This window comes from Pelagibius sp. Alg239-R121, assembly GCF_947331435.1.
Classification (GTDB): domain Bacteria; phylum Pseudomonadota; class Alphaproteobacteria; order Kiloniellales; family Kiloniellaceae; genus Denitrobaculum.
The window spans coordinates 630926-720565 of the sequence record NZ_CAMZOF010000002.1 but is presented as its reverse complement, the minus strand read 5'-3'; the positions used below and the strand labels follow the sequence as shown (position 1 = coordinate 720565).

Annotated in this window: 80 protein-coding genes and 1 pseudogene (1 of these 81 running past the window's edge); 55 read left to right on the top strand and 26 right to left on the bottom strand. The window is 57.6% G+C overall.

The window, feature by feature from the left end:
• Positions 1 to 257: 257 nt before the first annotated feature.
• From QMZ18_RS10485 to QMZ18_RS10410, 16 genes and pseudogenes are all read right to left on the bottom strand, one after another.
• Positions 258 to 950 (bottom strand): DUF1826 domain-containing protein, encoded by a 693-nt coding sequence (locus QMZ18_RS10485; protein ID WP_282606231.1) that lies wholly within the window; start codon positions 948 to 950, stop codon positions 258 to 260.
• On the bottom strand, positions 947 to 2176 hold the full coding sequence (zigA, locus tag QMZ18_RS10480) for a zinc metallochaperone GTPase ZigA (protein ID WP_282606230.1): 1230 nt from the start codon (positions 2174 to 2176) through the stop codon (positions 947 to 949). Before zigA ends, QMZ18_RS10485 begins: the two co-directional genes overlap by 4 nt.
• Before the next feature lie 50 nt (positions 2177 to 2226).
• Positions 2227 to 2496: a hypothetical protein gene (locus QMZ18_RS10475; RefSeq protein WP_282606229.1), complete on the bottom strand. Its 270-nt coding sequence runs from the start codon at positions 2494 to 2496 to the stop codon at positions 2227 to 2229.
• A gap of 11 nt (positions 2497 to 2507) precedes the next feature.
• A complete protein-coding gene (gene hisI / locus QMZ18_RS10470; protein WP_282606228.1) occupies positions 2508 to 3011 on the bottom strand; it encodes a phosphoribosyl-AMP cyclohydrolase in 504 nt (167 codons plus the stop codon).
• Positions 3001 to 3654 (bottom strand): GTP cyclohydrolase I FolE, encoded by a 654-nt coding sequence (gene folE / locus QMZ18_RS10465; protein ID WP_282606227.1) that lies wholly within the window; start codon positions 3652 to 3654, stop codon positions 3001 to 3003. Before folE ends, hisI begins: the two co-directional genes overlap by 11 nt.
• Before the next feature lie 152 nt (positions 3655 to 3806).
• Positions 3807 to 4556 (bottom strand): annotated as a pseudogene (locus QMZ18_RS10460) (IS6 family transposase).
• A 250-nt stretch (positions 4557 to 4806) separates the two neighbouring features.
• Positions 4807 to 7071, bottom strand: a complete 2265-nt coding sequence (locus QMZ18_RS10455) for a molybdopterin guanine dinucleotide-containing S/N-oxide reductase (protein WP_282606226.1) — start codon at positions 7069 to 7071, stop codon at positions 4807 to 4809.
• A gap of 93 nt (positions 7072 to 7164) precedes the next feature.
• A complete protein-coding gene (locus QMZ18_RS10450) occupies positions 7165 to 8235 on the bottom strand; it encodes a 3-hydroxyacyl-CoA dehydrogenase family protein (protein ID WP_282606225.1) in 1071 nt (356 codons plus the stop codon).
• Positions 8232 to 9425 (bottom strand): beta-ketothiolase BktB, encoded by a 1194-nt coding sequence (gene bktB / locus QMZ18_RS10445; protein ID WP_282606224.1) that lies wholly within the window; start codon positions 9423 to 9425, stop codon positions 8232 to 8234. Before bktB ends, QMZ18_RS10450 begins: the two co-directional genes overlap by 4 nt.
• Before the next feature lie 57 nt (positions 9426 to 9482).
• Positions 9483 to 9881, bottom strand: coding sequence for a rhodanese-like domain-containing protein (locus QMZ18_RS10440; protein ID WP_282606223.1), 399 nt, complete (start codon positions 9879 to 9881; stop codon positions 9483 to 9485).
• Positions 9882 to 10058: 177 nt separating this feature from the next.
• Positions 10059 to 10508: a CoA-binding protein gene (locus QMZ18_RS10435; protein WP_282606222.1), complete on the bottom strand. Its 450-nt coding sequence runs from the start codon at positions 10506 to 10508 to the stop codon at positions 10059 to 10061.
• A complete protein-coding gene (locus QMZ18_RS10430; protein ID WP_282606221.1) occupies positions 10505 to 10876 on the bottom strand; it encodes a 2Fe-2S iron-sulfur cluster-binding protein in 372 nt (123 codons plus the stop codon). Before QMZ18_RS10430 ends, QMZ18_RS10435 begins: the two co-directional genes overlap by 4 nt.
• Entirely contained in the window at positions 10873 to 12228 is a 1356-nt protein-coding gene (locus QMZ18_RS10425) for a selenium-binding family protein (RefSeq protein ID WP_282606220.1), read from the bottom strand. Before QMZ18_RS10425 ends, QMZ18_RS10430 begins: the two co-directional genes overlap by 4 nt.
• 86 nt (positions 12229 to 12314) lie before the next feature.
• Positions 12315 to 13112, bottom strand: coding sequence for an enoyl-CoA hydratase (locus tag QMZ18_RS10420; protein ID WP_282606219.1), 798 nt, complete (start codon positions 13110 to 13112; stop codon positions 12315 to 12317).
• Positions 13113 to 13114: 2 nt separating this feature from the next.
• Complete coding sequence (locus tag QMZ18_RS10415) at positions 13115 to 14281, bottom strand: acyl-CoA dehydrogenase family protein (RefSeq protein ID WP_282606218.1); 1167 nt, start codon at positions 14279 to 14281, stop codon at positions 13115 to 13117.
• Positions 14282 to 14434: 153 nt separating this feature from the next.
• Entirely contained in the window at positions 14435 to 15367 is a 933-nt protein-coding gene (locus QMZ18_RS10410; RefSeq protein WP_282606217.1) for a LysR family transcriptional regulator, read from the bottom strand.
• A gap of 262 nt (positions 15368 to 15629) precedes the next feature.
• On the opposite strand from QMZ18_RS10410, the gene QMZ18_RS10405 reads away from it, so the two are divergent.
• The 7 genes from QMZ18_RS10405 (at position 15630) to QMZ18_RS10375 (ending at position 23179) form a co-directional block, all read left to right on the top strand.
• On the top strand, positions 15630 to 16583 hold the full coding sequence (locus QMZ18_RS10405) for a tripartite tricarboxylate transporter substrate binding protein (RefSeq protein WP_282606216.1): 954 nt from the start codon (positions 15630 to 15632) through the stop codon (positions 16581 to 16583).
• A 51-nt stretch (positions 16584 to 16634) separates the two neighbouring features.
• Positions 16635 to 17135 carry a tripartite tricarboxylate transporter TctB family protein gene (locus QMZ18_RS10400; protein WP_282606215.1) on the top strand — a complete coding sequence of 167 codons (501 nt, stop codon included), beginning with the start codon at positions 16635 to 16637 and terminating at the stop codon, positions 17133 to 17135.
• 4 nt (positions 17136 to 17139) lie between these two features.
• Positions 17140 to 18657: a tripartite tricarboxylate transporter permease gene (locus QMZ18_RS10395; protein ID WP_282606214.1), complete on the top strand. Its 1518-nt coding sequence runs from the start codon at positions 17140 to 17142 to the stop codon at positions 18655 to 18657.
• Between the two features lie 41 nt (positions 18658 to 18698).
• Entirely contained in the window at positions 18699 to 20429 is a 1731-nt protein-coding gene (locus QMZ18_RS10390) for a thiamine pyrophosphate-binding protein (protein ID WP_282606213.1), read from the top strand.
• The gene (locus QMZ18_RS10385; protein ID WP_282606212.1) at positions 20429 to 20782 is read left to right on the top strand and encodes a hydroxyisourate hydrolase; all 354 of its coding nucleotides are present in this window, start codon (positions 20429 to 20431) and stop codon (positions 20780 to 20782) included. Before QMZ18_RS10390 ends, QMZ18_RS10385 begins: the two co-directional genes overlap by 1 nt.
• A gap of 33 nt (positions 20783 to 20815) precedes the next feature.
• Positions 20816 to 22288: an FAD-binding oxidoreductase gene (locus tag QMZ18_RS10380; protein WP_282606211.1), complete on the top strand. Its 1473-nt coding sequence runs from the start codon at positions 20816 to 20818 to the stop codon at positions 22286 to 22288.
• Between the two features lie 66 nt (positions 22289 to 22354).
• Positions 22355 to 23179, top strand: coding sequence for a TauD/TfdA family dioxygenase (locus tag QMZ18_RS10375; RefSeq protein WP_282606210.1), 825 nt, complete (start codon positions 22355 to 22357; stop codon positions 23177 to 23179).
• A 389-nt stretch (positions 23180 to 23568) separates the two neighbouring features.
• Here the strand turns inward: QMZ18_RS10375 and QMZ18_RS10370 are convergent, their stop codons facing one another.
• The gene (locus QMZ18_RS10370) at positions 23569 to 24111 is read right to left on the bottom strand and encodes a hypothetical protein (protein WP_282606209.1); all 543 of its coding nucleotides are present in this window, start codon (positions 24109 to 24111) and stop codon (positions 23569 to 23571) included.
• 271 nt (positions 24112 to 24382) lie between these two features.
• Complete coding sequence (locus tag QMZ18_RS10365) at positions 24383 to 25273, bottom strand: LysR substrate-binding domain-containing protein (RefSeq protein WP_282606208.1); 891 nt, start codon at positions 25271 to 25273, stop codon at positions 24383 to 24385.
• Positions 25274 to 25387: 114 nt separating this feature from the next.
• Here QMZ18_RS10365 and psrA point away from each other — a divergent pair, with 114 nt between their 5' ends.
• The 7 genes from psrA (at position 25388) to phnY (ending at position 32770) form a co-directional block, all read left to right on the top strand.
• Complete coding sequence (gene psrA, locus QMZ18_RS10360) at positions 25388 to 26527, top strand: iron-containing alcohol dehydrogenase PsrA (protein ID WP_282606207.1); 1140 nt, start codon at positions 25388 to 25390, stop codon at positions 26525 to 26527.
• 61 nt (positions 26528 to 26588) lie between these two features.
• Positions 26589 to 27494, top strand: coding sequence for a phosphate/phosphite/phosphonate ABC transporter substrate-binding protein (locus tag QMZ18_RS10355; protein ID WP_282606206.1), 906 nt, complete (start codon positions 26589 to 26591; stop codon positions 27492 to 27494).
• Between the two features lie 64 nt (positions 27495 to 27558).
• Entirely contained in the window at positions 27559 to 28311 is a 753-nt protein-coding gene (gene phnC / locus QMZ18_RS10350; protein WP_282606205.1) for a phosphonate ABC transporter ATP-binding protein, read from the top strand.
• 3 nt (positions 28312 to 28314) lie between these two features.
• A complete protein-coding gene (phnE, locus tag QMZ18_RS10345; RefSeq protein WP_282606204.1) occupies positions 28315 to 29136 on the top strand; it encodes a phosphonate ABC transporter, permease protein PhnE in 822 nt (273 codons plus the stop codon).
• Positions 29137 to 29146: 10 nt separating this feature from the next.
• On the top strand, positions 29147 to 29986 hold the full coding sequence (gene phnE / locus QMZ18_RS10340; RefSeq protein WP_282606203.1) for a phosphonate ABC transporter, permease protein PhnE: 840 nt from the start codon (positions 29147 to 29149) through the stop codon (positions 29984 to 29986).
• Positions 29987 to 30062: 76 nt separating this feature from the next.
• Complete coding sequence (gene phnA / locus QMZ18_RS10335; protein WP_282606202.1) at positions 30063 to 31307, top strand: phosphonoacetate hydrolase; 1245 nt, start codon at positions 30063 to 30065, stop codon at positions 31305 to 31307.
• 11 nt (positions 31308 to 31318) lie between these two features.
• The gene (gene phnY, locus QMZ18_RS10330; protein ID WP_282606201.1) at positions 31319 to 32770 is read left to right on the top strand and encodes a phosphonoacetaldehyde dehydrogenase; all 1452 of its coding nucleotides are present in this window, start codon (positions 31319 to 31321) and stop codon (positions 32768 to 32770) included.
• A 3-nt stretch (positions 32771 to 32773) separates the two neighbouring features.
• Here phnY and QMZ18_RS10325 read toward each other — a convergent pair whose 3' ends face one another.
• The 7 genes from QMZ18_RS10325 to QMZ18_RS10295 form a co-directional block, all read right to left on the bottom strand.
• Complete coding sequence (locus tag QMZ18_RS10325; RefSeq protein WP_282606200.1) at positions 32774 to 33544, bottom strand: SDR family NAD(P)-dependent oxidoreductase; 771 nt, start codon at positions 33542 to 33544, stop codon at positions 32774 to 32776.
• A gap of 242 nt (positions 33545 to 33786) precedes the next feature.
• The gene (locus tag QMZ18_RS10320) at positions 33787 to 34845 is read right to left on the bottom strand and encodes a LacI family DNA-binding transcriptional regulator (RefSeq protein WP_282606199.1); all 1059 of its coding nucleotides are present in this window, start codon (positions 34843 to 34845) and stop codon (positions 33787 to 33789) included.
• Positions 34846 to 34942: 97 nt separating this feature from the next.
• Positions 34943 to 35599 carry a nickel pincer cofactor biosynthesis protein LarB gene (gene larB / locus QMZ18_RS10315; RefSeq protein ID WP_282606198.1) on the bottom strand — a complete coding sequence of 219 codons (657 nt, stop codon included), beginning with the start codon at positions 35597 to 35599 and terminating at the stop codon, positions 34943 to 34945.
• The gene (locus QMZ18_RS10310) at positions 35592 to 36392 is read right to left on the bottom strand and encodes an adenine nucleotide alpha hydrolase (protein ID WP_282606197.1); all 801 of its coding nucleotides are present in this window, start codon (positions 36390 to 36392) and stop codon (positions 35592 to 35594) included. The genes larB and QMZ18_RS10310 overlap by 8 nt, the downstream gene beginning before the upstream one ends.
• A complete protein-coding gene (locus QMZ18_RS10305; protein WP_282606196.1) occupies positions 36379 to 37617 on the bottom strand; it encodes a LarC family nickel insertion protein in 1239 nt (412 codons plus the stop codon). The genes QMZ18_RS10310 and QMZ18_RS10305 overlap by 14 nt, the downstream gene beginning before the upstream one ends.
• Before the next feature lie 74 nt (positions 37618 to 37691).
• The gene (locus QMZ18_RS10300; protein WP_282606195.1) at positions 37692 to 39128 is read right to left on the bottom strand and encodes a lactate racemase domain-containing protein; all 1437 of its coding nucleotides are present in this window, start codon (positions 39126 to 39128) and stop codon (positions 37692 to 37694) included.
• Between the two features lies 1 nt (position 39129).
• A complete protein-coding gene (locus QMZ18_RS10295) occupies positions 39130 to 40047 on the bottom strand; it encodes an NAD(P)-dependent oxidoreductase (protein ID WP_282606194.1) in 918 nt (305 codons plus the stop codon).
• A gap of 517 nt (positions 40048 to 40564) precedes the next feature.
• On the opposite strand from QMZ18_RS10295, the gene QMZ18_RS10290 reads away from it, so the two are divergent.
• The 32 genes from QMZ18_RS10290 (at position 40565) to QMZ18_RS10135 (ending at position 80093) form a co-directional block, all read left to right on the top strand.
• Positions 40565 to 41131, top strand: coding sequence for a TRAP transporter small permease (locus QMZ18_RS10290; protein WP_282606193.1), 567 nt, complete (start codon positions 40565 to 40567; stop codon positions 41129 to 41131).
• Positions 41132 to 41137: 6 nt separating this feature from the next.
• Positions 41138 to 42430: a TRAP transporter large permease gene (locus QMZ18_RS10285; RefSeq protein ID WP_282606192.1), complete on the top strand. Its 1293-nt coding sequence runs from the start codon at positions 41138 to 41140 to the stop codon at positions 42428 to 42430.
• A 73-nt stretch (positions 42431 to 42503) separates the two neighbouring features.
• Positions 42504 to 43559: a TRAP transporter substrate-binding protein DctP gene (gene dctP, locus QMZ18_RS10280; protein ID WP_282606191.1), complete on the top strand. Its 1056-nt coding sequence runs from the start codon at positions 42504 to 42506 to the stop codon at positions 43557 to 43559.
• A 125-nt stretch (positions 43560 to 43684) separates the two neighbouring features.
• Entirely contained in the window at positions 43685 to 44509 is an 825-nt protein-coding gene (locus QMZ18_RS10275; protein ID WP_282606190.1) for a transketolase, read from the top strand.
• Position 44510: 1 nt separating this feature from the next.
• Positions 44511 to 45488 (top strand): transketolase family protein, encoded by a 978-nt coding sequence (locus tag QMZ18_RS10270; RefSeq protein ID WP_282606189.1) that lies wholly within the window; start codon positions 44511 to 44513, stop codon positions 45486 to 45488.
• A gap of 498 nt (positions 45489 to 45986) precedes the next feature.
• A complete protein-coding gene (locus tag QMZ18_RS10265; RefSeq protein ID WP_282606188.1) occupies positions 45987 to 48284 on the top strand; it encodes a phage tail sheath C-terminal domain-containing protein in 2298 nt (765 codons plus the stop codon).
• Between the two features lie 19 nt (positions 48285 to 48303).
• Complete coding sequence (locus QMZ18_RS10260) at positions 48304 to 48822, top strand: phage tail protein (RefSeq protein WP_282606187.1); 519 nt, start codon at positions 48304 to 48306, stop codon at positions 48820 to 48822.
• A 104-nt stretch (positions 48823 to 48926) separates the two neighbouring features.
• Positions 48927 to 49622 (top strand): hypothetical protein, encoded by a 696-nt coding sequence (locus QMZ18_RS10255; protein WP_282606186.1) that lies wholly within the window; start codon positions 48927 to 48929, stop codon positions 49620 to 49622.
• Positions 49619 to 50386, top strand: coding sequence for a hypothetical protein (locus QMZ18_RS10250; protein ID WP_282606185.1), 768 nt, complete (start codon positions 49619 to 49621; stop codon positions 50384 to 50386). Before QMZ18_RS10255 ends, QMZ18_RS10250 begins: the two co-directional genes overlap by 4 nt.
• Positions 50383 to 51717 (top strand): DUF4255 domain-containing protein, encoded by a 1335-nt coding sequence (locus tag QMZ18_RS10245; RefSeq protein WP_282606184.1) that lies wholly within the window; start codon positions 50383 to 50385, stop codon positions 51715 to 51717. Before QMZ18_RS10250 ends, QMZ18_RS10245 begins: the two co-directional genes overlap by 4 nt.
• Complete coding sequence (locus tag QMZ18_RS10240; protein WP_282606183.1) at positions 51714 to 53648, top strand: ATP-binding protein; 1935 nt, start codon at positions 51714 to 51716, stop codon at positions 53646 to 53648. The genes QMZ18_RS10245 and QMZ18_RS10240 overlap by 4 nt, the downstream gene beginning before the upstream one ends.
• Positions 53645 to 53896 carry a hypothetical protein gene (locus tag QMZ18_RS10235; protein WP_282606182.1) on the top strand — a complete coding sequence of 84 codons (252 nt, stop codon included), beginning with the start codon at positions 53645 to 53647 and terminating at the stop codon, positions 53894 to 53896. The genes QMZ18_RS10240 and QMZ18_RS10235 overlap by 4 nt, the downstream gene beginning before the upstream one ends.
• Positions 53893 to 55629 (top strand): DUF4157 domain-containing protein, encoded by a 1737-nt coding sequence (locus QMZ18_RS10230; protein ID WP_282606181.1) that lies wholly within the window; start codon positions 53893 to 53895, stop codon positions 55627 to 55629. The genes QMZ18_RS10235 and QMZ18_RS10230 overlap by 4 nt, the downstream gene beginning before the upstream one ends.
• Complete coding sequence (locus QMZ18_RS10225) at positions 55626 to 57488, top strand: DUF4157 domain-containing protein (protein WP_282606180.1); 1863 nt, start codon at positions 55626 to 55628, stop codon at positions 57486 to 57488. Before QMZ18_RS10230 ends, QMZ18_RS10225 begins: the two co-directional genes overlap by 4 nt.
• Complete coding sequence (locus QMZ18_RS10220) at positions 57479 to 59302, top strand: DUF4157 domain-containing protein (RefSeq protein WP_282606179.1); 1824 nt, start codon at positions 57479 to 57481, stop codon at positions 59300 to 59302. Before QMZ18_RS10225 ends, QMZ18_RS10220 begins: the two co-directional genes overlap by 10 nt.
• 58 nt (positions 59303 to 59360) lie before the next feature.
• Positions 59361 to 60017, top strand: a complete 657-nt coding sequence (locus QMZ18_RS10215; protein ID WP_282606178.1) for a hypothetical protein — start codon at positions 59361 to 59363, stop codon at positions 60015 to 60017.
• A complete protein-coding gene (locus QMZ18_RS10210; protein ID WP_282606177.1) occupies positions 60014 to 60373 on the top strand; it encodes a hypothetical protein in 360 nt (119 codons plus the stop codon). The genes QMZ18_RS10215 and QMZ18_RS10210 overlap by 4 nt, the downstream gene beginning before the upstream one ends.
• A gap of 7 nt (positions 60374 to 60380) precedes the next feature.
• Positions 60381 to 61508 (top strand): hypothetical protein, encoded by a 1128-nt coding sequence (locus QMZ18_RS10205; RefSeq protein ID WP_282606176.1) that lies wholly within the window; start codon positions 60381 to 60383, stop codon positions 61506 to 61508.
• Positions 61505 to 62014: a phage baseplate assembly protein V gene (locus QMZ18_RS10200; protein WP_282606175.1), complete on the top strand. Its 510-nt coding sequence runs from the start codon at positions 61505 to 61507 to the stop codon at positions 62012 to 62014. The genes QMZ18_RS10205 and QMZ18_RS10200 overlap by 4 nt, the downstream gene beginning before the upstream one ends.
• 13 nt (positions 62015 to 62027) lie before the next feature.
• Positions 62028 to 62348, top strand: a complete 321-nt coding sequence (locus QMZ18_RS10195) for a hypothetical protein (protein WP_282606174.1) — start codon at positions 62028 to 62030, stop codon at positions 62346 to 62348.
• Between the two features lie 5 nt (positions 62349 to 62353).
• On the top strand, positions 62354 to 62716 hold the full coding sequence (locus QMZ18_RS10190) for a GPW/gp25 family protein (protein ID WP_282606173.1): 363 nt from the start codon (positions 62354 to 62356) through the stop codon (positions 62714 to 62716).
• On the top strand, positions 62713 to 65235 hold the full coding sequence (locus tag QMZ18_RS10185) for a putative baseplate assembly protein (RefSeq protein ID WP_282606172.1): 2523 nt from the start codon (positions 62713 to 62715) through the stop codon (positions 65233 to 65235). The genes QMZ18_RS10190 and QMZ18_RS10185 overlap by 4 nt, the downstream gene beginning before the upstream one ends.
• Positions 65232 to 68063 (top strand): baseplate J/gp47 family protein, encoded by a 2832-nt coding sequence (locus QMZ18_RS10180; RefSeq protein WP_282606171.1) that lies wholly within the window; start codon positions 65232 to 65234, stop codon positions 68061 to 68063. The genes QMZ18_RS10185 and QMZ18_RS10180 overlap by 4 nt, the downstream gene beginning before the upstream one ends.
• On the top strand, positions 68060 to 70282 hold the full coding sequence (locus QMZ18_RS10175) for a hypothetical protein (protein ID WP_282606170.1): 2223 nt from the start codon (positions 68060 to 68062) through the stop codon (positions 70280 to 70282). The genes QMZ18_RS10180 and QMZ18_RS10175 overlap by 4 nt, the downstream gene beginning before the upstream one ends.
• Positions 70283 to 70305: 23 nt before the next feature.
• The gene (locus QMZ18_RS10170; RefSeq protein WP_282606169.1) at positions 70306 to 73647 is read left to right on the top strand and encodes a DUF6519 domain-containing protein; all 3342 of its coding nucleotides are present in this window, start codon (positions 70306 to 70308) and stop codon (positions 73645 to 73647) included.
• A gap of 23 nt (positions 73648 to 73670) precedes the next feature.
• On the top strand, positions 73671 to 74207 hold the full coding sequence (locus QMZ18_RS10165) for a hypothetical protein (RefSeq protein ID WP_282606168.1): 537 nt from the start codon (positions 73671 to 73673) through the stop codon (positions 74205 to 74207).
• Between the two features lie 221 nt (positions 74208 to 74428).
• Positions 74429 to 75457, top strand: coding sequence for a TRAP transporter substrate-binding protein (locus QMZ18_RS10160; RefSeq protein WP_282606167.1), 1029 nt, complete (start codon positions 74429 to 74431; stop codon positions 75455 to 75457).
• A 130-nt stretch (positions 75458 to 75587) separates the two neighbouring features.
• Positions 75588 to 76091, top strand: a complete 504-nt coding sequence (locus QMZ18_RS10155) for a TRAP transporter small permease (protein WP_282606166.1) — start codon at positions 75588 to 75590, stop codon at positions 76089 to 76091.
• 10 nt (positions 76092 to 76101) lie between these two features.
• Complete coding sequence (locus QMZ18_RS10150) at positions 76102 to 77415, top strand: TRAP transporter large permease (RefSeq protein ID WP_282606165.1); 1314 nt, start codon at positions 76102 to 76104, stop codon at positions 77413 to 77415.
• Positions 77412 to 77969 carry a GAF domain-containing protein gene (locus tag QMZ18_RS10145; RefSeq protein WP_282606164.1) on the top strand — a complete coding sequence of 186 codons (558 nt, stop codon included), beginning with the start codon at positions 77412 to 77414 and terminating at the stop codon, positions 77967 to 77969. The genes QMZ18_RS10150 and QMZ18_RS10145 overlap by 4 nt, the downstream gene beginning before the upstream one ends.
• Position 77970: 1 nt before the next feature.
• Positions 77971 to 79203 carry an amidohydrolase family protein gene (locus QMZ18_RS10140; RefSeq protein WP_282606163.1) on the top strand — a complete coding sequence of 411 codons (1233 nt, stop codon included), beginning with the start codon at positions 77971 to 77973 and terminating at the stop codon, positions 79201 to 79203.
• A 254-nt stretch (positions 79204 to 79457) separates the two neighbouring features.
• Positions 79458 to 80093, top strand: a complete 636-nt coding sequence (locus QMZ18_RS10135) for a TetR/AcrR family transcriptional regulator (RefSeq protein ID WP_282606162.1) — start codon at positions 79458 to 79460, stop codon at positions 80091 to 80093.
• An 86-nt stretch (positions 80094 to 80179) separates the two neighbouring features.
• Here QMZ18_RS10135 and QMZ18_RS10130 read toward each other — a convergent pair whose 3' ends face one another.
• The gene (locus QMZ18_RS10130) at positions 80180 to 81106 is read right to left on the bottom strand and encodes a LysR family transcriptional regulator (RefSeq protein WP_282606161.1); all 927 of its coding nucleotides are present in this window, start codon (positions 81104 to 81106) and stop codon (positions 80180 to 80182) included.
• 384 nt (positions 81107 to 81490) lie between these two features.
• Here QMZ18_RS10130 and torT point away from each other — a divergent pair, with 384 nt between their 5' ends.
• The 9 genes in view from torT to QMZ18_RS10085 are tightly spaced (at most 48 nt apart) and all read left to right on the top strand, a layout consistent with a single transcriptional unit that may run on beyond the window.
• Positions 81491 to 82567: a TMAO reductase system periplasmic protein TorT gene (torT, locus tag QMZ18_RS10125; RefSeq protein WP_282606160.1), complete on the top strand. Its 1077-nt coding sequence runs from the start codon at positions 81491 to 81493 to the stop codon at positions 82565 to 82567.
• Between the two features lie 29 nt (positions 82568 to 82596).
• The gene (locus QMZ18_RS10120) at positions 82597 to 84138 is read left to right on the top strand and encodes a sugar ABC transporter ATP-binding protein (RefSeq protein WP_282606159.1); all 1542 of its coding nucleotides are present in this window, start codon (positions 82597 to 82599) and stop codon (positions 84136 to 84138) included.
• Positions 84135 to 85166: an ABC transporter permease gene (locus tag QMZ18_RS10115; RefSeq protein WP_282606158.1), complete on the top strand. Its 1032-nt coding sequence runs from the start codon at positions 84135 to 84137 to the stop codon at positions 85164 to 85166. Before QMZ18_RS10120 ends, QMZ18_RS10115 begins: the two co-directional genes overlap by 4 nt.
• A 17-nt stretch (positions 85167 to 85183) precedes the next feature.
• Positions 85184 to 85912, top strand: coding sequence for a LamB/YcsF family protein (locus QMZ18_RS10110; protein WP_282606157.1), 729 nt, complete (start codon positions 85184 to 85186; stop codon positions 85910 to 85912).
• A gap of 48 nt (positions 85913 to 85960) precedes the next feature.
• A complete protein-coding gene (locus tag QMZ18_RS10105) occupies positions 85961 to 86203 on the top strand; it encodes an acetyl-CoA carboxylase (RefSeq protein WP_282606156.1) in 243 nt (80 codons plus the stop codon).
• Positions 86204 to 86218: 15 nt separating this feature from the next.
• On the top strand, positions 86219 to 87619 hold the full coding sequence (locus QMZ18_RS10100; RefSeq protein ID WP_282606155.1) for an acetyl-CoA carboxylase biotin carboxylase subunit: 1401 nt from the start codon (positions 86219 to 86221) through the stop codon (positions 87617 to 87619).
• The gene (locus QMZ18_RS10095; RefSeq protein WP_282606154.1) at positions 87616 to 88491 is read left to right on the top strand and encodes an allophanate hydrolase subunit 1; all 876 of its coding nucleotides are present in this window, start codon (positions 87616 to 87618) and stop codon (positions 88489 to 88491) included. Before QMZ18_RS10100 ends, QMZ18_RS10095 begins: the two co-directional genes overlap by 4 nt.
• Positions 88481 to 89455: a biotin-dependent carboxyltransferase family protein gene (locus tag QMZ18_RS10090; protein WP_282606153.1), complete on the top strand. Its 975-nt coding sequence runs from the start codon at positions 88481 to 88483 to the stop codon at positions 89453 to 89455. Before QMZ18_RS10095 ends, QMZ18_RS10090 begins: the two co-directional genes overlap by 11 nt.
• A 41-nt stretch (positions 89456 to 89496) precedes the next feature.
• Positions 89497 to 89640: the beginning of a biotin transporter BioY gene (locus QMZ18_RS10085; protein WP_282606152.1), read on the top strand. 453 nt of this gene lie beyond the right edge of the window; 144 of the gene's 597 nt are visible here — the first part of the coding sequence; the start codon lies at positions 89497 to 89499; its stop codon lies beyond the right edge, outside the window.

The window sequence follows — 89640 nt, the reverse complement described above, 5'->3', positions numbered from 1 at the left end:
CAGCCCGGTAGCTCGTCAGGCTCATAACCTGAAGGTCGCAGGTTCAAATCCTGCCCCCGCAACCAAATCAAAACAAAATCAATAAATACACAAACCCCGCATAAACGCGGGGCGATCGCCGTTCAGGGACGTGATCCGTGATATGGTTGGGTCCATCAGAGATCAGGTCCAGATTAACTTCCTGAGAATTGACGTGAGGACCCACCTTCCTTGAGAGAAGTTCGAGGGACGATGCGGTTTGCCCGAATGATAATGCGTCATGCAGGTGCGGGCCATTGGTCGGGAGATGTCACTGACGGTTTGTTCAGGCAAAGCAGCAAGCGTGTTTCCCCTGTGCCTGCGACTGGAGGTGAGCGGTGTACGATCCCGGTTCCAGGACCTGCACAGCTTCCCAGGAAGATAGCGACATCATCAGCCGCCAGTCTCTGGATCGGTCCCAGGAACGACTTCTGCTGGCTGATCGCAGCCTCTGAATCTGACGGATGAACCCACTCGCTCGTCGCGCCGCGATAGGTCGTAAGCAGTCGCGCATCCACACAGTCCCGATGGAACTTCCAGCAGGCATCGTGAGAGATGCGTTCGAAACGAACATCGATCAGATCTGTCCGGACGATGTCGGCGAAGAGCTGGACCAGTGTACTGATGTCGCCGACCAGAAGGTCGCGCATCGGGCCGTTCGGCATGCCCGCCTCGTCCAGAAGCGGCTGCAGCGCACGATGCAAGTCCGCTGGCCGGACAAGCAGTCTTACGTCGGGCAGTTCGGAGGGATCGAGCCGGTCGAGCCAGACTCGCAGATGCGCAGGAAGGCTGCGGCGCCAGATTGCAAGCGCAACATCGGGATTGTTGACGACCTGCAGCCCCTCAATCGTTTTGGACACTTCGATACCGTCAGGTGCGGTAGCCGACCGTCCTTTGGTTTTAACGGGTAGGGCGACTGAGGAAGTGGTCATTGCGGTTCCGCCCGTTTCCAGGCCGGAAACGGATCTCTTAACTTCTGCCAGATAGCCGACTGCATCGATTTGGCGTTCGCGTCTCCGACAAGACACCCGTCGAGCTGTCGTCGGATAGATGCTTCATCTAAGTCACTCCCTATGAAAACGATTTCCTGACGTCGGTCGCCGTACACGGGATCCCAGGATTCGGCAACGTACTGGCGCCACTCCGGATGATCTGGCCAACGCGCCTCGGGCACATTGGCCCACCAGAAGCCCAGGGCCTCATGGCGGACAAGTGCTCCGGCTTGACTTAACTCGCCGACCCATTCGGGGCGAGTGGCGAGCCAAAAGTGCCCCTTGGCACGGATGACTCCCGGCCAAGACGCATTAATGAAGGCGTAGAATTTCTCGGGATGAAAGGGACGGCGTGCCCGATAAACGAAACTATGTACTCCATATTCTTCCGTCTCCGGTTTGTGTTCCGCAAAGCCATAGAGCTCCTTGAACCAGAGGGGATGCTCCTGCGCTTTGTCGTGGTCGAACCGGCCGGTGTTCAAGACTTTGGCAAGGGGCACACGCGACATGCTCGTTTCGACGAGATCGGCGTCGGGATTGAGTGAGCGAATGATCTTGCGCGCGGCATCAAGCTGTTCCGGTGAAGCGGCATCGATTTTGTTCAAGACGATAACGTCGGCAAACTCGATCTGCTCGACGAGCAGGTTGACGAGTGTGCGGGCGTCTTCCTCGCCTAGCGCCTCGCCCCGGTCCTTGAGGAAATCGGTGGATGCATAATCTTGCAGGAGGTTCATTGCATCGACAACCGTGACCATGGTGTCGAGTTGCGAGACGTCCAGTAGGCTATCGCCATCTTCGGAGCGAAAATTGAATGTAGCCGCCACGGGAAGTGGCTCTGAAATGCCGGTGGATTCGATCAGAAGGTGATCGAACCGGCCATCTTGAGCGAGGCGACGTACTTCCTTGAGAAGGTCATCGCGCAACGTGCAGCAGATGCAGCCGTTGGTCATTTCGACCAGTGTCTCTTCTGTGCGGCTGAGATTGGCGCCCCCATCGCGAATGAGATCGGCATCAATATTGACCTCGCTCATGTCGTTGACGATGACCGCTACGCGCTTGCCTTCGCGGTTGTTTAGGATGTGGTTCATCAAGGTGGTCTTGCCGGCACCAAGGAAGCCGGACAGGACAGTTACGGGAAGCTTGGGATCTGTGAGAGGTTCATTCATGGGCGGCGACTTTCATATTTACAGCATCGTTTGCGACAGTGTTGGATTACTCAATGCGGTCCGCCTGCGGTCGATATCTCGTCAGCAAGTTGGCTCAGCACAGATGCCACGCCGGTTGGTCCGTAGGCCTGAACGAGACGTGGCATCAACTCTGTCATCAACGCGGCGAGAACCGTATCGCTGGGGATGCCCGCTTTATCGCAGCGTGCGATCGCAGCGCGCACCTCACCCAGAGCTTCGGCAAAGCGCAGAGGCAGATCGACGTCAGAAGTATCGTCGACAGGCTCAAGCAGGGCCTGTATTTTCGTTCGTTCAGGCATATGGCGGTCCCTCAAAGCTGCGTCGGGTTCGGTGCATCACCGTAGACGTCCTTCGGATCGAAGCTTCGGCTTTTTTCCGTGAATACGAGCCGTGCTGGTCCGCCAGATGGGCCACGGAGTTCGACCGATCGATAAAAGCAGGAACGGTAGCCGACATGACAACTGGCGCCAGACCCGGCGATCCGGACGCGTAGCCACACGGTGTCCTGATCGTCGTCAATACGGATTTCGATAACTTCCTGGACGAGGCCGCTGGTCGCGCCCTTGTGCCAAAGACACTGTCTGCTCCGGCTCCAGTAGTGCGCCTCTGCGGTTGCGATCGTTCGTGCCAGCGCTTCCCGGTTCATGTATCCGAGCATCAGTACGTCGCCAGTGTCACCGTCGGTGGTAATGCAGGGAATCAGCCCGCCGGAATCGAATTTGGGTGCCAAGGCGAGGCCTTCCTCTACCTGTTCGACAGTCGTTCGGGCGGCGAAATGGGCGACTACGGGCGGTACAGATTTATCAGGATTCATCTAAAGCGCTCCTGGAGCCGCCGATCATCGCAAGGAATTCCCGCCGGGTCGCAGGATCATCGCGAAAGGAGCCCAGCATGCGGCTGGTCACCATGCTGACCCCAGGCTTTCGGATGCCGCGTGTGGTCATGCATTGGTGCGCCGCCTCAATCACGACTCCGACACCACGCGGTTTTAGAACTTTGTGGATGGTGTCTGCTATTTGTGACGTCAGCGCCTCTTGAATCTGCATCCTTTTTGCGAAGACCTCCACTAGGCGGGCGAGTTTGGAGATGCCAACGACTTTCCTGGATGGCAGATAGCCGATATGCGCCTTGCCCAGGATTGGGACGATATGGTGTTCGCAGTGCGATTCGAGGCGAATGTCGCGCAGGACGACCATCTCGTCATAGGCGGCCGTCTCCTCGAATGTGGTGCCAAACAAAGCGACCGGGTCAGCATGATATCCGGAGAAGAATTCCTCATAGGCGCGGACTACGCGCTTGGGTGTCCCTTTTAGTCCCTCTCGGTCAGGATCGTCGCCTGCCCATTCAATGAGGGTGCGGACAGCCGCCTCGGCCTCAGATTGGCTGGGGCGGCGAGGCGCACTCGAGGCGGCTCGTGCTGAGTTCGCCGGCTGGTTCCCGAACACTGCAGTGTCCATGCCTACTCCTTCCCCGCATTCAAGTCCGATTCTTCGAGAGCAATCGGCGTTCACGACTTTAATAAAACGTTATAACGTAACAAAAACGAGAAACAAGAGGCTTGTTGCAAAGTGTGATTACGGTTGAGCTTCATTCATGATTCATGGCTTTTTCACGCTTTGTTAAGTTTTAGGAGTCTGAAGCAGAGCGCGAGCATCTCGTTCTGTTTGTGAATGCCCCATTTTCCAAAAGCTCAACCCCTTGCGTAACCAGAGCATGGCTTCGAAGCCTTTGATCGTTTGTCGCGCTGTATTGAAGCTCTGAAACCCACCACTGCGAGGAAACCGTTGTTTCAAAATGAATTGATCGCTCTCGATCCCCTGTTGGAGATACTTGGTGACATAATGGATCGTGCCATTCGGCAAAATGCGGTTGTTTTCGCTATCTTTGACAGCGGCGGCAAGAGCGCGGTCGCCATCCGTGCCAATCCGGCCCGGCGCCAGCAATGGCATTTCCTTGAGCGATTTGCGGAAGAAGCGCCTGGCGGCATCCCATCTCGTTTGGCTGAGAGCATGGAATCGACAGGCTTGCCGTGTTTATCGATCGCTCTGTACAAAAAGCGCCACCTGTCTTTGATACGCACATATGTTTCGTCGATCCGGTAAGGTCCACAGGGGATCTTGCGGAATCGGCGCAAGCGCTTCTCCAACAACGGAGCATAAGCCAGAACCCATCGATTGATCGTACTGTGGTCGACGGGAAGCCAGCGTTCCAGGAGCATTTCTTCAAGGTTTCTGGAGCTCAGAGCGTGCCGGAGATAACAACCCACTGCTTGTAGGGTCAGACCGGCTTCAGAATGACGACCCTTGAAATCATCCTTGGCCTCTTGTCTCATTTTCTCTGCAAAAACACTCAGTATCATCGCGGCATCCTCGTAAATGAGGCGCCAAAACATCATGCAACCTGATGACAATTCCTGAACCAAATCAACGTTGCGCCAAGCTCTTCAATGATCTGCGGAACCATATAAAGTTAGGATAGCGACGGGTCATCCAATGCATCGAGCCGCAGGATCAATTTATGCGGGCCAGTAAATCAGTTTTCGTCAGTATTGTTGGTATCATGTCCCCGCAACCAAAATATCACCCGCCACACAGCGGATATTTTATCGGTTATGAGCCGGCAGGATTTTGTTTTGGGTCGAGGTAGGGCTCTACCGCCACCAGGCAGGAATGTGCGATCGGACCCTGTGCGAGGCTGGAAGTGCCTTTGTCGAGGGTAAGAGCGTTGGGATTGCCGTGTCGGCAGGTAACGCCATCCGGGTCGAACCAGGCACCGGTGGCGATCTGGATGACGCCGGGCCGAATCTCGTCACTGATATTTAAGGCAGCCAGGCAAGCGCCACGGGTGTTGTGCAGGCGGACGATCTGATCCTGCGTCAAGCCACGTGCCGAAGCATCATCGGGATTCATGGTCACGGGCTCAACCCCAAGAGGACGATCGGCGCGGCTGACGGAACCATGGTCAAACTGGCTGTGCAGTTTGTTACGTGGCTGATTCGAGATCATGTGCAGCTGATCAGGCTCCGTGCGCCCAAGCCATTCGGCCGGCTCGAACCATGCCGGGTGACCGGGACAGTCGTCATAGCCGAAGCCCGCGATGGTGTCCGAGAAGATTTCGATCCTGCCACTGGGTGTGGCAAGTGGATTTGCCTCAGGATCGGCGCGGAAGGCTTCCATCATGATATTCGGACTGTCCGGCAGGGGCACCTTGATCCAGCCGTCGCGCTGGAAGTTTTCCCAGCTCGGCATTTCAACTCCCTGCTGTGAAGCCTGCTGGCGCGAGATATCGTAGATCCAGCGCTGCCATTCGTTCGGGCTACGTCCCTCGGTGAAGGCCTCTTCCACACCCATCTCAGCGGCGATACCCCGGAGAATCTCATGATCGTCACGGGCGTCGCCCACGGGTGCTATCGCTTGATCCATAACGACCTGATAAGGGTCCTTTGGCGTTAGCGCGATGTCGGAGCGTTCAAGCGACGTGGTGCAGGGCAGCACGATATCGGCATGCTTCGCCAGGCTGTTCCAGCACCATTCATTGACGATGATCGTTTCGGGCTTTGCCCAGGCGCGGCGCATGCGGTTGAGGTCCTGATGGTGGTGGAACGGATTGCCGCCCGCCCACCAGACCAATCTGATATCGGGATATTCGTAGGATTTACCGTCATAATCGAACCGTGTGCCGGGACTTTCCAACAGGTCGGTGACACGGGCCACGGGAATGAAGTCCCGCACCGGGTTGCTGCCCTGCGGGAAGGAGGCGTAATTGATCTGGCGGCGGTTCAATCCAACATTGTTCATTGCCGAATAGCCGAAGCCGATGCCGGTGCCCGGCAGGCCGATCTGACCCAGCATCGAGGCAAGCGCAATCGCCGCCCAGAAAGGCTGTTCGCCGTGATCCTGCCGGGTCAGCGCCCAGGCGACCGAGATCATGGTGCGGCGAGCGGCCATGCGTCGGGCGAGAGCACGAATTGCGTCGGCGGAAAGATCGCAAATTTCCGCTGCCCATTCCGCAGATTTGGGAATGCGGTCGGTCTCGCCCATGAGATAGGCGGCAAAGCGGTTGAACCCCACTGTGTAGCGATCGAGGAAGACGCTATCTTGCAGGTTTTCCACCAAGAGCGTGTGCGCCAGGCCCAGCATCAATGCGACATCCGTGGAGGGACGCAACGGAAGCCACTCGGCGCCGACCGCATCCATCACGTCGGAGCGCAAGGGGGAGACGTTGACGATGGAGACGCCAGCCTCGTGCGCGGCCCACAGTCCCGCCTTTTGAACGTGCGCGCCCGTACCGCCCTGGCTGATCTGTCCATTCTTCAAGGGAACGCCCCCGAAGGCCACGAAGAACTCGCAATCGGACGCAATGGACTCCCAGCAGGTCGTCTCGTCCACATGCTGGCGGAAAGTGCCCAGCACATGTGGCACGAGCACCTCGGCGGCGGCGAAGGAATAGGTGTTTTTCGAGCCGGTGTAACCGCCGATGCAGTTCAGAAAACGTTTGAGCTGACTTTGTGCGTGATGAAACCTTCCGGCGCTGGCCCAGCCGTAGGACCCGGCGTAAATCGCACGGTTGCCATGTTCGCGCCGCACCCGGTTTAGTTCGCTTGCCACCAAGCGGTTGGCATGGCCCCAGCTGACTTCGACGAATTCGTCCGAGCCACGCTTCTCGCCATCTGTTCCCGGCCCGCCTTCCAGCCAGCTCTTGCGCACCATCGGCGCGGTAATCCGGGTCGGCCCCTCCAAGACATCTACAATGCCCGGTCCAATCGGAGAGGGATCGGGATCTCGTTCGAACGGATGCAGGGCAACAATCTTTCCGTCCCTGACCTCGACGCGGTAAGTGCCCCAATGTGCACTGGTTAACGGCATTGTCGTCATTCTGAAAGCTCCGTAGCGAATTAGCTTCACCGATGTTAAACAGCGCGCAGATGGACTTACTGGACGGATTCTCTGGAATCATTCCTCCGAAAACTAAACCGAAACGGATCCGACCCAGTCGGGCTGCACCAGACAAACCAGGCGTTTCACTTTTGCTGCTCCTTCCTCGCGCATCATTTCCACTGGACCTTTGGCAAAAGTAAAGGCTCTGCGGGCTCCCATGTCGATGTCTTTGGGAGCCGCTACCTGTTCGGTCAGTTCCTCCAGAACGCTAAGGAAAATCGCACCTTTCAGACGATCGCCGATGCGGGTGCGCGTAGTGACATCGATTCGAGCGTCGCCTGTCAGATCCCAATCGTCATCGGCATCGCCGGTTGTTTCCAAGCTCCTTGCCGGCGCATAAAATGACCCAAGCGGCGTCAAATTACGAACTGCGGCCAGGTTGATTCTTGGTTTCACGATGTTCATGACGGCGAAAGGGCCGATTGCGACACCAAAGACGTCTCGTGCGACTTCGTCGATCTGGGCGGGAGTGCCAAGACCATCGTCGTAACATCGAGCCGCTTCGTTGGTGTAAGGACAGAAGAAGCGGTTCAGCGCGAACCCGCTTCGATCGAGACACTCAATAGATTGCTTCCCGCAGGCTCCGAGAAATGACAGAACCGCATCTATGGTCGCGTCGGCAGTCGCGTCGGTTCGTACGACTTCGACGACAGGATTCACTTCTGCCGGGCTGAAGTAGTGGAGTCCACAGAGCCGTTCAGGGCGGATAAGCCCCGCTCCGATGTCGCTGACCTTCAATGCGCTTGTATTGGTCGCCAGTTGGGTTTCAAGTCCGACACTGGACTCCAGTTTCCCAAAGACACTACGTTTTACGGCGAGGTCCTCAAAGACGGCCTCGATCACCAGATCGCTGTCCGCGGCACTGTCCATCTTTGTTGAGAAGCGGCAGCGGTCGAGTGTGGCCGCCGCTTCGGTGCCGCTCATTTTTTGTTTTTCCGTCTGCCGGTCGAGATATCTCCGGATACGGCTTAATGCGCTTTCGAGTGCGGCCTCGGTCATATCGATGACGATCACGTTGAAGCCGCTCACAGAAGCCGATATTGCTATTCCTGCACCCATGGTGCCGGCGCCGATGACCGCAATCCGTTTCATCTCGCTCATTGAACGGCCTCGGCGTTTTCGACGATGACCGCGATACCCTGACCGCCCCCGATACACATTGTTGCCAACCCAAACCTGCCGCCGGTCCGGCGCAATTCGTAGATGAGTTTGATCAATATGATGGCACCGGATGCGCCGACTGGGTGACCAAGCGCAATCGCGCCGCCATTGGGGTTCGTGATCTCCGGTGGGAAGTCCAATTTACTTGCCACCGCACAGGCTTGAGCCGCAAAGGCCTCGTTGGATTCGATTGCAGAGAGATCGGATATGGCCAGACCGGCACGATCCAGGGCTTTCTTAACTGCAGGTATGGGGCCCAGGCCCATGACTTCCGGACCAACACCCGCAACTGCAGCGGAGCGGACAAAAGCCAATCTGGGCATGTTGTGTGCTGATGCCGCGCGCTCTGACGACAGTATAAGCGCAGCAGCACCGTCATTGATTCCTGAGGCGTTGCCAGCGGTCACTGTTCCAGTTTTTTGAAAAGCGGGACGGAGATTCCGAAGATCATCGGGCGAGATATCAACGCGGACGTGCTCATCCGTATCAAACAAAACTTCTTTGCGGGCCTTTTTAATGGCAACGGGAAGAATCTGTTCTTTGAAATATCCTGCCTTGATTGCAGCTGCCGCTCTGTGATGGCTGGTCAGAGCGAGTGCATCTTGGTTGTCGCGATCTATCGATTCCTGCGCAGCAATGTTTTCAGCCGTGACGCCCATGTGGCCATTACCAAAGGGGTCAGTCAACGCGCCAAGCATCATGTCGGTTGCCTTAACATCCCCCATCTTTGCGCCGAACCGCGCCGTGGTCATCAGATGGCCCACCCGGCTCATGTTTTCCGCACCTCCCGCCACAACGATTTCGGCGTTGCCGAGCATGATTGCTTCGGCCGCTGTCACGACCGCCTGGAGGCCACTGCCGCACAGCCGATTAAGTGTCAGTGCTGACGAAGAGTTGGGGAGACCGGCATCGATCGCGGCAACCCGTGCCAGGTACATGTCGCGTGGTTCGCTGTGGATGACGTTGCCGAAGACAGCCTGATCGACGCTTGAAGGTGAAACCGAGGCGCGGCCGATGGCTTCGCGGGCAACCAGGGTGGCTAATTCGCAGGTCGGTGTAGCCGCCAGCGCGCCCCCGAAATCTCCGATGGCAGTGCGCACACCGGATGTGATTACGATGTTTTTGAACAAGAAAACTACTCCTGGGAACCAAAGGGCGGAACAAGCAGGTCACCCGCGTTAATCGTGTTAATCGACCTTTTCCACAGGAGCATCGGCTTTAAGCCAGGCCGAGAAACCGCCCTCGATATGGACAACCGGGTTCAAACCCATTTCCTTCGCGGTTTTGGCACTTAATGCAGAGCGCCAGGCGCTGGCACAGTAGAAGACGTAGGTTTTATCCTGATTGAAAATGTCCTTGTGGTAAGGACTTTCCGGATCAATCCAGAATTCCAGCATCCCGCGTGGGCAAGAGAAGGCGCCGGGGATTTTACCAGCGCGCTTCAGTTCGCGGATGTCGCGCAGATCAACGAAAACGTGGTCGTCACTACCTAGAAGCTTTGCTGCATCGTCAAGCGTGATCGCAGTAACTGTTTCGTTGGCTTCTGCCAGGAGGGTTTTGATCCCTTTGGTGATGGTTTGAGGCATTGGTCTTTGTAACCTTCATGTCACTGAAGCATGGTTTGAGGAAAAGCGAGGAAAATCGCCGGATAAGTTGCTTTATCCAAACTGGACAGAATAGCGGCACAGGCACGACTCCTGGACAGCAACAGGGATGACCGCCCTCATAGTGCCATTCCCGGTCTTCAGGTCCCGCCCGCTCCATCAGATGGTCAGATGCAGTTTGGGTTTCCAGAATGGCCGGAACAGTTCGATTTTTGGACAGCGGTTCATCACGACCTTCAAGCCCGCGTCTTCTGCCAGCTTGGCTGCCGCATCATCCCGCACGCCGATTTGGCCCCAGAGAACCTTGGCGTTAATTTCGATCGCTTCTTTTGCGACGCCGAACAGATCTTCCGAGCGTCGAAAGACTTCAACCATGTCGACCGGCTGGTCTATCGCTTTAAGCGACGGGTAAACCTTCAATCCCCGGATTTCGCCGCCTTCGAGGCGTGGGTTGACGGGAATCATGTTGTAGCCGGTTTCATGCAGCACACGCAGGACCCCGTATGAAAACTTGGTTTTGTCTGCGCTGGCACCAACCATTGCGATGGTTTTCACCGACTTCAATATGTCTTGAAGATAATCTTCAGAATAGGGCTCGTCGTGATTCATGTCTTCTCCTCTAGGGGAGTGGCAATATCAGCTTTAAGCTCATGCGCCGCCAACGGGTCGAGAAAGGGGTTGCGGTAAAGGTCGCCGTGGCTCTCGACTCCGATCTCCAGCGTGCAGTCGGTTACCGGCCGAGCGACACAGAGAATAACGTAACCGTCATTGATCTGCCGATTGTTCAATGCAACCTGAGCTTTTTGATTGACCTCGCCGGCGATCAATCTGGCAGCGCAGGTGATGCAGCCGCCGTATTTGCAGCCATAGGGAAGGTCGACGCCCTGATCGAGCAGGGATGTCAAAAGCGGCTTGTGCGGATCAACGCGATAAACCGCATTGTCTCTGTTTGCGATCGTGATTCTGTGCTGGGTCATACCCAAATGTCGCTTGTGCAATCGCCGCCTGGATAACGTGTTTCGTGGCAGCGGCTTGGGCCGTTGGGTTCTTTTCCGAAATCGACAACGAAGTTCGGATCGATTTCCATTCCGCCTGTTTCCGTATCGCAGTTTACCATCAGCATGCAGCCGCCGTTGGTGCGGATCTCGGGGTAGAATTGGTTATCCCAAGTACTGAAAAGGCTGGTGGTCACATAGAGCCGCTTGCCGTCGAGGCTGAGCTGGATCATCTGCGGGCCGCCGGTGACTTTTACACCGTTCACAAAAGGGGCTTTGTCAAGAAGACCGCCCATCCAGACCTGACCGGTCAGCTTGGCATTATGCGGATCGGAGATGTCATATTGCCTGATGTCGCCATGCAGCCAGTTACAGAGATAGAGGAATCGGTCATCCATACTCAAAAGAATGACGGAGATGACACCCGGAACCGGAATGGGCCATTCGGGATGCGGCTCATTCCCCACGTCGACGATTTTTTCCCATTGCCATTCGCCGGCTGCGTCTTTCCACCAATGAATGATGTTGGCGCTCAATGCCGCTCCGACGAAGCCGTGGCTGCTGTCGGGGTTGTGATGGAAACGTACTTCGAGGGGGATCAGGCCATCTTCGCCCAGATACATTGTCTGTTTGGGCTCTCGCTTTTCAAAATCCCAGAAATGCAGCTCACGGCCGTATTTCAGATGGCCAACCTCTTCCAGATCGAAGCCTGGCATGAAGGTATTGGGGGCGGCCCACTCAGAACTGACCATGACGTTGTGGCGCGGCTGGTACCAAAAGTCGTACCCGAACTTGATGTCTCCCATCGAGTTTTCCCAACGGCCGACGATCTCGAAGTCTTTGTTAAGATGTAAGTAGCCGCCAGGCGCATTGCCTTTCGCATCGCCCAGCATCGAGATGATAATCTCGGATCCCAAACAATGTACCGTGTGAGGTGCTGAAAGGTTGGTCCTGGCTTTGATGTCTGAGCCCTTTACAATTTTGTGCAGGGCTGGATTTCGCGGATCAGTGCCGCAGTCGACAATGTGCAGATTTGTCGAACGCACACCCGGAACAATGAGGTACTTGCGTTCCATGTCAGCGTCACCGTGACAGGAGGAGCAGGCGTTCCACCCCATATGATGCAACTCATCCCCAATGCCCGGCATTTCGAGCCGCGAGATAACCTGAGAATAGGTGGGACTGTCGGGGTCGGCATCAATCGTGCAGAGATAGTCGGGCTTTTGAATGCCGGTTCCTGTATAGATTGCAATGGTATAAAGGAGCTTCTCGCGTGGTGCCTGCATAGCTTCCGAAGGTGAGGCATAACCAGGGCCGCAGCAGTGTTCGGTCATTAGATTCTTACCCTCTTCTCAGAACGCCAGCCGTTGAACAGACGCAATTCGTTGCGTTAAAAAGTACCTGTTGGATCGTACCGCAATCAAAGCGACCGCCAACTCGGCGGACGTTTTTCAATAAAGGCACCGATGCCCTCTTCAGCGTCCGGTTCCATCATATTCTGAACCATAACCTCAGCCGTATAGTCGTAGGCTTCTGAGACGGACATTGAAGCTTGACGGTAAAAGGCATTTTTACCAACCCTTATAGTTGCCGGCGCTTTGCGAGCAATCCGAGTTGCCAGAGCAAGTGTGGTCTGTTCGAGTGCTTCGGGCTCGACGATCCTATTGATCAGTCCCGCCTGCAAGGCGTTATCTGCGTCAATCATCTCGCCCGTGAGCAGCATCTCCATCGCTTTCTTACGCGATACGTTGCGCGACAAGGCAACCATCGGAGTGGAACAGAATAAGCCTATATTGACTCCCGGTGTTGCAAACTGGGCATCACTTGTAGCAACAGCCAAGTCACAGCTTGCCACAAGCTGACAGCCAGCGGCGGTGGCCGTACCACGCACAGCCGCAATGACAGGCTTGGGGCAATCGCCAATTGAGAGCATCAACCGCGAACAGCTGCCCATCGTTTCTCTATAGAACGCCAGGCCTTTGTCCGGATGTTGACGGGCGCTGGTGAGTTCCTTCAAATCATGGCCAGCGCAATAGGCCGGACCATTCCCCGCTAGCACGATGGCATGCACATCACGTGACGCACCCAGGTCGATGATGGCCTGATGTATACGGCCAATCATCTCCAGAGACAGGCTGTTGCGTGCGGCTGGGCGGTTCATCGTCAAGCGCGCCACGCTGCCGTCGCGATCTTCGATCAGGATGTCATCTGCGCTCACTATCAGTCTCTCAGCAGGCCGCGCGCGATGACCAGCTTCATGATCTCGTTTGTACCCGCGTAAATGCGTTCAATCCGGTTGTCGCGATACATGCGTTCCATCGGGTATTCACTCATCACCCCGTAGCCGCCAAAGAGCTGCAGACAGCGGTCGATGATTTTGGCCTGCAGATCGGTCAACCAGTATTTCGCCATCGACGCCTTTTCGGTCGTCAATCTCCCTTCAAGGTGTTCGGCGATACAGTGGTCGAGAAACACCTTGGCGATGGTGGCTTCAGATGCGCATTCGGCAAGAACGAACTGTGTATTCTGGAAGTCGGCGATTTTTTTGCCAAAGGCAGAACGCTCTTTGACGTAGTCCAGCGTGAGGCGTAGAGCGCGCTCCATACGGGCCACGGCATAAACCCCGATCAGAAGCCGCTCCTGCGGTAATTGCTCCATCATCTGTACAAAGCCTTGCCCTTCTTCGGGACCAAGCAGAGACGAGGCGGGAACGCGCATTTCGTCAAAAAACAGTTCGGAGGTGTCGTTGGATTTCATCCCCAGCTTGTCAAGGTTGCGCCCACGCCGAAACCCTTCAGCGCTGTCGGTTTCGACCAGAAACAACGAGATACCTTTGCCACCCGCCTTTGGATCGGACTTGGCCGCCACTATGATCAAGTTGGCCAGAAATCCGTTGGTGATAAAGGTTTTGGACCCCGAAATCTTATAGTGGTTGCCGTCCTTTACGGCCGCGGTCTTGATACTCTGCAAATCAGACCCGGCACCCGGCTCGGTCATGGCGATGGCGCCGATGAGTTCGCCGGACACCATCCGTGGCAAAATGCTTTTTTTCTGCTCTTCTGACCCGTAATGGATGATGTAGGGGATCACGATTGAGTTGTGCAGTCCGCCGCCCCAACCATCGATGCCGGCTAGATTGCCCTGATAGGCGATAACCGCATCATGTGCAAAGTTGCCGCCTGGGCCACCAAAATCTTCGGGCACTTCGGCGCCGAGCAGGCCCAAAGCCCCAGCCTTTTGCCACAAACCGCGCCCGACGTCGCCACGCTTCTCCCATTCGCTGTAGTGGGGGACACATTCTTTTTGGTAAAACTGACGACAGGAATCTTCCAGCATGCCCAACTCGTCGTCCATCCACCGAGATTTGGGAAAATCGAGATCAGGCATCCGGTTCTTGCTTTCGGTTTGGGTGGAAACCGGCAGAGCCTAGTTCAATCAGATATTCCAAAACCAATCGAATTTAGCTATGCACACGATCTGAACTTGATATGGCATTGAGCTAAAGGCCGCTTGAGAATTGAATTTGGTCGGTTGGATTTGTCAGGCTTCTGTAATCAATTGGCCTTTCCAGTTGCCTTCGGTGACCTCGGCTATCAGAGTCTGTTGAACGATCTCGTAAACCGCGTGTGACGCACTTGTCAGCGGTCGCATGGATGGTATGGCCAATGAGATAATGCGTGAGAGGCTGGGACTGATTATGCGGCGAGCGTCGACATCACCTGTCTCCCAAACATCGGCCATCGAGGGCCAGTTTAGAACAGTCGATCCTACGCCTGCACGCACCATGCTTCGAATTGTCAACAGCGACTGCTGTTCGTAACAAACCTTGAGATTACGGCCGATCTGCATAAAAGCTTCTTCAAGGCTGCGCCTGACATGCACCTTACGATTGGGCATGATCAGTTTCTGATCTTCAATTTCCTGGAGCGGGATGTCGGTTGAGATAGGGTCTGTGCCTTGGCGCTTCGAAAATAGGAAGAGATTTTCCTGCAGTATCGGTTGAAATGTCACGTTCTGCAGGCGTCCGACGTTGGGGATGATGCCAAAGTCCACGCGTCCGGCATCAATGGCTTGTCCCGTCTGAAAACCGAACCCATCTTCGATAATTACAGTGATATCGGGATAAAGCTGTTGCGCCTTCTGGACAATTTTCGGGGCCAATAATCCCGCGATTCCGACGGGGATCGCGAGCCGGATTTCACCGACCAGTTCACCGGAGCTTCTGCGCGCGTCCGTTCTTGCAATTTCGACCTTGTCGAGAATGGCACGTGTATGGTGGTAGAATCGTCGTCCTGCGCTGGTGACAGTCGTGCCTCCGGGACCGCGATTCAACAGATCCACGCCAATCTCTGCCTCCAATTCGACCACCTGCCGGCTAAGGGCCGGTTGTGCGATATTCAGTTCCTTGGAAGCAGCAATGAAGCCACCGTTTTCCACGATGCTCGCAAAGTATTTCAGTTGAATTAGCTTCAAAGCGATACATCGCCCGATCAGTCAAGTCATGCCTACATGATATGATGGCGGTGGGTGCAAGTAAACGATGCGCGCCTATGGTAATGAGAATTCCCTCAGTTTCTCGCAAATTTACACAAGATTCTGCGCCGTATAGCTTGGATTTCGGACTTGTGATGCCGTTTTGTGATGAGATGCATAGCTTTTATGAATTAGTTCTTACGCAATAAACAAATAAAATGGCTCCCAACTTGTCAAAATGGGCAAGACCTGGGAGGAATCCATGAAAAATCTATCTTTGCTCAGTAAATTGTCTCTTGCTGGCGTTATGTTCCTAAGCTTGGCAACACATCCCGTGCTGGCTGAAGATTATCCGAGCAAGCCCATTGAGATGATCATTGGTTTCAAGCCTGGCGGGTTTTCTGACGCCATGGCACGCAAGCTATCCGAGCCGCTGACCGAAGCACTCGGACAAACGATTGTTCACACCTACAAGGGCGGAGCGGGCGGCAGCATCGCTGCGACAGCCGTCGGGAGCCAGCCAGCCGATGGCTACACCCTGGTGGTTGCAACCAGCCTGACCTTCGCGTTCAATCCGCTGCAGGGCAAGGTGAAGTATTCGAAAGACGATTTCGACTATCTCTTGACCATGGCGCGGTTCGAAACCTCGTTCGTATCGTTGTCCAGTAAGCCCTGGACGGATTTTCCATCGATGATCGAGCATGCGAAGTCGACGGGAAAGCCTTTGCGCTACGGCACCTTGGGACCTGCTGACCGTGCGCAAATCGATGCTGTATCTGCTGCAACAGGAGTCACGTTTATCCCGCTTCCGATCAAAGGCGGTGCAAATATGATGCAGTCTATTCTTGGTGAGCACGTGGATTTCGGCCTAAGCGGCGGGCCGCATATTCAGTACGTAAAGTCGGGCGAAATGATTGTCCTCGCGGCTTCCGGCTCTGAGCCCCTAAACTCGACGCCTGACGCGCCGACCATGTCGAGTTTAGGCTATCCGGCCGTCAGCTATAACTCGGTTATCGCCGCGCCCAAGGGACTTTCTGCTGATGTTAAAAGCAAACTCGAAGCGGCTTTGATCAAGTCTGCGAACGATCCGAGGTTTCAGGACCTTGTCCAACAGCGATTTGTCGGTATCCCGCCGATGGGTGCGGACGAAACCGCCGCCTCCATCGAACGCATTTCAACGGCGATGAAGGCCGTTGTCGAAGAGATGCAAAAATAGCGACCCTCTGTCCGTTGAATCCGTAATGACCGATCTGAAGCGTCACGCCCGATGAACACAACGAACAGAAACAAGGTATCGATCGCCGTCTTGCTGCTTTGCGGGAGCGCCCTTTGGATCATCCCTTCGCAGATTGAAGACGGCGAGACTTCATTTGCGGCAGGCGCGGCGTTGTTGCCGGATGTGGCGGTGAGTCTGATCTTGTTCCTAACACTGTTGGAACTGATTCACTCCCTTGTAAAGACGGCCCGATCGGTTGCAGGTCGTGAGCAGGCCTTGGCGAATGATGTTCCTCTGAAGAACGCCCAGGTTCTTGCGGTTGTTTTTGTGACCGGCGCCATGTCCATATACGCGTTTGTTTTGCCGGTTGCAGGTTATCTGCTCTCTTCTACGCTTTTGTTGGGGTTTCTGATGCTTTGCACGGGAGCGCCGCGTTCACGCCAGGTGATTGCGGTCACATTTGCGATCGTCCTCATCCTCTATCTTGGGATGAAGTTTGGGTTTGGCGTCAATATTAAGGCGCTGCCGGATCTCGCCTTCTTGGGAGGGTGAGTAATTGGACGCGCTGATCGCCGGCATATTGTCTGTGTTTTCACTTGGCCCTTTGATCGGGATTGCCGCCGGCGTCGCGGTCGGCATCTTTATGGGCGCCATCCCCGGCCTGACCGCCGCCATGGCCATCGCTTTGCTTTCGCCCGTGACTTTCGGTATGGAGCCGCTCACAGCGATCGCCTTTCTGACCGGCATCTATAAGGGCGGTACCTTCGGCGGGTCGATATCAGCCATTCTTCTCAACACACCCGGTTCACCAGAAGCAACGGCGACTGCTTTTGACGGCTATCCGCTTGCCAAAGCCGGACAGGTGAAACGCGCGCTGCATATGGCGCTGTTTGCCTCGGTGGCGGGTGCCCTGTTGGCGGATGTCATGCTTTATGTCGTCGCTGCGCCGTTTTCCAGGATCGCCTTAAAGTTTGGCCCGACGGAAATCACCTTCGTCGTTTTGTTCGCCTTCACCTTCGTTGCAGGCCTGACCGGCAGATCGATGTCGCGCGGCATGGCCGCCTGCGCCTTTGGGGTACTCTGCGCGATGGTTGGACTTGATCCGATGTCGGCGACGCCACGTCTGAACTTCGGGTTTATCGAATTGCAGGATGGCTTGCCTTTGCTCCCGATTGCTATCGGGATGCTGGGCGTTACCGAGGTCATGCTGGCCATTGAACGCGCGTTAAAACGGCGCAAGAGCGGATCTGCAGACGAAGCCAACTCCATCAGCGAAACAAGCGGTCCAGCGTTGTCCGTGACGGAGTTTCTTGCCTATTGGAAAACTGTTTTGCGATCTAGTTTGATCGGCTCGGCGATCGGTGCTTTGCCCGGCATCGGCGCGTCCATGGCGGCTTTTGTCGGCTATGGTACGGCCCGCAAATACTCCAAGACTCCAGAAGAATTCGGAAAAGGCACTTTGGACGGCGTCGCGGCCCCGGAAGCGGCAAACAGTGCGGTCGTTGGCGGCAGCTTCGTTCCTTTGCTGACATTGGGTATTCCCGGAAACGTGACCACTGCGCTGCTGATAGGTACTTTTCTGGTTCATGGTATCGAACCCGGGCCGCATGTCTTCAAGACCGAACCGACTCTGATATACGGCATCTTCACAATCTTGTTCGTTGCGAACTTCTTCAATCTTGCGATCGGTTTGCTCGGAAGCGGGCTTTACGGCCATATCGTGAAGGCGCCTGAGTATTTCAGTTACGCGATTGTCGGGCTGACCTGCGTGACCGGTGTTTACGCATCTTCCAACAGCGTATTCAGCCTCTACGTGATGATCGGCTTTGCAGTCGTCGGTTACTTCATGAAGAAATTCGATTATTCATTTGTGGCCTTCTTGATCGGCTTTGTCCTGGCCCCCGAATTTGAAATCGCATTCAGATCGTTTCTCTTGATCGCCCAAGGAGATCCCCTCGGGTTGATCATTGGAAGTCCGATTGCCCTTCTGTTCTGCGTACTCACGATCATCGCCGTCGTGCGTATCGCCTGGACGGGGCGCCCTAGATCCAATGACATTAAGCAGCAAACTTAATTTTTCTGATGGCACAGGCGATCTTGAAACCGGAGATATCTATGAATTCGGAGCCTAAAATTCGTGGCGGCGCACTGCTCGCACGAGCATTAAAGGAAAAAGGCGTCGATCACGTCTTTACCTTGGCGGGCGGTTTTTGCAACCCAGCTCTGGAAGGCTTCATGGAATGCCAGATGCCGGTCATCAACTGTCCCCATGAGCAGGTGGCGGGACATCTTGCAGATGGGCACACCCGGATCACGCGTAAGCCGTCCATTTGCCTTGTTGGACCCGAAGGTTTTGCCAATGCGGTGCCTGCGATGCTCGAAGCCTGGGGCGAGCGCTCTCCGGTGATATTCGTAACCGGATCTTCGACTTTGAAAAGACAGGGCTCCGGAGGGTTCAAGGAGATTGATGACGTGGCGATTGCTTCGCCACTGACCAAGTATTCGGTTCAGATCACGGACGGTGAGCGGATCGGGGAATTTGTCGACCGGGCCTGGACAGCGGCGACAACCGGCTATCCCGGTCCGGTTCATATCAGCTTGCCGGTGGACATCATGTTCTCATCGTTTTCCGAGACTGCGGGGAGGCAGGAACGACCTTTCAATTGGACGGCCCGCCCATTGCCACGTGCGTGGCCGGAACCTGCGGCATTGAATGAAGTTATGGATCAAGTGCGTAAAGCCGAACGACCAGTGATCATAGGCGGGCACGGGATCTGGTGGTCGGGCAGCGAAGAAAAGCTCGAAACAGCGGGCAAGACCCTGCGCATTCCGATCTTCAACGTGCCCTATCATCAGAAACTCCTGAGCGAAGAATGTGAAGCCTACATGGGTCTCGCTGATTTTCACCAGTATCACCCGTCCAAAAAAGCAATCCAAGAAGCCGACCTCGTGCTGATGATCGGATGCCGGCTGGATAATCAGATGAACTTTGGGAACCCGCCGTTCGTTCCGAAGGAAGCCAAGCTCGTGTGTGTGAACGGCAGCCACGAGGAACTGGAACATAATCGAGCTGCGGACATAAGTCTGTTGTCTGACCCAGGAGCCTTCCTCGACGAAATGCTCTCCGTCAAGAAATCCTGGTCCGAATGGTTTGATTTGCAAAGATCCCGACGCGCAGCTTGGGTGGCTGGTTGGAACGAGCATATCGCCGACGAATCAGCAACCGATCTCAAAGAGGGCCGCAAGTTACACCCGCTTCAGCTTGCACTGGATGTTCAGGCCGAACTGAACGGCGAAGACTGGCTGGTGTTTGATGGCGGGAACACACACTTCTGGAATGAAATCGCGGTCAACCTTGCGGGCTGGGGTGGGAAGAAGTTGGGAGGGATCCTGCATCCCGGCAACTACTCAATGCTGGGTGTCGGCGTCTCCTTTGCGCTTTCCGCCAAGAACACCCATCCCGACAGGAATGTGGTTTTGATTACTGGAGACGGCGCGTTTTTGTCTGGCGGGTTGTCGATCGAAGCGGCGTTCCAAGAAGGCCTGCCGATTGTTGTGGTGGTTGATAACAACGGTGGCCTCGACTGTATTTCGCAGCAGCAGGAGCGTCTCTTTAAGAACGGCAATCACTTTGCGACAGACTTTCGCGATATTCCCTTTCACAGCATGTTTGAGGGCCTCGGAGGTCATGGCGAACTCGTGGAACGCCGGGATCTACTCGTACCAGCGCTTCGTCGCGCGATTGCCAGTGGTAAGACCGCTTGTGTCAATGTTAAGTGCCGCGGCGTCATCAGTCCGATTGTTGCCGCGACATCTGATAAACGTGACAAAGCCTCGATCGAGTAATGGCGCGCGTTTCATCACATGTGCTGAACGGAATGGATGGCACGCACGCCGATGGTATTGCTGTCACGCTGTCACGGATTGATACCCGGGAATCGACACGAATCTTCGCAGTCGACACAGATGAAGGCGGCCGGGTTTCGGTGGAGGTCGATCTGACAGGCATCGACGCTGATGCCATTTACGAGATCGTTTTTACCACTGGCCACTATTGGGATAAGCGAAATCTACAGTTCGACGCAAAAGGGATAACCAGGGAGGTCGTACTGCGGTTCCGGATGCCTGATCGACACAAGACGTACCACATGCCGGTTATCCTATCACCTAACAGCTATTCAACCTGGTTTTCCGGTTGAGCGGCAAAGCACAGTGTTACCTGGACAAAAGTCATGCAGGCGAAAACCCCTGATTCTCGTTTACTGAACCGACTAAAGTCGATCGTAGGATCGAAGGGCTGGTGCGCATCGGATAGTGCCGGGAAGTACTTTGCCGATCCCAGGGGTCACTTCCGCGGCAATGCCTCTATTGTGCTGCTTCCCTCGTCGACACAACAGGTTTCTCAAGTGGTCGCGGCCTGCAACGAGGCGCAGGTTGGTATCATTCCCTTTGGGGGAGGAACAGGGGGTGTTGCAGGACACATGGAAATCAGCGGCAGCCTTCCGGTCGTTCTTTCTTTGGAGCGCATGAATGCGATCCGCTCTGTCAGCATTGATGACGAGACGGTTGTCGCGGAAGCCGGATGCATTCTCGCTAGTATTCAGAAGATTGCAGAACAACACGGACGCCGATTTGGATTGTCGCTCGCCTCCGAAGGCAGTTGCACGATTGGTGGAAATCTTGCCAGCAATGCTGGCGGTATCCAGGTTTTAAGGTACGGCAACTGCCGTGATTTGTGCCTCGGGATCGAAGCCGTTATGCCCGACGGTTCGGTCCTCAATGACCTGAAGCCTCTGCGCAAGAACAACACCGGTTTCGATTTAAGACACCTGCTCATCGGCTCTGAAGGGACGCTGGGGATCATTACAGCGTCAGCGCTGAAACTATCTCCGTTGCCAGAAGACTCTGTCACGGTTATGTGCGTCGTCCCTGCGCCGGGTAGTGCGTTGAAGCTGCTACACAAGATTCGTAATAAGCTCGGCGAGACTGTGACGGCTTTTGAGCTGATGTCTGGCTTGGGAGTCACTCTGGCGACCAAGTATTTCGAGGCGCTGCGTAATCCGTTCGATGGACCCTTTGAGTGGTGCGTTGTAGCAGAAATTGAAGGACACAAAGGGATTCAGTGGTCTCTCGAAGAGGTTCTTGAGCAGGAACTTGAGCAAGGCAACATCGTTGACGCCGTTTTCGCCGAATCTCGCAGCCAAAGCGAAGCGCTTTGGAATCTCAGAGAGCTCGCCTACGAATACAATCAAAAAGAAGGTGCCATATGCAGCTCAGACACTTCGGTGCCGGTCAGCCAGATCGAAAAATTTATTGAGCTGACAATTACGGCAATTCGTTATCTGGACGACGGCCTTCGAGCCAACTGCTATGGACACATCGGCGATGGAAACATTCACGTCAATATCTTCCCGCCACAAGATGTATCGAAGCAGGCTTACATACAGATGCACCCGGGTATCCAGGAAACCACTCGGATGATAATCAATGAAACAACACATCAATGTGGCGGTTCGATTAGCGCGGAACATGGAATCGGCAGACTAAGAATATCGGAATTGCAACGCTACGCCGACAAGACAAAGCTGGCTGTCATGCAGACAATCAAAACCGCTATCGATCCGAACGGCATCATGAATCCTGGGGCCGTTTTCGAAGCACACGGCCAACCGACGCAGATTCTGTCAGCCTCCTCCGAAGGATAACCTGAATCCTCGTTCATGCGACCAGCAGAGAGGCAGTATTGGATGGTAAAGTCAGGAGCCTTAGATATGCCAATTGAAACGTTTAAGGTTAGGCCGATAACACCTGTTTTAGGCGCGGAAGTTCATGGAGTTGACCTTTCCAAACCGCTGTCTGGTTGCCGGTCTGACGAGCTTCGCGGCATGCTCATGGACTATCAGGTGATCTTCTTTCGCGACCAGAACGTTTCGCTTGAGCAGCTCAAACGATTTGGCCGGTTGTTCGGAGAGTTGGAGGTGCACCCTTATGCATCCTCGCAAAACGGCCATCCCGAGGTTCTGCCGATCCACGCGGACGCAAAATCAAAACAGGTGGCGGGCGAACGCTGGCATTCGGATGTATCTTGCGATGCAGAACCACCAATGGGGTCGATTCTGCACTTACACACCGTTCCGGAAGTGGGGGGAGATACTCTCTTCTCCAGTATGTATGCCGCCTACGACGCATTATCAGAAAAGATGAAACAATATCTGGATGGGCTGATTGCCGTACATGATGGCGGGCCAAACTATAGGCGTCGCGCAGCTATCGAAGGTCTCGACGACAAACGGGATTTCCCTCGTGCTGAGCATCCGGTCGTTCGCACTCACCCTGTGACAGGCCGGAAGGCGATATTCGTTAATCCGGTTTTTACGACAGCCATCCGTGGTTTACCGGAGAATGAAGGAGACGCTACCTTGCAATTTCTCTACAACCACAACAGTCAACCGCAGTTTCAACTACGCTTCAGATGGCAGGAAAACTCGATCGCTTTCTGGGACAATCGTTGTGTCCAACACATTGCTATGTGGGATTATTACCCACAAGTGCGTTCCGGCAATAGGGTGACTGTCAAGGGCGACAAGCCGTATTAAGAAATAAGCCAACTCAAAGTCATTTTATGCCAGCACGCGCGCGTTGCCGGGCCTGAGAATGACAGTCTGTTCAGTTGTTTCGGCTTCCTGCACATTGTTCACTACGCGCGGGACTGTTCAAAAACGATCATCCTGATGTGCCTGAAGCTATGCTGAGGCAGTTAACGGGTTTCGTAAATGTCGTTGTTTGCGGGCCCCCGCAACCAAATCATTCCCAATTCAAAATATACCTATCCAACCCCGCAAACTCGGCGGGGCACTCGCCGTTCGGGTCAAGGCAAACAACCATATCGCCGAATTTGGGAAACTTCTTATAAAGAGACCGAACCTCCCCATGAATATACTGACTGTTGGCGTCGATCCTGTAGGGCGATTGGCCGGCTTGGCAGCTAATATGCAGGGAGAGCCGACGCCGGGCGCTTTAATCTGTCGAAGTTCTCCAAAGAGAAGTCGGATTTTACACCTGTCTCCCAATCAAACAGGCCACGCTTCAATTTCATCAAGGGGCCCATATAGATATGGAGAGACAGAGAACAGATATCGCCGTTGGCAGAAACGGCGTGGATACAATCTTTGTTCAGTGACAGCACGTCGCCGGGCCCAACGATTTTCGTGGTTTTGTGCTTTAGCTGGCCATCACCGCGCCGGAAGAGAATATTCTTCTCTTCGCCCGAATAAGTTCCGATATGGGCTATCACTCTATGCTCGTGGGGTGGCATGATGACGTGGGGGCGAAAGCGGCAGCGCCAAATTGAAAGGGCGTCGTCTTCAAACAACATGACTTCGTCCTCTCCGTCTTCCGGCGTATGGGTGATAATCGGGCTGGGGTCGGAAACGTACTTTTCCAGTAACGTCCGCACGGACAAATTCGGATCAGGTTCTTTTGCAGCGCCGCGTACCGCTGCGACGAACTCGTCAAAAGAAAAGCTCATAGATCTTCTCCAGGTTTGCTGCCCATAACAGCATAAGTGTTTGCGTATCCAGCGAACTCTATAGCAAATCGTGGCGAGATGCGGGACCAGCTGCTTGAGATGAAGCCGGACTTCGGGAACTGGGAAGCTGTTACATCAACGATTTTCAGTGAGTTGGGGTATTGGCCGGAAGGTAAAATTCACCGATGGTTTGGTCCGCTCATGACGTAGGCCGGAAACGGGTCTTTAGGACCTCGAATGCGGTTCGCCGCACCAGGCAATTCGGGAGGTTTCAGCGCTCACTTATCAAGCGTCCGGCATCCTGAGGGCTGCTTGCAACGTCGCAGAAGGACCGGATCAGCCGGGACTGTTTTCGTTCTTCGAGAAAGGCCAAAAAATACTGAGTGCGCACCGTTGCATCCCGGATCGGGATCGGTTTGAGATTTGGATGTGCCACAAACTCGAAATCGGCGACAAAGCCAATTCCCAGGCCCCGCTCGACGGCTTTCCAGATGCCTTCCCGGCTCCCGATATCGAGTACCGGGTCGATGGTGACACCATGTTCGCCAAGCGCCCGCTCCATTGCGGTACGGGTGGTCGACCCGCGCTCGCGCTGAACGACTTTTTGATCTTGCAGCTCGTGAATAGAGATGCTGTCGCGTTCGAAAAATGGGTGCACAGCGTTTACGAAGACGACGACGTTGTGCGCGCTATAAGGCATCGTTATCACGCGCGGGTCGGAATTGACCTCTGCAATCAAGCCCACATCCGCCTCATAAGCGAGCAACCGCTCAAAGCTGCGTTGTGAATTTCCAAACTGCACCGTGACATCGATATTGGGGTAGTTCGACTTGAATTCGACGATCATATCGGTCGCGTGAAATGGCCCAACCGCTGCAATGCGCAACGTCCCGGATTGCAAACCTCCGAGGGAATTGAGCAGCTCTTCGGCTTCCTCCTCGATCTGATGCAGCCTGGTGGTGACTTGATAGAGTTCGCTGCCGGCAAGCGTCAGATGCACATCCCGCCGGGCGCGACCGAAGAGTTCGACGTCATAGCGTTGTTCCAACGCCTTGACCTGAGTCGACAGAGTCGGCTGGCTGAGGTTTAACGCCTTGGAGGCTGCGGAAAATCCGCCGTATCTAGCCACGGCGTGGAAGGACCTGAGGGCGTTTTTTAACATAGAGTGAGTATATCGTTTCTATCATGTTAATCAATTTGATAAATAGAATGCCACCAATCAAGCTACTCTGACTTGGCGCTTATTCACGGCACAGCGCGGTTCTGGGAGCTTCGAATGTGGACCTATTTTAATCCGGTCAAAATCGAATTTGGTGCTGGACGCTTTAAAGACCTGCCAAGTCTGATCGGCGGGCGCAGCTACGCAGTCGTGACTTACCCGGACACGCCGTTTCAGGCTCTGACCCAAAAGTTAAGCGAAACGGCAGGCAAGCCAGTGCTTGTGTTCGATGATATCGCGCCGAACCCGGATTACCGCGTGCTTGATGCGCAAACTGCCCGCTTCAGGGGCGTGGCCGGCGGTCCGGAAGTTATTGTTGCCATCGGGGGTGGGTCCGTCATCGATTCGGCTAAGGTTTTTGCCGCCGCTAACGGCGACTTTCAGAAAGTGCGCCGGTATTTGGAAACCAAGGACGGTGCCGAGGAACTCTCAGGCGTTCCGGTCATCGCCGTTCCGACTACAGCAGGCACCGGCAGTGAAGTGACCAGTTGGGCGACCGTCTGGGATGGTGAGGGAGGACGTAAGTTTTCCCTGGCCCGGCCAAACCTCTATCCGGAAACCGCGGTGATCGATCCGGCCCTGATGTTAGGCAAACCCTATAACCTTACGCTTGCGACGGGACTTGATGCCTTATCGCATGCACTGGAAAGCATCTGGAACATCAACGCAAATCCGATGTCCGCGCGCTACGCCGTTACGGCATCTCAGATCATACTGCGGGATCTGCCCAGCCTTTTATCTGATCTGGGGAATCTGGATCTGCGCAGCAACATTGCAGAGGCTGCCCTCTGCGCCGGTCTTGCGTTCTCAAATACGAGAACGGCGATCGCGCACAACCTTTCATATCCAATCACCTTGGGCTGGGGTGTGCCGCACGGCATCGCCTGTTCCTTTACCCTGCCTACGGTCTTGAAGTCGGTGATTGGCACGGGCGGTTTCCGCGAAGATTGCCTGAAAGAGATTTTTGGACAGGATCTTGAAAAAGCGGCCGAGGATCTCTCCGCATTTCTCAAGACATCCGGGGTGGGTATCAGCTTTGCCGACTATGGCGTTCCAAATGACAGCTGCGCGGCAATTATTGACGAAGCCTTCGCGGGTGAACGCGGTAAAAACTTTATCGGCTCGAAAGAGAGCTTTTTGAAGTCAGCCGCCCTCGACGGCATCCTGAACGACAACAGACCCCAACTTGTTCCCTGAAAAAAACAATAAGGCAGCGAAGAAAAATGAACGCAGCCGATTTCACCGAACGGAGGAAAAAATGAACACCTGGAAGCAAATCAAGACCGTCGTCGGCGGTGCGCTTGTCGCCAGCCTTGCTACGGTTGGTGCGGCCGCAGCGCAAGAATGTAAAAATCCTGAAGCCTTGCGCTTTTCCATGATCCCAACTGAGGAAACGACGCAGGAGCTGTCGCTCTACCAACCCCTCGTGAAGCAGTTGCGCGAAGCTACCGGTAAGAACATTGAATTCTACCTGCCAACGTCTTACGCGTCTGTGGTTGAAGCAATGCTCGGCGGCTTCGTCGATATCGGGATGCACGGTCCCTATTCCTATGTCATTGCGCAGGAGCGCGACCCGGATCTTCAGGTGGTCGCGACCTATGCAAAACACAAAGGACATTTCCAGGAAGAAGGGCCCGGATATAAGGCTGTCCTGGTGGCCCGCGCGGATTCCGGTTTTAAGAGCATCGAGGATATCAAAGGTTCGGTGATCGGTCTGACCGATCCGGCTAGCACCTCCGGCAATCTTCTGCCACGGGTATCCTTTACCAAAGTGATCGGTTCCGATCTCGAAGACTATTTTTCGCGTGTTGTCTACACCGGCGGTCATGATCTCTCGGCGGTTGCGGTCATCGAAGAACAGGTCGATGCAGCCTTTGTCGCAACGCACCGGCTGGACAATGTGATCGATCGGGGACTTGCGAAGATGGAGGACTACGTCGTGCTCTGGTCTTCACCGGTCATTCCGCAGGACCCCTTTGTCGTTAATGGGGATCTTTGCGATGAAATCGTCGGTCAGATTCAGAAAGCCTTCCTGACGCTGAGCGACAGCGAGGACGGGCGCAAGTATCTGGAGAACGTCAACGCCAGCCGCTTTGTGGCGATGAAAGACACGGACTACGACATCATTCGCGATCTTAAAGCAGCCAAAGACGCGAAGAAATAGGACAGCGGCCGATGCCCCGCTCGTGCTGAAGCAAGGGCGGGGCAGGCGAAAAGGGAGAGCTAGAATGGCCGTCCTGTCTGTACGGAATCTGAAAGTCCGATACTCCGGCAAGGGCCCTGAAATTCTAAAGGGGATCGATTTCGACGTCGAAGGCGACGATTTCCTGGCCATCATCGGGCCAAGCGGTGCCGGAAAGTCGACCCTTATCCGCTGTGTCAACCGGTTGGTGGAGCCGACCGACGGTACGATCACCCTGCTGGATCAAGATGTGCGGGCGCTCAAACCGCGGGCGTTGCGAGAACTGCGCCGCGATGTCGGAATGATTTTTCAGGAATTCAATCTGATCAACCGCATGTCGGTCATGGACAACGTGCTCTCCGGGCGATTGGGATACACCGGAAATCTGCGTAGCCTGTTCCGGCATTTTACCAAGGACGATATTCGGCAGGCGCTCGATTTTCTAGAGCGTGTCGGCCTAAGCGATCATGTGGATAAACGTGCCGACGAGTTGAGCGGCGGCCAGCGTCAGCGGGTCGGGATCGCTCGTGCCCTGATGCAGCAACCGAAACTGCTGCTTCTGGACGAGCCGACCTCCGCCCTCGACCCCAAAATTTCACAGGAAGTGATGGCGCTGATTCGCGAGATAGCAAAAGAGCTGCGTGTGCCGGCGTTGTGTAACATTCACGACGTGCAGCTGGCCAAGGAGTTCTGCAACCGCATCATTGGCCTGCAGGACGGGATCAAGAAATTCGACGGTGAGACTCGCACACTGCGCGATGCCGACCTTGAAGACATTTATGCGATGGAAGTGCTGTAAGCGATGTCAGCGACAGACTCTCTTGCGGGCAGCCTGAATCTTCAGACGGGATTGCGCCGCAAACGCCAGCTCCGGCTGGCGCTTATCTGGGGCCTCTTCATCCTCTTTACCGCTTGGTGTGTGAACGGCACGATTATCGAGGATACGGACTGGTCGCGCATCGGAGGCCGGAGCGGCGTTCTGGCCTCTTTCGGACGTTATATTCAGCTGGATCTCGGCTTGGTATCGGAATTGATCCTACCGACCATCGAAACCTTTATGATGGCCTGTGTAGGTACGGTTCTGGGCTGTTTCTTTTCACTGCCCGTGGCCTGGCTCGGAGCAGCCAACGTAACGCCCAGCCGCCATATCCTCTATCCGGTCGGCCGATTTCTGATGGTGCTCAGCCGATCGGTACATGAAATCGTCTGGGCATTGATCTTCGTCAGTGCCGTTGGCTTGGGGGCTTTACCCGGTATCCTGGCGATTGCCATGCGGTCGGTCGGTTTCATCTCGAAAATCACCGCCGAAGCGATCGAAAACATCGATGCCAAACCGGTCGAGGCGATCCGCGCGGTCGGCGGGAATCAGTTCCAGGTGATGTATTACGGGATCCTGCCGCAGATTTATCCGGTTGTCCTCGCGACGGTCATCTTCGAATGGGATATCAACATCCGCCGCTCGGCTGTCATGGGGCTGGTCGGGGCCGGGGGTTTGGGGTTGCTGTTTTTCCGGCAGATGAACAGCTTCAACTACGGTGGGGTGACGATGGTAATCCTGGCGATCCTTTTGCTGATCGTGTTGGGCGAAGTCATTTCGCACTACCTGCGCAAAGCGGTGATCTGAGGGGATGGCCATGACGGAGCTGACCAAAACTCCCAGCACCCCGGTCGCAGAGACCTGGTCACGTTACCGCTTCCCGGGGTCGTTGTACCGCTTCGGCAGTTTGCTCGGCGTGCTGGTGTTTCTTGTCTATTCACTGCACTTCCTGAATGTAGACATACCGTTGCTTTTTGGGGCCCTTGGCGGCTTGGTGGGCGTGGTGGCGGAACGCTACTATCCACCGGATCTGGCCTACGTGACCGACCCCGGCTATCTGGCCACGGTTGTCGATACCCTGCAGATGTCGTTTCTGGGCGCGATTGCGGGAGTGTTTCTTTCGATCCCGCTGGCCTGGTTCTCGGCCTTCAATGTTTCGCCAAATCAGCGGCTGCTGTTTCCGCTCGGCCGCTTTGGCGTGATTTCCTGCCGAGCCATTCACGAAACCATCTGGACTATTCTCTTCGTGTCGATTCTGGGTTTCGGCATGCTGGCGGGGGTCAGTGCCCTAACGATGTTCTGTGTCGGTTTTGCGGGCAAGCTGTTTTCGGATGAGATCGAGGCCGTGGACATGGGGCCGGTCGATGCAATGCGGGCAGCCGGTGCCAATCCATTTCAGGTCTTCGTGTTTGCCGTGGTTCCACAGGTGCGGGTCGCCTTCACGGGAATCGCCATCTACACCTGGGATGTGGCCTTTCGAGCAGCGACCGTCGTCGGGTTTTTCGGCGGCGGCGGCATGGGATGGTACCTCAAGCGCAATGTCCAGCAGCTCGAAAACCTCCGTGTCGGCGCCATCATCCTGTCGATCATCGCCATGGTGCTGATCGCGGAATTCATCTCCGGTTGGCTTCGCAAAGTCGTCAACCGGGCGAAGTGACAGCGGGCGCCGCCCGCCAGCATCAAAAGAACATTTGTCCTTGAGTGAATCAGGACCTCAGGAAGGGAATTGATCGATGATTATCCGTGACTCCATAGAGGTGAACGAACGCGTCTACCCGGCCCCGAAGGTGCCCGCGGTTGCGATTTGTCTCGATGGCTGTGAACCCGCCTATTTGGATGCGGCGATCGCTGATGGGTTGATGCCGACGCTCAAACGGATGCGCGAGACTGGCACCGACCGTTTGGCGCACTCGGTGATTCCGGCCTTCACCAATCCAAACAATCTGTCGATCGCGACGGGCCGTCCGCCATCGGTGCACGGTATCTGCGGCAATTACCTTTACGAACCGGAAACCGGTGAGGAGGTGATGATGAACGATGTGCGGTTCCTGCGTGCGCCGACTCTGTTCAAAGAGTTCTACGACGCGGGAGCTCGGATCGCCATTGTTACGGCGAAGGATAAGCTGCGCGCGTTGCTAGGGGCGGGTCTTAAGTTCGACGAGGATCGTGCGAAGTGTTTTTCAGCTGAGAAATCCGATAGCTCGACCGCAGCTGAACATGGGCAGGAAAAGGCGAGTCAATGGCTTGGGATGGCCCAGCCTGAAGTCTATTCTGCAGAATTGTCGGAGTTTGTTTTTGCGGCCGGGGTCAAGCTGCTTGCCGAATGGAAGCCGGACCTGCTGTACCTGACGACCACCGACTATGTGCAACATAAGTTCGCCCCCGAGGACGCAGAGGCGAAGACCTTCTACGAAATGTTCGACCGCTACCTGACCCAACTGGACGCAATGGGCGCCACGATCGTCGTGACTGCCGATCACGGCATGAAGCCCAAGCATCTTGCCGATGGTTCCCCGGCTGTTGTCTACGCGCAGGACCTAATGGACCAATGGCTAGGCGAGGGCGCGGCACGGGTGATCCTTCCGATCACCGACCCCTATGTAGTGCATCACGGCGCGCTTGGTTCCTTCGCGACCGCCTATCTGCCCCAGGGTGTGGATCAGGCGGATATCATTGCCCGCCTGAAAGCCACGGCCGGAATCACATTGGTCATGGATAAGGCCGAGGCGGTTATGCGCTTCGAATTGCCCGGCGATCGGATCGGCGACATCGTCGTGATCTCAGGTGAAAACGTGGTTATCGGCACCTCTGCGCACCGGCACGATCTGGCAGCACTAAAACAGCCGCTTCGCAGCCATGGTGGGCTCAGCGAACAAGAGGTGCCTTTCATCGTCAATCGCAAGATTGACATGCCCTCTGCGCCCATCTTGCGCAACTTCGACGCTTTCTTTTATGCAACAACCGCAGCAGCGCTTTGAGGATCATCGGCATGAGTAATCCCCCCATTGAACCCCGTCACGAAGCGATGCGCATTGCAGGCCGTAAAGTCGACAGCGAGGCGCGCGTGCCGGTGCACTACCCCTACACGGACGAGGTCATCGGCTCGGTTCCCGCTGGAACCGCCGAGCATGCGCGCGAGGCCTTTGAGATTGCCGCAAACTATACGCCGACACTCACCCGTTACGAGCGGCAGAAGATCCTTCTCAATGTCGCCCGGATCATCGATGAACGTAAATCGGAACTCGCCCCGATCATCACGGCCGAGTTGGGGATTTCGATCAGCGACTCCCTCTACGAATGCGGCCGGGCTTTCGATGTTTATACGCTGTCCGGGCAGATGTGCATTCACGATGACGGCGAGATCTTTTCCTGCGATCTCACCCCACATGGCAAAGCGCGCAAGATCTTCACCACACGCGAACCGCTGAAGGCGATTTCGGCGATCACGCCCTTCAATCATCCGCTGAACATGGTCAGTCACAAGATCGCACCCGCGATCGCTACCAACAATTGCATGGTGGTCAAGCCAACTGAGTTGACGCCGCTCACGGCAATCTGGCTTGCCGATGCACTCTACGAAGCAGGATTACCACCCGAAATGCTGTCGGTCGTTACCGGTTGGCCACAGGATATCGGTGACGAAATGATCACCAACCCCAACATCGAGCTCGTGACCTTCACCGGCGGCGTGCCGGTGGGCAAGATGATTGCGGCGAAGGCAATTTATAAACGTCAGGTGCTCGAGCTCGGCGGCAATGACCCGCTGATCATCTGCAACGACCTCTCCGATGCGGACCTTGCCAAGGCCGCCGATCTGGCCGTGGCCGGCGCAACCAAAAATTCCGGCCAGCGCTGCACCGCCGTGAAGCGCATTCTCTGTCAGGAGTCCGTTGCCGAGCGTTTCGTTCCGCTGGTGCTGGAGCGAGCGAAAAAGATCAAGTTTGGCAACCCGATGGATCCTGAAACCGATCTGGGCTGCGTGGTGCATGCAAAGGCCGCCGAGAGCTTTGAAAACCGTGTACTGGCTGCCGCCGAGCAGGGTGCAAAGATCCTCTATCACCCGAAGCGGGAGGGAGCACTGCTGCCACCCATCGTGATCGATCACGTGCCCCACGAGAGCGATCTGGTAATGGAGGAAACCTTCGGTCCGATTATCCCGGTCATCCGCGTGCCCGACGACGACATTCAAGTCAGGGTAATTTCCAACGCTACCGCTTTTGGCTTGTCAGCTGGCGTCTGTACCAACGATTTCCACCGAATGCAGGCCTATATCGCAGGACTGAACGTCGGCACGGTGAACATCTGGGAAGTGCCGGGTTATCGGATCGAGATGTCACCCTTCGGCGGCATCAAGGACAGCGGCAACGGCTACAAAGAGGGCGTCATTGAAGCGATGAAATCCTTCACCAACGTCAAGACTTTCTCCCTGCCTTGGGGTTAGTATTTAAGGCAGTTCGCCGTAAGGCAGCCATCCCCCGCCGAGCGTAACGCCGCAGTCCACGACGACGGCCGCGCCGGTCATGGCGCTCGCGGCGGGGGAGAGCAGAAACCACGCGACTTCGGCGACTTCTTCGGGTTTGACCAATCGTCCCATCGGCGTCACGCCCCTGATTGGCGAGAGATCGCGGCCCGCTTCTTCCTGACGGCGGATAAAGGGGGTGTCGACCCAGCCCGGTACAATGGTGTTCACACGCAGGCTCTGCTTACCCCAATGAACGGCGAGGGATTGGGTGAGATTGAGAACCGCAGCCTTGCCGGCGCCATAGCCGAGCATCGGGCCGGGTCTGACAGAGAGGGCGGAACTGATCGTGACGATCGCACCGCCACCTCGGGCCGTCAGCTTTGACCCGACAACTTTGCAGGTCAGGAAGGTGCCTGAGGCGTGGTTATCGAGCAAACGCCTGAACTCTTCCAGCGGATAGTCCTCGATCGGCAGGCGTGTCGGTGAAACGCCGGCGCAGGTGACCAGTCCGCCGATTGGCGGCAAGCTTCCTTCTAGTTTTTCGTAGGCATCTGTCAGCTGAGTTTCGTCACAGATGTCGGCGCGCGCAAACCCGGCATTCTCACCCAGTTCATTGGCCAGGGCGGTTCCCTTGTCCTCGTCCAGGTCGATGATTCCGGCGCTGCCACCCCGCTCGACGATCAGGCGGCAGATTGCGGCGCCGATGCCGCTTGCGCCACCAGTGACCAAGACCGTGGGCATAGGGTTGTCCATGACCGGAACCTCCAGGATTTTAGCCTTCACTGCCTGAAGGCATCGGTTATATCGGAACGTAGATAGTGAATGTAAGGCGCTAATGTTACCGGTATCATTTAATGAGTCAATGCACATTTTGACAAAGATCGTCAGGGAAATGGCCGTGAGGTGATGGCACCCAATTCCGCTCGCCATTACACCCGTAGAAGGCGCGAATGTACGGCTCTCGGTTCGATGCTTTCCTGCGGTCAGGCTTGGGGTTATTGAGGGGGCAGGCGGGTGCTTCCGCGCCACACAATTTCAAAGCCCAGATCGACCGAACGCTCAACAGTCTCATCGCCGTTGAGCCGTGCCATAAGCATGGCTGCAGCTTTATGGCCGATTTCGTAGCGTGGAATCCGGACCGTTGTCAGCGGCGGGTTGGTCATGGCGGTCAGCTCGAAATCGTCAAATCCGCAGATGCCGACATCTTCGGGAAACCGGATCTTCCGGCGCTGGCATTCCATGACTCCGCCGATCGAAAGCACATCGCTGGCAAAGAAGATCGCCTCGAGTTCGGGGTGTTGCTCGACCAGTTCGCCAAGGGCTCTCGCGCCCTCCCGAAAAGCGAATTTGGCGTCACGGACCCAACCGGGAACCACATTGAGACCAGCCTCTTTCATGGCAGCAAAATAACCTTCACGACGTCGCGTCGCGCGATCGTTGGAGGCAATAGGCGCAGACACAAAACCGATCTTTCGGTATCCAGCTTCGATCAGTCCCTTAACCATTTGGAAGGACGCATCGAAGTTCGAAAAGCCCGCGCACATGTCGATTGGCTCGGCCCCGGTCTCAAAAGTTTCCAGCACCGGAATATCGATGCTGCGCAAAAGCTCCGCTCCGTGTTCTGTATGAACCTGTCCGGTTACGACAAGCCCCGCCGGCCGCTGCGCGATCATGGTTTGAATCAACTCCATTTCGCGCTCGAGCGAATAGCCGCTTTCGGCAATAAGCAGACGATGTCCGTTGTCTTCCAGCCCGTCGGATAGGCCCGAAACAAGGTCGGCGAAAATCGAGTTGGTGATGGTCGGGATGATGGCCGCGACCACGTTGGTGCGATTTGACGAAAGACCCTTGGCGACCATATTGGGAATGTAGCCGGACTCTTTGATCGCTGAGGCGATCTTTTCACCCGTATCCTTAGCGACCTTCCCCGGATTGTTGATATAACGGGAAACGGTAATGGCGGAAACACCGGCCAGCCGCGCGACATCGCGAATCTGCAACCGTCCGCCCGGCCGTTTGCGCCGTTGTGTGGGTTTCTTTTCCGGGGATGTCATGGCGTCAGAAATTCGCTTGGCATGATTTTCAATCGATAAGTATCAGCTTTCCCTGTACCGCCCTGGAATCTCTGTAGGGAACGTCTTGGGCACTTTTTTAAGAGCGATTGCCCTTGGAAAAGCTCCTTGCGACGGCACAGGCGGCACCGTAGCCATTATCTATATTCACGGCAACGATCCCCTGTGCGCAGGATGCCAGCGCTGAATGCAATGCCGTCTCGCCGTTTCGGCAGATGCCGTAGCCGCGCGAGGTCGGCACGGCGACCACCAAACCCGGAACCAGGCCGCCGAGCACTGAAAACAGGCCGCCTTCCATTCCAGCGACGGCGATAATCGCGGGATAGGTCGTAAGTTCCTCCTGGATTTTCAGAAGACGCCAGAGCCCCGCCACCCCGACATCTGCATACTCCCGGCTGGCCACCCCGAGATAGGCCAGGGTGCGGGCGGCTTCGCGGGCCACCCCCAGATCGGAGGTTCCGGCAGCGACAACTGCGACACGTGGCTTGCTTGCCGGTGCCGTCCAGGGCCCGGCGATCCCGGTCCGTGATTCGGCGTCATAATCGAACGGGCTAAGCGAAAGGGCCTTCGTGCGATCAGCGTCCAACCGGGTCAGCAGAACGTTTTTTCCGGCATCGAGCATCTGTTTTACCGCAGTTTCGACCTGCACGTCGCTCTTGCCTTCGCACAGGATTGCTTCAGGCAGTGCGGTACGGCTTTCCCGCTCGAGGTCCATGATGACGTCTTGCTCAGCCATTTCCGTGCACCACAGAACTTCCCTGGCGATAGGGGGCGAAAGTCACCGGAAGGGGTTGCTTGCCGAGTGTAAAGTCCAGGATGCGCGCGCGCAGTGTTTGGGATTCCTCCAGCGTTTCCAGGCTCCGTGCATCGAGCTGGATCTCGACCCGGTCGGAAAGAATCCTGCAGCGGACGGTATCTGGTGAAAGGATGTCCTTCGCCGTCTCCTCAACTTCGTCGATGAAGCGCAAACGCTCGGGCGTAACGATTACCCCGGTCTGCAAGCGGCTCGAAAGACAGGGGGCTGCCGGAAGCTCTGCAATGTCCCCAAGCCCGAACTGTCGCGCGATGCGCCTGATGCCCTCTTTGTCGATTCCTGCCTCCACGTAGGGGTGGCAGACTCTGTATTCTGCCGCTGCCTTGAGGCCCGGCCGAAAATCAGAGAGGTCGTCGGTATTGGTTCCGGATGCGATCGGCAAATCGGTGACGCGCGCGATCTCGCCGTAGAGGTTAAATTTGCAGAAGTAGCAGCGGTTAACCGGATTTGCCAGGTAACGTTCATCGCCGAATTCCCCGGCATTCAAAATCTGAAGCGGCCAGTCCAGGCTCTCGGCAAGCCGCCTTACGCGTGCGGTGGCACGGGGCGGAACGGCTGGCGATACGGCATGAACCGCCAACATTTTATGACCGAAAACATCACCGGCAACGGCGGCAAGCGTCATGCTGTCGACCCCGCCACTGACAGCAACGGCCACCGGACCCATCGCGTCGAGAATACGTGTCAGATCCGCTCTTGCCTTAGCTCCGTCCATTGTCATCCTCCTCTAAGACAGCTGACTCTGACTGACGCCGGAGCTGTTCACGATCGTTGTGTCCTGTGGCGCGTGTACGAATGTCATCCAATTCGGTTTTCGCTGTACGGCTGCCGTCCGGTCGTTTGACCGTTTTGACCGCGAGCCCGTCGGGCGCGATTCTTTGCTGTCTGGAAAGGACAATTCTGTTTTCAAGCCGTTGCCGCAGCCCAATTGTCGTGGTTTCCCTGAAACAGGATTCGGTCGTTTGTTCCAGCGAATCAGGCCTTGTCAGCACCTGTATCAAATGTCCCAGCCGGCTCTTCTTTCCTGTCGCGGGAATCTGCAGAACATCGAGGACACCCGGGCATTCTCGCAATGCCTCGACCCCGGCAGCCAGATCCTCGGGAGTTTGGTCATCTACCATGAATTCTATGACCGCAATCTGCTCGTTCCTCTCAGCGGGTCTGTGTGATTTGTAGCAGCGGAGACGCAACATATTTGCGAGGCCCGGCAGCGACCGGGTTCCGAACCCCGCGCCGGTTGCAACTGCGTTCCAAATGCCGTCGGGCATCCTAAGTGACGGTTCCAGATGACGCAGGATTGCAGCGCCAGTCGGTGTGATTCGCTCTCCCATAACGCCATCGTCAATGAAGGGGAAACCCTGAAGCAGAGTTTGCGTGGCGGGTGCTGGAACTGGCAGCCGCCCGTGGGCGGATTGAATAAATCCGCCGCCGACCGGCAGCGGACTGATGGACCAGCTACAGGGTGACATCTCCTCGATCAGAAATGCTGCGCCCACGACATCGGCGATCGAATCAAGGGCGCCAACCTCGTGCAGCGCCACCTGTCCGATGCCGATTCCGTGTACTTGCGCTTCGGCCTCGGCAATCAGATGCAGGATTTTCTGCGCCCTGATGCGCACGGCTTCGGCCAGCGGCGCTTTGTCGAGATTTTCAAGGAGGGCGGGATAGTGGTAGTGGTCATGTCCGCCATCCTGTCCGGTCGTCGCAGGCTTGCGCGGACCGATCTTCATTTTGGTTCCTGTTAAGCCGCCGTCCTTGGCGCTCTCAGGCGCAACAACCCAGTCGGCGGGGAGTCCGGCGGCCCGGATGGCGTCGATCACGCCGGCGGCAAGATCCGGCCGGGTATCCAGGCAGGCGGCCATGAACATATCGCCTGCGATCCCACCCAGAACATCGAGGTGGATGTGTGTGGCACGCTGCGTTTCCTGATCGTCATCCATTGTATTGGCTCATTTGTAAGGGCTCATAGGGGTACAGGAACTCATACCGGCGCTTCCTTCAGGCCTGCAGTTTCTCAAGCCGCGCCCGGACCGGCGAGATTGACTGCCATGCCGCCGGAGTAACATTCGGGCGTGCAGAGGATCTGGGGGTTTTTGCCGACATGGCGTTCCACATCCTTCAGTGCGTCCTGTACGCTTGGGAGCGTTTTGTAGCCCATGCCCCGGGCATAGCCGGGTTTTTGCGCGCCAACCATGTAGATTTCGGAGCACCATTTGAAGGGAACGCTGCCACCCGACGTCATCGACATGGCATGGAACGGGTGATAGGTGTAGCGGTTCGAGTAACTAAAACAGTACTCGTTGTCGGTGGAGATGTGCAGGGCATCTTCGGAGGCCAGAAAAGCTTCCGCAGTATCGTAGTTCTGCAGCGCAAGATAGGTTTCTTCGTAAGAGGGGAACCAGCCGGGATTGAACCAGCCGTCGCACCAGGATACGGCGATGATCGCGGCACCGGGCCGAAGTGCTTTGTAGCAGCGCGAATATTGCACACCGATCCCAAGGCTCATCAGAATGGGGTTGGTCCCCATCCCCGGTCCGTAGTGAAAGTCGCGCGGCATTCCCACGAGCAGCACGTCCGCCGGTTCGGTGAGTTCGTCCAGCACCACGTTCGAACGTTGATTGGCTAAGGGCCAGGTTGCTTTTTCGACAGCGGCGGTTCGGCCTGCTTTGACGTCGAGTACGTCACCCTTTTGACCCAGGACGGCATCGATGGTGAAAAAGCGCGTGCCGGTGCGCTCTTCAATGGCTTCGCCGATGGATTGGAATTGATTGCGCATGTGCGATTTTGCGCCGCCGCCGAGCCAGTCCTTGCGCAGCATTGTTTTGGGTGTGTGATGGCTGGCGATCGACCGCATACCCGCCAGGCCTGTGACCATCATCTTGTACCCGCCCGAGTAGCCTCCGTAGGGATTGGCTGCACAATGGCCGACGAGGACGGAGATGTCAGACTCGGCAACCAAACGGTTCGTCTGCACCGAATTGCCCATGTCGTCCAGGCCGAGATCCAGCAGGTCGGGGCCTTCGGCGTCGTGATTAATGATCCGGTCGGGCCAGAAATTATCGACAATCTCCGCGCCCAGATACCATAGCCATTCTTCGTAGGTGTTTCGCCGGTGCAGCCCTTGAGCGCAGATCAGCTTTATGTCCTCCAGCAGGCAGCCGCCGGCCAGCAGATCCTCGACGATCATCGGAATGCAAACCCGCCGGTGCGCAAGACGATGAGCGCCACCTTTCACCCGGTCGGGAAAGACGATCGCCGCTGTCTTACCCGGACCGGCCAGATCCCGTAGCGGCGGCATCTCCAACGGGTTGTCGAGGGCGGCACGCGTCACTGCGACTGCGTCGGCGTTGGGCGGATCCTGGTAGCTTTCGCCGTAGCGCACAACAACGGATGTGTCCGGAAGTTCCACAGACATTTTTCCCCTGCCGTAGTCGAGCTCAACCTGTTTCATTTTATGCGCTGCCTTTGCGTGTTGATGCATCCTGGTAAATTTTGACCAGGGCTGCGGTATCTTCCCTGCCAAGCCCGGCTTCCTGTGCCAGTTTGTTTTGTTCTTGCACCCTGTTACCGATGGCAAGGGTCATGCCGCACTGCTCTGCAAGCTTGAGGCCGAGCCCCACATCCTTGTGCATGTTGTCGATGGTAAAGTTGGGAGTGAACTCTTGCGCGACGATCTTCGGCCCCAGCTCCTGAAACAACTTGCTCACCGTGCCCGCACCACTGTTTGAAATAGTGTCGAACAGCAGCTTGGGTTCCATGCCCAGGCGTTCACCCAGCGCGAAGATCTCGCAGGTAATCGAATTGATCGTACCGAACATCAGGTTGTTGAGCAGCTTAAGCGTGTTCCCCTGGCCGGAAGCACCGACGTGCACGATCTTGGCTGCGAAGCTTTCCAACACCGGTTCGGCAATGCGGATGTGCTTGGCTTCTCCGCCGGTGGGCAGGGTCCAGTTGCCGCAGGCGCTGGGACGGCCGAGCACAGGGCTGTCGAGATATCCGACTCCCTTCGCAGCACCGGCTTCCGCATTGCGGCGCGATGTTTCGGGATCCACTGTGCTGGTATCGACAAAGACCGACCCCTCGGACGCGCCGGCGAGCAAGCAATCATTGCCCTCTCGAACGACCGACGTGACATGTTCTGGCTTGGGCAGCGAAATCACGACCACGCGCGCCCGCTGGGCAACCTCGATCAATGTCTCACAGACGGTGCAGCCATCCCTTCGGGCGCGGGATGCCGCATCGGCGCTGACGTCGTAGACCAGCACCTCGTAGCCTTTCCCGATCAACTTCGGTGCCATGGCCGCCCCCATGATGCCGTAACCGACCAGCCCAACCTTTTCACTCATTCTTCTTCGTCCCAGACGGTTCAATTTCGATAGATGTCTTTAAAACAGTACGACCCGCGGGCTGTTATGCGGCGGCAAACCTGCCGGATCTCGATCAGGAATGCGGCCTCACAAATCCAAAAGGTTTCGCCAAATCTTTCGCTCTGTCGTGAAATCTCGGCCCACGGAGATTCGTGACTTGCATCTTATTATGTTACCGGTATCATGATTCCTGTCAACCGGCATGTGAGCGGGTTGCAGTCACTGGAGGTTTGACAATTGACAAGCCGTAGGGGGGCGATAAGTCAATGTATGTTACCGGTACCATTAAAAGCAACGCCGATCTTAAACAGGCGTAAGAACAAGGGAGCGAAGCCGTGATGCCGCAATTCGGGCGGAGATCGTTCAGCCTGCGTAATTGCTGCGCCGGTGCCGTCGGTATCGCAGCTGTCTTCGTTGCCTTCCGAGGTCTCTATGGGCATGCCGGTGGAAGCGGATCATCGAACTCTGAGCGCGATGAAGAATTCACCGGACCTGCAAGCTGTTCATGGGAGGCACTGACATGAACTGGTGCGTCAAAGTGATTCGAGTCCTCTCTCTTATCAATCTGGCAAGCCTCGAAGTCTGCAGGCTGTCCGCCGTTGTCCTCTCGGCAGGGATTGCCGTTGTCGTTGCGGTCGGTGTTTTCTGGCGCTACGTGCTGAACGACTCTCTCTCCTGGTACGAGGAGATGGCCAAATTCATGATGGTTTGGCTGGTCTTTGTTGCCGCACCGATCGCGCTGCGTGTCGGCGATCACATTTCCATCGAGATGTTTCCGAACCTGCTGCCCAGCCGCTTGCGGTCAACGCTTCTGGCCGCGATTTCCCTCGTGGTCTCCGGCTTCTGCGGCATGCTTGCCTATGTGAGTTTCCAGTTTGCCTGGAACGGACGCACCCAGGTCGCCATCGCGATCGGAGACGTCTCGATGTTCTGGATCTTCGTTTCAATACCCATCGGTGCGGCAATTATGTTTCTGATCGCGAGTCAGCAGGTCTTCGAGAACCTCCTCGATGCCTTTGCCCCCGGTCTGCGCGAAACGGACCGGTTCGAGACGAAGTACGGACCCGACCTCAGGGACGTAGGATAGAACGGCATGGTTCCCGCGAGTTTCATCTGGGTCCTTTTCATTCTGATCGCCGTTGGCGTGCCGATCGTATTCGCGCTCGGTGTCGCGCCGATGGCCGCGTTCATCATGGCCGACAAAGAGGTCTTCCTAAAGCTGATCGCCCAGCGACTCTATACCGGTATCAATCAGTTTCCTCTGCTGGCGATACCGCTATTCATCCTCGCGGGTGAGATCATGAATGTCGGCGGCATCACCACACGCCTGGTCGGGTTCGCCAACGCCCTGGTTGGACATTTCCGCGGCGGCCTCGCGCATGTGAACATCGTATCCTCAATCTTTTTTGCCGGTCTTAGCGGGTCCGCGGTCGCCGATACTTCGGCATTGGGCTCGATGCTGATTCCTGCGATGGAGAAGCAGGGCTATAGCCGGCGATTCGCGGCTGCCGTTACGGCGGCATCGTCGGTGATCGGGCCGATCATTCCACCCAGCATCATCATGGTCATCTATGCCTATATTATGCAGGTATCGGTGGCCGGACTGTTTCTCGGCGGTATCGTTCCAGGAGTCCTGACCGGCGCGGGCTTGATGGCAGTGACCGCAGTAATCGCGCGCCGCCGTAACTACCCTAAAGCCAACCGCCGGGCCACGGTAGTGGAAGTCGGCCGCGCCGGTTTCGACGCCGCGCTGCCGCTTTTGACCCCTGTCATTATTCTGGGCGGAATTCTGTCCGGTATCTTTACGCCGACGGAAGCGGCGGGCGCTGCGGTGGTCTACGCATTGCTTCTCAGCACTTTCGTCATGCGGACTCTGACTTTCCAGCATTTCAGTAAGCTGCTTCTGCGCACCGCAGTTGCGTCGTCGATCATCCTCCTGGCAGTCGGAACGGCGAATGTCTTTGGCTGGGTCGCGACGATTTCCGGAATTCCGACCAAACTGACTGGTTTTGTCTTTTCCATCACGGACGACCCTCTTCTTCTGCTGCTCATGGTCAATATCCTGTTGTTGATCATCGGTATGTTCCTGGATGCCGGCCCGGCGATCCTGATACTCGGCCCGATTCTCGCGCCCTTGATGCAGCAACTCGGGATCGAACCGCTGCATTTCGCGATCATCATGTGCGTCAACCTGACGATCGGGTTAGCGACGCCGCCAATGGGCCTCATCCTGTTCGTCGCTTCAACGGTCAGCCGGGAACGCGTCGAACACATCGCCCGCGAGATGCTGCCGTATTACTGCGTCCATCTCGCAATCATTCTGCTGATTACCTACGTACCGGCCCTGTCGCTGTCGGTGCCCCGCTGGTTGGGGTACCTGCAGTAAAAGCCGAACCGACTGCCCGGAAGCATAAGCCGGGCACAACAAGATGGCGGATTGCCATAACAAGGAGGAAAAAATGTCAGGAAAATCAAAAGCCATTGTGGCCTTGGCAGCAGGCGCATTGCTGACAATGGTAACATCCGGCGCAACCAGCGCCGAAGAGTGGGTGTTGAAGTACGGTCATGTGGGGCCCGTCAATTCTGATGATCAGGTGCCCGGTGAATTTCTCAAATCTTTCCTCGAGGCCCGCTCTCAGGGCCAGATCAAGGTCGAAATCTATCCTGCTGCGCAGTTGGGTAACTTCCGCGATTTGATCGAACAGGTTCAGCTCAACACACTCGAGCTGACCCATACGACAGTCGGCGGTATCGCCAGCTTTGTGCCGGAACTTCAGGTCACCGATATTCCCTACATGATGCGCGACGACATGGTCGTGGAAAAAATCGCCCAAAGCCCCTTCATGGACAAGGTGCGTGACACGGTCATGGAAAAGACCGGAAACGTTCGGCTCGTTGCTGTCGGCAACACAGGGCGCTGGCGCAGTTTTTTCACTTCGAAAAAATTGGTCAAGACGGCGGCCGATATGAAGGGCATCAAGATGCGGACGATCAACTCGCCTCTGCAAATCGAGTTCGTCCGTTTCCTCGGTGGCAACCCCACACCGGTTGCCTGGGGCGAGGTTTATACCTCGTTGCAGACCGGCGTGATTGAGGGAACCAAGAACGCGGCCACCGATATCGTGCCGACCAATATGCATGAGGTCGTCAAGAACGTAACCATCGACGAGCACGCCTATCTCTTTGCCTTCTGGTGGATGAGCGATGCCTGGTTGAAGCAACTGCCGCCGCATCTGCAGGATTTGGTGGTCGACGGCGTCCAGCAGGCTTCCATGATTCAGTCGGACTGGAATAAGGAATATGAATCGCGCAGCCTTGCCCAATTCCAGGAAGCCGGTGGAACGGTCTATGTTCCGACGGCAGAGGAGAAAGCAACCTTCCTGCCGGCCCGTGACGCCATGAAGGTCTGGTTCACGGAAAAGTATGGTGACGAATGGCTGAAGTTGTTCGAACAGGCTGTTGCGGATGCCGAATCCGCGATCGATTCCGATCGCAAGCGGATTCTGGGTCGCTGAACGCAGCCTTGTGACATTCCTGCCGGCGCCCTGCACGCGCAAGCGCGGTTCGCCGGCAGGATTCGTGATCCGAGTGGCAAGGCGTTCAGCGGCGAGAGGCCTGTGCACTTAATTTGGAAACAGTAATGGACCCCAAAGCGAGAAACTCCATCGATATCGATACGCTATGCCATAAGGCGAAAGAGATCCGTAAACATGTTGTCCGTATGGTTGCTCGCCACGGACAGGGGTATGTCCAGCAGGGTCTGGGAGCGGCCGATCTTTTTACCGTTCTTTACTTCTCTGAACTGCACCTGGACGGCAATGATTTGGAGCGGGATCGCTGTATTTTGTCGACAGCGCATAATTCCGCAGTGTTTCACGCAACTCTGGCGGTGCGTGGGCTGATCGAGACCTCCAGGCTGGACAGTTACTGTCAGGATGGATCTCAGCTGGAAATCAACGTTTCCGAACGCATGGGCGCTTCGGTTGAAGCCACCTGCGGATCGCTTGGTCAGGGTCTTTCTGTTGCCGTCGGTATGGCGCTTTCGGCGCGCCGTAGAGAGTCCAGAGCGCGCTACCACGTCATCCTTGGGGATGGAGAAATGCAGGAGGGTCAGGTTTGGGAAGCTGCAATGTGCGCCGCCAGCTATAGCCTCGATAACCTCTGCCTGACGATCGACATGAATAATATGCAGGCCGAAGGGCATATCGATTCCGTATTGAATATGGAGCCTGTTGCCGACAAATGGACCGCGTTCGGCTGGCATACCATATCCTGCGATGGGAATTCGATCGAGGCGCTTATGCAAGCCTATGACGAGGCGCGCGATGTGAAGGAAAAACCAAGCGTGATCATCGCTGGCACACTGGTCGGCTCCGGTGTTCCATTCCTTGAAGGCAAGCTCAGTCACAATATGGTTCTGCCCAAAGATGTTGCGGAACAAGCTTTGAATTTCCTGGAAGCCTGATATGAGCGGTTCTCTTCATCTCGGCGATTTCACCTCTGCTGCCAACGTGTACGGTGCCGGTGGAATGCCGCGCTACTATGGCGACGCTCTTGTGGCCTCTGCCGCATCCGATCCGCGCGTGGTCGCGCTGGGAGCGGACCTCTCAGCTCCAACCGAAACGGATGTCATCCGTGATGCGATGCCTGATCGGTTTTTCATGGTTGGCATTCAGGAAGCGAACCTCATCGGTGTTGCGTCAGGCATGGCAAAAATGGGCGACATTCCCTTTGCCAATAGCTTCAGTGTCTTTCTAACGCGCCGCTGTTACGACCAGATCGCGATGCAGGTTGCCTATCCCAAGGCAAATGTGAAATTGGCGGGCTTCCTGCCTGGCCTCTCCACTTTGCTTGGGGTTTCCCATCAAGCGATCGACGATATTGCCTTGATGCGCGCTCTGCCGAATATGACCATCATTGAACCCGGCGGCCCGGATCAGATTGTTCCTGCCGTCAAGGCCGCGATCGAGATCGACGGACCGGTCTATCTGCGTCTGCAACGAGCCGATCGGCCGCTCCAAAAAGACCAGACCTTGCCGCCTTTCGAGCTTGGCAAGGCGCAAACCCTCAAAGACGGCGCTGATGTCGCGATCGTAGCATCCGGTCTGATGATCGGGCAGGCGCGGCAGGCCGCAACCAAACTGTCAAAGCGCGGCATTTCCACGGCGGTCGTCAACCTGCATACGATCAAGCCGTTGGACCGGAATGCAATAACGCAATGGGCAAGACGTTGTCAGCTCATCGTTACGGCGGAAAACCATTCTATTATCGGCGGATTGGGGTCGGCGGTGGCTGAGGTTCTCGCAGAAGAGAACGCTGGCGCTCGTCTGGTCCGGGTGGGGCTTAAGGATCGGTTCGCCGAGGGTGGTTCACTTCCCTATTTGCTGCAGAAGTATCGTATGTCGGCCGACGCAATTGTTGAAGCGGTCGTCGAAGCTTCCTAGGCTTTGCTAGCGAGACCTCTCAGTCTGAACCGCCCTCTAGACTCTTGGACAACGGATCACTGCGAACAGTTTCTCTGCGTGAGACTGATCTTGTTTCGGGTCGGCGAAACGGAGTCGCGAGATTGTTTCCGAGTCGCACTCTTATCGAACTTCACGGCGACATGACAGCTATCTCCAGGTTTTTGCCCGATGATCGCGAACAAGAGCCTTCAACTTGAGTGAGATATGGTCCGGTGTATTGACTCCGACTCGTTGTTGGAGAATAATTATAACACATATGAATTCTTGCGCCCCCCTGGGTGCAAGCGAGCGCGCTTTCGAGGGATGCATCGAGTTCATCGTTTGGGTCTTGATTTTTCTACCATCTGATTTCTTTCGTTTCCAAATTCCTGTCGCACGACCCGAATACAGCTACAACATCATCAGCTGATCTCCTTGTTTTCCGAGGTTTCGCGTCCAATTTTTCGGACTCGATTTTTGATGCAAGGAGCGTAGATCATGGCCGTCGCCGTCTCTTACCCCGGTGTCTACATCCAAGAGGTTCCCAGCGGTTCGCGCGCGATTGCCGGCGTGCCGACTTCCATTGCTGCTTTTGTCGGCTACACAGCACGTGGCCCGGTCAATGAACCTGAGCAGCTTTTCAGCTTTGGCGATTTTGAGAGAGCGTTCGGCGGACTGCACCTCGACAGTCCGCTCGGTTATGCGGTCAATCATTTCTTCCTGAACGGTGGTGCGAACGCCTGGGTCGTACGCGTTGCATCAGGGGCTGCCGCCGCCGAAATCGGTCTCCAGACGACGGCAGGGAATTTGACCCTGACGGCAACGGCCGCGAGCGAAGGTTTGTGGGGAAATGCGCTGGTCCTGTCGGTTGACTACGGGACCGCCAATTCCGCCAGCAGCTTCAATCTGACCGTGACCGAGCTTGTGGAACGCAATGGACGTTTCATCACGGCACGCAGCGAAACCCATCGCAACCTTTCGATGGATTCTCAGTCGGGTAACTACGCTGTCGCGGCAGTCAATGCGAACTCAGATCTCGTTGAGCTGAGGGATGAAGGTGCGGTAGGTGCCATTCAGGGCGAATCGCGCAGCAGACCTTTGCAGAATGCCGTCGTGAATGATTTGAACGACGACGTTCGCCGGCTCGCGGTTTCGCTGGACGGGGGGCCCTATTACGAATTCGATCTGTTCGATGTGGGTGGCAGTGCGACCGACCTTGCCGACGTCGCCACGCGTATTACCGATGCAGTCACAGCCCTTGAGCCCGGCAACCCCGCCTTCACGGGATTCACCTGCGCCATTGATGGCGCAACCAATGAAATCGTTGCTACGTCGGGGAGTACCTCCCGGCAGTCTGCTGTCAGTTTCAGGCAGGCGTCAATCCGCAGTGCGACCGCAACACTATTGCTCGGCTTGGCAGCAGGCGGCCGCGAAACGCAGGGTTCTGCCCCTACGCGTCCGGCCGCAACAGGCACATCGGGCGCGCGGATTGCCGATTTTTCCGCAGTTGTTTTTGCCGATCCGGAAGACCTGACGGTCGATCTTTTGGACAGCGCCGGCGGCAACGTGGGAACCTTGACCTTCGAACTGCAAAACACCGGATTGGCCGATCCGATCGCTGCACCTGCAAGTCTTGCCGAGGCACGCGCGCAGATCGAAGCTGCGATGCGTGGATCGACCCAAGACGCTTTCTCGCAAGCACGTGTCGAGGTCATCGACGAAGCGCTGGTGATTACACCCGGTGGCGCCGACCAGTCCCTGCGCTTCACCTTCAGCTCTGGCGGTGCGGCTTTGCTCGGCCTGACTGGTGGCGGTTCCTTTATCAATGTTGCCGCCTATCAGCTAGGGGTCGGTCCAACAGTGGCTGCCCAAGAGTCGGCAGTCGGCGGCGCAGACGGGGCGCCACCCAGCGCGCTCGAAATCCAGGGATCCCGGGCACAGAAGACCGGTATCTTCGCCCTGGAGGATGTCGATCTCTTCAACATCCTTAATCTGCCGGAAGTGTCCGACACCGGCGTTCTCGCCAACGCCATCGCCTATGCCGAGGAACGCCGGTCGATGATTCTGGTCGACATGGATGCCGGTGTGAACAACTTCGATGAGGCGCGGGAATGGATTAACGATCCCGCCAATGCTGGGCTGCGACATCGTAACGCCGTCACCTATTTCCCCAGAGTGTCGATGCCTGATCCGTTACAGGGGAACCGGTCGCGTCCCTTCGCCAATTCGGGCCTGATGGCCGGGCTCTATTCCAGAACCGATGCCGCGCGCGGAGTATGGAAGGCACCTGCCGGGATTGAGGCACGTCTGCGCGGCGTTCAGGCTCTCGACTATGTGTTGTCCGATCCTGAGAACGGGGTCTTGAATCCGCTGGGGCTCAACTGTCTGCGGACATTCCCGGTGTTCGGTTCCGTCAGCTGGGGCGCACGCACTTTGGTTGGCGCTGATGCCCTGACCAGTGAGTGGAAGTATGTTCCGATACGAAGATTGGCGCTCTATATCGAGGAAAGTCTCTATCGCGGCACCCAATTCGTGGTGTTTGAGCCGAACGACGAACCGCTCTGGGCGCAGATCCGCTTAAGTGTGGGCTCCTTTATGAACAACCTTTTCCGGCAGGGCGCGTTCCAGGGAGCGACACCACAGGATGCCTACTTGGTGCGTTGTGATTCTTCCACGACCACGCAGGCGGATATCGACCTGGGCATCGTCAATATTCTGGTCGGTTTTGCGCCGTTGAAGCCGGCCGAGTTCGTCATCATCCAGATCCAGCAACTGGCCGGCCAGAGCCAAGCCTGAGCGCTAAGGAGTAACAGACATGGTTGAATTCAGCGTCAATCCACAGCGCTTTGATCCCTACAAGAACTTCAAATTTCGGGTTCGCTGGGACAATCGCTACGTCGCCGGGGTTTGCAAGGTAGGTGCCCTGAAACTGAGTACCGAGGTCGTGGAGCATCGCGTTGGTGGAGACGGCTCCACCAGCCGAAAGTCACCCGGGCGTACCAAGTTCGAGGCAATCACACTGGAACGCGGTGTGACTCATGATCCGGAGTTCGAGAACTGGGCGAAGAAGGTCTGGAATGTCGAGGCTGGACTTGGCGCCGAGGTCTCGCTCGCGGATTTCCGCAAAGACATTACGCTCGAGATGTACAACGAGGCCGGCCAGCTGGCGATCGCATACAAGATCTTCCGTTGCTGGGTCTCTGAGTATCAGGCTTTGCCGGAACTTGACGCCAACGCCAACGCCGTCGCGATCCAGACCATCAAACTCGAAAATGAAGGTTGGATCCGCGACGTCGAAGTGACGGAGCCCAGCGAGCCGTCGCTAGATGCGTAACAGGCAGAATCCGCTTTGGAACCCCTAGAGTGCGATCGTTATTGACCGGACCCGTCAGAAACCGAATTGCCCTCTAATGATCAGATTCTAGCCGCTGGAGTAACATGACAGCCGCATTGACAGCATCAGGGATAATCGCAGCCTGGGAAACCGGTGCTGGCCGCGGTCCGCTCGACCGTGCGATCGCTGTTCTTTGGGCTGCAGCTGGGGAGGCGGATCTCGCCGCGCTTCCGTTAGCTGAACGCGACCGGCAACTTCTGTATCTGCGTCACGCGACGTTTGGCGCAACGCTTAACTCGGTTGCGAAATGCCCGGACTGTGGATCTCAGATGGAGATTGAACTAGATGTTCAGGCTTTAGCGGAATCACTTGCGGCCCCCAAGCGAGAAGTCTTCGATGTCGAGGGGGTGCAGATCGAATTGCGGCCGCTCAACAGTCGGGACCTGGCTGCCGCGGCTTATCTGCCTGAAACCGATGTTACGGCCTTCATCCGGCATCAGCTTGCAGGCGAAGCGGTTGAGTTGGCACCTCAGGTGCTCAAACAGATCGATGACCTGATCGAAGAGCGGGAGGCGGCAGGCGAGCTTAACATCACATTGAGCTGTGCGGACTGCGAGACGCAATGGACCGACCAACTGGACGTGGGCGCCCATATCTGGCGGGAAATCGAAGCAGCGGCCCTGCGGCTTCTGGGTGAGGTTGGCGAAATTGCAGCGGCTTTCGGCTGGGCGGAGTCTGAAATACTGGCGATGAGCGGAGTCCGAAGATCCGCTTATCTAAACTTGGCGAGAAGCGGATGAGCGGTGTTCTGTCACGTCTGGTCGCGCGCGCCAATGGAACCGCCGGTCCAGGGTTAAGCCCCCGTGTGGCATCGCGTTTCGAGGTGCCATCCACCGAGTGGGGCAGTGCGCCGGAAACAGTAAATGAAAGTATTCCGGCTGAACCACCTGTAGTGCCGCCCAAGCCGAGTGAACCCGTGCCAGACTCAAGATCTCCGCTGGCAACAGATCCTGCAGAGCTCGACAAAAGAACGTTGCGTCGCGCGCAGGCGCCCAGCCTCGAGAACCGTCCATCACCGCTTTTACCGGCAAGCCCTTTGCCCAGGCAGTCCGATCCTCTGCAGAGCCATCGGGACCATCGGAAGACGGATGATATGCCAGTCAGAGAGCAAGCCGTGCCTCCTGCGCCCATTGCGGCGACGTTGCCCAACGAGGCTGTTGCTGATTTGCCATCATCCACCGTGGATATTGCGTTGCCGGCACCCCGAGCAACACAGCCCGCTCGCCCGCCGGAACCTCTCCTTCCCCAACATCACTATTCTCCGCCGGAGGGCGAAGATTCCGGCCGCTACGAGCCGGATTCCGCCCGTCAGCGTGTCTCCAGCAGATCGTTGCATCGGGAAGATCCCAGCGCGCCAGCGACACCAGACATCGTCATCGAAATCGGCCGCATTGACGTTCGTGCCGAACCGGTCGCACAAAAACAACCTAAGCGGCCACAGCTTCGTCAGCCCCAGATGACATCGCTTGCAGATTACCTTAAGAGCGGCAGGGGGAGCGGATGAGCAACGTCCTGGCCATTGCCGCTGTGACTCAGCTTCTGAAGGATCTTCTGAACGATGCGATGATCGATGGCGATGTCAGCCAGGCTCTCGGGGCGGATTTTTCGGTCACTGCCCTTCCGCCGGATCGCGTGGTCGCCGATAACGGAGATAGTCAGGCCACGCAGCTCAATGTCTTTCTGCATCGGATCACGCCGAACGCCGCGCTTCGCAACACCGACCTGCCCACGCGCAGCAGCGAAGGCCGGATCGTCTGCCGACCCAGACTGGCGCTTGATCTGCATTACATGCTGACGGCAGTCTCGGGAGAAGAACTCCATGCAGAGATTCTTCTCGGTTATGCCATGCAGCTGTTTCATGAAACGGCGATCCTGCCGCGGGAGCGCATCCGGACTGCATTGATGGGCGCAGTGCCTGGCGATATTCTGCCCAACGATCTGGGTGTCATCCAGGCTGCAGAGATCGCCGATCAGATCGAACTCCTAAAAATCACGCCACGCACCCTCTCGATGGATGACATGTCCAAGATGTGGACGGCGCTTCAGGCGAATTACCGCACCACCGTGGCCTATGACGTCTCTTTGGTCTTGATCGAGCGCGATCAGCCGACCCGTCCGAGCCTGCCGGTTCTCAGCCGCGGCGGATTGGTCGATCCAGCAACGGGGCGCGATCCGGGCGTGACTGTCCGGCCTGATCTGATGTCGTCGGTCCCCACCTTGTTGACCGTCGAACCTCTCGATGAGCAGCCGGTCATGCGGCTGGGAGGACGGGTTGCAGTCACCGGGTTTGCCCTTGATGGCGGGGACGCGACCGTGCGCTTTTCCGAACCGGGAACCGGACTGGTTCTGGAGCTGGTCCCGCTGGCACCCGCAGCCCCCAACCGGTTGCTGATCGACCTGCCCAGTGGCCCCGCCTTGGCAGCGGCACACCCGCTTGCAGGCTCGGGAAACGACCCGGGAGCCTGGCGTATCGGGTCCTATTCAATCGATGTCCGGGTGCTCGACGGCGATGGACGGGAAGTCTTCTCCAACGCTTTGCCCCTGGCGCTTGCCCCGGCCACAACGCCGTCAGCCGCGCCCGATGCGGGCGGTGTTGCCATCACCATGACCTCGGAGCCGCCGATCCGACCGGGCCAAACGGTGGAGATCCTTGTTGGTCAGCATACGGCGCAGATTGCTTCTCCTGTTGCGGCGGTCGATCAGGTCCAGGCCGTGTTCGCAGGTTTGAACTCGGGCGCTGCACTCCCCGTTCGTCTGCGGGTGGACGGCATCGACAGTCCGGTCATCGACCGCCAAGCCGAACCCCCGGTGCTTGAAACGGTGACGATCCCATGAGCGCGGAATCCATCCACGCCGAATCTGATGTGCCGCGTAACTTGGTCGGTGAGATGCGCGCGGCTTTGGCACAGGACTGCGCGGAACTGCGTGCGCGCCTGTCGGCATTCCGCGCTGGTGAGACGCCTCTGGAATCGCCGTCCGTACGGCGCAGTGGGTCCGCGTTGGATGCGCTCGACGATCTCTTCCGTCTGACGCCCACTGAGCGCGGCATCTTGTGCCTGTCGGCAGGGGCTGAGCTTGACGCACAGCTGTCTGACGAGATCAAGAGCGCGGCCGGATCACCCCAACCCGACGTCGCACTTGCGCAGGCTCTTTTCGGTGATACAGGCTGGGATGCCCTGTGCCCGGCGGCGCCATTAAGACGATGTCGCTTGCTGGATCTTTCCGGTTCGGGCCCCTTCCTGCGGCGCAAGATAGAAGTCGATGAGCGCCTGTTGAATTTCTTGATGGGGCTGAACTACCTGGATACGCGGCTCGAGGGCATCGTAACGCGGGTACGGTCGTCGGGCGCCGTCTTGAACCCGGTTGATCAAAACGCGTCTGCCCATAGGGTCCTTGCCGCCTGGTCCGTGCCGACCGCGATGCCGGTTCTATTGCTTGCAGGCCGTGACAAGCTTATTGCCCGCGCCACCCTGGCAGCTGCCACTGACGCGCTGCGCCTCAGTCTTTTTCGGATTAGTGAAAGCGACATTCCCACCGATTGGACTCAACGCCACGCACTGGCGGTTTACCTGGATCGGGAAATGGCACTTTCGGACGGCGCGATCCTGATCGAGAGTTATGAAACCGAGGGAGGCCAGGCTGGACGCTTGGCGGACATGCTGGCGGGACCGACTGCGATTGCTGCGATAGACCCTGCCGTTCCGGAACGCGGCCCCAGGCTGAGGATCGATATTCCCGAGGCAACGGTCAGTGAAAGGCGGGCGATATGGCATGAAACCGTTGGCCCGCAAGCTGAAGCGCTGGGCACTGGTCTAGACCGTCTCGCCGAACAGTTCTCTCTCGATCGGGCGGGTGTGTTCGCGGCAGTTGAGGCTTCACTCAACGGAACAGCGGTTGACCCCGATAAGGTTTTCGGCCGCTTGTGGCAGGCCGCTCGCGAACAGGGGCGGCGCCAGCTGGACGGCCTGGCCGAGAGGATCGAAAGTCAGGCCGATTGGGACGACCTCGTTCTACCCGAACAACAGATGGCATTGTTGGGCGATCTCGCAATGCACGTGCAGGAATCCTGGCGGATCAGCGAAGCCTGGGGCTGGAAGCAAAAAAGCCCGCGCGGCTTAGGCGCGGCGGCACTTTTCTCGGGCCCGTCCGGAACCGGAAAAACCTTCGCGGCGGAAGTTCTTGCCAACCGTCTGGGGCTCGATCTTTATCGCATCGACCTCAGCCAGGTCGTCAGTAAATACATCGGTGAAACCGAAAAGAACCTCTCGCGGATCTTCACCGCCGCCGAGGATGGCGGGGCAATTCTCTTGTTCGATGAAGCCGATGCGCTGTTCGGCAAACGTAGCGAGGTCAAGGACAGTCACGACCGTTACGCCAACGTTGAGGTCAGCTACCTGTTGCAACGGATGGAGGCTTATCGTGGCCTGGCTGTCCTTACCACGAACCAAAAATCCGCACTCGACAGCGCGTTTCTACGCCGCCTGCGTTACGTTATTCAGTTCCCGTTCCCCGACGCCACGGCGCGCGCCGAAATCTGGGCGCGGATTTTCCCACAGGCCACACCAGTCGAAGGCCTCGATCCACAAAAACTGTCGCGTATGAATCTCTCGGGCGGCTCGATTCGCTCAGTCGCCCTCAATGCAAGCTTTCTGGCAGCGGGCGCGAACACGCCGGTGATGCCGCAGCATGTTTTGAATGCGGCCCGGCGCGAATATGCCAAGCTGGAAAAACCCTTCTCGGCAGCGGAGATCGGAGGGATCACATGAGCCGGCGCCGGATCACTCTGAAGATCGACTCGGTCACGGTTCCCAGTGGGCGCTTCTCCCGACGCGAACTGTCGGCAGCCATCGAGGCGGAGCTGACTGCGTTGATCCATCAGCAGCCGGCAGGTTTGCAGAATCCGTTGAACGCCAGAATCCGGTCTCTCGATGGCGGTCAGGTGAAGGGCCGTGGCTCGGAAGCCGGTGTGGGGCAAGCGGTTGCCCGGGCGGCATTGGGAGTGCTGAAGGGATGAGAGCACGGGCCAAACAGACAAACGACGTGCTGAGCGTTCCGGTGTCTGCGGCGCTCGCGACACCTGCGCGGGGACTGGGGGCAGAACGTGCCGGGCTGGAAGCCCGTCTGGGTGGTGATCTTTCTTCTCTCCGGATTCATGAGGGACCTGCGGTCGATCGGGCGTCTTCGGCGCTGGGCGCCCGCGGGTTTGCTGTTGGACGCGACGTCGCACTGTCAAGGATGGCGGTGCCTGATACGCTCGCCCATGAGGCTGTCCACGCACTTCAACAGGGTATGGCTGAACCGACCGGGAGGGTTCCTGTCAGCCGCGCTGGCGATCCGGCCGAGCGGGAAGCGCAATCTGTTGTATCAGGCGGCGGACCGATTACCGGTGGTCACGGGCTGCGCCTGAGCCGAGATCTCGTCAGCCCGGGACGTCTGGGTGATGTTCATCAGGGAGTCCGGGTTGATGGTCCGCCCCGCGCGCCGGCTTCACCGGGTGGCAGTACGCAGCGTAAACCTTGGGTCGACGGGGCGCTGGGAAGCGGTGGCACCGCCGATCATCTCTTCACGCAGGCGTTCAACTTCCTGGATGCGCGAAACTTCAATCGCCCTGCATCGACCAACACGACCAATGCCAATCTCGATAGTGATGCGGTCGCGATGCACAAGCGAGTGACCGCGCACTTCCCACAGATCTCTTCGCCGCTCAGCGACACTGAAATCGAGAACCGGGTGTCGTTGATGAAGCCGTCTGTCGTGTCGAGCGATGCGGACTTTTTGAACCAGTGGATGGACAACGTTCTCGAGAAGATGTCGGATTCCGAGGATTTCGACATTGACCCTACAAACGTTAATTACCGGGCGATGATCACTAAGTTGATCAACGACACCGATGTCGGCCCGAAAATTGTGACCCTGGCGGCGCGACAATCTGCCTTTGCGCGGGGTGAAGCAGCAAACCGGGAAATTTTCGTGCATCCGCGTGTTCAGGCGGGACCTCGTCAGACGACTCTCATCCACGAGATTGTGCATCTCTACCGGCATACACGCTACAAGGCTTGGGTCGATGCTTCCCGCGATATCCGTCACTACAACGAAGGTTTGACCGAGTGGCTGGCCCGCAAGGTCATGACTTCCACGGAGCTTACGGGGCGTAATAACTATCAGGCGCGAGTCGATACGGTGCAGGACCAGATCGGCGCAAACGTCTCCGAGGATGGTGTCGCGAGGGCGTTTTTCCTGGGCGAAGTCTGGCGCCTGGAAACCCGGAGTGCCGAAGCGCGCTCTGCCTTCGAGGACGACACCGGAATTCGCGAGGGTTCGAACCAAAACGAAGAACGTAAAGCTTCTCGCAGCGGCAGTGGCCTGTTTCAGACAGTGGTGCCCGGCGAGCATTTCCGCTTTCTGAACCTTGGTTTTGGCGAGGCGCAACCGAAAACGGAACATGAGACGGCTTTTCAAAGCGTCAAGACCGATCGCTTGGACAGTGACCCCCAACTGAAAGTCCGGTTTGTCGGTCATTCCTCGGGACCGGGCAGTGACGCCGCGAACATGGATATGTCCCGGCGCCGCTCTGTTGCGTTCTATCGAATGGCCCATCAAGAGGGCGTGCCTTGGAATAGGATGGTCGATGCCAATCGGCCGCCGCACTTCGGTGAAAGCCGCCCGACCGTGACGGAAGAGGATGCCATCACCCGGGCGATGAACCGGCGCGTCGAGATGTTTCTGATCCGGGGAGGCACGCCATGAGCGTTCAGAATCATCAGGCCGTGACCGAGACTCCGACGGTCGCGAACACGAAAATCCAGCGGGCCTGCAGCTGCGGTGAAGCCGCCGGCATATCGGGTAAGTGTGGCAGCTGCGCTTCGGCCGAGAAATTGGGCATCCAATCAAAGATGACGATCAGCGCACCGGGCGATCGGTATGAGCAGGAGGCCGACCGCATCGCTGATCAGGTTGTTTCCAGCGAGATTGCGCCGGGGCAGGCATCACCGCTGAGGTCCTCGCTTTCGATCTCACCTCTTGTGCAGCGGCAAAACGATGCCGAGGAGGAAGAGGAGGAGATGCTGCAGGCCAAATCGACATCGCCGGCGGCAGGACAGTCGACAGCAGGACAATCTACGACAGGTCAAGCAACCGCAACCCAATCGGCGGTTCGCGCGGTTGCCTCTGGCGGACGGCCACTCTCGCGATCGGACCGCAGTTATTTTGAGCCACGTTTCGGCCATGACCTTACACACGTCCGTCTGCATACCGGGGGAGAGGCGCAGTCTGCCGCCCGTGGCATCAATGCGCGGGCTTATACGCTCGGGAACCACATTGCTTTTGCCCCGGGGCAGTACGAGCCGGAAACACCGAGAGGCCGTCACCTTCTGGCGCACGAGCTGACCCATACCTTCCAGCAGAACGGCGGCCGGACGATCCGCCGGACCTGCCCCAGTGATCCGGCGAAAATCCCCACCGGCACGAAAGAAGATTTTGAGAAAAAGGCCGATGAGGCTTTGAATCACGCGGTTTATTTGAGGAAGTTGGACTGGAGGGCCAAGGGTTATACCCGCCACATCATCGACGGCGCCCGCAACAGTGCCTGCCCGATGTATTACATCGACAAGCTACTGCTCATGTTCAATACACCCATGGCGTCAGGTGACAAACTGGCAGACGAGAATCGGGATATGACCGAAAAGGCCGAAAAGAAAGAGGAGACCCGCCTGGCCGACCCAACTGCGGGCAAACTTTCCGGCGTTGAAGAGGACATCGCCGATCGTTCCGAACCGAATTTCGTATCCAGGAAGGGCGAAGGGGGCAAGGAGTTTCAGGTCGATCGGACCGATCCCACGAACATCGTCGTGCGTATGAAAGTCCTGCTGAAACCCAAGGGCAAGGGGACTGAAGACGACGTCAAGCGCACCAAGGCCATCGTTGACGCGATCGAAAAGGCCTCCTCGACCCGCGGTTACACGCTGGACATCGATTTCGTGAAAAAGAACGGTGCACAAGACATTTTCACTGTGGGCGTGGATCCGTCGCAATGGACAAATTCAGGCAATTGGGTCGGCGATCCCCAAACCATCGCGCACGAGGCCCATCATCTGCTCGGTCTTGAAGACCGGTACAACTATATCGAGGGCCATGCCGCCAATGAGAACATGGTTTTTAAGGACCGGCTCTTTTGGTTCCGCGAGCAGATGGGCCGGGACTTCGATCCGCTTGCCGATCAATCCATGATGAAGGATGAACATTCCGCGGCTTCGATGAACGATCAGGACATCTGCGCCCTGGCCGGCGGAGACTTTGACACTTGCATAAACGCAAGGCTCGACGATCTTCCTGTCATGCAGATTGAAGGCCGGGCGAAAGCGCTATTGACGCCATATATTCCACAAAATGCGGGAATGATCGAACGCCTGCGGGAGTCCTGGGATCGCAAACCTGCCAAGGATAGAGCGAGAAACTGCGACCAAACCGACCCGCTCTGCGGTTCGCCTCCCAAGTCCGTCTTCGGTGACGCCAAAACCATCGAAGCCGATGCCGACAAGTTTCCTTTGACCAATCCTCATAAGCAGCCAAAAGGCGAAGACCTCAAGCGGAAACGGAAATGGCAATGAGACAGGGCAGCCAAGCCATCGCTGAAACCGCTGCCGTACAAGCCCGGTCAACGTTGCGGGACGCCTGTTCTTGCGGTGAAACGGCTGGAATTACCGGCAAGTGCGATGGCTGTGCGTTGGGAGCCAAGCTCTCTGTTCAGCCTAAACTTTCTGTAAATACTCCTGGCGATCGGTACGAACAAGAAGCAGACCGTATTGCCGATCAGGTCGTGTCCGACCGAGTCGTGTCCGACCGAGTCGTGTCCGACCGGCCGGTTGGGCAGACTGCCGTGCTGCCCATCTCACCCTTGGTGCAGCGTCAAAGCGATGAAGAAGACGAGGAAGAAACGCTGCAGGCCAAGCTGGCGGGTCCGCAGGCGGTTTCTAACAGGGCGCCAGCGCAAACGTCGCCAACCCAACTTGCGGCACGCGCGGTCGCCTCCGGCGGCCAACCTCTGTCACTGTCCGCGCGCGGCTATTTCGAGCCGCGTTTTGGGCGCGACCTTTCGCATGTCCGTATTCACACCGGATCCGAGGCGCAATCCGCGGCCCGCGGCATCAATGCGCGCGCTTATACTCTGCGGAATCATATCGCTTTCGCCACAGGGGAATATGCTCCGCAATCATCCGCAGGGCGCCATTTGCTGGCGCATGAGCTGACCCACACTTTTCAGCAGGTCGCGAAAGGCGGTTCCAGAGGCGGGGTTCTGCAACGCCAGCCAACCAGCCTTGGTGCCATACCCCAGAATGAACGACGGGAAATCCAGGTATCCGCGATTCCCATCGATATTCCGGCGGCCATCGTCACGGAGTATTTCGAGGTAAACGACAGCGGACGGCATGGTTCAACCCGATCGATTGGCGCCACCAACAGTTTCGACCCGGGGATAGACGCATCGCTTCATGTGGGGCTCGGGAGCATGGGCGCCTGGCTCGGAGGGAACACCAATGCGTTGCCCCTGAGCACGAGCATCGAAGTTGCACTGGATCTTTCGGCACATGGTGGCGCGCATCGGGTTTATCGCTTTACGCGCTTCACGCACGTCACGGGTCAGGGACCTAGTGCAACGAGCACCCATGTCATGCTGATCGAAGACATCGGGGCCGAGACTGCCACGCCTGCACAAGCGGATGTACCAACGAGTGTCACGGTCGGAGGCAGCACATTCACTCTGACGGGAACGTGGACTGCCGGCGAATATTCCTCGCTCCATCAAGCGCTTCATCTCCTAACTCCGGCCGCCGTGACTGCAGCAAACGGCCTCACCTTCGCGCGGCGGAGCGGTGATGCCCCCGGCGGCGAGCCGGCACACTACGATGAAGTCAACGACGTAGTAGAGATGTTCGACGATAGCTTCAGCACGAGCTCCTTGCGGTTTGGCGGGCATTCCCAGGCCGTGCGTAATCTGGTGCATGAAATCGGCCACGCATTGGATCTGCGCCCGCTGGAGGCTGAGTGGAACAGATTCGACGCTGCAGGCCAAACGCCAGCCGCACGTCGGCGATTGCTGCAGCAGCGCTCGCTCTCAGGTTCGCGATTCAAGCAGGATGCGGACGGCGAATACAATCGGGAATTCGAGGCGACGGATCGGACCCCTGCGTTCCGGGTCGCAGTCCGCGCTGACGGTGTCGAGGATGAAACAGCTACCCGGAATACCCCCGAAGGTTCTGTGGCGACTCTGCGGCGCGGGGTCACGACCTATTCGGATTCCGACTATGAGGAGCTCTTTGCCGAGTCCTTCATGCTCTACATGGCCGACCCGGCCAGACTCCGCGCGTTGCGTCCCAGGACCTTTGCCTTTTTTGAAACCAGATATCCCCGGCCGGCACCATGAAGCCGCGAGAGAAAAATGCGTCAGCGGACTTCGAATTTAGGATGAAAGCAGAACCAAGATGACAGGCTTTCCCAGATCCCCGAAACTCACCCGCGCCGGGCTTGTTTTGATAGAGCCGGAGAGCGGTGCGATCGAGCGTATCATTACGCTGCAATATGCATCTGAAACTCTGCAGCGATCGCTTCAGGTTCAGTCGATCCAGGATGAGCCGGACCGTTCGCAACCTCTGCGGTTGACGGGCCCGGCGGTTGAGACCATCACCCTGGAAGCCGAGCTTGATGCCACCGATCAGTTGGAGTTTCCAAAGCAGAATGCCGATGCCGTGGAGGCCGGCATCTTCCCGGCCCTTTCGGCAATGGAGACCCTGCTGCATCCGAGCGTAGCGCAGCTGGAGCGGCAGAATGCCCAGTCGGATGCCGGAAGTTTCGAAATCACACCTGCTGAAACACCGCTCGCGCTTTTCGTCTGGAGCCGCAACCGGGTGGTGCCTGTGCGCGTCACCGATCTATCGATCACCGAAGAATTCTTCGATGCCGCGCTGAATCCAATCCGCGCCAAAGTCAGTCTTAGTCTGAGGGTCCTGAGCGTCGATGACCTCGGGTTCAAACATCGCGGCAGCGGCCTCTTCATGGCTTATCTGCAAGGCAAGGAACAGCTTGCTTCCCGCTCTGCCAGTGGTCCGCTTGCTGACTTCGGCATCGGAGGTCTGCCATGAAAAACCCCATTCAGGCCATGTTCGAGGCCGGTGTTGTCGAGCGCACAGATTTTCCACCCGAAAGCCGATATCACGGAGTTCCCACAAGCGTGATTGTCGGAGCGGATGGGGTCGCGACCACCTATCTGCAGCGCCGCTTTGCGCCGCAACCGGAGTCCTTTCATACGCTGCGCCTGCGCCGTGTCCTGCAGGGCGAGCGGTTGGATCAGATCACTGCCGCGGAGGTCGGGAATCCCGAAGCCTTTTGGATGCTTTGCGACGCTAACGGCAGCCTCTGGGCGGAGGAGCTGGAAGAAGAGGGCGCCGACGTGCGCATAACTCTGCCGCAAGGTGTGCCCGGGCCCGAGGAAGGATGACATTGGTATGATCAAGGGCGTCGATCTTACGGTGATGTTTGGACCGGGTGTGCCGATCGCGGCGCCACGTCCCGTTGTCGATGCCCTCCAATCCGTTACGGTCCACGAAAACTCGGGCGAAACACAAAGCGGATTCGATCTGCTGTTCGCGCTGGAAAAGAATTCTCCGCTCAACACAATTTTTCTGCTCGCAGGCGGATCCGCACTTCCGATCCTTCGTGTCGCACTCATTGCCACCGTGAATGGCCGTGCGACGCCACTGATCAATGGTGTCGTAACCCGTACGGAGTTGAATCCGGGCACCGGCGGCGCACCCGCTATGCTGAAGGTGATGGGCAAAGATCTCACGGCGACCATGGAGCTTTTCGATTTCTCGGGTCTGCCCTACATCGCGATGCCGCCTTTTGTCCGGGTCAACTTGATCCTGGCCAAATATGCCTGGCTGGGCCTGATTCCACAAGTCATTCCGTCTCTCGAAGGGCCGCCCCTGCCGACCGAAAAACTGCCCCGGCATCAAGATACGGATCTCGAATACATCCGCATGCTCGCTGGCGAGGCAGGGTACACCTTTTTCATGAAGCCCGGCCCTGCACCGGCCACCAGCTTTGCCTACTGGGGCCCCGAGGTTCGTATCGGCGATGTACAGCCCGCCCTGACGATCGAGTCCGGCAGTCCGACCAATGCCGAGGAGCTGAGTTTTACCTTTAACAAAGACGGCACAGAGATCCCGATCGTGTTTATACAGAACCAGTTGACCAAGGCACCGATCCCCATTCCGATTCCGTCGGCAATCCCGTTTCACCCACCCTTGGGCGCGATTCCGCCGTTGCCGCCAAAGATCACCCGCCTGCGCGACACCGCCCGCCTGAATCCTTTTGAAGCCGTCGTTCGCGGATTTGCTTACGCGGCTCAGCACGCCGACGCGGTCACGGGTACCGGAAAGATCGACGTGGTTCGCTACGGCAGGATTCTTAAGGCCCGCTCTCTGGTTGGCGTGCGTGGCGCCGGTCAAGCCTACGACGGCGTTCACTACGTCGACAGCGTAACGCATGAGCTGACGCGCGGCGCCTACAAGCAGTCTTTCACCCTTAAACGCAACGGGCTTTTGCCCACACAAACATCGGTTCCGGCATGACAGAAACCTATTACGGCAAATATCGCGGGACGGTGGTCAACAATATCGATCCCATGTTGACCGGTCGTATTCAGGCAATCGTGCCGGATGTTTCCTCCATTGCCCTGACCAGTTGGGCGATGCCCTGTTTTCCGGTCGCGGGCATTCAAACGGCCAATATGGGTGTGCCGCCGATCGGAGCCGGCGTCTGGATCGAGTTCGAGCGTGGCGATCCGGATTATCCGATCTGGACCGGCTGCTATTTCGGCTCAGCCGCTGAGGTGCCGGTGCTTCATCAACTAACGCCTCCGGGTGTTTCTGCGATGACCATGCAGACGCTTCTGCAAAACGGCATCACGGTCACGGATTTGCCCGGGCCGACCGGCGGGATCGTATTGAAAACGGCGACCGGTGCGTCGCTTATCGTCAATGATACCGGGATTTACATCCAGAACGGCCGGGGGGCGTCCATCGTGATGACCGGACCGGCCGTTACCATCAACAACGGCGCGTTGACGGTCATCTGAGAAAGGGAAGAGCATGCCAGGTCCCATACTCCATCTCGGTGCGACGGTCACCTGCAGTCACGGTGGCCAGGCGACGCCAACCACTCCCTTTCCCCGGGTTCTGCTGTCCGGGCAGCCGGCGGTGACACAGACCTCTCCCTGGGTGGTCGCAGGTTGTGGCTTCGTGCCGCCCGGCGGCAACGGACCCTGCGTTACCGGCACGTTCGTTGTTGCCGCGACCCGGGTATTTGCCGGTGGTGCGCCGGTCGTTCTGCAGGACAGCGTCAGCACCTGCGTGCCGACCGGAACGCCGATGCTGCCCATTCAAGCCCAAACCCGCGTGATCGGGAGCTAAGGCGCATGCAGATCGATTTCCCATATCATTTCGACGGGCGCGACCGCACCGCCAATGTGTCGGAAGCCGAGCATGTCCGAAATCTGATCGAGCAGATTCTCTTCACCTCACCCGGCGAGCGGGTGAACCGCCCCGAATTCGGCGCAGGCATTCTTCAACTGGTTTTTGCTGCCGCCAGCCCCGAGGCCGCTGCGACTGCCGAATTCATGATCAAAGGCGCTTTGCAGCAAAATCTTGGGCAGCGGATCGTCGTGGATGGCGTTCAAACCGAAGCCGAAGACTCCGCGCTGCGCATTCGCATTGCCTATCGTCTGTTGAGCGATGATACGCAGCAGCTGGCTGAGTTTGAGATGGGAGGCGGACCGTGATCTATCACTGCTGCGATGCCCGCCGCCGGGAACTCGTGCTGGCGGACGCCGTTCTCAACGGTATCGACTTCATCGAAGTCCTGGACCTGGAAGCGCCCGAGAACACGCCGCGTCAACGCACGTTGCTGCTGCGCTTTCTGAAGCCGGCGCCTGATCTGACGCTTGATAATCTGGAGCTGTCAGGTGGCGAGCGGATTACTGGGGTGGAAATTGAGTGGGTCACCCGGGCCGACGCTCCCGATCTAAGCCTGATCGACCCGATCGAGGCAGGCTTGCCGGGGTTCTTGACCGCCTTGCCCGAGGCCGATCAGGTTCTGGTCTTGCGGACCAGCTCCAATGGCGACTACGCGACCTATACGCTTCGTCTGGTATCGACCTTGGGCGCGCTGTCGCCCCCTGCCGGAATCGACCGTCTTCTCTCCCAGGTCGATTTTTCCTTCAAGGTGGAATGTCCGACCGACTTCGACTGCGCGCCGCGCAACGATTGCCCCGGCGATCTGACGGACAATCCGGCAATTTCCTATCTGGCCAAGGATTATCAGAGCTTCCGCCGCCTGATGCTCAACCGTATGGCGCAGATCATGCCCGACTGGCGCGAACGCAATCCAGCTGATTTGGGGATTACCTTGGTGGAAATGCTGGCCTTCACCGGAGACCGCTTGAGTTATGCTCAGGATGCGGTCGCGACTGAGGCTTATCTGGCCACTGCACGCCGCCGTTCGTCGGTTCGCAGGCATGCACGGTTGGTCGATTATCAGATGCATGATGGCGGCAACGCGCGGGTCTGGATTCAGATCAGCGTGGATGTGGATGGTGTCATCATCCGGCAAAACGAAGAACAGTTTCTGACCCGTCTGACCGGGCTGGATCCGGTCGTCGCGCCTGCTTCGCGCGACCGGGTTTTGAACCGCCTGCCGCTGGTGTTTGAGCCACTGCACGACAAGGAGCTGTTCGCCGCCCACAATGCGATGGATTTTTACGAATGGGGCGATGCCGAATGCTGTCTGACCAGGGGTGCCACCCGTGCCACCCTGGCTGGAAATTTTCCCGATCTCGCGAACGGTGACATCCTGATTTTCGAGGAGTGGGTTGGCCCGCGGACCGGCCGCGGCGCGGATGCCGATCCCAATATTCGACATGCAGTTCGACTCTGCGCGATCGAGAGTGGATTGACGGATGAACTGACCGGCGCCGAGATTACGGAGATCCGCTGGGCCGAAGAAGACGCCTTGCCTTTCCCATTCTGCATCTCTGCGACGCTCGACGACGCTGTCGGCGGTGGACCGGTCAACCGGGTTTCTCATGCTCTCGGCAACATCCTGCTGGCTGATCACGGCCGTTCGGTTTCGGGTGAGGAATTGTCGCGCGTTCCTGCGCCTTATCTGAGCCTTGTTGCGGAACCGACGAACGACGCTTGCGAACGGGCCGATCCCATTCCCGTGGCGCCCCGGTACCGCCCGGCTCTAGAGCTTGGGCCGGTCACGCAGCTATCGCCCGACTATGATCCCGACATCAGTCCGTCCGCGTTCGATGCGACGGATCAGCGTATCGATAATCGCCGGCCCGACGTGCGGCTCGATGACGATCTGACTCCTTCGGAACGCTGGCTGGCGCGTCGCGATCTGCTGCAATCCTTCGCCGATGATCGGCATTTCGTCGTCGAGACCGAACGCGACGGGCGTGCCCGTCTGCGCTTTGGCGATGATCGGAATGGACGCCGGCCGAATGCCCGCACGGGCTTTTCCGCGTCTTATCGGGTCGGTAACGGTGCCATTGGGAATATCGGCGCCGATGCGTTGCGCCATGTGATTACGGATCAGGGCGGGATCATTGAGCTGCGCAACCCGTTGCCTGCCACCGGCGGGGCGAATCCGGAATCCATGGAGGAAGTCCGTAAAGCGGCGCCCTATGCTTACCGGCGCCAGGAACGCGCGGTAACGGCGGATGATTATGCCGATCTCGCCCGACGCTATCCGGACGTGCAGCGGGCGGCGGCCACTTTCCGTTGGAACGGCCATGGGCACACAGTTTTTGTCACGGTGGACCGTTTTGGCGGGCGTCCTGTCACGTCGGAATTCGAAGCTGGACTGCGGAGCTTCCTCGATCGCTTCCGCATGGCAGGCTACGACCTGGAGATCGATGCGCCGCGCTTTGTCGCCCTGGAACTGGGATTGTTCGTCTGTGCGAGCCCCGAACACTTCCGTTCGGAAGTGCGTCGAGAGGTGATGGCGGTGCTTGGAACCGCGGGTTTCAGCGACGGAACGCTCGGGCACTTCCATCCGGACAATCTGAGTTTTGGCGAGGCGGTTTATCTGAGCCCGATCTACGCAGCGGTCATGGCCGTCGAGGGTGTAACTTCGGTGAAGGCTACTCGGTTCCGGCGCCGGGGCACCACCACGACCACTCCTCTCAAGGATGGCGTCATCGCATTGGGTCGGCTTGAGATCGCCCAGCTCGAGAACAACCCGAACTTCCCGGAACGCGGCGCGATCACCATAGAAATGGGAGGCGGCAAGTGAGCGACGCTCCTATTCGCATCGGACACGCTGATTTAGGTCAGGACATCGGCAGCACCTGCGATTGCTGCGACGGCACGACGCTTTCGACTTTGCAGGCCGTCGAGAACCGGCCGAACCTCACGGCCATTGATTACCGGATTGGGGACCACGGGCGCTTCAAGGCTTCGATGCTGGCAAATCTCGCGTCATCCGCTCATCCGCCTCTTCTCGGCTTGGGCACGCGCGAGGATGATGACTTTACCATCGCTCTGATCGATGCCTGGGCAAGCGTCTGTGATGTGCTGAGCTTCTATCAGGAACGCCATGCAAACGAAGCCTATATTCAGACGGCACTTGAACGGCTATCCATTGCCGAGATCGCGCGTCTGATTGGTTATCGGCTGCATCCCGGGTCCGCGGCCGAAACTGATCTCGTTTTTCTGATGGATGATCCGCCGGGTGCAGAGGCCGATGTGGCCGATCTGGAGGTGCCCGCCGGAACGCGCGTGCAAAGCCAGCCAGGACCGGACGAAGAACCCCAGACATTTGAAACCCTTGAAGCGTTTCACGCCCGGGTCGCCTGGAACAGGCTGCGTCCCCGTCAGAACCGGCGCATCGCACCCGCAAATGACGATTTCGAAACCTGGCTTGAGGGGCTTCCGACACTGCAGAAAGGCGATGCGATAGTGATCGTGGGCCGGCAGCGCGGAGATCCCTCGGCCGCGGACTATGATCCCGGTTCGGAGCTCTGGGATTTCCGGCGGATCCTGCAGGTCACACCCTATCCGGATCTGAACAAGACGCTGGTGCGTTGGGACCAACCGCTTGGATCCGATACGCCGCCCGGTCTGCCTGCGCAGGCAGATCACCGCTTTTTCGTGATGCGCGAGCGCGCGTCGCTTTTCGGCTACAATGCTCCTCATCCGCGTGTTCTTTCCAAGGAGCAACGCGACACTTTCGGTTACACAACCGATCTGTTGGTTATCATCATCGGCGATGAAACACCGCAAAACTCGCCTTCTAAGATCGTGGGTTCAGCGACAAACATCGGGGACTGGTCCTTCAAGTTCCCGGGGACCGGACAGATATCGCTCGATGCCGTCTACAAAGGCTTTGTAGAGGGGGGGTGGGTTGCGCTGACGGTGCCCACGGGTCTGGTGGAGCTGTATCGAATCGTCGAGGCTAAGGATGATGCCGAGGCACGCTATGCCGTGAGCGGCAAAACCACGCGTCTGACGCTCGATACGACGGAAGGCTTGAGCGTTTTCGACGACGATTACAGGCGCGTTTCGGTTTATGGCGCCAGCGAAGAAATCGCGTTGGCGGAAAAACCTCTGATTGACCCGGTCACCGGCAATGTGATCGAGCTGGATACGGCGGCAGCCGCGCTGCCCGAGGGGCGGCGTTTGGTTTTCGCTGGCCACCGTGCGCAGATGATCGTTCGAGCCGACAGCTTGACACTTACATCGATTGAGGGTGCTTCGCGGGTCGTCAGCAAGGGACAGCGTGTCGCGCTCTATGGTGAACCCGTCGCCGTTCCAGGCTCGTCCAGCCTCTTGACCTGGACGCTTGGAGAAGCGGACGGATTTGCCGGGGCTGTTAATGCGCCGGACAGTTATTTTGAGACTATAGTCGCGGACGACACTTCGGAAATCATTGCGGAAACGGCAATTCTTGATCGGGTGAACTTTGTCGATGCGACTCATTCAACCCTCGTCCTGCAAGATGCCTTGTCCGCGGCCTTCGACCGCCGCAGCCTCTCGATTCACGCAAATGTGGCTGTTGGCTCGCATGGGGAAAGCGTCTCCGACATTCTCGGCGGCGGTGATCCGTCCCGCCCGTTCCAAACCGCCGTCCTGAAACAGAACCCGGTGACACATCTGGTTGCGCCGACAGAAAACGGCGTCGCTTCGACTCTTCAGTTGCGGATTGACGGGGTGCAGTGGGATGAGGTCCCCAATCTCTATGCCCGCCAGCCGACCGAACGAGTCTTTACTACCAGTCTGTCGGACGCGGGTGAGACGACCGTGCAGTTCGGCGATGGCATCTCCGGCGCCCGCCCGCCGGCTGGCCGAGACAACATCCAGGCGGAATATCGACAGGGCCTGGGACGGGCTGGGAACCTGAATGCCGGTCAGCTTTCGTTGCCGCTTGATCGGCCGCTCGGGCTCCGGGAGGTCACAAATCCACTGCCCTCGAGCGGCGGCGCCGATGCTGAGGCCGCCGCCGCCGCACGGCAAAATGCACCGATCTATACGCTGACGCTCGGGCGCGTCGTCTCAGTGACCGACTACCGGGATTTCGCGCTTGGTTTCCCCGGTATCGCAAAAGCCGACGCGCGCTGGGTCTGGCAGGGCGAGACACGCCGGATCGTGGTGACCATTGCAGGCGACGACGGAGTGGAGATTCCAGTTGATGGTCCGGTCTTTTCCGCACTTTTGGATGCGTATCGTACCTATGGCGACCCACTCGTGACCTTCGACCTGATTACCTATCAGCCCGCCACCTTCCGTCTGGGACTGAAGGTGGCCGTCGATGGCGCCTACGACGACAGCACCGTGCTGACGGAAGTGGAGGCAGCATTACGGGACGCCTTTAGCTTTGCGCGCCGCGATTTTGCCCAATCGGTTGCACTGAGCGACGTTGCTGCTCGAGCCCATGAGGTCGACGGCGTCATGGCGGTCGATATCGACCGGCTCTACCGGGACATCGACCCGCAAACCAACCCGACCGATCATAGGCTCCTGGTATCGCAGACAGGGCGACGGGGAATTGATGGATCTTTGCTGCCCGCCGAAATTCTCACGCTCTCGCCTGAACCCTTCGATCTGCTGGAGGTGATGGCATGAACCGGATCAACGCAGACAATCTCTACGCGCTCCTTCCTGCTGTCCATCGTCTGCGTGATGCGGACGAAGGAGAACCTCTGCGGGCATTGATTGCAGTGCTGGCGCGTGAGGGGGCTGCCGTTGAAGAGAATATCGAACAATTGCTCGACGATCTCTTCATCGAAACCTGTGCACCCTGGGCCGCCCCCTACATTGGCGGCGTGATCGGTTATAGGACCCTTTTTCCGGTCGAAGGTTTGACCACGGGCACGAGAGCGGAAGTCGCCAACACCATCGCGTACCGTCGGCGCAAAGGTACCGCCGCCGTGCTGGAACAATTGGCCAGAGATGTCACCGGCTGGCCGGCCCGGGTGGTCGAGTATTTTCAGCTGGTCGCCACCTGCCAGCATATGAACCATATCCGGGCCGGCCATCACGCGACCCCGGACCTGCACGACCCGCTCATGCTGGAACCGCTGGGACGCGCCTTTGATTCGGTAACCCGTTCCGTCGATGTGCGCTCGATCACACAGGGTGCGGGGCGCAAGTCCACAGGTGGAAAGCATAACCTGCCGAACATTGGTATCTTCCTTTGGCGTTTGGCGGCACAACGGCTGAGTAATGTGCCGGCCACGCAGATCGATGCGCGGCGCTACCTCTTCGATCCCCTGGGCGCCCCCCGCCAGCTTGTAAACCGGCAGGAGGCGGAAACCGAGATCGAAAGTCTCGCCCAGCCGATCAACGTTCCTGGCGACATCACGCGCCGGATGCTGCACGACGATCCTGCACTCTGGTATGGGCGGACCGACGCAGGCAGCCTGCGCAGCCTGGAGGTGTTCATCGACAACGTGGCGATTCCGGTCACACGTATCGAAGCCTGCGATCTGTCTGATGACGCGCCGGGGTGGAACCACTCGCCCCACGATGCCATCGATCCGTCGCTGCTGGCCGATCTCGAAGGCGCACCGGCACCCGAAGTACCTGCGCCGAACGCACTCTTGCGGATCGACCCGGAACTGGGCCGGATGGCATTTCCTGAACCCGAAACCCGCGAAGTGCGGGTCACCTATCACACGGCCTTTCCGGCTCCGATCGGCGGCGGCGAATACAATCGCGCCAGCAGCCTTGCAACCGCGATGAGCGGGACACCGGTGATTGCCTTTCCGAGCGCCGAGCATGCAACCTTACAGGACGCGCTCGATGCGCTGCAGCCCGATGGCGGCATTGTCGAAATTACAACCAACGACGTCTTTGTTGCCCCGGCTACGATTACGGCGGCCGCGGCAACGGAGGTCGGCTTGCGGGCGGCGGATGGTGCCCGGCCCATACTGCGGGCGGCAGCGCCAATCGAAATTCACGGCGGATCGGATGCCCGGGTGAGCCTAAACGGCCTTGTTGTCGAAGGTGCGGCTCTTCATATCGTGCCGGATCCGTCAGGCGCGTCATTGGGTGCGGTCAGCCTGTCTCACATGACACTCGTTCCGGGTCTGGCTTTCACAGAGACCGGTGCACCGCAAAGTCCCGGTGCGGAAAGCCTGCGCATTACGGCAACTGGGGTTGAGTTGGACATTGCGCGCTCCATCGCCGGACCGATGCGCATGCTCGACACGACCAATGTAAGGATCGAAGACTGTATCATCGATGCGGCATCTTTGGCGTCGTTGGACAGCGCCGAGGGGCTGGCGGTGTCGGGGCTTGCCGGTGAGGGCGACCCTGCAGGCGCGCTCACGATTCTGACTTCCACAGTCATTGGACGTATTCTCACCCGCAGCTTCCCCTTGGTCTCCGACGCTATCCTGTTTGCACGCGATCCCGGTGACGGGTCAGCACCCGTTCGGGCCCTGCGCAAACAAGAGGGCTGCATGCGCTTCAGTTACGTCCCCGACGGATCGGTCACACCGCGGCGGTATCGTTGTCAGCCGCAGCTGGCCATCGATCAGGCCGTTACAGCACGCGAGGAAGAAACCGGTGTGCCTGCCACTGCAGCAGAACGGGCGCTTATCGCGTTGCGGATACGGCGGTGGCTGCGCCCGAGTTTTACGGCCTTAAGCGCCAGTGCTCCTGCCTATGCGCAATTGCGCCAGGTAGCGCCCGCAGAAATTCGCACAGGCGCGTCGGATGGCGGTGAAATGGGCGTTTATCACGTGCTGTTCCAGCCACAGCGAGAAGCCAATTTGCGGATTCGTCTGGAAGAGTATTTGCGGTTTGGTCTGGAAGCCGGCGTATTTTTTGAAACTTGAATTTTTAAGAGAGGGGCGACCCTATGAGCGGCGACTATAGCAGAGACAGTTTCGATGCCCTTCGGGACTACGCCGGGGTGTTTCTCCAACAGGGCCGCGCGGTTCTCGATTCCGACTGGAACGAAATGGTCGAGATCTTCGAGCGCCGCATCCGCACCGGCACAATCGATACCATCGGCCGGGCTGTGGTTCCGCGTGAAACCATTCTGGGTTTTCAGATTAGGATTGCCGCTGGCGGAGGACTGGAAATCGGGCGGGGCCGGAAATACCTCGATGGAATGCTTCTAGAGTGCCATGGGGCCGCGAATTATCCAGGCTCAGGCGACGACGATTTCGCCGATCCCGTATTTGATCGGGCCCGCGAAGGGACAGACGGACCTGAGGGGGTGCTCGACGAGCTGATTTCGCAAGAAACAGGCGATTTCCTGCCTTATGATCGCCAGCCCTACTGGCCGGATGTCGAATCTCTACCGACTGGCGCCGGGCCGCATTTGGTCTATGTCGTTGCCTGGCACCGCGAGGTCACGCCACTTGAACAACCCGAACTATTGGAGCCGGCGCTGGGTGGCATCGATACCACGACACGCTGGCAGACGGTTTGGCAGGTCCGTGTCTTACCGAATGTAGGTCCGAATGCGACCTGCGCGACGGAAGACGATCAGCTGGAAGGCTGGATCAATACGATTGCGCCCTCTACGGCGCGTCTGACGACCGATACGGTGGATGTAGAAGACCCCGAAAACCCCTGCCTTGTCCCGCCGACCGACGGCTACATCGGGATTGAGAACCAGTTCTACTGCGCCAAGCTGCACAGCGTAGGTGATACGCAGGAAGACGCGCGCTTCAAGTTCTCGCGTGAAAACGGTTCGGTCGCGGCCGCAATAGAAACCTTCGCCAATCCTGCCGACCGGATCACGGTGCGGCGGATCGGTCGCGATGAAATCCTGCGCTTCCGGGCGGGCGACTGGGTTGAGATCACGGACGACCGCCGGGAGCTTGATCACCATTCAGGTCAGATGCTTCGCGTTGCACTGGTCAACGAGGAAACCCGTGAGATTGAACTGGAAGGCACCATCAATGCCAACCTCGTTCCCTCGGGAGCTCCTGGCGACACGGTTGAGACCCGCCGCAGCCGCATCATCCGCTGGGATCAGCGTGGTGTGGTCCGGCTTGCAGACGGTACGGAGTGGGTTGATCTGGATGCACCCGGCTCGGACGGGCTGATTCCAGTCCCGTCTGATGGTACGGCGATCATGTTGGAATCGGGCGTAACCGTCTCCTTCTCAACCGCTGCGGGACCTGGCGGCTTCAGGGAAATGGATTGCTGGAGCTTTGCCGCCCGGACCGCCGGGACACAGATCGAAGAACTGCGTAACGCACCACCGCAATCGGTCCAACGTCACTATTGCCGTCTGGCAGTTGTGACCTTCCCGAACTCAGTGCAGGATTGCCGTGTCTTCTGGCCGCCGGAAATCGGTGAAGTCGGCGAAAGCTGTGGCTGCACGGTCTGCGTTACACCTGAGGGCCATAATTCCGGTCAGCTGACCATCCAGGCCGCCATCGATCAGATCGGGCCCGAGGGTGGTACCGTCTGTCTGGACGGCGGCGCCTATACGATCAATGAACAGATCAACATTACGTCTCGCACGGCCATCACCCTGCGCGGGCAGGGCCTTGCCACGCTGATACTTTATCAGGGCAACGATTCTGCGATCGCCGTCACCGGGTCCGTTGATGTGCAGATCGAACGCTTGAGTGTTCTGGTCGCGCCGGATGGTGAGGACGCTGCAGGCAATTTGCTGTTCGCGAACGGGATCACGGCAACCAATACAGCCTTTCTCGCGCTTCGGCGCCTGGCTGTATTGGTCGGTGCTCTCGGCGAAGCGCGTCAGGATCATGGCATTGCCATAGAGGGTGTCGCGATCGGATCCAAGATCGAAGAATGCCTTGTGCTGGCACCCATTGCGCTGGGTTCTTTTTCGGCGCTGGATCCCGACAATGAGGGGCCGGGTTATCTCGCTGTTGCAGAGTTTCGTGCCCTCGACAATATCTTGTTTGGCATGCGTGCGGCCATGCGCTTCAGCGGCACCGCGTTCAACGTTGCAGGCGTCACGGCCACCCGGAATCTGTTCTTCGGCGCGGACCGCGGTGTGCAGATCAATTGGTACGAGCCGCCCATTGGAGCGACGGCGCTTGATGACAACACGATTTTCTCGAACGGGGACGCGGCGGTCCTCGGACTGTCCGACCTGCGTTTGCAGGACAATGAGATCAGCGGTGGGCCGCAGAACGGTAGCGGCGTTCGTCTGATTCCCAATGTTGCGCCCGATGCCGAGACCGATGCCCAGATCATCGGCAACAGGATCGGAGATCTCGCTGCTACGGGGATCAGTATCGAAGGGCGTCACGGTGCTCTGCTGATCAAGCGTAACGTCATTCGCCGATGTGGCACGGCGGGCATTCTGACCGCACCGGATGCCATCATAAGGCATATCGCCGTCGATAATAACGTCATCGAAGAAATCGGCGAATCAATCAACCAGGACGGCACTGGCGCCGTGATCTTAACCCGCGTTGCGACGGGTCAGATTATTGGCAATAGTATCAGGGCCATCGGGCAGAATGCACCTGAAGGCACGTCAATGGCAGGGGTCGCAGTGCAAGGCGTGGGGAGCGTTGCGATCGACAGTAACGTCTTCTCTCTGATCGGCCCCGACCGCGCCGACGTTCGCGCGGCCGCGATCATGGCCCGGCCACCTGTTGCGCAGCTTTCGATTCAGTCAAACCGGATCAATGGTGTGGCCGCACGCAGCGATAACTCGACTGGCTGGATGGCGATCGAAGTCGGTCCCTTGGGAATTGCCGATGAGATCGATCCCAATATCGGATCAACGCCATCGCCGCAGGGCTTTCTGGCCGCTGTGCCGAGGGTCGCATCGGACGATTTGGGATTTGCTGCCGTGGGTGGCGAGGTCTTTGCTTTCTCCCGTGCCGACTTCCTTGCCATTGCGCGCGCGCGTCGGAGTCAAATAATGGTGCAGAACAATCAGGTCCATCACGCGGCCCGCCTGCTTCGCGCTATGATCTCAATTGTCGATTCAGCGGCTTCTGCGGTTTCCTTTAATCAGAACCAATGTGAGCAGGATGCCGGCGGAGGTGTGCGTGCGGTCGTTCTGATCGGTGCGCCGCGTATCACGGCCAGCAGCAACGTTGTCCGGCATCAAAGTGATTCGATATCGATGCTGCTCAGCATCGGCCGGTCGGGCGCGGCAGCACCGGTCGGAAACATTACGACGGGTTCGATTGAAGTCATCCCAACTGGTTTAAATCCGGCGTTTGCAACGCTTAACCTCAAAAACAATTAGCTTGCGAAGCGAGGAGACCGACTATGGCAGCCGCCGTTGCAAAACTGGGACGTGAAAAGAGCATCTCGACCCTTGCCCAACGTGTCTATGTGATCGAAGGGCGCAACAATACTGACGCCCAGCGCCGCGCAGAGCGCGCGCTCTTACGTGCCAATCCCAGCCTATCGGACAAAAAGGCATTTCGTACCGGCAGAGTCATTATCGTCCCGTCGGATGTGGGCTTGGCAACGACCGAGCGTGTTACCAAGACGACGGCAGATCTGGACGGGGCTTTGGACGAGACGAAGCTGCGCATGGAACTTGCCGCGCAGATGCTGGAAGAACAATTCGAGCGTAGCGGAGCTTCGGATAAGGCTACGACAGATCGCCTCGCCGACAAAGCCTTAATCAAGCAGGTACGGACCGCGATTCCCGGAAGCACCAAGATTCTGGCCAAGACTGCAGCGGCGGTAAAAGACCGGACCGCGAAATCATCGCAACGTAAAAGCAGATACGACAAAGCCTTCAAACAGGCCTTTACCGAGATCGATCGTTTAAAAAAGCTCGCGGGAAAGGGCTGATTGTCCAAAACCGCCCCTCGGTTCAAGCTGGCGCATCGTCGGCAAGTCAAAGAAATATCGAGCTAAAGTGTTGTTATTTATAATTATTATGTTGATTGAAGGTAATGCAAAAGTAAATCAAAAAAAGAAACAGTATTGACTGTTTTTTTATAAATATGCAGAATTTAAACTCAAATATGAAGAATGTCCGGCAGACCGGGCGCAAATCAGGGAGAGGGGCAATGAACACTCAGTTTGAGAGTATGATAAGCCGTCGCCGGGCCCGGCTCATGGGGGCCGTACTGACATCCGTCGGATTTTTGCTGAGCGCTGGAACTGTCGGCGCCGCCGAAAACTGGAATCTCGCCAATGCTTACGGGGCGACCAGTATTCACGGCGAAGGCAATGTCGTCTTCGCGGACGCCATCGCCAAGCTTACCAACGGCGAAATCAAAGTCACCGTCCATACCGGTGGCGCACTCGGATACAAATCGAAAGACCATTTTGATGCCGTGAGTGACGGTGCGGTCGAGATTGCCGATACGCCCGGTAACTTTTTGGGTGGGATCGACCCATTCATGCTGCTTTCATCTCTGCCATTCCTTGCCAAGACAGTCGACGATGCCCGCGTCCTGATGGACGTTGCCATGCCGGAATATGAAAAGATCTTCGAAGCAGGCGGGCAGAAAGTTCTCTACGCCTCGCCTTGGCCGGCGTCTGGAATCTGGGCGAAAAAGGCCATCGGATCCGCCGCGGATCTCGATGCGGTGAAAATCCGGACCTACGATCCAAGTGGAACCAAGACGTTCAAGGCCATCGGCGCCGCACCAATCCAACTCGCCTGGGCGGATGTGGTGCCTCAGCTGGCGACCGGTGGCATTTCTGCGGTCCTTACATCGGCCGAAGGTGGGGTCACTCAAAAGTTCGTTCAACACACGCCTCATTTTACCGAAATCAACTACGCGGTACCGCTCAACTTCGTTCACATGAACATGGAAACTTACGACGCGTTGTCGCCTGAGTTGCAGGCCGCGGTCATGGCGGCGGCTGATGAGGCCTCGGCCCGGAATTGGGCGGAGGTCGTCGGGCGCACCCAAAGGAACTACGATATCCTCAAGGGCGAAGGCGGTATTATTGCGACTGAGCTCAGCGATAATTTCCTGCAGGACCTGGGGAAAGCCGGTGGCGCGGTTCTGGACGAGTGGCTGGCGAAAACCGGCGATCGCGGGGCTTCCATCATCGCCGAATACAGGAAGCGCACCAACAACTAAGCAGCGCTATCTTGTTGCTGATTCTCGACTGGGTGAGCTTCGGTGAAGCCGCCCCGGCGCGGATCGTGGCTGCGCCGGAACAAAGGCTTGTGGAACAGTCTGCTGTAGTGAATGGAAAAATGGGGAAGCGATGTTAGGCCGCTTGATCGACAATCTTGCCCGGGTCGCTGCTACAGGTGCCTGTTGCATCCTCGTCGCTATGGTGGTCCTGATTCTCTACGAGATCCTTCTGCGCAGCGCCTTCGCGTCTTCGACTTATGTCCTCGATGAATTTATCGGCTACGGCGTTGCCACCATGACGTTCCTATCCTTTGCCGCAGCCTTGAAGGATAATGTCTTCATCAGGGTAAATCTTGTGCTGGCCAACGTCGGGTCTGTTCCAAGGCGAGTTATTGAAGTGTTGTCCTGCGCGCTCGGCACCATTCTGTTCTCTGTGATCGCGTTCTATTTCGGCAAGTTGTTCCTGCGCGATTTCCTGCGCGGGACCGTGAGTAATTCCGTGGCAGAAGTCCCGCTGTGGATTCCCGAATTCACCTTGCTTCTGGGAATTGTGATTCTGGTGCTGCAGTTTCTTCTGCTCACGCTGCGCTACGCGCGCGGGGCGCCGATCCTCGATGCACAGGAAGAACTGTGAGAGGGCTGTCATGACCGAACTCGGCGCCGGCATTGTGGTCCTGCTTCTGATCTTCTTCTATCTGGGTATCGGTATCTGGGTCTTCGTGGGGCTTATCATGGTAGCCGTGACCGTGCAGCTTTTTGTTCTGGGATTCCATGTCGACAAAATCGGCTCGATTACCGCGCGTATCCTGCTGCGTAGCGCGAGCGCCTGGGAACTCGCGGCGATTCCGATGTTCATCTGGATGGGCGACATCATTTTCCGCACAGATATCTCGAATCGGTTGTTCAGCGGCTTAGCACCAATGGTTGATCGGATTCCGGGTCGCCTGCTACACACCAATATAATCGGCTGCACGCTCTTTGCGGCGGTCAGCGGGTCGAGCACAGCAACGACCGTCACGGTTGGAAAAATCTCTCTGGAGGAGCTGTCCCGTCGCCACTACGATCAGACTATCGCTGTGGGATCGCTGGCGGGCGCCGGAAGTCTTGGACTGCTGATCCCGCCTTCCATCGTCATGATCGTATACGGAATCCTGGCCGAGGTATCGATCATCGCGCTTTTCACCGCTGGCATTCTGCCCGGACTGATGATCGCGGCGCTCTATTCTACCTTTATCGCGGTACGCACGTCTGTGATACCCGCGATCGCGGCGGACGCGCCGGTTGAACGCATGCGACCTGTCGCCTGGCGCGACTTCGGCAATCTGATGCCCGTGCTCTTACTCGTCTTCATCGTCCTGGGGTCGATTTATTCGGGGCTTGCGACGCCCTCCGAGGCGGCGGCCATCGGCGTTGCAGCTACCCTGATCATGACGGCAGTGATCGGCCAGTTGAACTTCCGGCTCTTCACCGAGTCTCTGATGAGCGCGGTGAAGATGTCGGCCATGGTGGTTTCGCTGGTTCTAGCCGCCGCTCTTTTGTCCACCACCATGGGCTATCTGCACTTGCCGCAAAGCGTCGCGGCGCTGATTGCTGGTCTTGAGCTGTCGCCCTACGCGCTCATCGCGATGCTTTCGCTGTTCTACATTCTCTTAGGACTCTGCCTGGAAGGTATCTCGATCACGGTTATGACTCTGCCTATCACACTCCCTCTTATCTTGCAGGCCGGCTTTGATCCTCTGTGGTTTGGAATTTTCCTGATCCTGATGGTCGAACTGGCCACCATTACGCCGCCGGTCGGTTTCAACCTCTTTGTGCTTCAGGGCCTGACCAAGATGTCGATTGGACAGATCGCGAAGGCTGCCTTTCCGTTCTTTTTGCTGCTTTGCCTTGGTGTGATCCTGTTAACGGCTTTTCCGCAAATCGCCCTTTGGCTTCCCGAACAGGTGACTGGACGATGACTGAGACCAAGATTGCAACAACAACGAGCGGCTCAGGGGATTTCCTCGGTTCGATGGCAAGTCTGGCCGAAGCCGTGGCTAACGTTCGTCGCATCGATGAGGTCTGGGCGCAGGCTGATGCGGTTTTTGGCGAAGTCATCGGACACCGTATGTTTACGGTGCTTCGTTACGTTGAGGAACGCGGCGAAGTCGCACGGCTCTATACCAACAAACCTGATGCCTACCCGGTCGGTGGAACTAAGCCCATGGGGCCGACGCCCTGGGGCGAATTGGTCCTCAAGCGCGGGAAACCCTTTGTTGGCCCGGATGCGGACGCTGTCCGTTGGGCTTATCCCGATCACGAGACGATTATCGGAATGGGCCTGGAATCGGCCCTGAACCTACCGATGCGGCTCTCCGGTGAGACCTTGGGAACGATAAACCTCACTCACCAATCGGGATACTATCATGACGGCCATCTGCAGGCCGGAAGCATACTTGCAGCTTTGCTGACACCTCTTCTGGTGCAGTACCCATCCGAACACTCATCAAATCATGAAACGAGAATCTCATAAGATGACACAGACTCCGAGAAGCCTGACTTTGAACAATGCAAATCTTCTCGACGTGCGCGCGGGTAAGCTGACCGGTGCGACGAACCTTTACATCGAAGGTGGCCGCATTCGGGAGGTATCATCTTCCCCCGTGTCCCAAGGTGAAGATGTTGTCGATCTTGATGGGGCCACATTGATGCCAGGTCTTTGCGATGCGCATGTTCATGTCGTCGCGGCGACAGCAAGTTTTCCTGACCTGATGCGCTGGTCGCCCATGTATGTGACCGCACGCGCAGGTCAGATTTTATCGGGCATGCTGATGCGCGGCTTCACAACAGTCCGGGATTGCGGTGGCGCCGACCATGGCCTGGTGCAGGCCGTCGAGGAAGGTTATCTGATTGGTCCGCGTGTTCTATTCAGCGGTCATGCGATTTCGCAGACCGGCGGCCATGCAGACATGCGCGATAAGGGAGAGGACTGGGAAGCCAGTACTTGTTGCGCTGGTCTTGGCCGGGTAGCGGACGGCGTGCCGGAGGTCCGTAAAGCTTGCCGGGAGGAGCTGCGCAAGGGAGCGCATTTCATCAAGATTATGGCGTCCGGCGGTGTGTCCTCGCCGACAGACCGTATTGGAAACACTCAGTTCGCACGCGAGGAAATTATCGCAGCCGTCGAGGAAGCAGAAGCGGCGGAAACCTATGTTGCCGCGCATGTCTACACTGCCCGCGCCGCCAATCGCGCGTTGGAATGCGGGGTTCGCTCGATCGAACACGGTAACCTCATCGACGATTCGACGATCGACCTCCTATTGGAGAAGAAAGCTTTTCTGGTGCCGACCATGTCGACGCACGAGGTGCTCGGTGCGGAAGGTGTCGCCGGCGGAATGCCCAAGCATATGTGCGACAAGGTGTTCGAAATCGTTGAGGCAGGACATAAGACTCACGCACACGCTCATTCGCGGGGTGTGAAGATGGTCTTCGGGACCGACCTTTTGGGACCGATGCACAGGCACCAGTTGCTCGAGTTTAAGATTCGCAGTGCCTTTCAGACTCCGGCCGAGATCATCCGATCGGCTACCGTGAACGCGGCTGAGTTATTCCAGTTGGAGGGAGAAATCGGCGAGGTCGTGCCGGGAGCCCGCGCCGATCTCATTGCCGTCGAAGGCGACCCGCTTTCCGACATCACCGTTCTGCAGGAGCCCGACCGTTATCTGAAATTCGTCGCTAAGGACGGTGTCATCTTTCGTAACGCACTTTGAAAGAACGAGGGTCAGCAGGATTCGCAGACTTGAGAATGCAGTTATTCGTGATTGTTGACACCGATTGAGGCCTCAACTCTGTGGAGCAGACTCCACAGCGATCGCCGCGGTCATCTGAGCCGCTCCGATCGGTTGGGAGATTAAGGTTGGGGAAATCAGGGGTGCCAAAAATAGGGATCCGATGAGTTTCGAGCCTGATCACGGACGTGGTACTTTGGGCGGCGATTAGAGATACCTTCCAAGAAAGATCAAAGATGAATGCACCCGTTAAGTTGAGCAAGCAGGAAGCTCGCTCTGCGCGCATGCGTGAGAGAATTCTGACAGCGACACTCGATTCCATCCACGAGCTCGGGTATCAGAACGCCTCGACAACGGAAATCGCCAGTCGTGCCGGTGTTTCCCGAGGCGCGATGCTGCATCACTTTCCTACCAAGGAGGTGCTGATCGGCTCAGCCGTCGAGAGTTTGTTGGAGGCTGAAATCACTGACTTGCGCGGGATTGCCGACGATTACGCTCATAAGAAACTGACTATCGACGATTTCGTTGATTACCTCTGGAGTCGGTTTTCAGGCCGGCTGTTCATGATCACCATCGATTTCCTGTCTAGCGCGCGCACCGACGAGAAGCTGCGCGAGGCGGTCATTCCGGTCAGCTTGAACTTTCATAAATCTCTGAACGAGATTTGGTCGCAATTCTTCACTTACCGCAAGACCTCACCACATAAGGTTCAGATCCTCCTCAACACGACGCTTTGTTTGATGCGCGGCATGGGCGTCCAGACTATCGTGCGCAATGATGCCGAATACTACGATGGCCTTCGCAGTAATTGGAAAACGATTCTGCATCGGATGCTCGATGAAGATGCGGATGACGAGAGGCGTGATGCCTAGCGCTGCCGTTGGCCGCTCTTTCTGCTTAAGCGTCGCCTGACAGTCTGCTCTTTTGTACGATGCGGAAGTGAAGGTCACATCGCCGGTTATGTACGGTCCCGATTGAAGGGTTGTTCCGCGCCCATCGCCAGATGCATGAACTCGACGAATGCGCGCACTGCTTCGCTCTGCTCTGCGGAGTTCGACCAGGCCAGTCCAACATCCATCGTGGGTATGTTGTCTTGAACGGGCATGACTTCCACGCGCCGGCCTTCCAGAGACCAGGGCCGGTAGACCATGTCGGAGAGAACGGCAACGCCCATCCCGTTCGCGACCATGCTGCGAACCGCTTCCACTGACGAGGTGCGGAAGATCGTATCGGGCCGGTACGGGCTGCGATTCCAGTACCTTTGTGCCGTGTTGCTCGCTTCGTCTACCGTCAGCATGATGTAGGGCTCTGCTGAAATATCCTGCAGAGAGACGTTGGGGCGGGTGAGAAAGTGATGATGAGCATCCAGCCAGAGCCGGCGGCGCGACCGCAGAAGGGGGTCGTAGGAAAGGTCTTCCTGATTGATGATATTCGAGGTGAGCATCACGGCGAGATCGAACCCGCCGGAGATCAAGCCTTCCTCGATATCGCCGCGATCAGCCTCGGTCAGGTTGACTTCGATGTTCGGGAAACCGCGGGAAAAGCGAGCCAGATGTGCCGGCAGAAAATAACCTGCGACCGTATAGCTGACTGCGAGATTGAAGCTGCCGCGGATGTCTTCCCGGATGCGGCGAGGCAGGCGGACCGCTTCTTCAACCGTTGCGATGATGTGCCGGGCGTGATCGAGAAAAAGGTTGCCTTCGTAAGTCAGCTTGACGCCGCCGGGATGCCGCTCAAACAGCGGGGCGCCAATAATTTCCTCCAGTGACTTGATCGCCGAAGTGACGGCCGATTGCGAGACGTTGATATCAATGGCCGCGCGCGATACCTGGCCGGCATTTGCTGTCGCAATGAAATATCGTATTTGCCGAAGAGATGGTTCCATCTATATTTCCGATTCTCGATATCAAAAAATTCGATTCAATCCACTGCCCAGCAATTTCCCCCGGAGGGAAGTTGTTTGGGTCGATAAGGCCTGTTTGAAGCTGGTATCTAACCCCAGGTTATATAGCTTAAGTAATGCGAGAGGTAAGCTGACTGACGCCACCGTTGGTCTTTCTTTGTGCTCATGATGCAATGGCATACGTCAGTATGAATCAAAAAAACAGATATAATTTAATTTAAAATCGTATTTCACAATACACTGTCGTTCTTCCTATCATTCTCGGACACGGGAGACAGCCGCCTCTTGCGACGATCGGATCAACACCTGGACCAACAGGGAAACCGAGCGAGCGGGCGCTGTCACATTCAACAGGGAGAAAACAACATGCAACGTTCAGTGCTGGCATTGCTGGGGACGGCGGCTATCGCGGCCACGATGACAACCGGGTCCGCTCAGGCCGAGGAATGGTTTCCATATCCGGTCGAAGTCTGGGACCCTCCGTTCAACATGGAAAGCCCGCGTTCGACGACAGATTACTCGCCGCTCGCGAAGGCTTCCAAGTCCTGGGAGATCTGCGTCTCCTTCCCGCACATGAAGGACGCCTACTGGCTCGGCGTGAACTACGGTGTCGCTGAAGAAGCCAAGCGTCTTGGGGTCAAGATGCAGCTCGTGGAAGCGGGCGGATACACCGAACTGAACAATCAGATTTCGCAGATCGAAGACTGTGTCGCGGCAGGCGCCGATGCCGTGGTCATTGGTGCCATATCCTTCGACGGACTGAACAACATCGTCAAGGAAACCCGCGCAAAAGGCATTCCGGTCATCGACGTCATCAATGGCATGTCGTCGCCGGAGCTCTCGGCCAAATCTCTCGTGTCGTTCGGTGAAATGGGTCAGAAGGCGGGCGCGTTCCTGGCGGAGCTTCATCCCGCCGGCGGTGCGAAGGTCAAGACGGCCTGGTTTCCTGGTCCCGCGGGGGCTGGCTGGGTTGAAGCCGGCAACAGCGGGTTCGCCAGTGCCATCAAAGGCAGTGGTATTGATCTTGTCGAGACCAGGTATGGTGATACCGGAAAGGAAGCGCAGGCCAAGCTGGTCGAGGATACGCTTGAGGCCCATCCGGATCTGTCCTACGTGGTTGGAACGGCGGTAACTGCGGAAGCGGCGATTCCGATTCTGCGGGCGCGGGGCCTGACCGATCAGATCAAGGTTGTTTCCTACTACTACACCCCCGGTGTTGATCAGGGTATCCGCCGCGGGCAGATCATGGCGGCGCCAACAGATTCAACCGTGGTCCAGGGCCGGATCGCGATCGATCAGGCGGTTCGCATTCTGGAGGGCGAGAGCTACGAGAAGCACGTCGGTCCTGCGCTGTTCGTCGTGAAGCAGGATAATCTTGCCGACTTCGATACTTCTTCGACGCTCGCGCCGAAGGGCTTCAAGCCAATCTTCCGCGTCGATTGATTGACCGCGTAGAAGAAGGAGCCGGGGTGATGCCTTCCCTGCACCTCGAGGAGGACGCGCGTAATGGTGACGCGCGTCCGCTCCTCGAAACCCTCAAGATTTCCAAAGACTATCCTGGTGTGAAAGCCCTGGATGATGTCGATTTCGAGCTGCGTGCCGGTGAAGTGCATGTTCTCTTCGGTGAGAACGGTGCCGGAAAGTCCACCCTGATCTCATTGATTGCTGGCGCCAACACACCCAGCGGCGGGGAGATTCGCTTTAACGGGAACGCGGTTCGATTGTCCTCAGTCCATCAGGCCCGCAGTCTGGGAATCAGCGCGGTCTTTCAGGAGTTCTCGCTTATCCCGCAGATGACGGTGGCTGAGAACTTGTTTCTGGGCGCGGAACAGACCCGCTTTGGATTCCTCCAAAAGGGCGTGCTTCGGGACCGTGCCCAGGAAGTGCTCAACGATCTGGACTTCCAATTGTCGCCGGGCCGGCGTGTTGATCATCTGACGCGCGCTGAGCAGCAGATGGTGGAAATCGCCAAGGCTTTCCGCTCAGATCTCTCTGTGCTGATTCTTGACGAGCCGACGGCTTCTCTGACCAATCACGAGACGGAACAGCTTTTCCGATTGATCGGCCGGCTGAAAGAGCAGGGTGTTGGGATTATCTACATCACGCACCGCATGGCTGAAATCCGGCAGATCGGGGATCGGATCACGGTGCTGCGTGACGGCCGCTTCATTGACACTGTCGATGCCGGGACGACTTCAGAGGACAAGCTTGTTCGGCTGATGACCGGGCGTGTTGTCGGCCAGATCTTTCCAGATGTCTCCTATGCGCCGGGTGAAGTCATTTTGCAGGTCGAAGATCTGCACACTTCGGAAGGCTCGGTTCGTGGCGCATCGGCCAGCGTCCGGCGTGGGGAAATTGTCGGTTTCGCGGGACTGGTGGGTTCGGGTAAATCCAAATTTGCACAGGCTTGCTTCGGTGCCCGCAGGCTTTCGGCCGGATCGGTTACCTTCAAGGGGACAGATGTCACCGGTGCGACGACGCAGAGCATGCTGGACAGCGGGTTTCTCTACCTGCCGTCGGACCGTCGTACCGATGGCCTGATGATGATGCGGTCGGCGCGTGAAAATATGAGCCTAGCTTCCTTGACGACCCGCCCGTTTTCCAACGGTTGGGTCCTCGACAAGAGGGCCGAGACAAGGACGGCAGGCGATCTGGCTGACCGATTGAATCTGTCGCCCAAGCGTGTAGAGCGCGCGGTTGAGCATTTTTCCGGCGGTAACCAGCAAAAGGTGATGCTGGCACGCAGCCTGACCCGGGACTTCGATCTCATCGTTTTCGACGAGCCGACCGTCGGCGTGGATGTTGGAACGCGGGCGGCTATCTATGCCTTCATCGCTGAGCTTTGCGAGGGCGGCGCTGCCGTTCTTCTGATCTCATCCGATTTGCCGGAGATTCTGCATCTGAGCAACCGGGCCTATGTCTTCTACCGGGGACGGATTCAGGCAGAGCTCGCCGGCAACGAAATTACCGAGGCCAATGTGCTCTCTCACTTCTTTGAACGGGAGGCGGCATGATGGCGAGCCAGACCGATGCGGCAGCAAAAGAAACCAAAGGTTTCGTGATCGTCCTGAAGCGGCTTTTCGTCCGCTTGGGAATCCTGCCATTTCTTCTCGCGATCGCGGTGATCGTTTTCGCCCTCATTTCGGACAACTTTCTGACCGGACGGAACCTCATGAATGTCATGCGGCAGTCGGTCTATCTGACCATCGTGTCGTTGGGCCAGATGTTCGCGCTGCTGACGGGCGGCTTCGATCTTTCTGTTGGAACGGTTCTGGCACTGACTTCGGTGGTTGGCGCCTTGACTATGGCGAGCGCCTACGCGGCGATGCCGGATGCCGTATGGTTGGCCATTCTGCTTGGCTGTTTGGCGGGCGTAGCCGCAGGCAGCCTCATTGGCGTGTGCAACGGCATCGGCGTTGCCGTCTTCAACGTATCGCCCTTCATGATGTCGCTGGGTATGGCGTCGATTGGCTTTGGGGTTGCGCTTTATCTCACGGGTGGTGTGCCGGTCTACGGCATGCCGCAGGAATTCGGCGACAGCTTTGGTTTCGGGACCCTCTTGGGAATTCCAACGCCTCTCTACGTAGCGGCCGTCATTCTCGTTGCGCTGTATCTGTTCCTGAATTGGACGCCGTTCGGGCGCTACTTTTATGCCGTCGGCGGCAATATCAAGGCAGCAGGCCTGTCGGGCATCAATACGCGGCTGACGCTCTTTTGGACCTACGTCCTTTGCGCAATGCTAGCGGCTATCTCGGGGATGTTGCTGACGGCCCGCCTCGATACCGGCGAGGCCAATATTGGCGCGTCGATGCCTCTGGAATCGATTGCCGCCTGTGTGATCGCAGGTGTCAGCCTTCGCGGTGGTGTCGGGCGGCTGGAAAACGTTGTCCTCGGCGCATTGTTTATCGGGATTGTTCAGAACGGAATGAATCTCGCCCGGATCGAATCCTATCTGCAGACTGTCGTTCTCGGCGCGCTGCTTATTCTTGCCGTGATCGCCGATCAGATCCGGCTGCGTTTTGTCGCTTCACTGAAAGACTAGATTAAGGAGAAACCGGTGTGACGGTCGATATCAACTGCGACATGGGTGAGAGCTTTGGCCTCTATAAGATGGGGGACGATGAAGGGATCATGCCCTTTGTGACCGAGGCGAACGTAGCCTGTGGGTTCCATGCATCCGACCCGAACCATATGCGCAGCACGGTCGAGCTTGCAAAACGCCATGGCGTCAAGGTGGGGGCACATTTCTCCCTTCCGGATTTGCCAGGCTTTGGCCGCCGGGAAATGAAGATCGGCCGAGAGGAGATGGCGAACATCGTTGCCTATCAGATCGGCGCTTTGAAGGCTTTTCTTGATATGGCCGATGTTCCTCTCAGCCACCTTAAGCCGCACGGCGTACTCTATGGGATGGCGGCGCGGCAGGAACACATTGCCCATGCGATCGCTGATGTCGGCGAGCATTTTCGCGTACCGATTTTCGGACTGGCGGGGACTCTGCATGAAGAGATCTACAGCGCGCGGGGATTGGAGTTCAGGGCGGAGTTTTTTGCGGATCTGGATTATGACGATGACGGAAATCTGCTGATCACGCGCGAGCACGATGCCGTGCCGCCGGAGCTGGCGGCAAGCAAAGCCGTTCGTGCCGTCACCGATGGCCTCGTTCGGAGTACGGGTGGAAAAGACGTTGCGGTGCGCGCCGAAACAATCTGCTGTCATTCCGACACGCCCAACGCGGTCGATGTCGTCCAGGCCGTTCGCGCCGCTCTGTCGCCGCATCTGGCGGCCTGATATCCACAAATACCTTGTCGCTTAGAACAAGGCGCAATGGAGGAAACCATGCCTACCTCGGAAATTCGGACCCCGCTACCGGGCACTTTTTATCGCAAACCCGCTCCGGATCAGCCTGCCTACAAGGAGCCGGGCGATCAGGTTGCCAAGGGCGATGTCATCGGCCTCGTCGAAGTCATGAAGTCGTTTCACGAAATCAGATCCGATGTTGACGGCGTGGTGAAAGCCTTCCTTGCCGAGAACGAGGATCCGATCTCTCCCGGTCAGGTTCTTGTCGAGGTCGAAACTTAAGGAGCGAGCAGATCAATGCCAATCAACAAGCTCCTGATTGCCAATCGCGGGGAAATTGCAGTGCGAATTATTCGCGCTGCGCGCGATCTCGGGATTCGGACTGTCCAGGTCTACAGCTCAGCTGACGCGCAGTCTCTCGCGGTGGAGTTGGCAGATGAGGCTGTCGAAATCGGTCCGCCGCAGGCGGCGAAATCCTATCTTAAAGTCGACGCGATTCTAGAGGCAGCCCGTCAGTCGGGCGCCGACGCCATCCACCCGGGTTACGGCTTTCTGGCCGAGAATGCCGAATTTGCGGATGCCGTCGAAGCGGCTGGCGTGGCCTTCGTCGGTCCCAGTGGCGATACCATCCGGGCGATGGGTGACAAGGCGACGGCGCGCAGAGCTGCCAAGAATGCCGGAGTTCCGACTGTGCCGGGCAGTGATGGACTGCTTGAAGATTTGAGCGAGGCGCGTGCGATTGCCGAAGCAATCGGATTCCCGGTCATGATCAAGGCAACGGCGGGTGGTGGGGGACGAGGTATCAGAGTGGCCGAGACCGCCGTGGAATTCGAACAGCTGGCATCGCAAGCCGCCGCGGAGGCGAAAGCGGCTTTTGGCGATGGCGGACTCTATCTTGAGAAGGTTATCGAACGCGCCCGCCACATCGAGGTGCAGATCCTTGGTGACGGCCAGCGGTTCGTCCATTGTTTTGAGCGCGAATGCTCACTACAGCGCCGCCGCCAAAAGGTTTGGGAAGAGGCCCCCGCAGCCGTATTGGCGCCAGATACGCGCGAACAGCTCTGTGCCTCAGCCGTCGCTCTGGCCAAGTCCGTCGATTATCGTGGCGCGGGGACGATCGAGTATCTCTATGACGATGTCACAGGTGCATTTTACTTCATCGAGATGAATACCCGAATCCAAGTCGAACATCCGGTTACCGAACAGATAACCGGGATCGATCTGGTGGCTGAAATGATCCGGATAGCGGCCGGCGAACCGCTTTCTCTTCGACAGTCCGATATTTCGATCTCAGGGCATGCCATCGAGGTCCGGATCAATGCCGAAGATCCGGCAAACGGCTTCATGCCCTTTCCAGGCGTTGTCGCGGATCTGCGTGTACCCGGCGGACCGGGCGTTCGTTTCGATCACATGCTCTACTCCGGATATCAGATCCCGCCATTCTACGACTCTCTTTTGGGCAAGCTGATTGTTTCGGGAGAGACCCGGGAACATGCCATCGCGAGGTTGAAGCGTGCAGCTTCCGAGCTCCAGACCGATGGACTGAAAACCACGACGCCACTCTTCCTGGCTTTGGCTGAGGACGAAGAACTCTTGCGGGGGCAGGTTCATACCCGCTGGCTCGAGCCCTGGCTGGAAACCAACGCCGAAAAGCTAAGCAAACCACTCACTCTTGCGGAAGGAGACGCTGCATCATGACTTCGAGATACACCTTTGGCGGCGACGAACACATTTTCGTCGAAGTCGATGAAGCGATGTCGCTGGAAGCCTTCTTTAAAAGCCTTTCGATGACCAATGCGGTTCGCGAGTCCGCAATCAAGGGCGTGACGGAGATCTGCCCCGCCAATGCTTCCTTCCAAATCAAGTTTGATCCGGATGCGATCCACCCCGACGATCTCATGACCGAATTGAAGCGTCTCGAAGAAGGGGCGGATCAGGCGGAAGCGGTCCTCAATACCCGCATCATCGAGATCCCGGTCTACTATCAGGATCCCTGGACCCACGAGACCTTGATGCGTTTTCGAGAACGTCATCAAGACCCGGACGCCTCAGACATCGAATTCGCCGCCCGGATCAACGACTTTAATACGGTCGAGGACTTCATCGCCGCCCATGCCGGTGCGCCCTGGTTCGTCTCGATGGTGGGGTTCGTCTCAGGCCTGCCATTTCTCTATCAGATGGTTGATCGACCGCGGCAGATTCAGGTGCCCAAGTACCTGCGTCCACGGACCGATACACCGAAGTTGACGGTCGGTTACGGCGGGTGCTTTTCCTGCATCTATTCGGTGCGTGGGGCCGGCGGCTACCAGATGTTCGGCATTACACCCATGCCGATCTATGATCCGAATCAGGAAGTCAATTACCTCAAGGACTTCATGGTGCTCTTCAAGCCCGGCGATATCGTGAAGTGGAAGCCGATCGACCGCGAGGCCTATGACCAGGCTGTCGCCGATGTCGAGGCCGGTAAGTTCATGCCGCGGATGCGCGACGTCGTCTTTTCGCTTGATGATTTTAACAAGGATATCGACGGAACCAACGCCAAGCTCGAGGAGGCGCTCTATGCCGGTTAAAGTCAACACAGCGGGGCTCGCCACGACGATTCAGGATCTCGGCCGGCCCGGCTACTACCACCTCGGTATCCCAATCGGTGGTGCAATGGATCGCCTGGCATTGCGTGCTGCCAACCTGCTGGTCGGCAATGGGGAGAATGCCGCAGCCCTCGAGGCGGTCTTTATGGGACCGGAATTGGAGTTCACCGAGGATGCGACGGTCGCCGTCACCGGCGGTGAGCTGCCGCCCAAGCTCGACGGCGAACCGCGAGAAACCTGGACATCCTTTAGAGTCAAATCGGGACAGGTGCTTTCCTTCGATTACCTGCGTGCCGGAGCACGTGCCTACATCGCGATTTCTGGCGGAATCGCAACGCCGCCAGCGTTGGGCAGCCGATCAACCTATGCCATTGGCGCGCTTGGGGGTGTCGGTGGCCGTGCCATCCAGCCCGGTGACGCCTTGCCGCTTGGGCCCCAGGACGAGGCTACAGCGGAAGGGCGAAGCCTGCCCGCTGATCTTCGACGAGCCCCTGGAAATCCTGCGGAGCTTCGTGTGCTACCGGGGCTTTATTGGCACCGGATCACGGAGGCTTCTGGGCGTAATTTCTTTACGGACAGTTGGAAGGTCGCACCGGAGGCGGACCGGATGGGGTATCGTTTTCAGGGCGGCCGCGCGTTGGAGTTCGTCGATCGCGAACCGCCATTTGGCGCGGGATCAGACCCGTCGAATATCACGGACGCCTGTTATCCCTACGGTTCCATACAGGTGCCGAGCGGTGCCGAGCCCATCGTACTCCACCGGGATGCGGTTTCGGGCGGCGGCTATTTCATGCTGGGTACCGTGATCTCTGCAGACATGGATTTCATCGGACAGCTTCAGCCACACACGGAAACCAAATTCGTCAAGGTCAACATGCATACGGCATTGGCTGCCAGACGAAGCCGCGCGCAGACACTCGATCAAATCCGTGCCGCGCTGAGTTAAGACGCAGCAGACGGGCGATACTGAAGGTACAGGAGAGGTAAATGCTTACATCTACGGTTTCTCATCCCACCCTTGTCGATACGCTATGGGATCGCGACAAAGCGGCCGTTCGCAACATCGTTCTTGCGGTTTTCGGCAGTGCGGCGCTCTGGATCTCGGCCAAAATTCAGGTGCCCTTCTTTCCG

Excerpts from the sequence above, each read along its gene's own strand:
- QMZ18_RS10485 (WP_282606231.1), bottom strand. The coding sequence starts at position 950 with ATGACCACTTCCTCAGTCGCCCTACCCGTTAAAACCAAAGGACGGTCG.
- zigA (WP_282606230.1), bottom strand. The coding sequence starts at position 2,176 with ATGAATGAACCTCTCACAGATCCCAAGCTTCCCGTAACTGTCCTGTCC.
- QMZ18_RS10475 (WP_282606229.1), bottom strand. The coding sequence starts at position 2,496 with ATGCCTGAACGAACGAAAATACAGGCCCTGCTTGAGCCTGTCGACGAT.
- hisI (WP_282606228.1), bottom strand. The coding sequence starts at position 3,011 with ATGAATCCTGATAAATCTGTACCGCCCGTAGTCGCCCATTTCGCCGCC.
- folE (WP_282606227.1), bottom strand. The coding sequence starts at position 3,654 with ATGGACACTGCAGTGTTCGGGAACCAGCCGGCGAACTCAGCACGAGCC.
- QMZ18_RS10455 (WP_282606226.1), bottom strand. The coding sequence starts at position 7,071 with ATGACGACAATGCCGTTAACCAGTGCACATTGGGGCACTTACCGCGTC.
- QMZ18_RS10450 (WP_282606225.1), bottom strand. The coding sequence starts at position 8,235 with ATGAGCGAGATGAAACGGATTGCGGTCATCGGCGCCGGCACCATGGGT.
- QMZ18_RS10440 (WP_282606223.1), bottom strand. The coding sequence starts at position 9,881 with ATGCCTCAAACCATCACCAAAGGGATCAAAACCCTCCTGGCAGAAGCC.
- QMZ18_RS10435 (WP_282606222.1), bottom strand. The coding sequence starts at position 10,508 with ATGAATCACGACGAGCCCTATTCTGAAGATTATCTTCAAGACATATTG.
- QMZ18_RS10430 (WP_282606221.1), bottom strand. The coding sequence starts at position 10,876 with ATGACCCAGCACAGAATCACGATCGCAAACAGAGACAATGCGGTTTAT.
- QMZ18_RS10425 (WP_282606220.1), bottom strand. The coding sequence starts at position 12,228 with ATGACCGAACACTGCTGCGGCCCTGGTTATGCCTCACCTTCGGAAGCT.
- QMZ18_RS10415 (WP_282606218.1), bottom strand. The coding sequence starts at position 14,281 with ATGCCTGATCTCGATTTTCCCAAATCTCGGTGGATGGACGACGAGTTG.
- QMZ18_RS10405 (WP_282606216.1), top strand. The coding sequence starts at position 15,630 with ATGAAAAATCTATCTTTGCTCAGTAAATTGTCTCTTGCTGGCGTTATG.
- QMZ18_RS10400 (WP_282606215.1), top strand. The coding sequence starts at position 16,635 with ATGAACACAACGAACAGAAACAAGGTATCGATCGCCGTCTTGCTGCTT.
- QMZ18_RS10390 (WP_282606213.1), top strand. The coding sequence starts at position 18,699 with ATGAATTCGGAGCCTAAAATTCGTGGCGGCGCACTGCTCGCACGAGCA.
- QMZ18_RS10385 (WP_282606212.1), top strand. The coding sequence starts at position 20,429 with ATGGCGCGCGTTTCATCACATGTGCTGAACGGAATGGATGGCACGCAC.
- QMZ18_RS10380 (WP_282606211.1), top strand. The coding sequence starts at position 20,816 with ATGCAGGCGAAAACCCCTGATTCTCGTTTACTGAACCGACTAAAGTCG.
- QMZ18_RS10375 (WP_282606210.1), top strand. The coding sequence starts at position 22,355 with ATGCCAATTGAAACGTTTAAGGTTAGGCCGATAACACCTGTTTTAGGC.
- QMZ18_RS10370 (WP_282606209.1), bottom strand. The coding sequence starts at position 24,111 with ATGAGCTTTTCTTTTGACGAGTTCGTCGCAGCGGTACGCGGCGCTGCA.
- QMZ18_RS10365 (WP_282606208.1), bottom strand. The coding sequence starts at position 25,273 with ATGTTAAAAAACGCCCTCAGGTCCTTCCACGCCGTGGCTAGATACGGC.
- psrA (WP_282606207.1), top strand. The coding sequence starts at position 25,388 with ATGTGGACCTATTTTAATCCGGTCAAAATCGAATTTGGTGCTGGACGC.
- QMZ18_RS10355 (WP_282606206.1), top strand. The coding sequence starts at position 26,589 with ATGAACACCTGGAAGCAAATCAAGACCGTCGTCGGCGGTGCGCTTGTC.
- phnC (WP_282606205.1), top strand. The coding sequence starts at position 27,559 with ATGGCCGTCCTGTCTGTACGGAATCTGAAAGTCCGATACTCCGGCAAG.
- phnE (WP_282606204.1), top strand. The coding sequence starts at position 28,315 with ATGTCAGCGACAGACTCTCTTGCGGGCAGCCTGAATCTTCAGACGGGA.
- phnE (WP_282606203.1), top strand. The coding sequence starts at position 29,147 with ATGACGGAGCTGACCAAAACTCCCAGCACCCCGGTCGCAGAGACCTGG.
- phnA (WP_282606202.1), top strand. The coding sequence starts at position 30,063 with ATGATTATCCGTGACTCCATAGAGGTGAACGAACGCGTCTACCCGGCC.
- phnY (WP_282606201.1), top strand. The coding sequence starts at position 31,319 with ATGAGTAATCCCCCCATTGAACCCCGTCACGAAGCGATGCGCATTGCA.
- QMZ18_RS10325 (WP_282606200.1), bottom strand. The coding sequence starts at position 33,544 with ATGGACAACCCTATGCCCACGGTCTTGGTCACTGGTGGCGCAAGCGGC.
- QMZ18_RS10320 (WP_282606199.1), bottom strand. The coding sequence starts at position 34,845 with ATGACATCCCCGGAAAAGAAACCCACACAACGGCGCAAACGGCCGGGC.
- larB (WP_282606198.1), bottom strand. The coding sequence starts at position 35,599 with ATGGCTGAGCAAGACGTCATCATGGACCTCGAGCGGGAAAGCCGTACC.
- QMZ18_RS10310 (WP_282606197.1), bottom strand. The coding sequence starts at position 36,392 with ATGGACGGAGCTAAGGCAAGAGCGGATCTGACACGTATTCTCGACGCG.
- QMZ18_RS10305 (WP_282606196.1), bottom strand. The coding sequence starts at position 37,617 with ATGGATGACGATCAGGAAACGCAGCGTGCCACACACATCCACCTCGAT.
- QMZ18_RS10300 (WP_282606195.1), bottom strand. The coding sequence starts at position 39,128 with ATGAAACAGGTTGAGCTCGACTACGGCAGGGGAAAAATGTCTGTGGAA.
- QMZ18_RS10290 (WP_282606193.1), top strand. The coding sequence starts at position 40,565 with ATGAACTGGTGCGTCAAAGTGATTCGAGTCCTCTCTCTTATCAATCTG.
- QMZ18_RS10285 (WP_282606192.1), top strand. The coding sequence starts at position 41,138 with ATGGTTCCCGCGAGTTTCATCTGGGTCCTTTTCATTCTGATCGCCGTT.
- dctP (WP_282606191.1), top strand. The coding sequence starts at position 42,504 with ATGTCAGGAAAATCAAAAGCCATTGTGGCCTTGGCAGCAGGCGCATTG.
- QMZ18_RS10275 (WP_282606190.1), top strand. The coding sequence starts at position 43,685 with ATGGACCCCAAAGCGAGAAACTCCATCGATATCGATACGCTATGCCAT.
- QMZ18_RS10270 (WP_282606189.1), top strand. The coding sequence starts at position 44,511 with ATGAGCGGTTCTCTTCATCTCGGCGATTTCACCTCTGCTGCCAACGTG.
- QMZ18_RS10265 (WP_282606188.1), top strand. The coding sequence starts at position 45,987 with ATGGCCGTCGCCGTCTCTTACCCCGGTGTCTACATCCAAGAGGTTCCC.
- QMZ18_RS10260 (WP_282606187.1), top strand. The coding sequence starts at position 48,304 with ATGGTTGAATTCAGCGTCAATCCACAGCGCTTTGATCCCTACAAGAAC.
- QMZ18_RS10255 (WP_282606186.1), top strand. The coding sequence starts at position 48,927 with ATGACAGCCGCATTGACAGCATCAGGGATAATCGCAGCCTGGGAAACC.
- QMZ18_RS10250 (WP_282606185.1), top strand. The coding sequence starts at position 49,619 with ATGAGCGGTGTTCTGTCACGTCTGGTCGCGCGCGCCAATGGAACCGCC.
- QMZ18_RS10245 (WP_282606184.1), top strand. The coding sequence starts at position 50,383 with ATGAGCAACGTCCTGGCCATTGCCGCTGTGACTCAGCTTCTGAAGGAT.
- QMZ18_RS10240 (WP_282606183.1), top strand. The coding sequence starts at position 51,714 with ATGAGCGCGGAATCCATCCACGCCGAATCTGATGTGCCGCGTAACTTG.
- QMZ18_RS10235 (WP_282606182.1), top strand. The coding sequence starts at position 53,645 with ATGAGCCGGCGCCGGATCACTCTGAAGATCGACTCGGTCACGGTTCCC.
- QMZ18_RS10230 (WP_282606181.1), top strand. The coding sequence starts at position 53,893 with ATGAGAGCACGGGCCAAACAGACAAACGACGTGCTGAGCGTTCCGGTG.
- QMZ18_RS10225 (WP_282606180.1), top strand. The coding sequence starts at position 55,626 with ATGAGCGTTCAGAATCATCAGGCCGTGACCGAGACTCCGACGGTCGCG.
- QMZ18_RS10220 (WP_282606179.1), top strand. The coding sequence starts at position 57,479 with ATGGCAATGAGACAGGGCAGCCAAGCCATCGCTGAAACCGCTGCCGTA.
- QMZ18_RS10215 (WP_282606178.1), top strand. The coding sequence starts at position 59,361 with ATGACAGGCTTTCCCAGATCCCCGAAACTCACCCGCGCCGGGCTTGTT.
- QMZ18_RS10210 (WP_282606177.1), top strand. The coding sequence starts at position 60,014 with ATGAAAAACCCCATTCAGGCCATGTTCGAGGCCGGTGTTGTCGAGCGC.
- QMZ18_RS10205 (WP_282606176.1), top strand. The coding sequence starts at position 60,381 with ATGATCAAGGGCGTCGATCTTACGGTGATGTTTGGACCGGGTGTGCCG.
- QMZ18_RS10200 (WP_282606175.1), top strand. The coding sequence starts at position 61,505 with ATGACAGAAACCTATTACGGCAAATATCGCGGGACGGTGGTCAACAAT.
- QMZ18_RS10195 (WP_282606174.1), top strand. The coding sequence starts at position 62,028 with ATGCCAGGTCCCATACTCCATCTCGGTGCGACGGTCACCTGCAGTCAC.
- QMZ18_RS10190 (WP_282606173.1), top strand. The coding sequence starts at position 62,354 with ATGCAGATCGATTTCCCATATCATTTCGACGGGCGCGACCGCACCGCC.
- QMZ18_RS10175 (WP_282606170.1), top strand. The coding sequence starts at position 68,060 with ATGAACCGGATCAACGCAGACAATCTCTACGCGCTCCTTCCTGCTGTC.
- QMZ18_RS10170 (WP_282606169.1), top strand. The coding sequence starts at position 70,306 with ATGAGCGGCGACTATAGCAGAGACAGTTTCGATGCCCTTCGGGACTAC.
- QMZ18_RS10165 (WP_282606168.1), top strand. The coding sequence starts at position 73,671 with ATGGCAGCCGCCGTTGCAAAACTGGGACGTGAAAAGAGCATCTCGACC.
- QMZ18_RS10160 (WP_282606167.1), top strand. The coding sequence starts at position 74,429 with ATGAACACTCAGTTTGAGAGTATGATAAGCCGTCGCCGGGCCCGGCTC.
- QMZ18_RS10155 (WP_282606166.1), top strand. The coding sequence starts at position 75,588 with ATGTTAGGCCGCTTGATCGACAATCTTGCCCGGGTCGCTGCTACAGGT.
- QMZ18_RS10150 (WP_282606165.1), top strand. The coding sequence starts at position 76,102 with ATGACCGAACTCGGCGCCGGCATTGTGGTCCTGCTTCTGATCTTCTTC.
- QMZ18_RS10145 (WP_282606164.1), top strand. The coding sequence starts at position 77,412 with ATGACTGAGACCAAGATTGCAACAACAACGAGCGGCTCAGGGGATTTC.
- QMZ18_RS10140 (WP_282606163.1), top strand. The coding sequence starts at position 77,971 with ATGACACAGACTCCGAGAAGCCTGACTTTGAACAATGCAAATCTTCTC.
- QMZ18_RS10135 (WP_282606162.1), top strand. The coding sequence starts at position 79,458 with ATGAATGCACCCGTTAAGTTGAGCAAGCAGGAAGCTCGCTCTGCGCGC.
- QMZ18_RS10130 (WP_282606161.1), bottom strand. The coding sequence starts at position 81,106 with ATGGAACCATCTCTTCGGCAAATACGATATTTCATTGCGACAGCAAAT.
- torT (WP_282606160.1), top strand. The coding sequence starts at position 81,491 with ATGCAACGTTCAGTGCTGGCATTGCTGGGGACGGCGGCTATCGCGGCC.
- QMZ18_RS10120 (WP_282606159.1), top strand. The coding sequence starts at position 82,597 with ATGCCTTCCCTGCACCTCGAGGAGGACGCGCGTAATGGTGACGCGCGT.
- QMZ18_RS10115 (WP_282606158.1), top strand. The coding sequence starts at position 84,135 with ATGATGGCGAGCCAGACCGATGCGGCAGCAAAAGAAACCAAAGGTTTC.
- QMZ18_RS10105 (WP_282606156.1), top strand. The coding sequence starts at position 85,961 with ATGCCTACCTCGGAAATTCGGACCCCGCTACCGGGCACTTTTTATCGC.
- QMZ18_RS10100 (WP_282606155.1), top strand. The coding sequence starts at position 86,219 with ATGCCAATCAACAAGCTCCTGATTGCCAATCGCGGGGAAATTGCAGTG.
- QMZ18_RS10095 (WP_282606154.1), top strand. The coding sequence starts at position 87,616 with ATGACTTCGAGATACACCTTTGGCGGCGACGAACACATTTTCGTCGAA.
- QMZ18_RS10090 (WP_282606153.1), top strand. The coding sequence starts at position 88,481 with ATGCCGGTTAAAGTCAACACAGCGGGGCTCGCCACGACGATTCAGGAT.